Here is a 115,343-nt window from a genome sequence, read left to right as displayed (position 1 = left end):
GGATCGTCGGAGAGCAGCCCCGAGAGTTCGACGGACGATCCCGAATCGGACCCGTGCCCCACGAAGCACACGCAGTCGGTGGCGTCGTGGGGAGTGAGTGCCGGGGGCGGCGCACTCATGTGATCGGTGCAGACCTCTTCGGCGAAGGCGACCGCGCTGTCGTGATGTTTTCGGGCCTGGGTCGAGCGGGGCACGGCGCACCTCCGCGTGCGATGCAGCCTGTAGGGGGCGAATGGGTGTGCTGGTTGGGCGATCGGCGCTTGACGCTCCGTGCCGGGACGATGTGCGGCTGCAGCAAGCCTAGTACGTGTTTCGCGCCCGTGCGCCGGTGCGGTAGTTTTTTGCGTTTTCGTTCCGCAGGTGAATCCCGACCCGGTCTTATGGTGACACCACGATTCCCCGCGCCGCGACGGTGCCGGCGTGGTATTCTGCCGCCTGCGAATTCTCTCCGTTGGTGTTTTGAGGGGCAGAAATGGACCGCGTAACGGCCGCATGCGAGTACCTCTTCGAGATGCGCTCAACCCAGCGGCCGGTCGCTGCGCTCCCCGCGGATCTCGTGCCCCAATCGATCGCCGAGGGGTATCTGGTCCAGGAGCGCCTCGTTGGGAAGATCCTGAATCAATTCGGTAGCCGACCGATTGGGTATAAGATCGCCTGCACGAGCGAACTGGCGCAGAAGGCGCTCGGTGTGGACGGTCCGTTCTTCGGGGTGCTCATGTCGCACTCTTCGTACAGCAGCCCGGCGACGCTTCGAGGATCGGACTTCGTGGTTCGGTGCGCGGAGGCGGAGTTCGGGTTCGAGATGGGGGCCGACGTACTCCCCGGTCCGGTGTACACGGCCGACACCATTCGCCCGTTCATCGGAACCGCGATGCCCTCAATTGAGATCGTGGACCACCGGTATCACGACTGGCAAACGGTGGGAGCGCCGTCGCTCCTCGCTGATAACGCGATCCACGGCGCGTGGGTCGCGGGGGAGCCGTATGCCGACTGGCGCGACCTGGACTTCGCCCGACACCCGGTCACGCTCGTGGTTAACGGGGAGCAAACGTTCCCCGGTTCGGGCGCGGCGGTGCTGGGTAACCCACTGAACGTGGTAGCGTGGCTGGCGAACCAACTGCCGAAGTTCGGGCGCCGGTTGGGGCGCGGGGACCGAGTTACGACCGGCATCACGACCGGCATCTACCTCGCGCGCCCCGGCGACCACCTCGCCGCGGACTTCGGTCCGCTCGGTCAAGTGAGCATGAGCTTCACAACGGACTGAGCGAGCCATCAGTTCGCGCGGGTCGAGCAATCGGCGTAAATCGGTCGTAACTTTGGGCCAACAGCCCAGGAATTGAAGATTTTTGGACAGGATTAACAGGATCAACACGATTCCGAACGTATCTCGTATCGTTTCTTCCTTCGGTTAATCCTGCCTACATTTGCTGAATGATGTAACTCGCTACTGCGAAACTCGCTCCACCGAAGACAAGAACCCCTGCGGCGAGTAACAGCCGCGCCCACGTCATTTTGCCCTCGGTGCCGGGCAATCGGATCACGAGAACCATCAGAGCAACGAAGATCGATCCCAACGGCACTACGATCAACAGGTAATCGAGGAAGTACATCGTTCCGTCTCCTTGCGGCACATCGGCTTCATTTGTATTCACCCTGGTGCGGGCGCGTCTGTGGGCTTCAGGAACTGGATGAACGCTTCCGCGGCGGGCGGGGGCGTTTCGCCGCGGCGAATGAGAATGCCCGAGTGGATCGGTTCGATCTGGTCCGGCAGCTTTCGCACGCCGACGTTCACCCCGCGGGTCACCGACCCGTTGGGCATCAGCGGGACCAGCGACACCCCCAAGCCCGCTTCCACCATCTTCACCACGATGCCCGTCGTAGTCGCTTCCATATCGACACGCGGACTCAATCCCAATCGGTAGAAGGCGTTCAGCACGTGCTGCCGGCCGGTCGACCCGCGCTCGAACACAATAAGCGGCACGCCCACCAAGTCCGCCAGAGTCAACCCGCGTTTCTTGAGGAGCGGGTGACGCGGGGGTGCGATCAGACCCCAATCGAGTGAGAACAGGTGCCGGTAGTCCAGTCCGGAGCCACCCTCGTAAGGCGCGGCCACGCCGAACGCAAGGTCCGGGTCGCGGAGCAGCGCGTCCTCGATGTCGCGCTCGGTGCGCGAACTCAGCCGCACGCGGATCGCCGGGAATGCGCGGTGGAACCGACGGACCGCGTCGAGCATCGCGTACAGCGTGAGGTACTGCGTCGCGGCGACGTGGACCTCCTGCGGCCCCGCGGGTTCGTTCCCGCCGAGGCGCCGGGCGCTCTCCAGGAACGCGGTCGCACGCGGGAGGAACTGCTCGCCCTGCGGCGTGAGCGGGGACCGGCGCCGCGGGCCGCGCTGCTTGTGGTACAGCGACACCTTGAGCAGCCCTTCGAGCGCGACGAGCCGGTTCCGCAACCCCTGTTCGGTGATGTGCAACCCGGCCGCGGCCGCGCGCAGGCTCCCGGCACGGGCGAGTTCCACGAGCGCGGCGACTTGATCGGTCGAAACGGACGGGAGCGGATCGGCCATCAGCGCGCCTCAACGGTTCGCGGGGTGCGGTCGCGGGTTGAGCAAAGGGTGCGTACCCCTGTTTGTTCCCAGGGTCGATCGCTGCGCGATCGACCCTGGGCTGAGGAATGTAACCCCGTTGGGGTACAAACCAGAAATGGGCGCCCGGTGCCCCCCGCCCACAAGAGCGGCGGGTGTGCCACAAACCACGGTACCGGCGCCGGCACCACCAATGCTGATACCCCAACGGGGTTACATTCCTCAGCCCGGGGGCGCGGCGCAGACGCGCCCCCTGGGATCAACCGGTGCCCCTGCGAACAATCCGCAACCGCCGTTATTTCGGATTACCCTTCCGCAGGGCGCGTCCTGGCATCGCGTCGGTGTGCTTGCCGCGGTCGATGATAACTTGCCCGTTCACGATGACGAACTCGATTCCGTCGTTGTAAGCGAACGGCGCAGTGTAGGTCGATTTGTCGATCACCGTGTTCGGGTCAAAGACCGCGACATCCGCGAAGAACCCGGCCCGCAGTGTTCCGCGATCCGTGAGGCCGATCTTCGCGGCGTTGAGTGAGGTCATTTTGCGAACCGCGTCTTCCAGTTTCAGCACACCGCGATCGCGCACGTATAGCCCGAGCACGCGGGGAAACGTCCCGAAGTTGCGCGGGTGCGGGTTGCCGCGTTTGAGGGCGCCCTCGGTCGCGTAGGCGGCACCGTCCGAGCCGATCGAGCACCACGGCTGCTGCATCGCGAGGTTCATGTCCTTCTCGTCGTGGTGCGCGAACACCGTGGGCACCGAACCGCCCTGTTCGATCAGCACATCGAAGAGGACATCGAGCGGGTCGGGCGCCGGGGTTTGGCCCTTCACTTTGGCCGCAATAACGCGGTCCATCGTCAGCCCCTCGTATGCCCCGCGCCCGCTGACCAGCATGCGCGACCAGTCCCCGCCCACCGCGGTGTAATGGTTGTACCAGCCGGGCACGCCCTCACTGATGTCCTTCTTGAGGCGCACGCGATCCTTCGGGTCTTTGAGGCGCTCCAGGAACTTCGCTAGCCCGCCCTCGTGTGCCCACGGCGGAATGATGCTCGACAGGTTGTTGTTTCCGCGCGTGTACGGGTAGACGTTCGCCTGCACGTTCACGCCGCGCTTGCGGGCCGCGTCGATCAGTTCGATCACGTCCTTCATCTTGCCCCACAGCTTCTCGTCGGCGATTTTGAGGTGAATGATGTCCACCGGCACGCCGGCCCGTTCCCCCACCTCGATCACCTGTTTCACCGACGCGAATACGTCTAATCCCTCGCTCCGGATGTGCGAGGAGAAGATTCCGCCGTGCTTCTTCACGACCTTGCACAGTTCGACCAGTTCGTCCGTCGTCGCGAGCGATCCGGGGGGCATCATGAGGAGCGTGGACATACCGAACGCGCCATCCCTCATCGCTTCGTCGAGCAGCGCCTTCATTTCGTCCAGTTGCTTCGGTGTGGGTCGTGTGTGGGATTTTCCCATCACGCACTCCCAGACGTTGTCCATGCCCACGTAACTCGCAACGTTCACACTCACCCCGGCCCGATCGACGGTATCGAAGTAGCCGCCGAGCGTAGCCCACGTGAGGTCTTTTCCGCGTGCGGTGAGTTTGCGCGCGGGTAGTTGTCCCTTCGCGGGAGCCGCCGAGCGCCCCTCACCGAGTACCTCGGTAGTTACGCCCTGGCGCACTTTACTCTGAGCGTGACCGTCTTCGAGGAGCAGGTCGTCCGAGTGCGAGTGAATGTCGATGAAGCCCGGCGCGACGATCAGCCCCTTCGCGTCGATCGTGCGCTTGGCCTTCCCCACAACGGTTCCCAGCGCTGCGATCTTGTCGCCGGTAATGGCAAGATCGCCGTGGAACCACGGGTTCCCGGTTCCATCAACGATGCGCCCGTTCCGGATGACGAGGTCGTATTCGGGGTCCGCGGCGGGGAGCGGGAGCGCGGCCAGTGCGCTCACAAGTGCGGCGGGGATCAGAAGGGAGAGGAACTTCACGGCAGCCTCGCGTGACGAAATTCGGAACACGCAGACCATTTGGCGGGAAATCCGAAGCGAAGACAAACTCGAAATCCGAAAATGCAAATGGCTGAGGAGGGAACCGCCCGCGCGAGGCCTTTGCAAGAACGTTTCACCGCCGAGGGCACGAGAGGGCGCGGAGAAAGGCAAGAACGGTTACCTTCGTCTTTGCCTTTCTCCGCGCCCTCTCGTGCCCTCGGCGGTGAAAATTGGTACGCGCGATCCTGTTCTCACGAGCATTGAGGTTGAACGCACGCATCCCGCCGACACAGAACGCCCTACAATAAGGCCGTTCGTTCCAACGGACCGCGTCGGGGTAGTGCGAAGCGCACGAGGAGCCGGAATGTTCACACCGATCCCGCCACGGTTCGAGATCGACGAGCAACGGGAGCACCCACCGGAACGGCCCCGCGCGATCACGCCGCGCGCAACCACGCGCGCTGGTTTTCGGCTCCCACTCGCGACGTGCGTCGGGTTCGGGGCCGTTATTTTGGGCGGACTTCTGCGGATCAACGCGCGAGAGCTGTCAACTACCGAGAACGGTGCCCGCCTTCAGCCCGATGTCTATGCCTTTTACACCGAGGTTGGTTCGTGGGCCATCGGGTTCGGGGTTCTGGTCGTCGCACTGTGCCTCATCGAATGGGTGCGACGCGACCCGACGGCGCAACGCACGTAGGGCAGCATGAACGTCCTCTATCCGTCGTTCCCGATTCGCCGGCTCCCGGCAATGATCCTGATTGCCGCGCTCGGCACACTGGTCGCCGGCGCTTACGGGGTCGTTCACGATCAGATCAGTTACGCCATTTCTCCCGAGTATTTCACCAAGATGAAGTTCCGCCAGTTCGACTGGGCGGACGTCGGACTGCCGCCGCGGGTGTTCGCGTCCGTGGTCGGGTTCCTGGGCACGTGGTGGGTGGGAATGGTGGCGGGGTGGTTCGCGGCCCGCGCGGGACTGGTCGAATTGCCGCGAGCCGAGCGCTGGCGGTGCGTGCCCCGGTGCTTCGGGATCGTATTGGTCACGGCCGCGGTCGCGGGATTGATTGGGGCGCTCGTCGGTGTCGCGCTGGCGCGGTCGGGTGACCTCAGCTCGTGGGACGAATTGCGCACTGAACTGGCTGTCCGAGACGTTCCGGCGTTCGTGATCGTCGCGTACCTGCACGGCGGCGGGTACTTGGGCGCGGCACTCGGGCTGGTGCTCGCTATCGTTTACGTCCGACGGCGCGTGCGGTCATTCGTGTAGAGGTGTTTCACCGCCGAGGGCACGAGAGGGCGCGGAGAAAAACAAAGGCAAGAATGGCTGTTTTCGCCTTTGTTTTTCTCCGCGCCCTCTCGTACCCTCGGCGGTGAAACATTCCCTTCTCTACGCTTTTGTCGGGCCGTGGGCCGGAGTGAAAGCTTCCGGCTCCTCGGCGTCACCCAGCTTTTCTGGCATGAGTAGCGAGTACACACAGGGCACCACGAACAGTGTGGTGAGCAGCCCGGCCACGAGGCCACCGAGCACGGCGCGGCCCAGCGGGACGTTCGCCTCGCTCCCGCGCTCCAGTCCCAGCGACATCGGGATGAGCGCGAAGAACGTCGCTAGCGCGGTCATCACCACCGGGCGCACGCGGATCGCCCCGGCGCGCTTGATCGCCTCTGTGGGTGTGAGTTTCTCAGTCTTTTGCAGGTTCGTGGCGAAGTCGGTGAGCAGCACCGTGTTCGACACCACGATACCGATCATGAAGATCACCCCGAGCAGCGACTGAATGTTCAGCGCGGTGCCGGTAACGAACAACACGAGCACGACACCGATGATCCCGATGGGTACCGCCGAGAGCACCACCAGCGGCGTGACGTAGGACCGGAACAGCGCGACCAGCAGGAAGTAGATGAGCACGATCGCCGCGACCATGCCCATCCCCTGATACTTGAAGGTCGTCTGCATCTTCTGGTACTCGCCGCTGAGGGCGATCTTCGCCCCCTCCATCGGCTTCTGCTCCTTCGCGTCCGGGTCGAACGGGGTCCAGCTCCCGTCCTTGCGCGCCACGCCGTACTTCGCGACCGCCTTGCTCACGTCCTCCGCAACGTGCCCCAGGTCGCGCCCGGCCACACCCATTGTGAGGTCGATAGTCGGCTGGAGGTTGGTGTGGACGATCTCGGACGGAGCTTGAGCCGGTTTGAGCGAGGCGATAGTTCCCAGGAGCACTGGTTTGCGCTGCGTCGGGCTGGTGATCGGAATGTCGCGTAGCGTTTCCAGTGAGGTCACTTCGCCCTCGGGATACTGGACGCCCACGTAATACTGGTTGTGGCTGATCGGATCGATCCAGAAGTTCTTCTTGTTGAACTGGATGCTGGAGTTGAACGCGGCCACCACGTTCTTCATCACCTCCATCTGGCTCAACCCGAGCGACGCGGCCTTGGTCCGGTCCACATCGATGATGTACAGCGGGTAGTTCAGGCGCTGGATGATGCGCGCGTCCACCACGCCGTCGATCCCGCGCACTTCGTCGAGGATCTTCTCGGCCACCTTGCGGTTCTTCTCCAGGTTCTTGCCGGTCACCTTCACGTTGAGCGGTGTCGACTTGCCCTCGTTCATCGCGGATCGGATCATACCGCCCGAGTCGAACGCGAACTCCAGGTTCCCGCGCGAGAACGGCGTGACGCCCGCGTTCAGCTCCTGCGCCGCGATCTTGCGCTCGTAGGTTTCTTGAAGGAGTCGCTCGAACTCCGGGTCCGTGGCGAACCCGGCCCGTAGCGCAGTGACGTGCTCCTGAGCCGATTTCGAGCGCTCGGAGGTGAGTTGCACTTTCACCACCGCGTCCATCGGCCCGCTGTTCGGGGTGAACGCGGCCGACCAGTCGGCGGTCAGCCCCAACTCGCTCACGACGAGTTCGGTGTCCCCTCCGACTTTCGACTTCACGTACTTCTCGACCGCTTCAACGTACCCCTCAGTTACCTCGATCCGCGTACCCGAGTTGGCCCGAACGTAGATCTCGAACGCGCCCGCGTCCACCTCCGGGAAGAACTCGCGCCGCAAGTGCGGGCCGATCAGCACGACCACCGCGGCCAGGAGCGCGAACGAGCCGCCGATCACCAGTGGTCGCGCCTGGAGCACCACGGCGAGTAGCGATGCGTACCCTTTAAAGACCGCATCGAGTACCGATTCCCACTTCGCGAACAGCGCCGCGATCGGCCCGCGCCGGGCGGGTGCTGCGTGTTCGTTCCGGTGACTGTAGTCCTCGCCGTGCTCCTGGACCGGACCGGCGTGGGCGTGGGGCCGCATCCACGCCGCACACCGCGTGGGGACGAACGTGAGCGACACGAGGTACGCGACCAGCATCGCGAACGCGACCGCCAGGAACATGGGCTTGAACAAGAACGCGCCCAACCCCGGAATAAGAGCGAGCGGAGCCAGCACCAGGAGCGTGCAGAGCGTCGCGGCCAGGGCCGGCATCGCGACCTCGCTCGCCCCCAGGAACGCGGCCTGTTTCGGTTTCGCGCCCAGCCCGAGGTGCCGGTGCGTGTTCTCCAGCACCACGATCGCGTTGTCCACGAGTGGCCCGATCGCGAGCGCGAGGCCCGCGAGGGTCATGACGTTGATGGTCTGCGACGCGCCGAACAGCGCCGCGATCGCCCCAAGCACGGCGATCGGCACCGTCAGCACCGCGATCACCGTCATGCGCCATTCGCCGAGGAACAGCAGGATCACGAGCGAGCACAGGATCGCGCCCAGCACGCCCTCGTTCCGGAGGCTCTCGATGGAACTCTTGACATACACCGACTGGTCCATCACCAGCTTCAGGTCCACGTCCGGAGTCGTGAGCCGGCTCTTCATTTCGGGCAGTTCGTCTCGCAGGTTGTTCACCACGCCGAGCGTGCTGGCACCCTGTTGCCGGTACACGGGGATGTACACCTGCCGCCGTCCGTCCACGCGGACGACGTTCGTCTGAATCAGGTTCGCGTCGCGCGGGAGTGCCACGTCGCGCAGGAACACCATCGTGCCGTCGGTGCCGGTCTTGATGGGCACGTCGCCCATCCGGTCGATCAGGTCGTACATCGAGTTCGAGTCGAGGGCGTAGTCCATGCCCCCGAGCTTGGCCCCGCCCGCGGGGAGGAACACGTTGGACCGGTCGAGGGCGTCCATCACATCAAGGGGCGAGAGCCCACGAACCTGGAGTTCCTGCCGGTTCAGGTACGCGAGCACGGTGCGGATCTTCCCGCCGTACACCACCGGAGCGTTCGCGCCGGGCGACGCCATAATCATGCTCCGGACCTGGTACCGCCCGGTATCGAACAGGACCGACTCGCCCTGCGTCTTGCTGTTCAGCGCCACGATCGCGACGGGCGTAGAGGAGGTCGGGTCGTAGGGCAGAATCACGGGCGGGAGCGTACCGGGCGGGAGGCTCGGAATGGCGGCCGTGGACAGCGAGTTCACCTGAGTGAGCGCCGCACTCGGGTCCGTGTCGTCGGAGTAGTAGTTGCGGATGATGCTCGCGCCGATGATCGAGCGCGACTCCTGGCGCCGGGTGCCGGCCGACTGCCCCACCCAGCGCTCCATGCGCGCGGTAATGTCCGCTTCCACGTTGGTGGCGGACATCCCGCCGTAGAACGTGAGCACCTGCACCGCGGGCGACTTGTACACCGGGAGGATGTCGGCCGGGATGCTCCCGAGCGCGGCCCCGCCCCCGATGGCAATGGTCAGCATCAGAACGGTGATCGCGCGCGGGTTGCCGAGGGAAAAGCGGATCAGCAGATTCATGAAGCGGATCTCGGTAGGCAGTAGGACCGGGCGCGTTCAGGCGGGGCGGTGATCGAACGAATCGCGGGCGGGTTGACGAGCCGCGACCGCAAGGGAGCGGAGTGGCTCCAATGCCAAACGGCGTTCACGTGAAATCGCTGTGCTTCCCGCTCCCTTGCGGTCGCGGCTCGTCAGCCAATCGTTCACGTGAGGCCACTGGCCCCTTGTGGTCGCGCTCGGGCACTCTTAGTGAGCGGCGGTGGCGACTTTCGCCCCGGTCGTCGCGACGACGGCCCCGTCGTCCACCGGGTTGTTGACTCGAAGCACGACCCGGTCCACGGGCGTCAGCCCGGTGAGCACTTCGGCCTCAACGCCGTTGTCCGAGCCGATGGTGACGGGAACCGTCTGGATGCGGTCCCCGCGCACCACGCGGACCGAGGCCTTGCCCGGGTTGCGGTTCGAGAGCGCGATCGTGGGGACGCGGACCGCGTTCGGCGCTCCGACCTGGAGCGTGAGCGTCGCGTGCCCGTAAGCGCCGGAATACAACACGCCGTCCGGGTGGTCCGCGTTCGTCGGGTTGTCCACGTCCACCTCGACGCGCATCATGCGGGTGGCCGGGTCTTGGGCCTTCGCCAGCCGAGAGATCCCGCGCGTGGCGAACGTGACGCGCCGGTCCGGGGTGCCGGCCTCGAACACGGCCGGGTCGCCGACGGTGACGTAGGGCACGTCCCGGTCCGGCACCTGGACCACGACCCGCATCACGTCCGTGCGCGTGACCGACAGGAGCGGTTGCGCCGCGCCCTGGTCCGCGGACTTGACGAAGTCGCCGACGTGGAAGGCGCGCCGCGTAACGACCCCGGTGTACGGGGACCGGATGACCGCGTAGTCGAGGAACACCTGCGTGCGCTCCAGGTCCGACGTCGCGACGCCGACCTCGGCCCTCGCCTGCTCCACGTCGGCCTTAGCCTGGGCGATCTTGGCTTTCGCGGTCGCGACCCGCTCGACGGCCGCGCGGACGGCCTCTTTCGCCTCGTTCTCGCCCTCGAACGCGGACAGGTAGTAGTCCTCTTGCTCGTCCACCACGCGCTGCTCGATGGCCTTCTGCGCGGCGAGCTCGCGGAACCGGTTGAGTTGCTTCTCGCGGTACTGGCAGTACGCTTTCTTGGCCCGCACGAGCACGTTCGCCAGCGCGACCGACGCCTCGGACGACTTCGCCTCGGACTCGGCCGCCGTCACGTGGGCCTCCATCTGGCGCACCTTCGCTTCGGTGGCCGTGACGCGCGCCCGGTCGCGCTCGGCTTGCTTCTGGTACTCGGGCACCGCGATCCGCGCGAGCACGTCGCCCTTCTTCACCGCGCTACCGATGTCCACCGCTTGTTCGATCAGGAACCCGGACACCTTGGCGCACAGGTCCGCGGACTCCAGAGGCTCGACGATCCCGGGCTGGACGCACACGCGGTCGATCCCGCCGGCGCGCGGCGAAACGACTTCGGCGGTGGTCTGCGGGGCCGTTTTCGGCTCTTCGGCGTGCGCCTTCTCGTCGAACAACGGCTTCCCGCGTGCCACGGCGAACCACCCGCCCCCGCCACCCCCACAATGACGAGGGCGAAGAGTCCGAGCCGGGACCAACGAAAATCTTTGGGAGTGTGCGTCATGGCAACGTGTGCGGCTGGAGTTTTCGGAGCGCGGGATCGCTTACGCACGCCGAAAGCAAGTCGCGTGCCACGCGGTTTGGGCGCTAAATCGCCTGGAACATGCCCGATTTGAACAAATCTAGAACACGAGCAGGTCCGGAGACTGGTCCGCACGGTGAAACTTTTCGCAGCGCGAGGAATCGTTCGCCGCGACGAAATGGCGAGTCACAAGACCCTCGCCACACGTCCGGACGGTTCGACCGATCACGGCGCGGGGACGTCGAGTTGGGGAAGCTTGCACCAGAGGATGTAGTCCGTGTCCACGACGGTTCCGCCGAGCGCGGCGACCAGGAGCGCGATCTGACCGCGATGGTACCAGGCGTGCCCGAAGGTCTGTGTCAGCATGCCCTCGACGTTCCACCGGTACCGGTGCCCGTCGGCAGCAGTCCACTCCAGTTCGCGGGCCAGTTCCTGCTCGTCCAGCCGCGCCAAGTACGTGACCCACGCCGCCTCAATGTCCGCGACCAGTGCGGACAGGTCCGCCGGTGCGGTCCCGGCCGGGAACAGGGCCGGAGACGAAGGCCACCCGCCCAACCGGTGCAACCACCGCTGGCGCGCGGAGACGAGGTGCGCCATCTTGTCGAGCGCCTTCTGGAACTCGGCCGCGCCGCGGCGCTCGACCGGCACCGATCCGAGCATCGCCAGCGACTTCGCGTTGCAGTCCCGCTCGTACTCGTACCACGTGCGGAACCGGTCTGCCAGTGACGTCATTGGCTCTCCTGTGATTGCCCCTGCTTGCTCCCAGGGTGCGCGTCTGCGCCGCGACCCTGGGCTGAGGAATCTAACCCCTTCGGGGTAGGCCCACCGCACGGGTGTGGCGCCAACCGCATGTGGAAACATTCGCTCGCAAGGGCGGCGGGCAGAACTTCGTCCGATCCTGGCGCCTGAACAATCAATGATTGTACCCCGAAGGGGTCAAATTGCTCAGCCCAGGGTCGCGGCGCAGACGCGCACCCTGGGAGCAAACAGGCGCACCCTGCGAACAATCCGCGATCGCCCCTGGGATCAAGCAGAGACCAAAACGCAAGCGGCCCGATCCCATTCGGGACCGGGCCGCAGGAGAGGCAGAAATTTGGTGATTCATGCCATACGGTTTGCAGCAACCCACAGCATGTAAGCAACCCGATCATTCAGTTTTTCACGCTTGCGGCGGTGCAGGTACACGTCGCGATAGGTGTAATACAGGCCCGCAATGGTGAGGCAGGCAAGGTTGCATGCGAGCAACTGGAACACGAGCTTTACTCCACATTCGGCGTGAAGGCGACTTGTCGGGCGAGGTTCACGGGCTAGCTACCGGGAATACCCGAACCGTAGATCATGCGTTCGGGCGGTCAACCGAACGTGACGGAAAATGGCGCGGGTCAATTTACCCAATGTGACGGCTTTTTCGGCACTTTTATCGCGTCCGCTGAATGCGGCAAAAGACGTGAACGAGAAGTTGACAGACCAATTATTGCGCGCTGTTGGCGGTGACGAGTTCCCCGCGCAGCCCTGTTAGCCCCTCGCTCCCGAGGCGGATCAGGGTGCCGTCCACTTCGACCTCAAAGAGGTCGTCGAGTTCCTGGTACGCGAGAACGTGGACCCGGGCGCCGGGCGTCAGTCCCTGCGTGCGCCAGTGCCGGAGCCGGTCCGGGTTGTCGTCCTGTGCCTCGCGCACAACAACCACATCACCGGCCCGAAATTCAGAAAGCCGCTTGAGACTTCGCACTTTCAGTTCGCCCGTGCGGGACGGGATCGGGTGGCCGTGCGGGTCTTCGTGCGGTTCGCCCAAGTAGTCGGCGAGAGCCTGTTCGAGGCGCGGAGAAATCGCGTGTTCGAGCGCCTCGGCTTCCGCGTCGACCTCGCTCCAATCGAGCTTCAGGACTTGCGTGAGAAACAGTTCCACGAGCCGGTGTCGGCGAATGACTCGAAGTGCTTCGGAAAGGCCCGCGGGCGAAAGTTTCGCCCCGGTGCCCGACGTGTATTCGATCCACCCCGCGTCCGCGAGCCGCTTCAGCATTCCCGTGACCGACGGAGCCTTCACACCCAGCGCGCTGGCAATCTTGCCGGACGCGACGCCCTCATCCGCGCCGCCGAGCCGGTGAATCGCCTTCAGGTAGTCTTGAACGGCCTGCGTCGGCTGATCGGGCATGCCGAAACTCCTACGTTCGCCCACATCATCTTAACGAACCCGAGCACGCGAGCGCCGTGAGGAGTTCAAGAAACCGGGGAACCAACCGTTGACCCCGTTGCTTAATCGTGCATTTTGAGGCGAACGGGGATGTTACGAATCCGACACGTTATTTGACAGGATTCACAGGATCGACGGGATTAAAAACGCGCGATGGGGCGACTCTGTTCGGCCGATGCTGGGAATTCGTCTCTTGATCCGGTTGATCCTGTGAATCCTGTCAAAACTCTTCTTCCCTCGGCTCGGCCCCAATCAGCCGACACCTACGCGGCGCGCCGAGTTTGCCCCCCCTGCGACGCGCCCAACAAGAAGGCCGCAGCGCGGTCGCACGCACCGGGCACCGCTGCACGCGACCGCAGTTCCACGAGCCGATCGACAACAGCCGCCCGGCGCGACGGGTCGTTCAGCCAGCCGAGAATGTGTTCCGCGATCTCAGACGACTTGTCGCGCGAGGTCGCGAATTCCGGGAACAGCTCTTCGTTCAACAGCAGGTTCACCAGCGACATGTACCGCGCTTTGATGATCTGGTACAGCACCCACGACGCGACCGGCCCGACGCGGTACACCACGACCGTCGGCTTCGCCCGGTACATCAGCTCCAAACTCACGGAACCGGACACCGCGATACAGGCCTCGGCCAGTTCGATGATCTCCGGCGTGCGCCCGACGCAGACCTCGACCGGCAGTCCCGGCGGGAGGATCGCGCGAACAGCGTCGGCCTGGCGCGAATTGAAGGCCGCGACCAGGAACCGGGCGTCGGGTCGGGCCGCGTGGACCTTCTGAGCCGCGGCGAGCATCATTGCGGCATTCACCGCGACCTCACTGTTGCGAGACCCGGGAAGGATCGCGACGCGCACGCCGGGCCGGGCTCGCTCCTGAGCCATGAAACCGGGATCGAGTTGCTGCTGCGCGAGTTCGTCGAAATACGGGTGCCCAATGTAGTGCGTTTTGACGCCGCGTGCGCGGTACCAGTCGTCCTCGAACGGGAGCGCGGTTAACACGCCGGTGAAGCACTTCCGCACGGTCCGCACGCGGCCCTGGCGCCACGCCCAGATTTGCGGCGGAACGAAGAAATAGGTCGGCACGCCGAAGTCGCGAATGCGCTTGGCCAGCGCCAGGTGGAATCCGGGGTAATCGATCATCACCACCGCGTCGGGCTTCTGCGTGCGGATGTGGCGGATGCCCAGATCGCCGATGTGAAAGAACGTGGGCAACTCGCGCACGACGTTCTTGATGCCCATCACCGCGAAGTTCGCGAGCGGGTAGAGGAGTTGCGCGCCCGCGGCGCGGATTCGCTCTCCACCGAATGCGGTGATTTGTGCGTCGGGTTGTGCGGCACGAATGGAGCGGATGAGATTGGAGCCGTGCAGATCGCCGCTCGGCTCCCCGGCACTGAGAAACAGCTTCATCGTGGCGTCCCTGCCATCGTTGAGTGTGTGAAATGCCGTTGATTGACGGAACGGAGCAATGGATACCCGTTCCGTGCGTCCCGTGCAAACCGTCTCGTGTAAGCCAGCGAGACGTATCGTGCCCCGGACGCACTCCGTGCGCGGAGCGGGCCGAAGTTTCCAGGAGCGGGAGGCGCGACCGCCCTTACGACCTCGGCTCGTGACCGGGAACCGGACTAGCCTTTCGCCGGCGGCGCGCCCGCAGTCGCTCCCATTGGCTCGGGAACGGCAGTCACCCCGGACCCGCGCCCGGGAAGATCGGTCGTCTCGGCGACGCGACGGTAACCGAGCGAGCGGAGAACTTCCAACACCTCGCTCCACGTCGGGAACGGGCGCCGGTTCTCGCGCTTGTAGCGGTCCATCGCCTTCATGAACTCGGTTTCATCGTCCGAGTAGTCGCGCTCGCACGTCGTCGGGTCAATGAGCCGACGACGTTCGCTGCTCTTGCGTTTCGCAGCGGCGTTCTCCGCGCGGCGTCGGTCCGTCGCAACCGGGATGTTGCGCTTACGACGATCGGCGGGAAAACCGGTGCTGCCGGATTTGGGTTCGGCAGCGGGGCCAGCTTCGGGCGCCACGGTGGGTTGCGTGGCGTTTGTTGGGTTCGACATTAGCGGTGCCTCACAGCCGAAAAAAACGGGGGGAAGGCTGGAGCCAGGCATCCGCGGCCAACCTTGGCCGATCGCACGTCCTGCGCGATCCTAGAGGATGAACGGGTGTTTCTAAGAGTACCCGACTAACGGGATGTGTCAACCAGAATTCACGTCGCGGCCCAATTCTGGGGAGAATTATTGCAGCAATGCGTTCGGCTTTCCGAAATGCGCGAATTTGGAGAATTTGTGCGGCCTATTTCCTTCGCAAAATCGCAGCACACTGTTGCCCACTGTGAAGCGTCGGATCGATCGCATTTCATTTGACAACGAACGTGTCAATGCGCACACTATTGATAGTTCGCGCGGTGGCGGAGCCACCATCAACGGACCAGGAAAAATGACTGAGCGAAGCGATAGAGGTGAACCCTGCCCGCAAGGGCAGCGGGTAAGTCGCTTGCTGTAGACTTAAAGACCGGCCGTCCTTGCGAGCGGGGTTCGCCAAGCGGGTAACAGATTGCTAACGCGCGTTCAAAACACAAACCCTATCAACCAAGTCACTTGCGACGAATACCCCGGTAAAGCCTGGGGCCAAAACGTTAGCAAATGTTAGCAATTTGCCCACCCCAACCGGGTCGCCGAAGCGAGGACCGAATGGGGTGGGCAGTGAGTCGCATCAGAATCCCTGCGTACTTGTCAGAACGAGTAGTTGAAGAACGACATCGCTTCAACACCCCACGGACGCGGACCGACAACGGGTACCCCCACCGAGGCACTGAACGACGCCCGGTTGAACCGGAACCGCATACCGCTGGTGACGTTGACCTGATCCTGCAGGTACACGAGGCCGTCCGGGTTCCGCTGCGTCAGTGGCGTGCGCACGTGAACTTCCACCACCGGGGCTACGCTCGTCAGCCAGGCCGCGTTGTTCGTGGTGCGGTAGAGGTAGTAGCCGACGCCGACGCTGTTGTTCCACAAGGTCGGGTCGCTGCTGCTCGTCGGGACGATGAGGCTCGTGATCCCCTGAACGAACGCGCGATCGAAGGTCCGCACGAACCCGCCCCACGGCTGGAACAGCACCGAGTGCGGCGCCTTCGTGCCGTCGAGGAGGATCGCGTCGCCGCTCCCGGTCGGCACCGTCAGGATGAGACCGCCGGAGATCAGGTCACCGGTTTCGCGGTTGTTGTAAAAGGCGTATTTGAAGAGCAGCGACAGGTCGCCGACGTTCTGCGTACCGCCCACGCCGGTCGGCCCGTACTGCTGCACGAACGGCATGCGCATCCCGAACGACGCATCGCCACCGAGGAACGTCTTCTCGAAGCCGACCGTCTCGCGCTGGAGATCGGTTTGCCCCAAACCCGGGTTCAGCGAGCCGCCGATGTTGTCGTAAAAGTTGTACCCGCCGTAAATTCGGTCTTGCGGGCGCGGGTTGTCGTTGTCGGAGATCAGCACGCCGCTGTACCGACCCGCGAGCGTCTGCCGGATGATCCGCTGTTGCGCCACGAGCGTGTTCACCGTGATCGGGTCGTTCACGATGATGGGGTTGTTCGTGGTGGTGATCGTGGTCGTGACGATCGGGCGCCCGAGTTGGTCCGTTCCGGTCGTCTGCGTGGTGGTCGTGGTGACCGGCGTGTACCCGGCGACGCGCTGCGTGAACCCGACCACTTGCGGCACAACGGTGTACCCGATCATGATGCGTCGCCTGTAGAACACACCACCGAAGTCACCGTCGAAGTTCTCGTTGAACGTGCGCGGCGCCAGCCCCCCGGCTTCCGTGGCCTGTGCGAACGGCTCGATCAACCGGCGCTCGATCGGATTGGGAGCCGGGGCTTCGGGCGGCATGAGGGGGTCGGTGCCCGGCGGCGCGATCGGCGGGTCCATGCGCGGCACGTTCGGGTCGACGGGCATACCCGGCACACTTGGAACGCCCGGCGTGTAGGGGCCGACGCTGTAGGGTGGGCACGGTACAACGGGCGGGCGCGAGTAACGCGACCCGCCGCCGAAAGCAAAGGTCGACGGGACGTAACGGTCTTGCGCGCGGGCGGCCGTACCCGTGAGCAACAGGCCGACGAGGGCGGGGGCAAGCAGCCGGCGCATGGGACGCTCCGTGTCCGCGAGGGAAGAGTGTAACGCCCTCACTTATCGGCGCGACCCACACTTTCAGTTCAATCGTTCCTTCGCACGTTCTCAGATTTCCCGGAACTACTCATTTGCTCGTTATCTCGATTGGAACCACTTTCCGCACCACCGCGTTCGGGTCGAACGCCTCTTTTGCCGTGGGATTCATGAAGAAGCGCCAGACGTGTTTGTCGGTGTGTCGGCTCTGCAAGATGGTGAGCGCCGGGAGTTCGTTTTCGGACGCGAACAGTACGAAGTGCTCGGTCGCGGTATCGCCACCGGTGGTGATGCTGGAAATGACGAATCCCTTCCCGTTCGGCGAGAGTAACCGCTCGGTGTTCTCCTTGAGAAAGTCTCCGCCCTGCACCGGTTGCATCCGAACTTCGCCGTCCGCCTGGATCATGAGTAGGGTGAAGCGAACGGCGCGATCACAGGACACCCGCAACTGGAACGACTCGCCTTCCTTGACCCTGGTGACCGTTTTGCCGTCTACAACGAGTTCGGCCTTGAGCACGAACGGAGGTTTGGCCGGCGCCACGTCGCCCGTGTACCACGCGGAAAGTGGGGGAATCGGCGCGCGCCCCTCGATCGCTTCGGGCACGCGAACGGATCGCGCGCGGGCGAACGGTTTCGCGGCCGGCCCGACCGACTCTTCGGCCTTTTGAGCCAGCCCCCGCTCGAGCGCGCCAAGTGCCTTGAGATCCACCGCCAGCGGCGTGAGTTCTCGGCTGCGCCCCAGCGCCCGCGAAAGAAGGTTCCCGTCCACGAGTGCTCCGGCAAGCCAATCAGCGCGGATGAACGGGATCGGCCGGATCTGGCTCCCACGTGCGAGCAGTTTAGTGAGGCGTGTGGCCAACGGATCATTGGCGGCCAATTCCCGCGCGTGCGGGTACTCCAGAAGGATCAGGTCAAAGAGCTGAAACCGAACCACACCTCCAATTGTTCGGCCCTCCATCTTGTTGAACAGGTCGTTGGTGTGCCAACCGAGCTTCCGGATGTCGATGCGGAAGGTAGTCGCGGTGGCGTCGATCGGTTCCAGGCTCGCCGGGTTCCCGGTCGCCAGCGCCAGCGCGTCGCGTAGCTGTTGCTCTGCAACGATCAAGCTCGGTAACGGCTCTTTGTCTTTGATGAGGTGCGCGAACGAAACGTAGCGGAGGTACTCGCCCGGTTCGCCGGTTTTCGCATCCGCACTCGCGCTCGCGAAATCGTTGGCAATCGTCGTAAGTGTGGTGTTCTCATCGAACGCGATTGGGTACGCGGGCGCCTTCGCGCGCACCCACTTTTCGAGGATCTCGATCTCGTCCGCGTTCGGTCCCGGCCGGTTCGCGGGCGGCATTGAACCGTCCTTGACGAGATCGAGAATCAGCGAGCGACCACCCGTAGTAGTAGCAAACGGGATCGGGGAGGTTTCCGAGGGCGTCTTCGAGAGCAGCTCCGAGGGCTCCTTCGAGACCACCTTTTTGTGATCCATCAACTTCAGTTTACTCGTGCCCGGTTCGAGGCTCCCGGTGTGGCACTCGGCACAGTACCGTTTCAGGATGTCGCGTGCCCGAATCGCAAGATCGCCGTTCACACGATGTTCCGGCGTCGCCCCGAAGACGCACGTGGGCGACAGGAACAGAACAAGCGTGGCGACGACACGAGACATAAACACGATCTCCACACACGGTCTTGGTCCCGGGGTTGAAACCCCGGGCTATTTCCGGTGGCCCCGTTGGGGCCGCAAATGCAACCCGTGAAACCACTCCCTCGTGACGGACCCCGAAGGGGTCACCGGGAATAGCCCGGGGTTTCAACCCCGGGTGTCTTTTGTGCCACACATCACCGTTTCAACAGCGGCGTCTTCGACAACTGGTGCGGGAAGCACACCGGTGATTGCGGTTCCTTTAGCCCGGCGCCCTTCAAGAGGCTCGGCAGTTTCGACACAACATAACCGTACAGTTCATCCGGCGAGAGCGCCCCGTCGGTATCGTAGTCCGCTTTACGATACCCCTTTTTCGTATCGAGCGCGTCGAGCAGCGCGAACGTGAACAGGCCGTGACCGTACTTCGGGTGCTCATAAGACTGCTCGCCCCAATCACACGCGGCGATAATCATCGGTCCCTGTCCGTTCGGAACGCACCGGCGGAGCACGTTCGCCGTGGTTGTCCGCCCCGAGTGACAGGCATCGAGGAGTACGATCTTCCGGCAATTGATCTTCGCGAGCGCGGCGAATAGTTCTTCCGCCGAGTACGCGGTCGCGCGGGGCTTCAGGGGCGAGTAGTTCGGGCAGCAGAACAGGAACTCCCCTTCCCCCACGAGCACTCCCCTTCCCTCTTTCGGGAGCGCGCCGTCCTTCGGCATGAGCAGGTCGCCGTGGCCCGCGAAGAACACGACGAGCGTATCGTCCGGCTTCGCGGTGGCGGCGATCCGCGCGAGTTCTTCGGCGAAAGTCTTGCGTTCCGGATCGAGTTGCAGGTCGACTTTCGCTTTCGCGTACAGGAGCTTCGGCCCGGCGTATTTCTCCAACTCAGTGCCGAGTGCGTTCGCGTCGTCGTGTGCGTTCTGGAGATCACCGAACTTCCGCGCGCCGGCCACGTTCTTCCGCGTGTCGGAGTAGTCGTTGACGGCAGTAAGCAGCGCGAGCAGGTTCGCGTCCGTTCCCTCTCGCGCGTTCCGCACGAGGTGCATTTCCTCGGCACGCCCGCCGGCCGCGTTGAACGCGAGCACCGTGACCTGGTTATCCCCCGCGCGGAACTTGTTTGCGGGGATCGTGAACGGCTCGTCGAACGGCTTCTTGGAATCGAGCGTCTTCCCAGGGAGCGGCCACTTCTCCACCAAGTGGTCGTTCACCCAGAGTTCAACGCGCTCGGGCAGCAGGTCCGGATTTGTCCCACGAGCGCGCATCGAGATCGTGAGCGGTAAGCCCGCTTCTTTGACATCGAGTTGTTTGAGCGCGACCCGCACGGGCGCCGGTTCGTACTTCGTGAACGGCACGAGCGCTGGGTTGTCGCCACTCAACGCCACGAGCGCGGCTCCGACATCACCCGTGACGGCGAGCTTTTCGACGACGTCGGGCAGGTGGAACAGCTTCTCGAACTGCTGGAGCTGGTAGAACTCCGGGCGCCCGCTCGGTTCGGGGTGGTTGACGTGCCAGCCGACGAGTCGGTCGCCGTTGGCAGTTTTCGTGTGGTAGTACGAGCCGTGCCACATCCACACGACCCAGTCGTTCATCCGGTTTTGGGAATCGAACGCGGGGAACCACTTCCACAACGGGCGCTGGCGCACGGTGGTGAGCGTATCCCGGCGCGGGGTGTTCTCTTTGGCGGCGATTCCGAAGAACAGTTCGATGCCCGGGCGCGGCGTCTTGAGCGCCTCCAGCGCAGCGGCCACTGTTCCGACCTTCGCCCCGCTTCGCCGATCGAACACGACATCTTTATTCACGGCGAGCAGGTCGAGAACGTCGCCGACGCGGAGGCCCGCCTCCCACGCGGGCGAACCCGCGTCGACGAGGGCGACGCGCACGCCGTCCTCGTCGAACTTCGCCCCGAGGCCCGGTTCTCCCTTCCAGTCCTTCAGCGCCCACGCCGCAACCGTCTGGTCCGTTCCACCGGTGGCGAACCACGTCTGGTCTTTCGATGCCACAACCGACGTGACCTCGCCCGCGTGCCCGGTGAAGATCCTGGTACCCGGAAGTTCGCCGTTTTTCGCGCGACTCGGAACCAACTCGAACAGCGTGCAGCCGTAATAGTGCCCGACGATCACGCGCGTCGGGTGCTCGTTCGACGCGGGAAGGAACGTGAAACACGTCGGCGCCTGATCGCCGCCTCGATTCAGAAGGAGTTGCAGGCTCTCTTTCTTGCCGTCTCGCGTGCGTTCTGCGAACCAGATGAACCGGTTCTCCCGGTGCGGTACGACGGTCCAGCCATCGGCCTCCGCACGCGGATTCATCCAGGCTTGGTTCTCGTCGAGCGTAGGCTTGAGGCGCGAGAGATCGAACCGCGTCCATGCGCCGGTTCCGCGGGCGTTCGGGTTGAGAGACTTTGCGTCGCGTTCGACCTGCACGCCGACGACCTTCCCATTTTCGGACACGTTGACGGCCCACGGTCGGCGCCCGGCCCCGCGAACCACGCTTGGTGGCTTGTCCCAATCGGCGAGTTTCCGCAGCGTGACCTCATCGGCTTCACCGCCGGCAATTGCGAGTTGTGGTTCGGTCGGGTGGAACGCGAGACCTTCGGCCCGGCCCGTGTGCTGGAACTTGCGGGGTTGCAGGTCCGGCTCCGCGATCGGGTCCGCGTAGATCCAGATCTGATCGTTCCCTTCGGAGTAGAACCGCGTGCTGTCCTTCTTGGGGAGTGCAGCACCGACCCCGATCGCGAGCTGTCGCGACTTCGCATTCCACGCCACGCTTCGCGGGAACTGGTCGACACCGAGCGGCAGCTTGATCGTTTTCTTACCGTCCACGCTGCACAGCAGAACCTTCTCATCGACGCTCGCAATCAGCAGCCATTTCCCGTCGTCGATGAGTTCCGCACGGTAAACGCGGGCGTCGTCCCGTTCCGCCGCGTTCACGTTGAAGAGTTCTTTTCCCAGCGGCGGTTGCTTGGGGGTGTCCTTGCCCGCATTCGCTAGCGGGCACGAATATACTTGCCCGCTCTGGGCGACCGAAACAAACGTATCGTTGTCGGGAAAGTAGATGAGCCGCGGAAGGTTGAATCCCCCGGTCGCGGCGCGATCTTTCGGCGGTTCGTGCTTACCCACTCGCGCGGGCGGCGCAGTGCTGCGGCCATCCAGGTCCGGCTTCTTCAATCGTGCGGTGTCCCAGATCCACAAGCTGCCGTCGGCGGTACCGAACCCGACGCGATTCCCGTCCGGGTGGAACGCGACCGCGGTGACCACGTTGAAGTTCGCGTCTCCCTCGCGCGACAGCGGCCATGTGATGGCGAGCGTGTCCCCGGTCGCACGATCCAGTACCGCGACCGTACTCGGCTTCATGCCGTACCCGCCGACCACGACCTTCGCGCCGTCGGGCGTTGCATCAGCCGCTTTGATCCCACCGCGCTGTTCACGCCACGCGCGCCACCGCAGGGTCGATACCTTGGCCCGGTCCGTTTCGAGACCGTCCTTGACCGTGTGTGGCCACATGCGCACAACTTTGTCGTCGCCGGCCGCGAACAGGTACTTCCCGTCCCGTGTGAACCGCAACACGTCGCACGGCCCGACGCGCCCGCCGGCCTCGACGACGATTTCCGGCTCCTCCCGCGCGCGCCGGTCGAACTGCTGCGCCGCGGCCGGTTCAACGAAAAATGTTGCAGCGGCGATGACGAAGTAGATCGAATTCGCGGTCATGGAGGTTCGTGGGTTGCGTGCGGGCCGAAGCGCGGCCAATCTCCATAGCATACGCGAGCGGGCGCGGACAGTTTCAAGTACAATCGCATTAATTGACCGCCCGACGGACGGAACGAGACTGATGTTCGACACACTCTCCGACGACGACAAGAACCGCATCACGGCCCGGTCCGAGGAGTTCCAGCGCGCGCTCGGGCGCGAAGAGGCGGCCGACTGGGAGCCGTTCCTCGCGGGCCTGGTCGGGGACGCGCGCCGGCTGCTCCTCACGGATTTGGTTACGCGCGACCTGGGCCACCGGTGGGCGAAAGGCGAACAGCCGAAGATCGAAGAATACCTCGCGCGATACCCGGAGCTCGGCCCGGCGGACCAAGTCCCCGCCGCGCTCATACTCGAAGAGTTTCGGTGCCGGATCCGGGCCGGGTTCGTGCCCGCCCCGACAGAGTACCGCGACCGATTTCCCGTCCAGTTCGACGCCATCCAGACCGAACTGAACGCGACCGCCGCGTCGGGAACGATCGCGGAGGGCGGCCCCCGCCCGTGGGAGCCGATGGCCGAGAGCGTCGTCGCGATGTCGCAGCACTACGAATTGCTGCGCGAGTTGGGGCGCGGGATGTTCGGCGAGGTGTGGCTCGCGCGGAAGAAGCCGAGCGGCATCGAACGCGCCATCAAGATCCTGCACCAGTCCGCCGACCGCGACGCCGGGCAGCGCGAGCTGAAATCGCTCGAACTCATCAAGAACCTGCGCCACCCGTATCTGCTCGCGACGGAAGACTTCTGGGTCACGAACAACCGGCTCCACATCGTGATGGAGTTGGCCGAGGGGACGCTCCGCGGGCGCATGAAGGAATACCTCGCTCAAGGTCAACCGGGCGTTCCCGTCGACGAGTTGTTCCAGTACATCGCGGAGGCCGCGGAGGGGCTGGATTACCTCCACTCCCAGAAGATCACGCACCGCGACGTGAAGCCGGACAACATCCTCATCCTGCACGGCCACGCGAAGCTCGCGGACTTCGGCCTCGCGCGGGCGCAAACACAGATCGTGGAGTCGATGAGTCTCGCGGGGACGCCCGCGTACATGGCCCCGGAGATATGGGGCGGTGAGGGCGGCCCGGCCAGCGATCTGTACAGTCTGGCGTTCGCTTACGTTGAACTGCGACAGGGGCGATCGCCGCTGCGCCCCCGCCCGCTCATAGAACTGATGATCGCGCACAAGGAAGGGAGTTACGAGTTTACCGAAACGGTGACCGAAGCCGAACGGAGCGTGCTACTCCGGGCACTGGCCGCACAACCACAGGACCGCCACCCGACCTGCGTGGACTTCGCCGCGGATCTCGCCGGCGCGCTCGGGCGGCCGTTCGCGGGCGGCGGGCGCCGAGTGACGGGACGCGGATCTTCCCACGGCAGCCCACCACCACCCGTTTTCGGTTCGGCTGCCGCGTTCGAGAGCGGTAACCTCCCTCCACCCGAAACCGGCATCGCGGGCGGAACAGTCGTCATCGACTCGCTGAAGCGCAAACCCAAGCCCCCCCCGGAGCCACTCGTTCCGGAACCACTCGTAGAAGCGGAACCGCTCCCCGAGGAAGAGTTCGCTCCCACAGAAGCGCGACGCTCGTGGCCCCTGTTTGCGGGCGGAGGACTCGCGCTGGCGGTTCTTGTTGCGTTCGGCATCTGGGCAGCAACCGGCGGCACCAAAACCATCTCGACGGAACCCGAACCGATCGCCAAAGGGAAACCAGAACCTCCCGACCCAGGCCCGAAATTGCCCGGTCCGAGTGTTCCGCAACCTGCCGACCCACTGCTGACGGATACCGTTCTCGGCGCGGCCAGCGCGGTCGCCAGCCAAACGAACAAGCGACCGGAAGTTCCGCCGAAACCGGAGCCAAAATGGGTGTTCCCCACAGGCACGATTCCGGAACCGGGCACCAAAGAAGTGCAACTCGTCGGTAAACGGGCGCCAGAATGGGTGTTTGTCGATCGAGGTAACGAAAAAGTGCGTTTCCGACTCATTACGGGTCAATCCGGGCCGAGCTTGGCCCCGTTCTACATCACGGAAACGAAAGTCACGAACAAGCTGTTCGCGGGCGGTGCCGGCGACGATAAACCGGTTGTGAACGTGAATGCCCCCCGTGCCCAAGAATTCGCACAAAAAGCGCTCGGTGGTGACCTCCCGACCGAGGATCAATGGGACCGCGCGGCCGGCTTCTTTGACCAAGATGGGCAGACGGGGCTGACACTATCGCCGGGACGCGCATGGATCGGGAAAGATGCTCCCGGTTCAGTGAAACGCCCGACGAACGAAGCCGATGTGAACCGCTTCGGGTTACTCGACATGGCCGGTAACGGCCGCGAATGGACACGAACGATCGTCACGCGAGACGGTAAGCGGAAGGTTCTCGGTGTGGACACTCTGGAAGCAACCGACAAGATCGTTCTTCGCGGCCGGGCGTTCTTCCTGGAACGCCCGCTCACATTCAAAATGCTGGAAACGGAGCGCACCACGCAACCACAAGCCGCGACCGCCACCGTTGCCAGCCCGTACACGAGCTTCCGGGTCGTGCTCCCGTTACCGTGAGCCCTTTTGCCGCCAACGGTTCAGGCTCACGTTCGCGATGAGCAGCGCGCCAATAAGCACGTACTGCATCTCGACCGGCACGTTGAAGAGACTCACGCCGTTCTTGATGAGAATCAGGATCAGCACACCGAGCATCGCCCCCACTACCGTCCCGCGCCCGCCCGACAAACTCGCGCCGCCGATCACCACGGCCGTAATCACGTCCAGTTCGAGTTGTTCGCCGAGTGTCGGGTTCCCGCTGTTGCTGTGGGCAAACAAAATCACGCCGGCCCAGCCGGTCAGTAGGCCCGCGAGCGTGTAGACGAGCAGTTTCGTCCGAGTCACGTTCACGCCGCACAACCGGGCGGTCGATTCGTTCGACCCGACCGCGTACAGGTGTCGCCCGAACACGGTAAGTTTGAGTAACACGGCCGTCAGAATTGCCAGCAACACGAGCGACCACAGCCCAGGGTTTGTGAGCGACACGCGGCCCACCGTATCTACCCACTCCGGCGTCCCGCCGAGCGGGAACGGGAGCGTCGTGCGGGCCGCGAGCCACACCGCAACGCCCCGCGCGATCCCGAACATCCCGAGCGTCGCGACGAACGGCGGGAGTTGCAACTTCGTGACGAGCAAGCCGTTTATCAGGCCACACAATCCCCCTGCCATTACTCCGGCCACAATCGCGACGAGGCTGTTTGTCGGTGAAGGGCCGGAAGCGGTGTACATCGCGGTGTAGACCCGCATCGTAACCACGGTGACGAGCGCGACCGTCGCTCCGACAGACAGGTCGATCCCGCCGCTGATGAGCACGAGCAACATTCCTAGAGCCACAACTGCAGGGACGGTCCCTTCGTGGAGCAACACTCGCAGGTTGCCCAAGCTCAAAAACGTCCCGAGTTCGCCCTTGATCCCGATCAGCACGGTGAACAGCGCCAGCACCGCAACGAACCCGATCCACGGGCCGGTGGGGAGGCTAAACGATTTCGCACCGGATCCAGGCGGAGAGGTAGACATTGCGAACCACTTTGGGTTTCTTGATGGGTCAAATTTCGTGATTATGCCCCGGTCGCGGTGGCGATCACCTGTTCCGGGGTCCATTCGCTGATCGGGCGCACGGGCGAAAGCCTCCCGCGGCACATCACCGCGAGCGTGTCACACACGCCGAACAGTTCGGGGAGATAACTGCTCACCACCAGCACCGCCTTGCCGCTCGCGGCAGCGGCACCGATTTGCCGGTAGATATCGGCCTTGCTCCCGACGTCCACGCCCTTCGTCGGCTCGTCGAGCAGGAGCACATCCGCGTGTTGGTGGAAGAGGCGGGCGATCGCAACCTTTTGCTGGTTCCCACCACTGAGGTCGCCGACGGCCTGGTCCGCGTCACGGAACTTCACCCCGAACCGCGCGAGAACCTCACCGACGGCCCCGCGCAACCAGGACCGCGACAGGAACCCGAACGTGGAACCGGTATCGAGTCGGCTGAGAACGACGTTATCGCCGATGGACAGGTCGAGCGCGAGCCCTTCCGTCTTGCGGTCCTCGCTCACCAACCCTACCCCCTGCCCGATGCGTTCCGCGGGGGTCGCGCGTTCGTTACTGTGTGCCCCCACCTTCACTCGACCGGCCCGAACGGGATCGAGACCGTACACCGCACGAAGCAGTTCCGTGCGCCCGGAGCCGATGATCCCCGCAATACCGAGGATTTCTCCGCGGCGCAACGCGAGGCTCGCACCGGTCGGCAGTTCCTCGCCGTTCAGGTCAGCGAGTTCGAGTACCGGCGCGCCGATCTCGTGAGGGGTCCGCGGATACTGCTCCGTGACCGTCCGCCCGACCATCATCTCGACGACCTTCTCGCGCGTCACGTCCCCCCAGCGCCCGTTGCCGACCGCCTGCCCGTCGCGCAGGACCGTGAACCGATCCGCGATGGCGTCGAGTTCTTCGAGGAAGTGGCTGATATAAACGACCGTGACGCCCCGGGCCTTCAGCGACCTTACCAGTTCAAAAAGGCGCTTCGCGTCCTCTTGCGTCAGCGCACTGGTCGGCTCATCGAGAACGAGCACTTTCACGTCCGAGAGCAGCGCGCGGGCGATCTCGACCACTTGCCGCCCGGCGGGGTTGAGGGTCGCGATTGGTGCATCAGGCTTGATCTCCGGGTGGCCGAGTTGCGCGAGCGCCGACTCAACTCGTGCGCGGTTGGCACTTGAAGTGAGAAACCCGAACCCGCTGTGTTCCTGCCCGAGCGTGACGTTCGCTTCAACAGTAAGGTCCGGGCAGATCGCGAGTTCCTGATAGATCATTGCAACGCCGCGCTCGCGTGCCGATTGCGGCCCGGTGGGGCGGTAAACGGCCCCGTCGAGTTCCATCGCCCCGGTATCGGGCTGTTCCGCGCCCGAAAGGATCTTCATGAGCGTGGACTTACCCGCGCCGTTCTCACCGACGATCGCGTGAACTTCCCCGGGCCGCAGTTCGAGATCGACGCCACGCAGTGCGACCGTCGGCCCGTAGCTCTTGCGAATATCACCCATGCGGAGACGGGATGTCATAGCAACCCCTCCCCAACCCCTCCCCTAAGCGGAGAGGGGCTTAATACCGGCGCTGATGATGGGGTGAAACCTTCTGCTTCTGGATCTGCTCCCCCTTCCTTCTTAGGGAAGGGAGCCAGAGGGTTGGGTTGTGGCTGGAATCCCTCCCCAACCACTCCCCTAAGCGGAGAGGGGCTTAATACCGAAGAGGGTATTTGGTCTTCGTTTTTTTGTTCTGCTCCCCCTTCCTTCTTAGGGAAGGGGGCCGGGGGGTTAGGTTCTGCCCCCCGCTCAACACACAACGCCGTAATAGACAAAACAACGCTCTCCGTATCGGTGACGACCTCGTCGTTACGAAATCGCATAACGCGAATGCCGCGCATCGCGAACGCTGTCGTTCGCCGCTCGTCGTAGTCGACTTGATAGTCGTGAACCGGGCCGTCTACTTCAACAACGAGTGCCGCGACGTGACAGTAAAAATCGGCAATGTAACCTTCGATGACCTGTTGGCGACGGAAGTGATACCCGAGCCGGTTTCCGCGCAGACGCCCCCACAGAATACGCTCGGCTGGTGTCATCTCGCGGCGCAGTTCCTTCGCCAATTGCGTTTTCGTTTCTCCGACCCGCTGCCCGCGAACGATGTACCTCACGAGTTTTTCTCGCCTAACCGCTCCTGAGAAAGGCGCCCAAAGTTTGGGAGGCGGGGCTGTGTTTGGTGTTTCTCCCCCTTCCTGCACCGCCGGTCCGCGAGAAGCTCGGCTGACAGGACCGGCGCACGAAAAGGCGAAGGGGGTTGGGGGGTTAGGTTCACTCATCGTTTCGGCCCCTTCCGCAGTTCTTCGGTGGTGCGCTTGGCCTGCGTTTCGGGGTCGTACAGCCCGAGCGTGAACGCCGAATTGAGATTCTCCTTCGTGACGAGGTACTCACCGGTGCTCTCGCTCATGTCCTTCCGCCCGTTGCTCACATCGCGCCCACGCAGGTTCTGTACGCAGTACCACGTCGATAGGTAACCCATGCGGTACGGGTCTTGCAAAATGCTGCCGATCACGTCGCCTTCCTGGATGGACTGCAGCAGCGGTTTGCTCGCGTCGAACCCCATTAGGAGCACTTTCTTGTTCAACCCCTGGGAGCGCAACACGTCGGCCGTGCCGGACGCGGACGATTCGTTCGGTGCGAAGATCCCGTCCACCTGATTGCCGTACTGAAGGACGAGCGGCCCCGCTTCGCGCATCGCGGAATCGCGCGTCGCCCCGGCGTACTTGTCGGTCGAGAGCCAGACCGCGTCCGGGCAGATTTTCTTCACCGTCTCTTCAAAGCCCCGCTCACGGTCTTCCGTCGCCTGCGAACCGACCGCGTAACGGAACAGGATCAGTTTTGGCTTGTCTTTCCCCTGCTTTTTGAGTTCCCCGATGAGGTGACGGGCGGCGAGGCACCCGCCGTTGTAGTTGTCGGTCGCGACGTACTTGACGAAGTGATCGGGATCATCGAGTCCGGAGTCGATAATGACAACGGGCACGCCCGCGTCGGCCGCGCGTTTCACACAGGCGGTCATAGTGCGGCTGTGCTGTGGGGCGAGCACGATACCGCTCGCCCCGGTCGCCACGCGCCGGTCGACGATCCGAATCTGCTCGATCGCGTCGCGCTCGCGCAGTGGGCCGTCGAAAATGATTCGTACCGTGGTGCCGTCTTCGGCCCTCAGATCGTCCGCGCAGCGCTCGGCCCCGCGGCGCACCGACTGCCAGTGCTCGTGCGTCAGCCCCTTCGGTATGACGACGACGGTGAACTGTTCCTCGGGTTTCTGGCACCCGAACAGGACCGGCAGCGCGGCGGCGAACAGGTAATAAAGCAGACGCGGCATGGGTGCCCCGTGGGAGAGTGTTCGCAGAAGGTACCCGCGGAGCGCGCGGGGGTCAAGTTTCCGGGGCACATCTGTCGATACAACGTGCTTGAGGGATCTCCCGCGAGCGCCGGACCCATGCCGCCCGACCAGCAACCGCCGATCAACCTGATCCGCGTCTTCGACTTTTACGTGACGCTGATGTTCGTCATCAGCCTCGTGCGGCGCTGGGACGTGTACCTCAACGCGGTGCGCATCCTGATCGGGGTCCGCGGGCGCTGGCCGAAACTCATCTCGCGACTCAGCGAGCACAGCAGCCTCATTTTGAACTGGGCCTTCTTCCGCCCCGCGATCCTCGCACTGGCCCTTACGGTCGTTCAACTGATCGTGTCGCGGGCCATTTTCCCACTCGCGGTGCTCACCGGCCCCCAACTCCAGCACGAGTGGTGGTGGGTGCCGATCATCTTCGTGCCGCTCGTGCCGATGCTCGCGGTGGACGTCTACTTTGTGGTCCGCGTGGGTAAGTTCGACCACAACGAGACGGTAAAGTACTTCGACCAGGCGGAAACGTGGCTCGGCTGGAAGGGACCGGCCGTGCGCGCGCTCACCCTGGGTCTGGTGAACCCGCACAAGATGGTCGACGACGAGGTGCGTAAGAGTTTACAGGACTACCGCAGCACGCTGAATGCGTCGCTGTGGTGGGTGTCCGTGCAAATCGGGCTGCGCCTGATCTTCGGCCTCACGCTCTGGACCGTCTGGGCGATTCACACTTTATAAATGGCCCACCGCCCCCCGCGAGGACTCATCATGGCCGGCGATCTCCGTTCCGCACTCACTGACGCCGTTGGCGACGAACTGGACGCGGCACTGTCGCGCATCGTTCACTGTGTGAACCAACTGACCGATGCCCAAGTGTGGTGGCGCCCGCCGGAGGGCACGAACGCTATTGGGAACCTCGTGTTGCACCTCACTGGAAACATCCAGCAAATCATCGCGAACAACCTGACCCACGCGCCCGACACCCGGGACCGCCCGGCCGAGTTCGCCGCACGCGACGTCGTACCGAAAGCCGATCTACTTGGTCGTTTGACGGCCGCGGTCGCTGCGGCCAAAGCTGCGGTCGCGGGCGCCACGGTCGAGCAACTCACGGCCGTGCGCCGGGTGAACGCTTTCGATTGGACCGGCATTCAGGCGGTCGTGCGGAGCGTGGCGCACTTCCGCGGGCACACGCAAGAGATCATCCACATCACGCGCACCGTTCTCGGCGCCGGTTACCAGTTCGCCGGGCCGCGCTGACCACGATTGGGGCCGATTCATGACGGACGCGGACGCCCAGCCGAAGCCCCCTTCGGCCGACGAAGTGAACCGCCTCTGGCAGCACGGGATGCACGAGGAACGGCTGTTTCACGACCGGTTGAACTACTTCTCGTTCCTCGAAACGGGCCTCCTGACGATCTGCGGCATCATGTACAACAAGGAACCCGCGATCGGGTTCTTCCTCCCGATCACGGTCGTGGGGCTGCTGTTCACGCTGCTGTGGATCGTCATCCAAAAGCGCCACTGGACGTACTGCGAACACATCAACTCGCGCATCCGGGCGCTCGTGCCCGAGTACAAGGCCACGCTCGACGGCTACGTCCGCCCGGGGCGCCGCGACGGGTTCTCGCTCTCGAAGCCGCTCGCGCTGGCGGTGCCGTTCCTATTCGCCTGCACCTGGGTCGCGTTCCTCGTGTGGATCTTGGTGAGGAACCATGTGCCGACCACCGTGGAAGGTGTCACGGTCGAGCGCATCGGGCTCGTGGTGCTGGCAGCAGCACTGGCTTGGGTGATGTTCAAACTCCGGCGCCTGGAACAGCGCCTCAAGTAAGCTACGCCCACCCGTCTGGAAACGTCGTGTTCGCGAAAACCGCGCGGGCTTCGGCGAGCATCTCCCGGCGCGCGATCGCGTCGTACCGACCCGAGAAGTGGAACAGGATCAACCGACCGATGCCGGCACGCGACGCCATAAGTGCGACTTCCTCTGTGGTGGAGTGCATGACTGGTTCGGCGAGATCCGAATCGGCGGCTCGATACTGGCTCTCGCACACCACCGTGTTCACCCCGCGTAACCACGACACGAGCGCGTCCGCGGTCGCGGGGGTCATGCGGAAGTCGGTCAGGTACGCAATCGAATCGCCCGGAGTGGTGACGAGCAGTTCGGTTTGCAGCGCGACGAGCGAATGAGAAACGCCGTCAATTTCGACGGTTTCCCCCGGTGCGGCACTCGGACCGCGGAGGCGTTTTACCCACGGTCCGGGTTTCAATCCCTTCGCGGCCAACTTCGTCGTATCCACGTTCACGCGATCCATCTCGCGCACCAAGTACCCCACCGAGGGGGTGCCGTGATCGAGCAACATGGCTTCGACCGTGAAACCTTCGCCCTCAATCACGGTGCGCCCCTGGCGCGGGCGTTCGGGCGCCGTGTGAGCGGTCCGGAAGCCCTCTTTGGCGAGAAACCGGGCCTCGCGCACCACGTCCGGCCCGATCTCGGAAACGAACCACTCGCCCTCCTGCTTCTCGTCCACGAGGTTCCACATGAACCCGCGGAACCGGTGCTGAATCACCTCGGCGCTGCCGTGCGGCACCCAGATCCGATTCTCCTTCGTGATACGGTCAAAGTTCAGCCGGAAGAACAGATCGAAGCCCGCGATGTGGTCCATGTGCAGGTGCGAGAAACACAGGTGGTCGACTTCGCGCAAGTCGGTGGGGCCGAGTTGGTGCGGGCACCCGTCGCCGCAATCGAACAGGAGCCGCGTTTGCGACTGCCCCGTGTCCACTTTCACGAACAGTGCGTTGTCTTGTTCGGGTTGGCCGAGAACTTGGAACGTGAGAGGCATAAACACAACTCCGGGCGCCCCGACCTTGTGATCGGTGGGTTGTTCCCAATGCACTCCACCCACCGACCTCACAGCCGGAACTCGTCGGTTAGTGTGGGCGCTCCTCGAATCGCAGGTGGCGCACGGACGTGCCGAAGTCGCGCAGCTCCATCAGCGCCGTAATCCCCACATCCAGGTGCTTGCGAACGAACATCTCGGTGACGGTCGCGTCGCTCTTGGACGTCTTCACACCTTCGGGCGTCATCGGGTTATCCGATACGAGAAGGAGGGCGCCTTTGGGAATCCGGTTCACGAACCCGACCACATAAATTGTCGCGGTCTCCATGTCGATCGCGCTGGCGCGGATGTCTCGCAGATACTGTTTGAACCGGTCGTCGTGTTCCCACACGCGGCGGTTCGTCGTGTAAACGGTGCCGCTCCAGTAATCGATGTCGTGCTTGCTACTGGCCGCCGCGACAGCGGCTTGCAACCGGAACGACGGGAGCGCGGGCACTTCGGGTGCGAGGTAGTCGTGACTCGTCCCCTCCCCGCGGATCGCCGCGATGGGCAGGATGAAGTCGCCGACCTTCGTACTCTTCAGGCCGCCGCACTTGCCCAGGAACAGCACTCCCTTCGGCTCGATCGCCGAAAGCAGGTCCATCACGGTCGCGGCCATCGCGCTGCCCATCCCGAAGTTCAGGATGGTGATGTTCTCCGCGGTCGCAGACGTCATGGGCCGGTCGCGCCCGACGATCTCGACCCCGTACTTCGCAGCGAACAATTCGACATAGTGCGCGAAGTTGGTGAGCAGAATGTACTTCCCGAACTGCTCGACCGGGCGCCCCGTGTACCGCGGCAGCCAGTCCAGCACGATCTCCGCTTTTGTCTTCATGCACGCGCTCCGAGAGGTCCGCTGATTGTGCTGCGGCGCTGCCGTGGTGACAAGGCGAGCGGACTCAGGGCCGCACAACCACCTTCACCAAATTGTCTTCGGTCGAGGTCAGCTTACCCTCGGCCGTCAGGGTGTTGATCGCCTGCGCCACGCGCTCGCGGATCTTCGGCCCGACGCGCTTGAACCCGAGGCGCTTGGACACTGCGGAGATCAAGTCTTCCGCGGGCATCGTCCCGAACTCTGTCAGCGACGCGAACAGGGTGTCGTGAAGCACGTTATCGCTGACCTTTTCGATGGAATCGAAATCCAGTTCGACTTCCTTCACCGGTTTAAGCTTCACGGCCGCGACCACTTCCGGCTCGGGCACGGGGGTGGGTTTCGCGGGCGGTTTGCGGGCCGCTTCGAGCGCCGCGAGCACGCGATTCACCTGACCGTTGCGGTCCCGGACCCAGTCCGTGGACCACACCCGAACGAGGCGCCAGCCCAGCCCTTCGAGCACCGCCTGGCGGAGCCGGTCGCGGTCGCGGGCGGTCGCGGCCGAGTGGTAGGTGGCGCCGTCGCACTCGACGCCGAGCAGGTACTTTCCCCCACCCGCGTCGGTGATCGCGAGGTCGATGAGGTACCCGCCGCACCCCACCTGCCTGTGGATCGTGAGCCCGCGCCGCGCCAACTCGTCGCCGACCTCTTGCTCGAACGGGCTGTCGGCCCCGCGCCGGCCGGCCTCGGTTACTGCGGCCGCAAGAGCGGTAGGGCCGCGTTCGGCGAAATCGAGAAATGCCTTGAGCAGCTTCGCGCCCTCAGCTTCCGTGCGCGACAAATCGACATCGTTCGAGGTCATGCTCGAGATGACGCACATCGCCCGCCGCGCCCGCGTGACCGCAACGTTCAACCGGCGCTCCCCGCCCTGCCGGTTCAGCGGCCCGAACCGCATCGCGACCTTACCCACGTCGTCCGGCCCGTAACCGATGCTCAGCATCACCACGTCGCGCTCGTCGCCCTGCACGTTTTCCAGGTTCTTCACGAAGAACGGGTCTACGCGATCGGCTGCGAAGAACTCTTCAGCCCCTTTGTTCGCGCGGCGCAATACTTCGAGTTCATCGAGAATGCGGTCCTGCTGCCGTTGGCTGAACGCGATCACGCCCAAACTCTGGTCCGGTGTTTGTCGCGCGTGTTCCATCACGAGTGCGGCCACGCGCTTCGCCTCGATCGGGTTCACGCCGTCCTTGAAGCGGCCCTCGGGCACCTTCACGAACCGCACTGCGGGACTTGTGGCGTCGTCCGCACTCGGGAATGTGATGAGCGAGCTGCTGTAAAAGAACTTGTTCGAGAACGCGATGAGCGCCTCGCGCCGACTGCGGTAGTGCCACCGCAATCGCTTGCGGCAAATCCCCAGCGAAAGGCACACGTCCAACAAGCTCTCGAACCCTGCGGTACCGCCCTCGTCGGGGTGCGGCTCGTCGCTCGTGTCTTCGCCACTGCGAGCGAAGAAATCTGTTGGCGGAAGTTGCTTGGGGTCGCCGCCGACCACGAGTTGCTTTCCGCGGTAAATCGCGCACACCGCGTCGTGTGGTCGGACCTGGGATGCTTCGTCGAAGATCACCAGATCGAACGCGAACTCTGGGTTATCGAGGTAGGTGCTGACCGCGAGCGGACTCATCATGAGGCACGGCTTGATGCGCGGGAGCAGCGTCGGCATCTTCGCGAACAGGTGGCGCAGCGGGAGGTGCCGGCGCTTCTTGTTCACCTCGCGCAACAGGATGCCGAGTTCCGACGCATCGGGCGCACCGTCGCGCACACGCGGGCGGTTGGACTTCGTGAGCAACAGCGAGCGCATGCGATCACCCGCGGTCCGCACAGAAAGTCGATCCAGTTCCGCGAAGCGACTCACGAGCCGCTCTTGTTTGTCCGTCGTGAATTCGCCGAGTACGGGCACTTGTTGATGAATGGCATCGAGCCACAAACGGAAGAAGCGCGAGCGGAACGCCTCGGCCGCGTGTTCCACCCCGAACTCGCCCGCGCGCACCTCATCCAGAACACCGCCCAAACCCGCGGCCCCGGCGTCGCGCTCGACGTGCACAAACCGCACCCACTCGAACACGCGGTCGGCATCCGCAGCGCGATCACTGGCCCACAGCGCGAGTTCCGCGAGCGGCAAGTTATTCAGAACGACGTTGGTCGAAACCGTGACTGTTGGATCGAAGACGGCTCCCGTAACGTGCCTCCACTCAGTCGCGAACGCACCGGCGCGAGTTGTTTCGTTCTGCTGAATAGCCGCCTTTAATCGTTCCCGTGCCGTCTGTTCCGTGAGGACGCCTCTTAGTTGCGGCAGCACCGGGCGCTTCCACCGATCAAGCAATCGGAGCAGTTCCTCGCCAAGTGTAGCGCGTTCCGCACGCACGCGGTCATCGGTCGGCTGTCCTTCTTCCAACTGTTTGACGCGCGAGGCCACGACCGAGAGCCGTGCGGAAGCCACAGCCGCGTCGCGAATACGGGTGCCGGGGACGTCTTGCCCCGGGGTCAACAGTTTGATGAGTGCCTGTAATCCGGCCGCTTCACGATCGAGCGCGGCCAACTCGATCGCGAGCCACGCTCGTACTTCGGCGAGTGTCTTCGCTTCGAGAGGCGGAACAACAAAATCTCGCCCCGCTGCCGTGAGTTGATCGCGAAACGCGCGCTCCGCGGCTTCCAGCGCGGTTGTACTATCACCAACTGCTTTCCGGTCGCGCTTTGCGAGTGATTCGTGCTTCACGCCCCACTCTTCCAGCGTTTCCACTGCCCGAAGAGCCTCCAGCGTCCCGGTCCAATCCGGTCCGCCGGTCGTGTCTTTCATCAGGTCGTTGCCATACGCACCCACTACCTGACGAGCGGCATCGGCCTGTTGGTGGTACCCGGCGAGCGCGGTTACATCCGTCCGGAGCAATGTCCCCGTTCGCGGCGAACTGGCGTACCACGCGGAAACCTGTTTACTCAAACCCCACCAGCGCGGGAACAGGCGCGACCAGAACGACCGCCCGGCGTTGGCCGCATCGCGCGCGATTGCGGACGATTCCGGCGCGAACGCCGCGGGCGAGAACCGCGAAATGAGGTCGGTTCGGACGGTTTGTGCGGCCCGGTCCTGCTCGTCCGCACGCGACACCACCGCGAGCAAGTCCTTTCGCCGCCCGGCAGTCCCCCACGAACGCGGCCCTGCACCGATCCGACCGATCACATCTCCCAGGCGCACACACTCGGCTAGCTTCGCCAGTTCCGGTACGCGCCCCACCCCAAGTGCCTGCGTCGCGGCGAGGGCCGCGCGATCCAGTTCTGCGGCCAGTGAGTCCAAGCGCCGAATCGCGTCCGCGGATTGTTGCACCACAACGAATCGGTTGCGGAGCGTGAGTGCAGCCCCTTCGGTCAGGCGCTCGCGGTCGGTGCTCACCGCACTGAGAGCGTTAGCGTCACAACTCTTCACCGCCACAAGGTCGAATTCCGGCAATTTCGCGCCAAGTTCACGCGCCTCCAGAACCGCTTGGTGCAGTTCGACCGCGCGCTGCGCAGCCGTTCGCGGGTCAGAATCGAACCACTCGGGCGGAAAGAATGGGAGCGGGAGCAGCGAACGGGCGTCCGCGAGAGCCGCGTCCCATTCGAGCACCGAGGGCGGCTCAGGGCTAACACCCGCTTCGGCGAGAGCCGCCACCGCTTTTTCGGCTGCGGGAATCGCTCCGGCGAGCCGGTTCAGGTGGAATCGCGCATCGTCCTTCGCTTCTTGCGAAAACGTGACGAGCTTGCACCCGCGCCACGGGTGCCCACTGGGGTTCTCCACCACCGGCGCACAATCGCCCAGGCGTGTAAGAACATCGTCGCATGACTGGAGATAAGCCGCGTCTTTATTCAACACATCGGGAATCGCGATGCGCGAGCGTGCGGGCAAGCTCCCGAGTTTCGCGACCTCGCCGTGTACGCGGAACACCGACATCCCCAGCGGTACACGAATCCTGTGCAATTCGGCCACGAAGTCGTTCAGTTTGCTCCGGCTCTCGGCCAACTGCGTCAGTTGCGAATCGACGTCCGGTGCGCCGACCGGTTTCAGTTCCAGGCACCGCCCCAATTCGGTCACGACTTCGCGCTTGTTGGCCTTATGGCTGTGCAGTTCCAAACAGAAGTCGCCCAGCCCGCAGCGGTCCAATCGGCGCTTCACGACTTCGAGTGCGGCCGTTTTCTCGCTCACGAACAGCACCGTTTTGCCGGACTGCAGCGCTTCAGCGATCATGTTGGAAATAGTCTGGCTCTTACCCGTACCGGGCGGGCCGTCCATCACGAGGTGCGCGCCGCGCTTGACCGCTTCGATCGCCTCGTGCTGGCTGCTGTCCGCGTCGAGAATGTGAACGGCCGCGACCGGCGGAACCACCGCGTCGAGTTGCTCCGCGGTCGGCAGATCGCTGGGCGGTTGGAGAGCCGCCGCGCCGTCGCCCGCTACTGCGCGGCAAACCGGATGCGCCTTGACCTTCTCCGCGTTGCGCCCCAAATCCTCCCACATCGCGAGTTTCTGAAAATTGAATACGCCCAGCGCCGCTTCGGGGACCACGCCCCACCGAGGAATGTCCTTTACGCGGTCCGCGACGAGCGCGAAATACTTCGCCGCGCACTCCGGGTCTTCCGGGTCGAGTGTGTACTCGTTCGCAGCGGGCAGTTTGATGCGGAACTGCGTTTGGAGCAACTCGGCGAGGCAGTGGTTCGGCAGAATGTCGTCCTCTTCTGCTACGAGCGTAAACGGCGCCTCTACCGTTTCGCGTTCGAGCTTCACCGGAACGAGCAACAGCGGCGAGCGGATTTCCTCTTCCGAATCCGCACTCTCGTACCAGCGGAGGAAGCCGAACGCCGCGAACAGCGTGGTAACGCCGTGATCGGTTTGGGCTTCCTCCGACAGGCGCTTGAGCCGGATCAGGCGCGCGGCGAGTTGTCGATCGGTTTGGTCCGTGAGTAGGTGCGCGGATTTGAGGCGGTTCGAGCGCAAACACTGATCGAGCAACTCTCGGCGAACCGCGTCCTCGTTCGCCTGGGTCGTTCCGGTCGTCGGATCGAAGTCGGACGAGAGCATTTCCGCATCGAGCACCTCCTGCGGCAGCCCGAGGATGTCGCGCTTCCACGCGAACGTGAGCCGGTGGCCGTCCTGAACCAGTTGGCGCCAGAAGTCCGGCGCCAGCGGGTGCATCAGCGACACGCCGCCGATGCGCCCGGCCACGAACTTGATGAGCCGGTTCCGCTTCGTGGTGTCGAGCAGGGCCTTGCGCCACTCGGCGAGTCGCGTGTCGAGATCGGTTGGCATTGCGTTCTCGTGTAACCGGGGTTCCGCCGTGTCAGCGTATCCGCCGGGGCAAATGGGGAAACGGAAATCGCCCCCGCCCATTTGGAAGTGGTTCGCCACAAACAGCGCCGCGTTTTCGCTCAAATCGAAACAAGACTGCGCTCACCCGCTCCAGCGTAGCCCCGGTACCAACCGCGACATATGTTCGTTTCATGCCGGTGGCAGAGGGAGAAGCTCGAGTTTGCCCCTGAAGAGGCTTCAGCGCACCGGCGATTGAGAATTGGCGCGAATTGCTGAAACACCAAAAGCCGCTTATGCCCGACACCATCGGGACACAAGCGGCTAATTCGATCACAAGATGGGGCAACTAAGCGGGTGTAATTTGCCCAAAGCGCCAACACGAGCGGTCCATGACCGCTCGTGTCGAAAGTGAACCGAAAGTTCGATCGGCTCAGCGCCCGCCGACCGGAGCCGGGTTCGCCGGAGCAGCCGGAGCTGGGCCGCCGAGAACCGGACCACCGCGGCGCGCCGCACCTTCGGGATCTTCCTGGCTCGCCAGTTCACGCGGGAGCGGGAACGAGGGATCTGGTGCGAAATATTGCGGGTAGTGCTCCAGATACCGCGGACTGGGCAGCGTCATGCCGCCCATAACCGTTTGACACCCGCTGTTGCACGTCAGGGTCAGGCCGAGCAAGGCTGCGACGCTCGCCAGCCACCGCCGATTGGTTCGCATCTGAATCCTCACTCCCGTTCATTCGCGGTTCCCCGTCGCGCCCCAACGCGCGGGTAACCGGTGATGCCGCTTGTATCGACAAGAACGGTACCGCGGCTTCAGTGAAATTTCGCGGTCGCGCGCGTTGGGGCGGGATCGGGGAACGTTCGGTCGTTGACCGCGTTGGGTTTCGGCCCTAGCATGGCACCCTGTCGCTTCTCGCTCCCGAACGGACGACCTGAACGGATGACCGTCGCACGGAACCGCAGCCGCCCGCACCCTTTACCGCTCGAATTGCGGTGGGATGCTCGCTCCCCGCTCCCGGCGCGCTGGGTGCTCCCGGACGGCGCGCGGCCACCGGTTCCGGTTCGGTCTAATAAGGTACCGCTGGATTTCACCGCCGGCATGCGAACGCTGTGCGAGGACGTTGTGGCCCGGTGTGAACCGCTGCGCCACGTCCACATGCCGCGCGTGCTGGTCACGTTCACGCCGAGCCGCAACCGCAGCCGGTACGGGCTTCAGGCCCGCGTTACGCCGCTCCGGTTCCGCGACGGCGCACTTACCCGGCGCCACGGCCCGACCGACTATCAGGTACAGCGGTTCTTCGTGAACGGGCACGAGATGCTCTACGTGCTCACGTTCTGCTTACCGCGGTTCATCGACCAGCCGTTCCACGAGAAGCTCATTACGGTGTTCCACGAGTTGTACCATGTCGCGCCGGAGTTCGACGGCGACCTCCGGCGCCACCCCGGGCGCTACACGGTCCACTCGCACTCGAAGGACCAATACGACGAGCGGATGGCCGAACTGGTGGACGCCTACCTCGCGCGCCACCCGGACCCCAGCAAGTTCGAGTTCCTGCGCGCGAGTTACCGCGAACTCTGGGACGCCCACGGCGGCATCACCGGGGTCGTGGTCCCGCGCCCGAAACTGCTGCCCGTCGGTGTGGTGTCGCGCCAGGTCGCGGCCCGGAACCACGGGAGCGGGGCCGAGTAACGTCTCGAAAACGCTCTCTCGCCCGACCTACCACCCCTTCTCTGCCGCCCCGATCTGTAACACTTCGGCCACGTTTCCGCTCGCATGGCAGGTCGGCACATCGCTCGACCACACCAAAAAACAGCGGAGACGGTTCGATGCAAACGTTACTGGCGAGCGTCCTCGTAGTCGGTTTGAGCGCGGGAGCGGCCGGGGCCGAAGAAACCTATCTCATCAAGCTCTACAGGAGCAAAGAGGGAACCCAGAGCCGTGTCGAGAAAAACGAAAAGGGCAAAATCGGCACGGTAATCAACGGCGACGGTGTGAAGAAAGAAGAAACCGTAACGAGTGACACGAAAGAGGTTTACACCGAGGAAGTTCTGGCCATCGACGCCGATACCAAGCAGATCACGATGCTGTCGCGCAAGTACACCGTCGCCGAGAAAACCGAAAAGGGCGAAACCACCAAGGCCGTGTACGCCGGGAAAACGGTTCTCATCGAGAAGGTCGAAGGTGTATTCACCTTCAGCGTCGACGGTAAACCTCTCACAGAGGACAACGCACCGGACCTGATTAAGAGTTACAAGGACAAAAAGGCCGACGAGCCGACGAACGAAGACCTCGTCCCCACCAAAGCCGTCGCGGTCGGCCAGAGCTGGAAAGTGCCGGCCGACAAGGTCAACAAGATGCTCAAACTGTTCGGGGACGGGAAGATCACGTTCGACGCGGACAAGTCCACGATCGAAGGGAAGCTCGTCAAAGTTTACAAGAAGGCCGGAGCACAGTTCGGCGTCATGGAGTTCGCAATTACGGGGATCGTCACCGAAATCGGGAGCGGCGACGAAACTATAGCGACCACGTCAGACAGCAAAATGGTCATGAAAATCACCATCGATACGTGCATCGATGGGAGCGTCGAATTTGAAGACGCCACCGCGGACGCCAAGGTCAATATCGTTGCCGAATTCCCCCAAGTCGGGTCGGTTTCGATGCGCGGGGCCGTAACGTTCACATCGAAAATCAACGCCCTGAAGAAATAACCGATCTGCTCTCGCGCCGCACAAGTACGCGGCGCGAGCGTTCAGAAGTTACGCCATCGGGAGCGGGCGCCGGCCCTTCACTTCGGGTTCCGGATCGGATGTCGCGCACTTACCGCACCCCGAACCGCACCCGGGCTTCGACGCGCCAAACCACGTCTTCCACATCGCACGCAGAACGTACCCCGCCGCAAACGCGACAACGCCCCCGACCACGACGAGTTGAAGTGTTGTGGACATACCCCTCACCGTTCGGGAACTCGACAGCATTGAGCCGACGACTTTAAGTACCCGCGGGCAGGCCCGACCTCACTCGCCCCACCCGGCTAACAATCGCTCACGTTTTCGGCCGAACAGAGACAGCAACGACTGATTTCGCGCAAAAATCCGCTCGAATTAAGCGTTTTGGTACCGTCGTTCGTCCAAATCTTCCCTGCCGACGGCTAACAATTGTTAACACACCAGGTCAGATTTAGCGCCCAACGGTGTAGCTGAATGCACCGATCGACGCGCACTGGTTGCGAGACACGTCTCGCATCTCACAGATTATACCCATGTGAACAAAAGACCACAATCCATTTCAGTGCGAATTCACCCCTGTTCGGTGACCGCCCTTGTGGGCGGCGGATACCCCCACTACCCGCATCCGCCGCCCTCGCGAGCAGGGTTCGCCGGGCTATCACTCTTCCGGGCGAGGGGTGAACACTCCGTCCCAGTCCCGCGGCCTCTGACCATTGTGGCGCTTCATGTAGCGCAGGAAGCACTTCGCAGCCGGGTCGTCGGCGAACAAGCCGTCCAAGTCGTCGTTCGCTTCGGCCCACGCTCCCTTCACGAACTTCTCCACCGCCGCGTTCCAGAACGCGAGGTTGGCCTCGTATGCGTCGCTCGTCACCCACGACTCAGCGTTCGTCACGGCACTGGTCGGCGAAAGTTCATACGCAGCAAGTGGTTTCTTCATCCCACGGGGGCGAACGGTGCCGAGGCCGCGGAGGCGCCACCGTCGATTGGTCGGGTCCACCGTCTGGAGTCGCGTGGCGACCTCGTCGCTCACCATGATCCCCACACCGTAAGCCTTCGTCATTTCTTCTAGGCGGAACGCGAGGTTCACGACCGGGCCGTAGAGGTCCACTACCGCGAGGTCGTGTGCCCCCAGGCGCCCGGCCAACGCGCGCCCGTGGGTGACGCCCAACCCGCACCGGCGCTGGAGCAGGCGCCCCGAGAGCCGTTCGTAAATGCGTAACGCGGCCTCGGCCGCACGCTCGATCTGGTCCGCGGGTTTTTCCGGCCAGCCCCAGAACCCAAGAACCGCGTCGCCGCGGAACCCGGCCACGATGCCACCCTTCTCGGTGATCGCGCCGCTCATCGTGTCGAGGGCCGATTGTACCTCGCGCCACGCACTCGACAGGCTCTCCCCGTGCTCCTCCGCGAACCCGCTGAACCCCCGCAAGTCGCAGAACAGAACCGTGACGTCCTGTTCCTGCGGGGTTTTGAGCAGCGCTTCCAGTCGCTCCGGGTCGTCGAGGTACTTGCGGAGGTTGCTGGGCCACGCCTCCTTGGTGACCGCGACCTGGCGGGCCAACCGGAGCGTGCGGCGCGTCGACTCGAGCAACCCTACCAGGATCTCGACGAACTTCTGGTACTCGGTCAGGTACGTCGTATCGGGCTTCTGCTCGCGGCCCGCCGGGTTCATGAGCCGCCCGCTCACGTAAAGTGCGTGCTGCGAACCGTCCTGAAACGGTGTGCAAATGGCCCACGGGGTCGCACCCTGCTGGTGCAGCGATCCGAGTGTGAGCGTGTGGTGCGAACTCCCAGCCTGGGTGAAATCGGACGGGTCCGTGGACCAGATGTGCAAGCAGCTCTTGCGCTGCTGGCAGACGACCCGGCGTACCAGTTTGCGAGACGGCACGAACTCGTCCGCGGTGCCCGCGTTCGGGTTGCGAACGTTCTGCTCGACGACCGTGACGCGCAGGTCCGTGATCGCGCTGTCCGGCGGGACGCGCACGATTGCGGCGGCGTCCGCCTTCGGGAGCGCGGCGATCGCGACCTTGAGCATCTGCTTAAACAGCGCGGGTTCGCTCGCCACTACCTTCAGGTACGCGGGGAGCTGCTCCAGCGCTTTGAGTAGCATACCGGGGTTGGTGAACGTAACGGTTTCCAGTTCGGACCGGCTGCGTTCTTCCTGGCGCTGAACGAGGGTCGCGTCCACCAGCGCGTCGGGGTCAACGTCGGCGTCGCCGCGCAGGGTGAATCGCGTTTGACCGATGACGAACCATTCGCCCGGCCGCACTTCGCACTGTTCGACCGCCTTGTTGCGGAACCAAATTTGGTTCCCGGGCTTGTTCGGGTAGTCCGGCAGAATGACGCCGCGCCGCGTGACGACGAGGGTCGAACCGGTCCATTCCAGGGTCGCGTGGAACCGCGAGATCATGCGGTCCTCGGGCACGGCCCAGTCACATTCTTTCGGTTCGCTGCCGAGCTTGAGGACGCGGTTCTCGGGGAGCGTGTAGCGCCAACTGAACTGCCCCGGCAGGGACATCACGCTGGACCCGGTGGCCGCGCTCGGGTCGATTCGGGTCAGTGCTTCCAGGTCAGCCATGAGACGCGAACTCCGCTCGGCGAACGACGAGCGCGACAGAGGCTCGCGCGCCACCGGCGCGCGTGCGGGCCAAATCGAGACCGTCGGGATGCATTTCAGGCTCGGGTGGCGGGGCTCACAGGAACAGAGCCACCCGTTTTCTAGCCTGTTGATTGGGGAGATGCAACCAACACTGACTATACTAGCGCGGTTCCTTCAAACCCGCGCGCCATTTCGACGATCGCGCGGACCATGCAGCCGGTGCCACCGGCGTCGAGGGTAGCGGAATCGCCCTCCGCGAACGAGGGGCCGGCGATATCGAGGTGCGCCCACTTCGCGTCGCCGACGAACTGTTCCAAGAATTTCGCGCCCGCGATAGCCCCGGCCCAGCGCCCGCCGCCGGTGTTCCGCATGTCCGCGACCTTGCTCTTAATCAGCCCGTCGTAGCTCGAATCCATCGGCAGCTTCCACGCGCGCTCCCCGGCACGCGACACGGCCGTGAGGATCTGGTCTCCCCACCCGTCGTTGTTCGTCATGAGGCCCGACGTCTCGGTGCCGAGGGCGACCATGCACGCCCCGGTGAGTGTGGCGAAATCCACCAAGAACTTCGTTTGTTCCGAGGCGAAGCACAGTGCGTCCGCGAGAATGAGCCGCCCCTCGGCGTCGGTGTTCAGTACCTCGATGGTCTTCCCGTTGCGCGCGGTCAGCACGTCGCCGAGCTTCATGGATGTGCCGCTGAGCATGTTTTCGACGAGCGCGAGCACGCCCACAACGTTCACGGGCAGTTTCAGTTCTGCAATCGCCTGGACACCCGCGAGCACCGCGGCGGCGCCGGCCATGTCGCACTTCATGTCCACCATGCCGTCGGTCGGCTTGAGCGAAAGTCCGCCGCTATCGAACGTGACGCCTTTCCCGACCAGCCCCAGAACTGGTTTGCCGGGCGCCCCCGCGTAACGCAGGATCGCCAGACGCGCGGGTCGGTTGGAGCCTTGCGCGACTCCGAGGAGTGAACCCATGCGCTCGGCCGCGAGCTGCGATTCATCCCACACTTCGACATCGAACCCGGTCGCTCGCCCCGCGTCGGCGGCGACGGTGGCGAACGTCTCGGGATAGAGTTCGCGCGGTGGGAGATTCACCAGTTCGCGCGCGAGCCACAGTGCCCGCGCTTCCGCACGAACACGAGGCATGTCAGCCCCGTTCCCGCCAACCAGGAGCAGCGATTCCGGCGCGAACCGGGTGGGCGCGGATTTCCGAATCCCCGGTCCCTGAACGCCCTGGGCCAGCCCGATTCCGACCGCGAGCGTGAATTCCGGTCCCGGAACCGTGAACGCGACCGTCCCGACCTTCTTCGTGCTGACATGGCGCGCCGCGGCCGCGGCCGCATCGTGAAGGGCGGCGCGCTTAGCTTGCGCCCGAGTGCCCAAGCCAACGAAGAGGAGCCGCTTCGCCGCGATGCCGATGGGGTTCAGCACGGGCACCAGTTCGAGTGGCTTCGCGCCGAAGTCGCCGCGCTCGCGCAACTTTTCGAGCACGTCGCCTGCCGGTCCGCTGTACGGCTGATCGGCCCACACGCCCACGATGAGCCAATCGGCCGGTACGCTCGCGGGCGATTCGGAGGACGTGTTGAATTGGGTCTTCGGGAGGTTAATCACGGGTTGGGCCAGGTTGGTACGGGATGGATCGTGAAAGAGATGATATCGCGCGATTCACGGTCGGTCCGCAAGGGCGCACACACTCCCTGCGTGTGGCCCTTGCGGGCGAACCCCGCCCGCAAGGGCGGTGGGTGCAGGTTCCCGTAATCGCGTAGTATCACCCGCTCGTTAAAAGCAACCCACCGCCCTTGCGGGCGGGGTTCACCCATGAAGGGGCGTCGGCGCGATTATTTCTTGGGCGCCAGCTCGTACAGTTTCAGCATTTCTTCGACTGCGGCGACGAGCTTCGGGTCGTTCTGCTTTACCGCGGCGATGAACTTCTTGGCGTCCTCGTTGGGACAGCTCAGCCCGTAGCGAACGATCCCGCGCCGGACGATGGGAGCGGAGTGCGTGGGCTTGGCGAACTGCGCGAACACGTCCGCGCTCAAGTCCCACCACCCCCACCGGCGCAGGTCTTCGACGGCCTGGTCCGCGAAGTCACCGTCCGGAAGGAGCGCGGCGCAGCACTTCAGCACCTCCGCCTTACACTCTGCGCCGCGTGTCGCCTGAAGGAACCGCACTGTACCAAGGGTGGAGAGCCGCACCGAGTACGACTGGTTAGTGTCTGCGAGCGTAGCCGTCGTGAACGCCCACCCGTTCTTGCCATCAAGCAACACGAAGCCCGCGAGCAACCCGCCGAAGGCTTCTCGCACGCGCTCGGGGGCGGGAGATTGCTTCAGTAACTTTTCGAGGAACGCCGCGTCGTCGCGCCCGCCACTCACGCCCAGCAGGAACGCGAACACACCTAGCCGTTCGGCCGGCGTGTTTTCGTCGGTGATGAGTTTCCGCAGCGCGGCCGGGTCGAAGTGCTTGGCGGCTTTCACGATGTCCGCGTCGCTCGCACGGGCGAATTCCACGAACGCATCGGCCGCCACAATCGCGTTCGTTGAGCCGAGGTGCTTGAAGAAATACGCGAGGCGCGCGGCCGCATCGGTCGCGTCGAGCTTCACGGCCCCTTTCAGGTACTCCACCACTGCGGCCGACGAGGGTACCCCGCCCGTGACAGCGAGTTTGCCCTCGGACACGCCACAAAACACGAGGTAATCGGGCGGCGTGTCACCAACGACCGGCAAGTAACTCCGCAGGACGAGCACGTTCTGGTTCCCGCGTGCGGGATCGTCTTTCAGAGCCGCGCCAACGTTCAGATCGGTGAACCCCTCGTCCGTTTTTTGGTCGATGCGCGGGTTCTTGAGTTGCCCGTACAGGACTGCTTTCGCCTGAGCGTACTGCACGCGCAACGTGGGCCGCGTGCGCACGTTGTCGCCACAGAACGTACACGCGGGCGCGGGCGGAACCGCGAGCACGAGCGCAACAACAACGGTGACGGTGCGGAGCATGCGAACTCCTGAACGACGAACGGCGGCCGGGAAGCCCCGACCGCCGTTCATACACCGAGAATCGCTTGCAGAGGAAGGGGAAATTGCGAGCCCGGTTCGTCTTGCTCACCGTTCGCAGACGGGTCATGATAATCAGCTCATTTGCTCACTCCGGAGGTTCCCATGCGACCCCGCACGATGCTCCTACTAGCGGTGGTGGCGCTCGCCCCCGCGTCGACCGCCCGCGCTGATGACTGGCCGCAGTGGATGGGACCGAAGCGCGACAACGTGTGGCGCGAAACCGGCATCCTGGAGAAGTTCCCGAAGGACGGGCCGAAGGTGCTGTGGCGCGCACCCGTGGCCGGCGGGTACGCGGGGCCGGCCGTTGTCGGCGGGAAAGTGTACGTGACCGACCGCGTGCTCGCAAAGGGTGCCGAGAACCCGGCCGACCCGTTCGACACGAAGGCCAAAGTCAACAGCACCGAGCGCGTGCTGTGCCTGGACGCCAAAACCGGTAAAGAGTTGTGGAAGCACGAGTACGACTGCCCGTACCAGATCAGTTACCCGTCCGGCCCGCGCTGCACGCCCACCGTTCACGAGGGAAAGGTTTACACGCTCGGCGCGATGGGCAACCTGTTTTGCTTCGAGGCCGAGACCGGGAAGGTGCTCTGGGAGCACAACTTCCTGAAGGAGTACAAGACGAAGCCGGCTCTATGGGGATACGCCTCGCACCCGCTCATCGACGGCAAGAAACTTGTCACGCTCGTCGGTGGTGCGGGGAGCCACGTCGTCGCGTTCGACAAGGACACGGGTAAGGAGATCTGGAAGGCCGGGAACCTGCCCGAGCAGGGGTACTCGCCGGTGATGATTACCGAGGCCGGCGGGAAGCGTCAGATGATCGTGGCCGGGCCGAAGGCGGTGTACTCGGTGAACCCGGAGACCGGCGCGCAGTACTGGTCGAAGCCGTACTCCGAGGACTTCGGGTACGCGGTGATGACCCCGGTGCGGGTCGGCGACCACCTGTTCGTCGCGGGGTACCCGGCCAAGAACCTGCTCGTGAAGCTCGCCGCAGACAAGCCCGAGGCGGAGGTGGTCTTCAACAACAAGAAGAAGACCGCGCTGTACCCCGGCAGCGTGCAGCCATTCCTGCTCGACGGGCTGCTGTACGGCTACGACGACAGCGGGATGATGTTCGCCGTCGAGCTGCCGTCGGGCAAGCGCGTGTGGGAGGATGTGGGGCCGGTCGGCGGGGACAAGCCGAAGGGGTCGGAGACCGCGTTCATGGTGAAGAACGGCGACCGGTTCTTCTTCTTCGCCGAAACCGGGCACCTCGTGATCGGCAAGCTGACGCCGCAGGGGTACGACGAGATCGACCGCGCGAAGGTGATCGAGCAGACGAGTGCCGCCTTCGGGCGCAAGGTCGTGTGGTGCGCCCCGGCGTTCGCCGACAAGAAGATGTTCGTCCGCAACGACAAAGAACTCATCTGCGTCGACTTGGCGAAGTGAAGCTGGGCGAACGGCCGGTAGCGGCTCCCGGGATTGGCCCGCTTTCGTGGCCTCAAACAACCTGGAGCCCTTCACTTCCAAGGGTTCCACCGTTCTCTCAATTCGTTGGACGGTAACGCACTGTGTGATCGAGTCCGGTGTAGCTACAAGGGCGGGCGCTTATACTTCCCTTCGCCCGCGTGTGCGAGTACCCTTACGTGCTCCACCCGGAATGTGCAACGCGAGCCCAAGATGCGCCCGAGTCGTAGCAACGAGCCGTTAGAACCCGAGAGTGACGATGAACGGGCCGTTCATCGTCACTCTCCCGTCCAAAGACGGGCGCGACCGCTCTGGTGGAGGCTTTCGACCCCGGCACGAATCGCAATCGTACTCGGCATTTTGTTGTTCATGATGGTCGTGGTCGTCGTCGTGACGAGGATCGTGCTTCTCGATTATCGGGAACGACACCGGCACGAAAATCCGGAAGCGTCAAATACAGCGGCGGCTCCGCTTGCTGGGGCCAACAAAGTTCACGTCGATGTGATCGCTGCGGAGATTTTTGAGAACGATTCGCTGTTTCTTTTCGTTGTCGTTAGCACCGACGACGACAGGAAATTGGTGAACTTCACCGGTTGGCGGCAGTTCGGCGTCGGGGCCGCGAAGATGAGCGACGATGCCGGGAACAAGTACGCGCAAAAGCCTTTTAATCTCCTTGTCGATGTGATGCTGGAGAAGCAGTGGAACAACATGCCTAAAGCCAAGTCGTACAAGTTCGGCCCCGGGCCCGTGACATCCGAACAGCCACGTGTCGAGGTGCTCGTATTCCCCAAGCCACCCAGAGCCATTCAGTACCTGGATCTTGAGCTTAGTGGGAAATCGATTGGCGAAACGAAGCCCGTCAAGAAGCGCGTCCCAGCGTCTCTCTGGCAACAGTAACGCACAATCAAATCCGAACAGTCGTAAGCCGCAACGTCAGAGACCCGATGCCGATGGTTGGGGTCTGACGTTGCGGCTTACGACGTTCGACGTAGGCTCACTGCGCTCCGGGTGGTGCGTACTTCTTGAGCCACGCAAAGATTTCCTTGTGCCAGTGGGCGCTGTTCTGTGGTTTGAGCACCCAGTGCCCCTCGTCCGGGAAGTTCACGAACCGGCTCGGCACGCCCTGGCGCTGGAGCGCGGTGAACAGCTCGTGCCCCTGACCGATCGGGCACCGGAAGTCCAAATCGTTGTGAATGATGAGCATCGGGGTCTTGTACTTGCCCAGGTTCCCGGCCTTCTTGTGCGGTGAGAACTCGGCGTACTTCTGGGGCTTCTCCCACGGGAGCCCACCGTGCTCCCACTCGTCGAACCACAATTCGTCGGTCGTGCCCCACATGCTCTCGAAGTTCCACACCGAGCAGTGCGTGACGAGGCACTTGAACCGCGGCGCGACGTCGTTCACCGCGAACCAGTTCATCATGTACCCGCCGAAGCTCCCGCCCGCCGCCGCGATCCGGTCCTTATCGACGTAAGGGAGCTTCTCGACGAAGTCCAAGCCCGCGATGAGGTCGCGGTAACACTTCCCGCCCCAATCCCCGGTGATCTCGTCAGTGAACTTCTGGCCGAAGCCGACGCTCCCGCGCGGGTTCGGCATCACCACCACGTAGCCCTGCGCTGCCCAGAGTTGCGGGTTCCAGCGGTAGCTCCACGCATCACGCCACGCGCTCTGCGGGCCGCCGTGAACGAGGTACACCACCGGCCACTTTTTCTTTGCGTCGAACCCGGGCGGGTACTGAACCCACATCTGCATTTCCACTTTGCCATCGACAGTGACACCCGCGTTTTTCGGATGACCGACTACCTCCGGTCGCGGCAGATCGAGTTCGTCGATCAACTTTGCGTTCGCCTTGCTCACGTTTGCCACGACAACCGGGCCAGTGGGATCGACATATTCCGTTACGATTTCTGGAGGGAAATCCAGTCGAGAGTAGAGGTACGCGAAGCTCCCGTTCTGGCCGAAACTGATGGCGCTGCGGCTTCCCTGCCCGACACTCGGATCACCACCCGCCCACCAGCTAACTTCCGTGTCGGTAAGCGTAACTTTAAAGATCGGCTTCCTACCGGTGTCGTCGCCGGGGAAATAAATGGTGTCGTTGTCCTTCCACGTTAACTCGTCGGCCGACACGTCTCTCTTTGCGGTTAAGTTCTGTGGTTTGCCATTCAGCGCACCGTCCGGTTTCACGTCCGTTGCTACGATGTCCCACTTGTCTGCCTCGTAGCCCGCGCGCGTTTGCGCGCGCCACGCGAGTTTCTTGCCGTCCGGACTGAACTTCGGGCCGCTGTCGGCCGCTTTGTTGTCCGTTGTGAGTGTTTCCCACTTTGTGGACGTGTTCGTGACGCTCACGCGGCACAGGTCGTAGTTCGTGCTCCACGCCTCGCTCTCGGCGGGCGGCGCGGTGAACACGAGGTGCGCGCCGTCCGGGGTGAACGTGAAGTTGTCGCCACTGTCGAACGTGGACGATGTGGGGAAGGCGTCACGGTCGCCGGGCGTGACGTCGCGCGGCTCCGGGAGGGCTTTGCGCGCCGGGTCGAGGTTCGCTTCGACCACGAACAGGTGCTGGCGCTTGTCACCCGTGTACTCGACCCAGTGACGGTAGAAGAGTTTGGTGAACGTCTTCACCTTCACGGGACTCTTCGCGATCTCGTCGTCTTTCTCCTTGTTGAGCTTGTCGCTTTCGGCGAACGGTTTCTCGCTGAATTCCGGGTACACGCTCGACACGAACGCGATCGACTTGCCGTCTGCGGACCAGATGCCGTGACTCGCACCGGTGCTGATCTGCGCGACGAGCAGCGGCTCTTTGCCCGCAAGGTCCGTCACGTAAAGCCCGCCACGCGACTCGAACAGAATCCACTTGCCGTCCGGCGACCAGCGCGGCTCGCGACCGGGCACGTCCTTCGGCGTGAGTTGCTTCGGTTCGCCCTTTCCGTCGGTCGCGGCGACCCACAGCGCGGTGGCGCTCTTGTTCTTCGCCAGATCGACCGTCGTGACCTGATAGGCGACGTGTTTCCCGTCCGGGCTGATTTGCGGAGCGGCTACCCGCTTGACTGCGAAGAAGTCGTCGAGGGTCATCGGCCGCTTGTCTGCGGCCGGTAGTTGTGACGCACAGACCACCAGGGCGACGACCGCGACCGAACGCGCGATTCGCATACGTTTACCTCCGGATGAATGAGCGGAGAGGGATACAAGCCGCGATCTTACACTGGCTTGTACCAATTCGCCTCAGTCTGTAGCCAGTTGCGCGCTGTGTCAAAGAAATGTCTTTGCTCGTGGCACAGGCCTCTGGCCTGTGGAGGCATTACACAGGCCAGAGGCCTGTGCCACCGAACCACAAACCAAACCCACCAATTCAACGCAGCAGGCCAGCGCGGGAGGCAATCAACAGCCGCGATCTTACCCGAACCGGCGCTGGCGCTGAACGAGGTACTCGATGAGCGCCGCGTCGAAGCCGACAGAAGTGTCCACACCGAGGTAGTCCACGTTCGCCGCGGTGCATTCTTTCTTGATGTACCCGCGGAACTCCTCCACGAACGCGATGTAGTCGTCCCGGATGCCGTTCGCGTCGATTTCTTTGTGCTCGGTCGATTCCACGTCCTCGAAGTCCACCAGCCCCGCGAGCGGGAACTTCGCTTCGAGTACGTCGAGCACGTGGAACACGATCACTTCGTGGCCCGCGTAGCGCAGGCGGTAAAGGCTCCGGAGCAGGGCGTCCGCCTCGGCCTTCCAGTCGTCGGTGGTGGGCAGTAGGTCACTGAAGAGCATCACGAGGCTCTTGCCCTTAATCATCGACGCGAGCTGAAAGAGGCTCTCCGGGATGTTTGTTTCACCGGTCGCTTTGAGGTTCGCGAGCACAGAGAGAATGGTGCCGAGCTGCGTGCGCTTGCTCTTAGGGGGCACCACGGTGCGGAGTTTCGTGTCGAACGCGACCAGCCCGACGGGGTCCTGCTGGTAGATCATCAGGTACCCGAGCGCGGCCGCGAGGCAGACTGCGTAGTCGAACTTCGTGAGCGTCTCGTCGGCCGCTCCCAGCGCGCTCCAGTCGATCTTCACGCCGGCCTTGCGCGCCTCCGCGGGGCCGTTCCAGTCCATCGACTTCGACAGGTCCATGACGAGGTAGCCCGTCATGTTCGTTTCGGCTTGGTACTTCTTCACGAAGTATTTGCCGGTCTTCGCGTACACGCCCCAGTCGAGCGACTTGAGGTCGTCGCCCGGGTTGTACTTGCGGTGCTCGGAGAACTCGACGGAGAAGCCGTGGTACGGGCTGCTGTGAAGGCCCGTTAGGAACCCCTGCACGATGAACTTCGCGCGCAGGTCGAGCCGCGCGACCTGACGGATCACTTCCGGGCGGAGGTACTTCTCTGCGTTCATGAAGGAGCCGTTTGCTTGTGAACCGTCGGTCGCTGGGAAGAAGCGCACAGGGTGTCAGGGAACACAGGGCTTCCGCCCTGTGCTACGTCCGCCGGCCCCTCCGGGGCGGAAACGCATTGGTATTTGTTATCGCCTCAACATGACTGCCCGCCGTAATGCCGCGCTCCGCGGTGGTGGTTTGTTGTCTTCGCCCCGGAGGGGCCGTCTGGCGTAGCACAGGGCGGAAGCCCTGTGTTCCCTGGCGCGCCCTAATACTCTTGCACCAGCAACTCGCCCGCGGCCGTGAACCACCCGCGGCCGTCGATCTGGTACATACCGTCGGTCGCGCCGGCCAGGAACCGGCACGCCTCTTCGAGCACCTTTTCGGAGAGCACTTCGTCGGGCGCATCGACGGGCTTGCGCAGCGTGACGAGCTGCTTCGTCTGGATCACGCGCTCCATGAGCGGCCCGCTGTTCGGGCTGTAGTCCATCGTTTCCAGTTCGGCCGCGTGCGCGTTCAGGTCGTCGCGCAGGTCGTCCTCTTTGGTAAGGAATCGCGCGAGCAGAACCGGTGAACCGCTGGCGAACCGGAGTTCGCCGCTCGTCCAGCCGAGGTCGTCGCCTTTGAAGTGCGGTTCCACCGCGAGCCCGCGCGCGTGCAGGTGCGCGGCGAGTGCGGCGGGGGTGGGTTCAACTTCGGACGCTCCGAACACGCGGTACCACATAAAAGCACTTCACCACAGGTGCGGCGCACGGTAACAGTGCCTTTGTTTTAGCAAGTGGCCCGCGTGCCGGAACCCGTTGGCCCCACGCACCGGGCGCGGGGCCAACACGCGGTCACTGGCGCGGGGGCAATTCGACCGGAGGCAGGGGCTGCGTGACGGGCGCAACCGGTGCGGCTGGCGTGGGGGCGGGTTGCGATTCTTTCCCCTTTTCGGGAACGCGGACGACGTGCGTCGTCAATATCCACAGAATCTCGTGCGACGGCCAGTTCTCGCGGATTTCTGTAAGAGGAAATGGGAATCCGGTTTCAGTCGTGGTCGCCTTTTGAGGAGGCGCCCCCCGAACCACGGTACGAAACACGACCGTTCCGCTATCCGGGACAAGCACATGCGACCCAACTGCATGCTCGTTGAGAATCGGTGCTCGCGCCCCACCCACCTTTACAGATCCGTCTACTAGATTGGTGTGCAAGGTTTTAATTTCCAGATGCACGAGCCCGTTGGAGGTGATCGTCGGAGTGACCTGCATCTTGAATCCCACTTCCACCGGCATCGTCTTCGCGGTGTAGATCTTGTTTTGGCCTTCGGTCGTGGCCCGCACCTCGGTCACCATGTCCAGATTTTGACTGATCTGAGAAGAACCGGTTTTCTTGTCCGCGATGAGCATCTGGGGTCGGGTCAGCACCTCACGGTTCGGTTCCACGCGGAGCAGCGAGGTGAACATTCGCGTCTCGCGTGGAGTAAGCACATGGACGTCGTACACAGTTCCCTGAGCGTGCTCGCTTTTCAGTCCGATCCGCTCACAGAATCCGGTCGGAACACGAACGCATGTTGCCTGAACGAACACTGACGGCCCGGCCTTCGGATCGCGCGTCGCTTCCGCCAAACTCTTAAGATTCTTCACCACGTCTTCGTCGCGTGCCCAATCGAACTCCGGTTTGTCGCTCGTTCCCACAGGTGTTACGTCGGGAGGGATTCCCGTCGTGGATTCCGTAGTCAAGGCACTGAGAACGGGTGCCGCGGGCGCTGGGGCGGGCGGTCCGCCGTCGGCCAGCACCGCGCCGAGTCCGACCAGCCCGAGGGCGCCGGTAACGGCCCCGAGCACGAGCTTCCGTGCGAACGTGGTCATCGCCAATCCTTTCGCGAGGGCGACCGGGAGCGCGGCGGCTGGCGCCGGTCCCCCAGTCAGGAAGTCGAACACTAGCGCGACCGTGCGCCGGTCCAATCCGTGCGAAACCACCGCGGTCACTTCACCCGCTCCGAGCACCAGCGCACCAGCTACCGCGGGTATCACTCCGCGCCGCTCCAACCGGCTGCGTAGCACCGATTTCGCCCGCTCCAGACGCCGACGCAGGGTCCGTGCGTCGCGTCCCAATTCGGCGGCGGCTTGTTCTTGCGTATACCCTTGAAGCAGGCACAGAACGACGGGATCGCGAAGTGTGTCCGGTAGTCGCGTTAGCTCTTCGTCGAGCGCCCGAAACTGGTCGGCGAGATCAACGGACGGGTCCTCCCATTCCGTGGCTCGCGTTCCGGCCGCGGCGGTTTCATAACGCGCTCGGCGCCCGGTTCCGCGTCGCATCTGCCGGGCGACGCGACCCGCGACCCCTGCCAGCCAACCGCCCAGCGCGTTCGACGCTCGCGCCGCGCGCAGTTTGGTGGCGAGAACCAGGAACGTGGCCTGGAACGCATCATCGGCACTCGCGGACCCGACTAGGCGCTGACAGATCCGGTACACCACCGGTCCGTGGCGCCGCACTAACTCTGTGAATGCAGCCTCGTCGCGCGCACGCCCAAAGCGGTCGATTAGCTCGGCATCGGAAACGGGGACTTCGGCACGCTCGGCGCGCCGGAGGATCGGGAGGAGTGCAGCCATTCGTGGCCCTTCAGCGGGGAATCGTCCCTGATGTGATGTAATGTCCGCCCGACGAACCCGCAGGACAAGTTTTTTCTGCACCACCGCGCAAATCCGACCACAGAAGTCCGCCAGGGGTTGCGCGTTGCTTCACCCCTGGCTACACGCTGTCGCCCCTAACGGGGCTAAAAATCGTCCTTCTGTCTGATCCGCGTGATCTGCGTTATCCGCGGCTCTTTTGGCTTTTCGCTAGGTCGATGAGCGCGACGCGAGGGCGCCGAGAAGTGTCGAGGAGTTGATCAGAAAGAGACGGGCGAGGGCGACTGGTTCTCAATACATGGCCGGCAAGTGGCTATCGAACTCGTTCACGCGCGTGTGTTCGCCGTAAATCGCGATGAGTTGCGTCAATTCGGCCCGGATGTCGTCCGCTCCGAACGGGAAGATCATGTTCTGATTCAGATTCTGCTTTTCGTCTTCGTCCAGTTCTTCGAGGTCGCGAACGGCGTCGGCCAGTGTTGCCTCCGGGAGCGTCAGGAACCTCACCACCAACCAGTCGTGTAGGTCGTCACTACAGAGATTGGACCTCATTCGCAGTCTCCTTAATCTGCCGCGCGGCAGAATCACATACCGGACTTATCGCTTGGTTGCAGCTCCAAAACCGCAAAACTAGAGCAAACCTTCGGCCGCACTTAAGCAAATTTCGCATCTCTTTGGTGTTGCTCGTGATGCATTCAGGTAGGAATGAAATCTTGTTCTGAATTGGGCACAAATTGCGTTGTGGCGCTGGCGAGATGGACGCTTTTGGGCGGCGGGAGAAGTTCGTGGGCTCGATAATCTGTCAATCGAAAGATCGACTGGCGTCGAAGTGCTGTTTCATTTTGCGCCATCGAGTGCGCAATTTTGTACTGTTGGATGGCTGACGGGCGGACCGCTGGTGTAACGGGTGCTTCCCGCGCCCAAAAGGTTAGTGATTGTTAGCCCGAGTGCCGGTTCCGGCTACAACCACATGCACGTGTGAGACGCAGCTTGCTCGCGCCAGTTGTGTCGCGCCTCTCCCGCTGGTACGATGCGTGCAGCCGTGGAGCCGAGCGATGGCGAACGTTAAATACTTCAAGCGACACCGGATGGAGCTAGGGCTGGGGCACCCGCTCCCGCAAATCGAACTGCCGACCGGGTTTTCATGGGTCGCCTGGGACGATTCGCTTTTGGACCGGCACGCGGAGGTAAAATTCGCGTGCTTTCGCAACGAAACGGACGCGCTCGTATTCCCGAGTCTCGGTTCGCGGACGGGGTGCCGTGACCTGATGGCCGCGATCCGGTACCGCCCGGAGTTCTGCCCGCAGGCGACGTGGTTGCTCTCCGGTCCCGATGGCTTGGCCGGTACCGTGCAGGGGCTGTTCGATGAAAACCGCTTCGGCGGGATTCAGAACTTGGGCGTGGTGCCGGAGTACCGCGGGTTGCGGTTGGGTCGCGCGCTCTTATTGCAGGCACTGGCAGGGTTTCTGTCGGTCGGGGTGCGCCGGGCGTTCCTCGAAGTGACCGCGACTAACGGTCCGGCCGTCCACACGTACCGCACGCTCGGGTTCCGGTCGTGTAAAACGCTCTACCGGGCCGTCGAATTGCCGCACCCGGACACGGTCGGCGTTGGGTTGTGACACCCCCGTTCGTAGAATGGGGACGAGCATTCCGTGCCCGAAGTATCGCGCCCGGGTCGGCGCTTCCAACAGGAACGAATCCGTGGGACAACAGGTACACCAGCACACTTTGCCCAACGGACTGGTGCTGCTGGCGGAGCGCATGGACCACGTGCGCTCGGTGGCGGTCAACTTCCTGATCCCCGCGGGGTCCGCGTTCGACCCGGACGGTCAGTTCGGGATCGCGACCGTCCTGGCCGAGATGCTCACGCGCGGTGCCGGCGATCGGGATAGTCGCGAACTGTCCCTCGCGCTCGACAATTTGGGCGTCGACCGGAGCGAGAGCGCGGGCATTGTGAACATGCGGCTGGGTGGCTCTGCACTCGCGCGTAACCTTTTGCCGCTCCTCGACATCTACGCCGATATCATTCTCAAACCGCGGCTGCCCGAGGAAGAACTCGAACCGGTGCAGGCGCTCTCGATTCAGGACATCGAGAGTCTCGAAGATTCGCCGCAAGGCAAGGTGATGGTCGAGTTGCACCGGCGCTATTACCCGGCGCCGCTCAACAAGGACCGGCGCGGGCGGTCCGAGGACATTGAGGGCCTCACCATCGACGCGGTCCGGGCGCACTACCAGAAATTCGTGCGGCCGAACAAGGCGATCATCGCGGTGGCGGGCAACATCGAGTGGGAGGCGCTAAAGGCCCGCATCGAGAAACTGTTCGGTGGGTGGGAGCCCGGTAACGTGCCGGACGTGGTTCCCCAACCGCACCAGCCGAAGTCCGAACACCTCTTCAAAGATTCGGCCCAAACGCAGATCGCGTTCGCGTACCCGAGCGTACCGATCGGGCACTCCGATTACTTCGCGGCCCGCGCTGCGGAGGGCGTACTCTCCGGCGGTATGAGCGCGCGACTCTTCACGGAAGTGCGCGAGAAACGCGGGCTGTGCTACTCCGTCGGCGTGCGGCACGAGTCGTTTCGTGATCGCGGCTCGATGATCGGCTATGCGGGCACCGGACCGGACCGCGCCCAGGAAACGCTCGACGTAACGCTCTCCGAGTTGCGCAAACTCAAGGCTGGCGTGACCGATGACGAGATCGACCGCGTGAAGGCCGGGCTGAAATCGTCGCTGATTATGGCGGAGGAGTCCACCGGCGCCCGGGCGAGCAGCATCGCGGGCGACTGGTACTTCCTCGGCCGGGTGCGCTCGTTCGACGAGATCCAGGGGGCCATCGACGCGCTGACTCCGGCCGCAGTGATGGCCCACCTGGAGCGCCACCCGGTCCGTGACGTGGCTCTCGTGACCCTTGGTAAGAACCCGTTAACTATTTCTGCGTGAGACCGTGATGACGACCGACCGAACTCAGTCCGTAGTGGCCGAAGCCGACGAAGTGACCGCGCCCATCGTGTTCCTGTACCTGGGCGGCGTGCTCACGTGGTTGGCCGCGGTGCTTTCGTGGGTGTACTTCTTCCGCGGGTACGCCTGAGAAGCACGGCTTCGGGTTCCCGGTAACGAGCCGCGACCGCAAGGGAGCGGGAGGCTTCCGCTCCCTTGCGGTCGCGGCTCGTTCAAACCGCCCGGTGGGGCGCCCCGAATGCGCACGGGCGTTTCGGATTTCCGTTCAGGTGATCTTCGTATTCAGTCCCATTCGAGTTTACCTCGCAGGGTCGCTATGCCCTTTCACTCGCACCGCCTCCCGAACGGGTTGCAGATCATCGGCGAAACCAGCCCCTCGGCGCGGTCCGTTGCGGTCGGGTTCTTCGTTCGCACCGGCGCCCGGGACGAGACCCCGGCCGAGGCCGGCGTGTCGCACTTCCTCGAACACATGATGTTCAAGGGCACCGCGCGCCGGACCGCGGAGCAGGTGAACCTCGACTTCGACCGGATCGGGGCCAACAACAACGCCTCGACCAGCGAGGAGAACACCGTTTACTACGCCGCGGTGCTGCCCGAGTACCTGCCGAAAGTGGTAGACGTGCTCGCGGACATGCTGCGCCCGAGCTTGCGCCAGGACGACTTCGACACCGAGAAGAAGGTAATTCTCGAAGAGATCAAGTTGTACGACGACCAACCGGACTCGGTGATGTCCGATCACGCCCGGCGCATCTACTACAAGTCGCACCCGCTCGGGAACTCGGTCCTGGGCACGCTGGAGAGCGTCGGCGCGCTCACACGCGACCAGATGTACGCCTACTTCTCGCGCCGGTACGCGGCGAACAACATCGTCGCGTCCGCGGCCGGGAACTTCGACTGGGACGAGTTCGTCAAGTTGATCTCGGATGCGTGCTCGACGTGGAACACGGACATCGTCGGCCGCGAGAACCGCACCGAGTGGACCGACGCACCCGGCGGGCTCCACGTGCTGACGCGCGAGAAGGTCCAGCAGGAGTACGCACTGTTCGTCGGTAACGGCCCGCCGGCCGACTCGAAGATGCGCTACGCGGCCGACACGGTGGCGCTGGCCGTGGGCGACTACAGCGGGAGCCGCTTGTACTGGGAACTCGTCGATCCGGGGCACGCGGAGTCGGCCGACTTCGGGTACGCCGAGAACGACGGGAGCGGCGCGATCTTCGTGTCGCTGACGTGCGAGCCGGACAACACGACCGAGAACCTCGCCCGCATCGAGAAGATCCTGAAGGACGTTCAGCGCGACGGCATCACCGACGCGGAGCTGCAACAGGCGAAGAACAAGATCCTGTCGCGCGTGGTGCGCCGGAGCGAGCGCCCGATGGGGCGGATGATGGCGATTGCGTCCATGTGGACGTACACGGGCGAGTACCGCGACGTGGACACCGAACTGGCGAACTTCGACGCGGTCACGCAGAAGGACATCCGCGCGTACCTGGACGCCTACCCGATCGACCGGAACACGGTGGTCGCGTTCGGCCCAATGAAGGAACTGAACGGGACCGCGGGTAAGGCGGTGTAATTCCTGGGACCGCGGGCGTCTCGCCCGCAGCTCCCAAATCGAAGCGTGCTCCAAAGTATCGGAGCACGCGGCCGTATGGTACGACGGCCAGATTTTAAGAACGAAGCACGAAACATTCCGGCGGGTATTCGAGCCCAAATAAGCACAGACACGCGCAACGCGATCGGGGACGTGGAGCAGCGGGCGAGACGCCCGCGGTCCCAGGTTTCAGAACTCAAGCCAGCACTTCCTTCACCACCTTGCCGTGAACGTCGGTGAGGCGGAAATCGCGCCCGGCGTAGCGGTAGGTGAACTTCTCGTGGTCGAACCCGAGCAGGTGGAGCATGGTCGCGTGCAGGTCGTGAACGTGAATCGGCTTCTCCACGGCCTTGAAGCCGAACTCGTCGGTCGCGCCGATCGCCTGTCCGCCCTTTACGCCGCCGCCGGCCAGCCACACCGAGAAGCCCCAGTGGTTGTGGTCGCGGCCGTTGACCTTGCCCTGGTTCGAGCCTGGTGTAGGTAGCTCGACCACCGGTGTGCGCCCGAACTCGCCGCCCCACAGGATGAGCGTTTCCTCGAACAGCCCGAGGCGCTTGAGGTCGGAGATCAGCGCGGCGATGGCCTTATCGACCTGGCCCGCGAGCCGGCGGTGCTCTTTCTCCAAGTCGTCGTGGCTGTCCCACGGCTGTACCGGTCCGTGGCTCACCTGCACGAACCGCACCCCGCGCTCGATGAGGCGCCGGGCGAGTAGCAGGCTCCGGGCCTGTTCACCGGGGCCGTAGGCTTCGAGGATGTGCTTGGGTTCCTTGGTGACATCGAACGCCTCGCCCGCTTCGGTCTGCATGCGCGCGGCCAGCTCGAACGACTGGATGCGGGCTTCGAGTTGCGGGTCGTTGGGGCGCGCGGACTGGTGCATCCCGTTGAGCCGCGCGAGCAGGTCGAGCTGCTTCCGCTGGTCGGTCTTCGAGGTCACCTTGTTCTTCACGTACTCGACGAGCTTCTCCACGTCGGTGTGCTTGGAATCGACGTAAGTGCCCTGGAACACGCCGGGGAGGAACCCCGACTGCCAGTTCTGGTTCTCTTGGAGCGGGTACCCGTTTGGGCACATCGCGACGAAGCCCGGCAGGTTCTGGTTCTCGGTGCCGAGGCCGTAGGTGATCCACGACCCCATGCTGGGCCGGATCTGCCGCGGCTCGCCGCAGTTCATCAGGAGGAACGACGGCTCGTGGTTCGGCACGTCCGCGTGCATCGAGCGGATGACGCAGATGTCGTCGGCGTGCTTCGCGGTGTTCGCGAAGATCTCGCTCACTTCGAGCCCGCTCTTGCCGTACTTCTGGAACTTGAACGGCGACGGGAACGCGGCGCCCGTTCGGCGCTCGGTCCGCAGGTTCGTGGTGGGTAGAGTCTTACCCGCGTACTTGTCCAGCGCGGGCTTCGGGTCGAAGGTGTCGACCTGCGACGGCCCGCCGTTGGCGAAGATGTGAATGACGCGCTTCGCCTGGCCCGTGAAGTGGGGCTTCTTGGGCGCGAGCGGGTTGAGGCCGTCGGCCGCGAGCAACCCGGCGTCGCCCATGAGCTGCGTGAGGCCGAGCAACCCCATACCGACCCCGGCGCGGGTCAGCAGTTCGCGACGGGACATTGCGGACGGGAACATGGTCACATCTCCGGGCGAACGGCCGGCGTGAGCCGGCTGGTTGGGAGGGTCGGTCCGAGCGCCGCAATAGGCGGGCGGCGCAAATGGGTGATTTACGGGAAGAAGAACACCAGCAGGCTGACACCGGCCACTCACTGAATTTACAAACGTTTTTGACAGGATGAGCAGGATCGACAGGATTAAAAACAAGAGTGTTTCTTGATCTTGTCGATCCTGTTCATCCTGTCAAAAACCTTCTCCACCTCCATTAATCCACGAACGCGAACTCGTTGCTCAAGAGCAGCACTTGGGCCAGTTGCGGCCAGCGCCCGAACGCGCTCTGGGCGTCGTCGCCGGTTACGAATTCGAGCGCTAGCGCAACTTCCTCGGTCGTTGGGTTGCGGCTCAGCGCGACGCGGTACAGCGCCTTCACTTTCTCCTCTGGCGTCTTCGCGTCGGCGATTTCTTTGCGTGTCGCGAGCGACTTCGCCTGTTCTTGCACGAACGGGCTGTTGAGCAGGAACAGCGCCTGTTGCGGAACGGTGGTCTGGAACCGCTGCGGGCTGTGGGTGTCCGGGCTGGCGAAGTCGAACGCGCGGAACGTGCCCGGCATGTTCGTCCGATCGATCAGCCCGTACACGGTGCGGCGCGTCGAGAACGGCGCTTTGAACAGGTCGATCGGCTTCCCGCCTTGCGTGAGATCGAGCCGACCGGACGCGGCGACCAGCGAGTCGCGCAGACCCTCGAAGTCGAGCCGGCGCCGGTTCTGGTGCGCGAGCAGACGGTTCTCGGGATCGAGCTTGTACAGGTCGCCCGATACCGCGCTCGACTGCTGGTACGTGGACGAGAGCATGATCCGCTTGTGGAGCCGCTTCACGCTCCAACTGTCTTTTGTGAACCCGCTGGCGAGCCAGTCGAGCAGTTCCGGTTGGACCGGCGGGTCGGACCTCACACCGAAGTCGGACGGCGTGCGCACGAGCCCCTGTCCGAAGTGCCCGAGCCACACGCGGTTCACCATCACGCGCGCGGTGAGCGGGTTCTCGGGGCTGGCGATGGTCTTCGCGAGTTCGAGTCGGCCGCTGCCCTGCGTGAACGGTTTGCGGTTCACACCGGTTACGATTTCGGGCGCCTGGCGCGGCACTTGGGGACCGCGGTTCCCCGGGTTCCCTCGAAGGAACACCACCGGTTGGGTAGGCTGCGCGTTCTCCTTCAGAATGTGAGCACGAGGCGGGGCGTGCGGATTCGCGGCCTTGAACGCATCGATCTTCTTGCGGATCGCGGCCAGTGCGTCGCGGTCGAGGCGGTTCTGGAGCTTGTCCGCGTCCGCGAGCGGGATGTCGAGCGGTCCGCCCGCGTTCCAAACTTTGAATGCCTCGGCTTGTTCTTTCGTGAGTTCGCCCGGGGGCAGAGGCGCGCCAACGATCTTTGCGAAAGCGTCCACTGCGGCCTTCAGCGTCTTCGGCTTCGCGTCCGTTAGCGCTTTTAGCACGAGGGCGTTCGTGTCCTTCGAGAGCGCACCGAGCGCCTTTGCCTCGAAGTCTTTCTCTGGAACTGCCACGAGCTGGAGCAGCGGCGCGTAAACCGGCGACTTGGCCTTCCACTCGGCTTCGAGGAACGTGCGCCAGCGATCGAACACGTGCCGCGTTAGGTCGCGCTGGCGCAAGGCGCCTTGCACTTCCATGTTCGACTTGCCGCGCATGTCCAACACCGCTCGGAGGTATTCGGCGACCGCGGCCGGTTCGCGGAGCTTCTTGAGTGTGGCCGTGTGGCGCTTGGCAATTTCGGCTTTGAAATCCGCTTCGCGCTTTTCGAGTTCCTGTTCGTAGGCGAGCACTTCGGCTGTGCGCTTGGTTTCGCCGATCAGCGGCGGCTCGGCCGGCTCGTTGGTACTCGCGAACACACCGTAGAGCGAGTAGTAGTCCTTCGTGGGGATCGGGTCGTACTTGTGGTCGTGGCACCGGGCACAGGTCACGGTGAGACCCATGAACCCCCGCGTCACAACGTCGATACGGTCGTCGATGATGTCTTCTTGGACGTTGAGGAAGCGCCGACCGAGCGTCAGGAAACCCATCGCCGCGAGCGCGCGGTTGTCATCACCGAGCGGCAGCAGGTCGGCCGCGATCTGCTCGGTGACGAACCGGTCGTAAGGCTTGTCTTCGTTGAAACTGCGGATCACATAGTCGCGGTAGGTGTAGGAGTACGCGAACGACCGCTCTTGCGTGAGGACGTAGCCCTTTGAGTCGGCGTAGCGGGCGATGTCGAGCCAGTACCGGCCCCACCGTTCGCCGTAGGCCGGCGACGCGAGCAGCTTGTCGATCAGCTTCTCCCAGGCGTTCGGCGTTTCGTCCTTCACGAACGCTTCCACTTCCTCGGCGGTTGGAGGAAGTCCGGTCAGGTCGAAGTACGCGCGGCGGATCAGCGTGCGCTTGTCGGCACGCGGTGCTAGCGCCAGTCCCTTCTCGGTCAGCTTTACGGCCACAAACGCATCGATCGGGTTCACGATCGGCGATTTGGGGTTCGCGATGGTCGGAACCGCGGGTTCCTTCACGGGCTGGAAGGCCCAGTGCTTCTTCGGGTCGGCGGTCGGCTCTTTGGCGATGTCGGCGGGCACCGGCGCGCCGGTTTTCACCCACTCCACGAGCACCGCGATCGCGTCGGCCGGGAGCGGTGCCTTGGGCGGCATCGCCTGTTCGTTTTCGCGCCGCACGGACTTGATGAGCCGGCTTTTGGCCGGGTCGCCGGGCACGATAACCGGGCCGTCGTCGGCCCCGGTCTTGATGCCGGCCGACGTATCGAGGCGCAGCCCGGCGCTCTGTTTCTTCGTGCCGTGGCACGAGTAGCAGTGATCGGCCAGCACCGGCCGTACCTTCGTCTCGAAGAATTCGAGTTGGGCCGCGGTCGGTTTCGGAGCAGGATCAGCGGCACGGGCGGGAACGGTACACGAAACGACACACAGCGCGAGAATCAACCGCATCGGTCGGCCTCGGTCTATTGGCGGGAGCGGCGGGGAGGGCAGGTAGGACGATACCATTTTACTCTACGTCATCCAACAGGGCGAACATGAAATACGGTTCACTACCCGGAAGAGATTGCGCAACCTCCCCTGTTTCTCATTGTTTGGGGCGCAAAACTCGGCTACTGTGGCGGATACGAACGCTTCGGCCCCTCCCACCGGAAGAGGTTCCCGCCAGTGATCCGGTTAGACGCTGACCGCCCCGCTACGTTCTGTGACGGCCTCTCGCGACGGGACTTTTTACACGCCGGCGCGATCGCCCCGCTCGGCCTGACGCTACCCGAACTGCAACGCGCGAAAGCCGCGAACGGCAAAGACGCCGACGTGAACTGCATCATGCTGTTCCTCGTCGGCGGGCCGAGCCAGCTCGATACGTGGGACATGAAGCCGAACGCGCCGGCGGAAGTGCGCGGACCGTTCAAGCCCGTTCAAACGAACGCAGTGGGGATGCAGATCAGCGAGATCTTCCCCAAAATGGCGAAGCACGCCGACAAGTTCTCCCTGATCCGGAGCGTGTACCACACGGCGACCGCGGTCCACGACACCGGTCACCAGATGATGCAAACGGGCCGGCTCTTTACGGGCGGCGTGGAGCACCCCCACATTGGTTGCGCGCTCGGGTATCTGAAGGGGGGCCGCGGAGAACTCCCCGCACACGTCTTGTTGCCCAAACCCATCGGGCGCACCGGCGGGAACTTGCCGCACGGTCACACGGCCGGTTACCTCGGTAAGCCCCACGATCCGTTCATCCTGAACGCGGACCCGAACGCGCCCGGGTTCAAGGTGCCGGACCTGCTCCCGCCCGAATACGTTTCTGCAATCCGGGCTGAGCGCCGGCAGAAGCTGCGGGACGCGGTCGACGGCGCAACAGAGGTGTTCGAGAAGAACGCCCAGTCCAAGCAACTCGACGACAACTTCAAGCTCGCGTACAAGCTGATGTCGAGCGAGAAGGCCCGCAACGCCTTCGCACTGGAGAAGGAACCCGAGAAGACAAAAGACCGCTACGGGCGCACGCGCTTCGGGCAGTCGTGTCTGATGGCCCGGAGGCTCATTGAAGCCGGGGTGCGGTTTGTCACGGTGAATATGTTCGAGACGGTGTTCGATGAAGTGACGTGGGACATCCACGGCTCGAAGCCGTTCACGGACATCGTGCAGATGTCGAAGGAGGTCGCCCCGAACTTCGACGCCGCGTACACGGCGCTACTCGAAGACCTGAGTGAGCGCGGACTCCTCTCGAACACGATGGTGGTGGCTCTGGGCGAGTTCGGGCGCACCCCGAAAGTGAATCCGGCCGGCGGGCGTGACCACCACCCGGGCGCGTGGTCGATCGTCATCGGCGGCGGGCCGCTGAAGGGCGGCGTGGTGGTCGGTGAGACGGACGAACTCGGTTACGCCCCGAAGTCGCGCCCGGTCACCCCGGGCGAGGTCGCGGCGACGCTCTACAAGGGATTGGGACTCGATCCGCACAAGGAACTCCCCGGCCCGCAGAACCGGCCGATGCCGATGGTCGACTACGGCCTGAAGCCGATCAACGAGCTGTTCTGAGGGGGCGTGTGACCCGCACCCCCTGAATTCACCGACCACGACGAGACTTCCGATATGCGGTTCCTCCTCCCCGCTCTTGCCTCTCTGCTGTGCCTTTCGCCGGTTGCTTCGGCGGCGGACTTGCGCGTGTTCCCGTCCGAGGTCGTGCTCGGTGGGCCGAACCGGACGCAGCAACTGTTCGTCATCGAAGAAGAGGGCGCGCGGGCCGTGCGCGATGTGACCGCGCTGGTCCGATACGCTTCGACTCAGGCCCCGATCGGCTCCGCCGTTAAAGTGGACGCGAAGGGGCTCGTGACTGCCGTGAGTGGCGGCGAATCCGTCGTCACGATCAACTACGGCGACAAGCGGGTCAACGTGACTTGCAAAGTAGGCGCTGACGCTCCCAGCACGCCGAACTTCCGCAATCACATTATTCCGATACTCACGCGGACCGGGTGCAACGCGGGCGCCTGCCACGGTGCGCTCGCGGGCAAGGGCGGGATGAAACTGTCGCTCCGCGGGTACGACCCGGAAACCGACTGGTTCGTGCTCACGCGGCAAGCACTCGCCCGGCGCGTCGACCTCACCAAACCAGCCGACAGCCTGTTGCTGAAGAAGGCTGTGCGCGGGGTGCCCCACAGCGGGGGCGAGCGTTTCACGGAAGAGTCAGTTCACTACAAGACGCTACTCGCGTGGCTCCAGGCCGGTGCGCCCGGTCCCAAACCCACCGATGCGGAACTCGAGCGCCTCGAAGTGTTCCCGCCCGCGATTCTCGTGAAGCCCGGTGGTCCCAAGATCAACTTCCAGGTTCGGGTGCGGGCGATCTACTCCGACGGCGCCAGCGAGGACGTAACCAATCTGGCGCGGTTCGGATCGAGCGAAGAACTCGTGGCCCGCGTTGCGGAAGACGGACTCGTCACGCCGGTGGGGAACGGTGAAGCGGCGATCACGGTCGGGTTCGGTACGAAGGTCGCCACGCTCACGATTACCGCGCCGTACCCCAACGAACTCAAGCCCGGTGCGCCCGCAAAGCAGAACAACTTCGTTGACGAGCACGTGAATCAGAAGTTGCAGCTTTTGCGCCTCCCGGCATCGGAACCGTGTACCGACGCGGAGTTCATCCGTCGCGTGTACCTCGATTCGTGTGGCATCCTGCCCACGGCCGACGAGGTCGCGGCGTTCCTGAAGGACACGGACGCGAAGAAGCGCGCGAAGCTCATCGACAAACTGCTCGACCACCCCGCGTTCGTCGATTACTGGTCGCACAAGTGGTCCGACCTCTTGCTCGTTTCGACCCGCAAACTCCCACAACCCGCGATGTGGGCCTTCTACCGATCGGTGCGGCAGAGTGTCGCGGACAACAAGCCGTGGGACAAGTTCGCACGCGACGTTCTCACGGCCAGCGGGAGTTCGCTCACCAACGGCGGTGGGAACTATTTCGTGCTGCACAAGGACGTGAGCGCGCTGGCCGAATCGACCTCGATCACGTTCCTCGGTACGTCCATCGGCTGCGCGAAGTGCCACAACCACCCGCTGGAGAAATGGACCCAGGACCAGTATTGGGCCTTCGCGAACCTGTTCGCGCGCGTGGGGCTGAAGAACGGCGATCGCGGGGGCGAGGTGCTCGTGCAGAGCCAGGCCGAGGGCGACGCGCTGCACCTTCGCAAGGGTGTCGCGATGTCCCCCACGCCCCTTGATGGCAAGCCGCTCCCCGCGGATTCGCCCATCGACCGTCGAACGTACTTCACCGACTGGCTCACGGCGCCGACCAACCCGTATTTCGCGAAGTCGCTCGTGAACCGCGTCTGGAAGAACTACATGGGGCGCGGGCTGGTGGAGGCCGAAGACGACCTGCGAGAAACGAACCCGCCGAGTAACGCGGCGCTGTTCACCGCGCTCGCGGACGACTTCGTGAAGAACAAGTACGACGTCAAACACCTCATGCGCACGATCCTGAACTCGGCCGCGTACCAGCGCTCGTCAAAGCCGCTGAAGGAGAACGCCGCAGACGACCGCTTTTACTCGCGCTACCTGGTACGGCGGCTGCCGGGCGAGGTAATCCTCGATGCGTACTCCGACCTCACCGGAGTGGCGACGCCGTTCGACAAGATCACGTCGGCCGCGGGCGACGCGACTTCGCCCATCGGTTCGTACCCGCGCGGCACGCGCGCGGTGCAGGTGCCGGACTCACTCGCCACGTCGCAGTTCCTCGACGCCTTCGGGCGCGCGGAGCGCGTCCAGACCTGTGCGTGCGAGCGCACCTCCGACGCCAGTGTTACGCAGGCGCTTCACCTGAATAACGGTTACACCCTCAACGACAAACTGCGCGACCCGAATTCCGTCGTCGCCAAGTGGATCGCGGAGAAGCTAAAAGACGAGGAAATTGTGGACCGCGTGTTCCTGGCCGGGTTGAGCCGGAAGCCGACCGAGGCCGAACAGAAGAAGTTTTTGGACATTCTCGCGGACGGATCGAAGGACGGGGCACAATCTCGTCGCGAGACGATCGAAGACTTTGTATGGGCGGTCCTGACGGGCCGCGAGTTCCTGTTCAACCATTGAGCCGCCGACCGGTTGCGCCGGTCGCGAAAGCTACGGTGACGCCCGATGGACCCGCTTAACCCGAACGCGACGCCCGAAAATACACCCCCGGTTGTACCGGGCACACTGCCGCTCCAACCGAGGCCGTGGGACAAACCGCAACCCCAGCCCAACCCGCCGGCGGCCAGTGGAAACAGCGCCTTTGTTGATGGCGTGGCTGTGACCGGTGATATCGCGAGTACGGGTGCCAACCTTGTCGGTTTTGCGGCCGAAGTGACGAGCGGCGCGATCGACCTCGCGGGCAGTGCGGCGGGAGCCGTCGGTGAGGTTGCGGGGGCGGCGCTCGAAGGCGCGGGCGAAGTGGCTGGAGCCGCCCTCGAAGGCGCCGGCGGGTGCGCGGACGGTTGCGCCGGGTGCTCGCTCGCGATACTGTTCTTGTTATTTGCCACGGCCGGCACCGCGATGGCCCTGTTCCACTGATTCACTCCTCGGACAGACCTCTCATGGCTCGACTGCTTTCGCTAGTGCTCCTCCTCTCCCCCGCGATTGCGACGGCCGCACCGCCCGTCACCGCGGTCGCGTACTCCCCGAAAGGGGAATTCGTCGCGTTCGGAACGCCCGGCGAAGTGCGCGTGTTCAACGTGCTCGGAACGCCGATCGGTACACCCGTCACCGTTACCGGGCGCGTAACGGCCCTCACGTTCCACCCGCAGGGGCACTGGCTCGCGATCGCGCACGGGGACGCCGGCAAAAACGGCGTCGTGTCTCTTCAGCCAGTAGGAGAATCGGGCGCAAAGAGGCAGATCGCGATCAACGCGCACCGCGACGCGATTTACACGATGGCGTTCTCGCCCGATGGGAAGCAACTCGCGACCGCGGGGTACGATCGCGTCGTCCACATCTGGGACGTGGACGACACGGAAGCCAAACCCGCTCCGCGCCTCACTCTGAAAGACCACAGCGACGCGGTGTACGGCGTGGCGTTCCACCCGGACGGGAAATTGCTCGCGTCGGTGAGTGCGGACCGCGCCGTGAAAGTGTGGGAGGTCGCGACCGGCAAGCGGCTGTACACACTCGGCGACGCGACCGACTGGCTGTACACGGTCGCCTGGAGCCCGGACAAGAAGCACCTCGCCGCGGCCGGCGTCGATAAGAGCGTTCGGGTGTGGGCCGTCGATGCCGATGGAGCAAAGCTGGTTCACGCGGCGTTCGCGCACGAGAGCGCGGTGTGGCGGATCGCGTATTCGGGCGACGGCTCGCGGCTCTACTCCGTTGGCGAAGACAAAGTCATTAAAGCCTGGAACACGGCGAAGCTGACAGAAGCGAAAGTCTTCGATGCTCAGCCCGATACGGTTCTGGATCTCGCACTGCGCCCGGACGGGAAGCAACTCGCGCTCGCTCGCTTCGATGGTGCGGGGGCATTACTCAATGTGGCGAACGGCAAGCCTATGGCTCAACTGCTCCCCGCAGTACCTACCAAACCGGTGCCGCCCAAAGTAGCACGAGTCGCACCCTCTGGCGGTGTGCGCGGGGCAACCACGCGCGTAACGATTAGCGGGACCGGGCTGGATTGGGTGAAGGCTGTCACTTCCACCACGCCCGAAATCACTGCGAAAATCGACCCGGCCAAGCGCAGCGCGACCGCGCTCGAGGTGGACGTCACGATCGGCGCCGCGGTCCGCATTGGGGCCGCACAGTTCACGCTCGACGGCGACGGAGGGAAGTCCGCGCCGGTCGCGTTCGCGGTCGATTATTTCACCGCGGCCGTCGAAACCGGCATCACGGATTCCGCGCGCAACGCGATGGCCGTGAAACAAAACACGACCGTCGCGGGTGTCGTGGACCGCGAAGGAGACATGGACTATTACCGCTTCACGGCAGCGGTCGGCGATCAGATCGGCGTGCAAGTGCTCGCGCCCGAACTCGGCTCGAAACTCAACCCGGTTATCGTGCTCACCGACGAAGCCGGGGCCGTTCTCGCGGAGGGCACCGCGGCCCTCGGGTTCGTTGCACACAACGCGGGTACTTACGCGATCGGCGTCCGCGACCGTGATTTCCGCGGTGGCGGCGATTTCACTTACCGGCTCCACATCGGCTCGATCCCGGTCGTGACGGGCGTGTTCCCGCTCGCCGCACCGCGCGGGCGCACGACGAGCGTTCACGTTTCCGGTGTGAACCTCGGTGAGCCGAGCGGCGTGACGACGAAGGTTACTGTCCCAGCCGAGGCGATCCCCGGTGCGAAAGTCCCGGTACCGCTTTCGGGCGCCGCGATGCAAGCCGTGGGTAAAGCCGAAGTGACTGTGGCCGAGTTCCCGGCGGTGGTTCTCAATCCGACCGCTGGGGCCGACATTCGCGTGCCCGGTTCGGCCGACGGTATCCTCACGAAGCCGAACGAGGCCCAGACCACGCGGTTTGAAGCACGAAAGGGCGAGCGACTCGTCGTGGAAGTGCTGGCGCGGCGCGCGGGTTCGCCCGTCGACCCGGTAATCGAGATTTTGGACGCGGCCGGCAAACCAGTTCCGCTCGGGGTGCTGCGTGCGACCGCGAAAACGAGCGTCACGTTCCGCGATCACGACTCGTCGAGCACCGGCATCCGGCTCGACGCCTGGAACGAACTCGCGATCGACGATTACCTCTACGTGAACGGTGAGGTGATGCGCATTCTCGCGCTCCCGAAGGGACCGGACGACGATTGCCAGTTCTACCAGACCGGCGGCCAGCGGGTCGCGTTCCACGGCACCACGCCGACGCACCACAGCCTCGGCTTGCCCATGTACAAGGTCGAACTGCACCTGCCCGGTAAAACGTTCCCACCGAACGGCCTCCCGCTGTTCCCGCTCGCGTACCGCAACGACGACGGCGGGGCGGGGTACGGCAAGGACAGCCGATTATTCTTCGACGTGCCCGCGGACGGCAGCTACCAGGTTCGCGTAACGGACGCACGCGGATCGGCGGGGCCGAACCACGCTTACCGCGTCACCGTGCGTCACCCCAAGCCCGATTTCGCCGTGAGTTTCAACCCGACCGCGCCGAGCGTGTGGAAGGGCGGTGCGATCCCGGTCAACGTGAGCGTTACGCGGTTCGACGGCTTCGATGGCCCCGTGCAGGTCAAACTCGCCGGGATTCCCGGCGGAATGTGGGCGCCGGAAACGTTCGTCGAAGGCGGGTTCAACTCGACGACGTTCGCCCTTTACGCGAACGCAGACGCCACCATTCCCGCGGACGCCAAACTCAAACTGATCGCGCGTGCGACGATCGGCGGGAAAGAGGTGACACGCGAGGTCGCGGGCGGGTTGCCGAAGGTCGCGGCCGTGGGGGACATCGTGACGACCGTGCGCGAACAGACGATCGCGATCCAGCCCGGTAAGGAGACGCGATTCACGGTGGACATCGCGCGCCAGGGGAAGTTCGCCGGCCGCGTGCCGATTGACGTGCAGGGGCTGCCGCACGGCGTCCGCGTGCTGAATATCGGGCTGAACGGCATCCTCATCACCGAGCGCGACACGAGCCGCGAAGTGGTGCTCTACGCGGAACCGTGGGTGAAGCCGATGGAGCACCCCATTGTGGTGCTCGCCCGCCGCGAGGGAACGGGGGCCGAACACGCCGCGAAATCACTGCTGCTGAAGGTGAAGTGACCGGCGCTATTCAGGGCGAATGCGGTGATTCGATTCGAGTCCAAGTCACGAAGGGGGAGACGAGTGCCGGCCCTTCCAGCCGGAACTGATCCGGTCCGTCCCAGGTCATAGTGTACTCCAAAACGCGGGCCTTTTTGCGGGTGAAGAACCGGCGCAGCGAGGGGTCGGTGTCCGCGGGAGTTGCGTGGATCTCGTGGAACCGGTCGCCCGCGACGCGCCAGCGGCCGAACGGATGATCGGACAGAACGGCCCCGGTCTCGCGGTTCCGGACGCGCATGTGCATCGTTCCGTCGGCGTGCAGGCCCATCTCAACGACTATTTCAGGCGGTGTGACTTCCGACTGAATGTGCCACGTGCCCACGAATCGCGTGTCGACGGTCGATTGCCCGAACCACCACCAGCCACCCGCGACGACCGCAATCAGGTACACGATTAGCCCGAGCACCATCCACGAGCGCCGCGAAACCGCTTTGAGTAACTTGAGCATTCTGCGCCCACCAAACGTGATTCGGATGCGGACAGAGGAGAGACGTCGAGCGGTTCGCGGGCTTCCACGGTAATGTCGCGTCAGTTCTCGATGGGACGTGCCGACCGACTCGGCGCCACCTGCCGAACCACTTCGGATAAGAACTCGTTAACGGTCGCGGCGCTGAACAGCGTCAGTGCGTGCCCGCCGGTCGGGACGATGACATCGGGCCGCGTGAGCGCGACCGGTAACGTTTGGTCGTTGGCGCCGTGAATCTGGAACACGCGGACCCGTCGGACTGCGGGCCGGGCGCGCCAGTGCGTCACCGCACACATCGCCCACCGGACGAACGCGGCTTCGGGTTGCGACAGTCGGCGCAAGCGCCGGATCGTGCCACCAGACAAAAACCGGCGCCCCCATCGAGCGACCAAACCGGCGAGCGTCCCGAGCCGGTCCGGACCGAGGAGCATGACCGGCCACAGGAGGCGCCATCGGAGCGGGAGTTCGATCGGGGACCGGACGCTCCCGATTAAGACGCACTCGCGGGCGCGGAGGTGGACCGCCATTTCCAGCGCGACGATGCCGCCAAACGACGCCCCACCGATGAGGCACGGGCAGTCGGGTTCAATCAACCGGGCCATTCGCGCTGCGTAATTGCGAAGCGATTCGCCGGGCAGTGGTTCGATCCACCGCAGCACGCGCAAATCAGGGAAGTGAGCCAACTGAGGGCCGAATAGTCGTTCGTCGGCGGCCATGCCCGAGAGCAGTACGATGGCCACGCGAGCTGTTTCGGATGCTTCCTGGCTCACGAGACTTCCCGCACCACGCGGCACGGGTTCCCGACCGCGATCACCCCCGCGGGGATGTGGCCCGTCACCACGCTGCCGGCCCCGATAACCGTGCGATCACCAATGGTCGCGCCCGGGCAGATGATCGCCCCGCCACCGATCCACACGTCTGAACCGATCGTCACCGGCTTCCCGAATTCGCGGGTCTTCCGCAGTTCCGCATCGAGCGGGTGCGTGGCGGCGTAGATTTGGACCGCGGGGCCGATCAGCGTGCGTGCGCCGATGCGGATCTCGCACACATCTAAGAGCACGCAGTTGAAGTTGAAATAGACCTTCTCGCCGAGGTGGATGTTGCCGCCGTAATCGCAGTAGAACGGCGGTTGGAGCCAGACCGTGTCGCCGCCCGAACCGAGCAACTCGCGCAGCACGCGCCGGCGCACGGACTCGTCCGCTTCGCGCGTCGCGTTCAGGTCCGCGATCAGGTCGCGGGCACGAATACGGAGGCGTGCGAGTTCCGCGTCGAGCGGGTCGTACAGTTCGCCCGCGAGCATTTTCTCACGTTCGGTGCGCATCGTTCACCTTTGCGGTGCCCTTTTTTCCCCGGATTGCTGCGACGAGATCGGCGTTCGTGTGGATGTCCGCGTCGAAGTCCGTGCAGCAGCAGCCAACGGTGTACGGCTGGTGCGAATCACTGTTCCCCAACTGGGCGAAGTGAGGGTACTTCTCCAGCAGTACCGCCGCTCGCGCGCGCAGGTCCGGGTCCATGTTGTTCGACATCACCTCGATACCATCGAGTTCCGGTTTTTGCTCCGCAAGGATCTTCTCGAACGGCTGGCCCCACCGGTTCGGGTGTGCGGCCACGCACGCCCCGCCCTGGCGGTGAACTTCCCGGCACAGTTCCGGCCACGCGATCCCCTTCGGCACCGCGGACGTGTTGGTGAGGCCGTAGCACAGCATGTCGCCGCCGCGCCCAGTCACTTCGAGTCCGGCGAGGATGACCAGTTGCGGCGCGAACGCGCGAAGTTCTTCTAATTCCTCCTCGGGCCACTGGAAGTCGTGTTCGGTGATGACGATCCCGTCCAGCCCGGCCTTGATCGCGGCACTCACGAGTTCAAAAGGGTCACTATCGGCGTCGGGCGAGTGACGCGCGGTGTGCATGTGCAGGTCGAACTTCATCGCGGTTCCTTTCCGGTGTTGCCCCTATTGTAGCAGCACGAGTTCACGTCAGGAGCGAAGCCATGTCACGCGAACACGCGCTCGCGATTTGGAACGCGGCGGTCGATGTTGTGCGCCCCGCCCCCCTCGTTCGCGCGGCGCTGGAGGCGGAGCGCGCGATTTACACGGCCCCGCGCGTTCTGGTGGTCGGGGCGGGGAAGGCCGGTCCCGGGATGGCGCTGGGGTTGGAAGAGGCACTCGCGGACCGGCTAGACCGCGTGGAAGGGTTGCTCAACGTTCCCGCTGGCATGACTGCCCCATTGAAACGCATCCGGCTGCACGCCGCACGGCCGCAGGGCGTGAACGAACCGACCGCCGAGGGTGTCGCGGGCGCGGAGGAGATGTTGCGGCTCCTCCGGAGTGCGGGGCCGGACGACGTTGCGGTGTGTCTGATCTCCGGCGGCGGGTCCGCGCTCCTTCCCGCACCCGTCGAGGGCGTGTCACTCGCGGACAAGCTCGCGGTCACGAAGTTGCTGCACCGGTGCGGGGCCACGATCGATGAAATGAACTGCGTGCGCAAACACCTTTCGCGCGTGAAGGGCGGGCGGCTCGCGGAGGCGTTTCGCGGGAAGCGGCTCGTGTCGCTCATCGTTTCGGACGTGGTGGGCGACCCGCTCGATGTGATCGCGTCCGGGCCGACCGCGCCCGACCCGACCACGTTCGCGGACGCACTCCAGGTGCTGCGGAAGTATGAACTGAGCCGCTCCGCTCCTTCTGCGGTGGTACGGTACCTCGAAGCGGGGAGTACGGGAGGGCATCCCGAAACGCTCAAAACAATTCCCGAGAGCGTGGAGAACCGCGTGATCGGTAGCAACCGTGTCGCCCTTGATGCGGCGAAACGGAAGGCGGAAGAGTTGGGCTACCGCGTGCTCGATCTCGGTTCGTTCGTCGAGGGCGAAACGCGACACGTAGCAACCGCTGTGGCCGGTGTCGTGCGCAGCATCAAACGCGACGGAGCGCCGCTAAACGCGCCTGCGTGTGTGCTGCTCGGAGGGGAAACGACGGTGACGCTCGGCGCGAACGCGGGGAAAGGTGGGCGCAACCTCGAATTCGTGGCAGCGGTCGTGGCGAAACTCGGAGCCGAATTGGAAGGCGTAACCGCGCTGAGTGGCGGGACCGACGGCGAGGATGGTCCCACCGACGCGGCCGGTGCGGTCGCAGATTCGGCCACCCTCGCCGCACTCGCTGAACAAAAAATCACAGCGGACGATTTTGTCCAGCGACACGATGCGTATCATTTGTTCGACCGCGTAGGCGGCCTGATCCGCAGCGGGCTGACGGGAACGAACGTGATGGATGTGCGCGTAATTTTGGTGCAATGAAGTGTGAAGATTTTGCTCGGTGCAGCACGGGTGCTTGTAATTCCTACAGCCTGAAATGCAGCGTTTTCCCGTTTTTTACCTATTGACCTCGCGCGCGATCGGAGCAGGTGACGCTGTACGGGCACGCGGATTGCATTTTTGTGATTGGCACGAGGCGTGCTCTAACTTCTTTCGTTCTCAACCGGCACCGCCGAAGAGATGAAACGGGGCTGGAACTGAAGAGGCAGGTGGACCGCGGCCGGAACCGCGTTCCCCAATAACTTCCGGTCGGTCGTGAGCCATACGAGGAGGTTGCGGAAGATCCGCTCCACTCGTGAAGCTCGTGACCGACCGGTTGCTTTTTTCACTTCACCAGTGCGTCCACAAACAGTTCACCGATGGCTTTCTCGATCTTCACGGACGCATCGACTTCGAGGAAACTCGACCGGGCGCGCCAGGTTTCGTAACCACCGAGCGCATGATGGGCGGGTGTGGGCAAGTAGCCGAAGTAACCGTTTGCGAGCGACACAACGCACGTCGTTTTGAACACACTTCTACTTCTCTTCTTGATCGCCAAGCCGACCTCGGTGAACACTTCGCACGGGATCGCGACGATCGCGGAGTTGCCGATCACCGTAACTTGGAGCGGAACCTTGAACGTGTCGGGGTACCGCGCCATCTGCACCGTCTCGTTGGCGTAGGTTTCCTCCGCGGTTCTCAACTCGCGCCCCTTGGCTTTGTCCAGAATCGCCACTGCGCGTTTCACCTCGTCGGGTGTCGGCTTGCGGACCCCGAGTTCGATTTCCTTCGTAACGGTTCGCAGGTGGGGGCGGGTGTACTCGGCTTTGTCTAGCGCCTTAACCGCGGCGGTCGCAACGGCGTCCGCAACGACACGTGACTGCTCGCCGGGTTGCACCTTGGGCGCGGCCTCGCGGAAGTTGATGTTGTTCACGTCGCCGCTGGTGCCGTTCGAGAGCACCCCGACGAAGCCCTTGCCGGCTTTGAGCTTTTGCCCGACGAGGTCCGCGAACACGCCGAAGTAGTCCGCGGAGAGCGCCGGCATGTCGCCGACGTAGTGCAGCGAGTAGTTCGCGAACAGCGCGAGGGGTTTGTCGTCGGCGGTCCGCAGCGACATGACCGTGACGCGCGGGTCGGTCGGCCCCGCGGGTTCGAGGAGGTCCATACTCGCACGCGGCGGGTTCATCTTCACTCGATCGGTTTCGCCGCCGAACGGGTCGAGGTTCTTCACGCCCGGTTTCATCTTCCACCGGCGGTTGAACACCTGATTCGGCTCCTCGCCCACGCCCCACGCCACCTTCGCCGGTACGCGGCTCTTGTGCGCGTGCGCGATGCCCGCGGCAATTTGCTGCGCGAGGAACTTCGAGTAGTTCCGCTCGGCCTCGCTGCCGAACACGCTCGCGACGGTCGGCGCGGTGTGCGTATGAGTGGCCGAGACGAGCATGTTGGTCGCGGGGATGCCGGTCTTCTTCTCCGCGAGCTGCTTTGCCTCGTCGATGAGTTCGCGCGGGATCACGCAACTGTCCACGACCACGATAGCGAACTTCGTGGTGCCGTCGTCGAGCACGATGCAGCGCGCGTGGAGCGGGTCGTGAGCGGCGCTCGCTTTTCGATCACTGAACCCGCCGTTCACGGACACCGGGAACTTCTGCGGCGTGACGTCCATTGCGTAAGCGCCGGCGCGGAACTCCGGCGGAGCGGCCGTTGCGAGAGACGGCGCCAGGAGCGCGAGAAATAGAGCAGCGGTTCGGGGCATGTGGAACCTCAAAGCGGTGGGGCACGAGACAAAGGCGGGAGTTTGGTGGCGGGATTTCGTGGCGGATGTTCTTTGTGATGTTGGAGGTCGAAGAACGGCTGGTGTTGATCGATCGCGAGTATTGGCGTGCTTGGTTTGCGGTGCAGTCGTAGCCATTTACGCAGTGATTACCCGATCCGCACTTGTGGCGGGTTGCGAAAATCGGATCGGGCCGAAAATCTGAACATACGGCTGTCAATTATCCGGACACTCGTGTGCTGTAAAAACCGTCACTTCCTTGCAATGCCGACAAGTGACACTAACGTTTTATGCCGGATAATCCTTACCTCCTCGCCCCATCAGAGGAGCCCGAGTTAATGCCCGCCCCTTTTCTGCGAGTGGAACTACTCGAACCGCGCGACGTTCCCGCCAGGTTCGGCTCCCCGTGGCCGGACGGCGAGCGCATCACGCTTAGTTTTGCCCCCGATGGCACACACATCGGTTCCGAGGCGTCGGACCTGCTTGCACAACTCGGCCCGGACGCGCGAATCGCGGTTCTGCGTGCGTTCCAGACATGGGCGACTTACGCGGATGTGAACATCGGACTCGTGTCCGATTCGGGCGCGGCCTTGGGTACCGGCGGTGCGGTGCAGGGTGATCCGCGGTTCGGTGACATCCGCGTGGGCGGGCGGGCACTTCCCACAGACGTACTGGCAATCACGGCCCCGTACAATCTGTACGACAATTACTCCGGCGATCTCGTGGTGAATACGGCCGTACCGTTCGGCCCCGGTGGATACGATCTTTACACGGCGATGCTTCAGGAGGCCGGCCACGCGCTCGGGATCGGCAACAGCCCCGATCCGGCGTCGGTGATGTACGAGTTCTACAGCGGCGCGCGGACGGGACTCTCGGCGGGAGACATCGCAGCGATTCAGGCACTCTACGGCGCGCGCCAGCCCGACCGGTACGAAGGGGCCGAGGGGAACAGCACGCTCGCCACCGCGACCCGCAACTCGGACGTCACCGCGGACATTACCGCGACCGGTGACGTCGACACCTACAAGTTTACCGTTGGGTTGCTCACACAGAGCGTGACGGTGAATCTCCGCGCCGCGGGGCTGAGTCTGCTCACCGCGCGGGTCGAGGTGCTCGACGGGACGGGGCGCGTGCTGGCGACGCGAACTGTCACCGATCCAACGGCCAATGACATCACGATGTCGCTGGGCGGTCTGCGCGCGGGCTCAACGTACTACGTCCGCGTGTCGAGCGCGCCGGGCAGTGCATTCGGAGCTGGGGCTTACACACTCCAAATCCGGCAGTCGTCGCTACTCACGCAAGTCACGGATGTAGTGGGGAGCCTGCTCGAAGAAACCGGGCTGAACGACACACTGATTACCGCGACGGGGCTATTGAGTAAGACGCTCGCACCGGGACCGCAAACCGAATACGGCACGCGGGCCTCGTTCGGTGCGCCCAGCGACGTGGATTACTACCGACTCACGGTTCCCGGTTCGGCATCGGACGGGTCCGTGAGTCTGTTGATTACGGTTTGGGGCGCGGACGGGCGGGCGCTGAACCCGTGGATCGAGGTGCGCGACGCGACGGGGCGCACGTTCACGGCTGAAGTCGTTGCCGCCAACGGGAACACGACGACGGTGCAAGTGACCGGGCTGAAGGCCGGGATGACGTACTTCGTGAAGACGTCCTCCGACAGCGGAGCGGCGGGCGACTACACCTTTGCGGCCGATGTTCGGACCGATGCGGTCTCTGTTCCGGAACTGGCGACCGGCACGGTGGGCGCAACGTCCTCGGCAACCACCGAATTCACCCTGGACCAAACGGGCCAGGTCCATCTCGTGCTCAGCGCGACCGGCGCACGCGGCACGGCGGAAGCTGTCATCACGAACGAGGCCGGTGAAGTGGTCGGGTGGTTTAGCGCCGCGGCCGGGCGCGGGCGCTCGCTGGACGTGTACCTCGCCGCGGGTAAGTACACGGTCACCATGCGCTCGGTGAGCGGCGACGACTTGGGCTTCCAACTGAGCCTCGCCATTGTGACCGACCCAGTGGGCGCGCAGCCCGAAGACCCGACCGGGACTCCCGCTCCTACAACGCCCCGAACCCGCCCCCGAGCGAGCCGCCACCTCCCACGGACCCGATTCCGCCGAGTGAGCCGCCACCACCCCCTCCGCCACCCGATCCGGACCCGCCGGCGCAGTGGTGACGGGTGAGCCGGGACGGACCGGTACAGGTGTCGGAATTGTGTGTAGCACAAAGCCGCATCTGACCGGATCGGAGTCCGAGAGCCGTATAAACCTGAACTCCGATGTCACTGAGCGGCACACTCGGAGCAGAATGTCTGGGCGCTTGAGATGCAGAAGGACACGCGCGCTCGGGGCTGTGTTACAAAACGCGAGAAACAGGCAGAGACGTCTGTACCACAGCACCATAGAGACATAGACAAGAACGTTGTCACACGAGTACCCGAGGAGCGGCCGAAGAAATGCAGATCGCGCTCGGTAAAGCGAGTGGGGCCGCGCTCCTACGGGTCGGCCGCGAACTCGTTCGGTGCACGCCCGACAACCTCGCGGAAATTCACTGCGACGTGTATCTGGAACAGGCCGAGTCCGGGCTGGGCGTGACGTGTCACATCACTTGCCCCCAATGCCCGCAGGCCAGTGTACTTCGTCCGCGGGAGTTACTCCGCCGGGCCGTACTCGATCTGGTGAGTACGTTCGAGCACAACGGAACGCGAATCACCGGACTGCGCCTCATCAGTCTCGTCGGGACCGACAAGAAGATCACTACGTCCGTCGCTCCGCTCGAACCATCGGGCGCGAGTGCCGCGTGACAGAGTCAGTCTGCGTCGCGAAGGAGTTGAAAGACTTCGGCCAAAAATGTGATCGCGAATGCTTCAATTCCCGGCGACGTGCGGGCCGAGTTGCCGGCCACGTTTAGCACGCGGGCGCCCGTCTGAATGAGCCAATCGACTACATCTGTCGGAGCCGGTGAATCGCCCGGAGTGACCTCGAAATGCGGGCGCCCGTAGCGCTCGCACAACTCCAGCGTGAGGCGCTCGCCCGGTGAGTCCCAGTCGGTCGCGAACCGGAGCGTGGCGTCCGAGTCTCTCACATTGAGTGCGGTGCGCGGCGGGTACCGGTCGCTCGTGTGCTCGCGGATGCCGTAGAGTTCAGCGAATTCGGGCCGCGCGCCGTCCAGCGCGCGGAACCCCTTCGGCATCCACCCGCCGGTCGCGATCCCGGCGGCCCGGGCCGCGATCAGACCCGCCCGGTCCGCGCCGGTCTGCCCGCCGGAAATTACGCGCTCCAGTTTCATGGCCCCTCCGTGGTCGCCCCGAACCATCTTATCGGCGGCACGCGGGGCCGTCAGGCGACCGCGACCGCGGGCGGGGTACACACCTGAACCGGGGGCACCTCGTGACGCAGCCCGCTGCGCCACGGGAACGCATCCTCCACGGCCAGGATCAGCTCGTTCGGGCGGTACGGCTTCTTCACGAACCCGACCATGTGTTCCTTTTCCAGATCGGAGAGCTGCTCGGCCGCGTACCCGCTGGCGAAGATTACTTTCACGCGCGGGTTCAGGTCGAGGAGTTGGCGGAACGCCTCGCGCCCGGACAGTACGGGCATGGTCAGGTCGAGGAGCACGAGGTCGATACGGTCCTTCTCCCGCGCGTACAACTCGACCGCTTCCTTCCCGTCGGACGCCTGGAGCACGCAGTACCCCCGGCCCTGGAGGGTCATTACGGCCAGTTTGCGGATGAGTTCCTCGTCGTCCACGACGAGCACCGTCTCCTTGCCGATCCGGGTCGAAGGGGGGAGCGATTCGGGGGCCGCGACGACCTTCGCCTCCTCGCTCCGGGGCAGGTAGATGTCGAACCGCGTGCCCGCGCCCACCTCGGAGTAGCAATCGATCCAGCCCTTGTGCTGGCGCACGATCGCGAACACCATCGCGAGCCCCAACCCGGTCCCCTTGCCCACGTCTTTGGTGGTGAAGAACGGCTCGTAGATCCGGGCCTTCACCTCCGGCGACATCCCGGCGCCGGTGTCCGCCACGCGCAGGCGCACGAAGTCCCCGCGCTTCGCGGGCGGGCCGTCGGTGACCGCAACGCACCCGGTTTCGATGGTAATCTGCCCGGTCCCGCCGATCGCGTCGCGGGCGTTGATGCACAGGTTCATCAGCACCTGGTTGAGTTGCGTCGGGTCCGCGTGCACCGCCCACAACTCATCGCCCAGGTGCGTCTCGATCCGGGTGAGGGGATCGATGGTGCGCTGGAGCAGACCGACGACTTCGGTCACGATCCCGTTGAGATTAGTGGGGCGCCAGTCCAGTTGGTGCCGGCGCGAGAACCCGAGGAGCCGCTGGGTCAGCGCCGCGGCACGGACCGCGGCGCTCTGGGCGGACGAAACCAGCGCGTGGTCCGGGTGCCCCGGTGCGAGGGACGGGAGCATCATCTCCAGGTTGCCGAGGATGACCGTGAGCAGGTTGTTGAAGTCGTGCGCGATTCCCCCGGCCAACTGGCCGATCGCGTCCATCTTGCTCGCCTGGTGGACGTGGGCCTCGAGCCGGCGCTGCTCGGTCACGTCCCAGCAGATGCCGAGCACGCCGGTGGTGCGCCCGGTCGCGTCGCGCACCGGGGTGAGTACGCGCCGCACGCAGGTCCGGCGCTCGCCCGCGAGCGCCTCGGTCTCGCTCTCCACGCTCCGGCCCTCGGTGAGCACGGTCCGCACCTCTTCGGCGTGGGCGTGGGCGCGCGCCGCATCGTAGAGATCGGTTTCGGTGGACCCGATGATTTCGCCCTCCGCGCGCCCGGCGCTCTTGCAGAACTGGGCGTTGGCCGCGACGAACCGGTGCTCGCGGTCCTGGAGGAAGATCCCCTGGCCCAAGTTCTCGATCAGAGTTCGGTACTTCTCCTCGCTCTGGCGCATCGCGCGCTCGGCGAGTTTGCGCTCGCGCACCTCGTTTTCCAGCGCGAACGTGCGGCGCCGGGCCGTTTGCGCGAGGTGCGCGGCCAGTGCCAGCAGCGCGGTCGTGAGGAGCCCGACCAGGAGCGCCAGTCGCGGCAGCGCCAGGTTCTCCCGGGCGAGCGCGTCCGGGGTGGGCCACACCGTGAGGCGCCACTCGTGCCCGCGGAAGTTGATCGGCAGGCTCTGGCTCCACCGCCCCCCGGCCCCGGGTTGGGCCGCGTACCGGGTGAACACCTCCTCTTCGCCCTCGGAAAGGGTAACTCCGTACCCGGCCGAAGCATTGGCGTTGAGGACATTCGCGTAGAACTGTTGCACGGAGATCACACTCACCATCCCGCCGCCCGCGGTCTTGGGCCGGCCCGGGGCGAACAGGAGCATCACGCGCTGCCCGCGCCAGTAGGAGCGCGGGGGGCGGACCATCGCGGCCTGTCCGGACGCCGCAGCGCGGATCAGTGCTTCGCCCCCGCCCAGGCCCTCGAACGTGTCCGGGTGCCGCGCCCCCGATTCGATCCAGACGACCCGGTTTTGGTCGTCCACGCGCGCGACCCCGATGCACCCGGGCACCTGGCCCAGGTAGTTGCCCGCGTCCAACTTCATCGGCGGCGGCACGTCCGCGCCCGCGCGCGCCTCGGGCCAGCGCTCGGCCAACTCGACGAGCAGGTTCATTTCCGTCGGGACGCGCTCGAGTACCAGGCGCTGGATGTGCGCGGCCTCGAACTGAACCTGGCGTTGCACGCGCTCTTCTTGCTCCGCCTGGAGCACCAGCCACAGCGCGACGGTGAGAACGGCCCCGGCCCCCCCGAACCCGAGCGGGACGATGTGCCCGAGCACGGCCGGTGGCGCGCCCCGGCGGAAGCCGGACGCGAGCAGCGCCAGCCCGCCGGTACAAACCCCGGTGATCCCCAGGAGCGACGGCCCGGACGGGATGAACACCAGCCCGCTCGCGCGGATCGTGGCCAGGGCGCCCAGTGCCCCGAGTATCAGGGCCGCACCGATCAGCGTGCCCCCGAGGGCCTGGAGCACCCGGTGCCCGCGTACCGCGGCGAGGGCGATCGCGAGTGCGGCGCCGCAGAACTCGACCCCGGTGGTCCAGGCGGACCCGCCCGGGCCGGCCGGGGTCGCGTACCGCGACGGGGTGAACAGCCAGTCGTCGATGCGGAACCCCGCCCCCGGGACGGACGCGAGGAAGATGAGCGCCCCGACCGGGAGCAGCCCGGCCGCGCACCCGCGGGCCGAGCGCACGCGCCCCCGGACCAGGGCCAGGTACCCGCCCCCCCACAGGAGGAACCCGAACGCCCCGTTGTAATGGAGCGGGGGCCGGGTCGGTTCGATCTGGAGGTAGTCCTGCTCCCCGCACGCCCAGGCGAACAGCCCCAGGGCGCCGAGCGCGCACAGGAACCAGCCGCTGGTGGTGAGGGCGTACCGCCAGGCGCGCGACTCGGAGGGATCGCCCCCTCCGGTGTCGGCGCCCGACGCGGTCGCGTCGGGGGTCGCGCGTTCACGAATCATGGTTTCAAGTCGATGTCGTAGGTCACTTGGTCACGGTCCACGCTCACACTCAGCCCGGACTCTTCGGGCTGCGCGTACCGTAGCGGTAACTGGGTTCGGGGGCCGTCGGTGCGGTCCGGTGCCGGCGGGGTCGGACCGCCGACCGAGGGCGGGAGTTGCTGCTTCATGCGGAACCCTTCGGGCACCCGCGCGTGCGACTGGACGGTGACGGTGGCGGGGCCGATCCCGGACGGCACGTTCGGGATCGAGTACCGCCCGTCGGGGCCGATCAGCCCGCGGACGATCTGCTTGTCGCTGCAGTAGAAGACCACGGACCCGCCGGTGACAGGGTTACCCTTGTAGGTCACCTGCCCGGTAACGGTCGCGGTCTTGGACCCGCACCCGGCCGCCAGCAGGCACCCGAGTGCGAGTGCGCCCAGCGGGGCGCGCAATGAACGGCGTGGGCGCACGGTCGGTGCTCCGGGTTAGTACGATTCGGGGGCGATGACCTCGCCGCCCGCCGGGGTACACAGGTACCACCAGGTGTAAGGGGTGATGTTGGACGAAAGGAACCGGACGCTCCCGTCGGCGAACGCGGTCTGGATCCCGCCCGGGTGCGGGGACGAGGCCATCGTCGGGTCGCACGCGCCGTTGTACGGCTGCGGTTGGACGATGAACTTGGACGCGGGACCGTAGCTGTACCCGTTCCACGAGATCGTGAAGCCCGGGTGGTACGGCTGCAGCCCCGAGCCGGTGAAGTAATAGGCCCACATGTTCCCCCCGGCCGGGTAGCTCCCGTTGAAGCACTGGGCGTACTTTTCCGTGAACAGGATCGTGTTCGAGGCCCCGTCCGGGAACGTTGCCAGGAGCAGCGCCTTGTTGTCCGGGGCGCTGATCCGGCCCTCGGGGTTGACCCGCGCCACCACCTGCACGTTCACCGCGTAGCTCGCGACCCCCCAAGTGTTTCCGGCCAGGTCGCTGGCGTGCGCGTCCGCGGGGGCGCTCGGGTCCGACGGGCACAGGTACGTCTTGACCGGTTGCGAATAGACCTCGTTGTTGGCCGCGAAGTAGCAATCGAACGCGAAGGATCGCTTGTACAGTGCCTCTTCTTCGATGAACGGGAGCAGGTGGAAGTGGTACGTACCGTAGTTGTTGTTTACAGGCCAGTATCCTAGCCCCGGCGGCAGCGACCGGTGCGTGTCGTGTGCCATCTGGGAACCGATCCCGATCTGTTTCAGGTGGTTCCCGCACTTGATCCGCGCGGCGGCGGCCCGGACCTTCTGGACCGCGGGGAGGAGCAGCCCGATGAGGACCGCGATGATCGCAATAACGACCAGTAATTCGATCAGCGTGAAGCCCCCGCGCGCATTAGAGCGGGGAGCGGGCCGGGAGCGAAATGTGCGGGACACGATCAAGGCTCCGAAGTTGGGCGCGACCCGGTGCCGGTGTGGTGGGCGTGTTCGGCTCTGAAATCCGACGGGCTGGCGAACGAACGCAACAATCGTCAGCGCGGAGAGCGGGCGACGTCCCCCCTAATGGTGGTTCGTAGAATGTCCGGCGGCATACGGGAGACTCGTGCGAACTCTAGATCGCAATGCGTGCGTTCACAAGGCGCCCGCACCGTACTTTCCCGGTATTCTTTCGATCTCCCATAAAAAATATTCCCGGATCTTATGAGGGTGCGATTGTTTGGTAGTTGCCGGGCGGCGCCTCTCGCCTGTTTCGTAACTTTCCCGCCCCAGCAGAACGTGTCCGTTCTTCGTGCGACCAAGAGCCGAAGATCGGACAAGGTTCCGAAAGACGCGGGTGATTGCATCGCTTTCGTCCTGAAGACGGATTTGGTGTCTACTCGGCTCCGGGTGGGATTGAGTTTGGTGGTGTGGTCAGGAACGCCTATTCGGTACCCAGTGCGCATCGATTCGACGTGAACGTGTGTGCCACAAAGTCAAGTTGCGGAGCGCGAAACTGGTGCGCGACGGGGCCGGGCCGATCCGCGTAACTGCTCGTCAAACTGCAGGCGGCTGGTGCGATCCGGGCCAAACACGGACGCGGAAAACGCGGCCCAAACAGGCGAAAGGCGATGAGAAACTTATGAATTGCGGGGCCGCTGCTTGCGGTTCGGTGTTTGGATACTTACGATTGCCCCGGAAGGGTAAAGCTCAATCGTTGCCGTATCCCGGCGACTCGCGCCGGACCGGTCCCACCCCCCCTCGGAGTTCTTGCATGCGTAAGATGCTGATGGCTCTGGTCGCCCTGTTCGCGATGGCCGGCCTCGTGGTCGCGGTCGAAGTCACCGTCGTGAAGTTCGATAAAGACAAGAAGGAGATCACCGTCAAGGAAGGGGACAAGGAGAAGACCTACAAGATCTCCGACAAGGCCAAGTTCAGCGTGACCGACAAGGACGGCAACTCGAAGGAAGTCAAGTACGAAGACTTCGAGAAGCGCGCCTCCGGCAAGGGCGGCAAGAACGGCATTAAGCTCGACATCAAGACCGAAAAGGAAGAACTGACCGAAGCGACCTGGAAGGGCCGCGCTCCCAAGAACTAACTCTGACTTCATGATTACGCGAGGCCCGGCCACTTGGCCGGGCCTCGTGCTTTTGGTATTCCGCATCTCTTATCACACGGCGCCCGATTTGCTTTGATCCTCCCACGCCGGACACGGACGAGAGAGCAGACGCGACGGATAAACGCAGAACACGCGGATCAAGACAGAAGACGAGATCGCCACAAAACGACACAAGCCCCGCGCACGGCGGCGCGGGGGGACTCACTTAATCACTCTTCAACCCGGTGCCGATCCCTGCTCGGTACTACCGAAATGGATCGTTGCCCGCGCTCCGACACGGTATGATGACGCGGCCCATCTCCGGAGGCCGCCGATGACATTCGCGATGCTCACCGCACTTGTTCTCGTGTGCGCTCCGCCCCACGCGGACAAAAACCACGAGATCGTGACCCCCGACGACACCAAGTGGGTGGACGGACCGCCGTCGTTACCCAAAGGTGCGAAGATGGTGCTTTTGGACGGTGACCCGACCAAAGACGGCCCGTTTGTTATGCGCGTGAAGATGCCCGACGGGTTCAAGATCATGCCGCACACGCACCCGAAGGACGAGCGCGTGACCGTCATCGCCGGCACGCTCTACATCGGAACGGGTGCGAAATTCGATGAGAAAGCGGCCAAGGTCATGCCCACGGGTTCTTACGGGCGCATGGGTGCGGGCATGAAGCACTTCGGGTACGTGAAGGGTGAAACGATCCTCCAGGTTCACGGACAGGGGCCGTGGACGATCGATTACCTCGACCCCGCCGACGATCCTCGGAAAAAGAAGTGACCCCAGACGTGTGACGCGGGACTGAATGGCAGTGACTTCGGCCCCGCACGCGCTCCGCTCAAGAATTGTGTGACGAGGCCATGCGCGTGTTCTCCCCGAGCACGCGCTCCAGATCCGCAAGAAGCACCGGCTTGACCAGGTGCCCGTCGCAGCCCGCGGCGGTGGTCCGTTCCCGGTCGGAATCCTGCCCCCAACCGGTCAGTGCGACGATCGTGGTCGCGGTGGCCCACGAGCGCTCCCGGATGCGGGCGGTCGCGTCGAGCCCGTTGAGTCGGGGCATACCCACATCCATCAGAATCAAATCGGGGCGGACGCGCTCGGCCACTTCTACGGCTTCGACCCCATCGTGCCCGACGTGGACCTCGTTACCGAGCAGTTCGAGGAGCTGAGCGAGCGATTCGGCCGCGTCGTGGTTGTCGTCCACCACGAGCACCCGGCGCCTCGTTCCGTTGGCGGTTGTGGGGGGCGAAACTGGTAATTCGTCCTCGCGCTCGTTCGCCTTGTTCGCCACCGGTAACCGAACGGTAAAGGTGCTACCGGTTCCGGGGCCGTCGCTTTGTGCTTCCACCGTTCCACCGTGCATTTCGACCAGTCCCTTCACGAGCGCGAGGCCGATCCCCAGTCCGCCCGTCACGCGCTCCACGACCCGATCGGCCTGCGAGAACATATCGAAGATGCGCGGTAGGTAGTCGGCCGGGATGCCCAGCCCCGAGTCGCGCACTGTGACGACCAGTGACCCGGACCGCAGGTCCGCGTCGAGGGCAATGTGCCCGCCCTGAGGCGTGTACTTCGCGCTGTTGGTCAGCAGGTTGGAGAACACTTGTGCCAGCCGTGTGAGGTCGGCGTCGAGGACAATCGGTTCCGAGGGGAGAGTAAGCGTGAGCGTGTGCTCGGCCGCGTCGATGAGCGGGCGCGCGGTTTCGACGGCGCTGTCCACGACTTCGGCCAGTGTGACCGGTGCGCGTTGCAGGTTGAGCTTGTTCTGGCTGATGCGCGAGATGTCGAGCAGGTCATCAATCAGCCGAACCGTGTGCGCGAGCTGGCGCTCCATCATCTCCCGCGCGCGGGTTGCGGGTTCCCCGCGCCCCTCGGTGATTTTGAGCACCTGGAGGCCGTTCCGGAGCGGCGCGAGGGGGTTCCGGAGTTCGTGCGCGAGGAGCGCCAGGAACTCGTCCTTTCTGCGGTCCTGTTCCTTCAGCCGTTCGGCCCGGTCGCGGGCCTCGGCTGCCAGGCGCTGGTGCTCCTTCGCCATCGCCACGTAGTGACAGATGGTGCGGAGCACTTCCATGTCCTCGTCACTGAACTGGTCGCGGGTGTTCGTGGCGAACGACAGCGTGCCGAGAAACCGGTCGCCCGCCAGGAGCGGGTTGCACGCATACGCGCGGACCCCGTACCCGCGCACCAGTTGAACCTTGGGGTCGGCCGAGGACTGTACCGCGTTCGCGACCACCGGCTTTCGGGTCAGGGCAACGGTACCGCACACGGCTCGGCCGAAATCGAGCCGGCGGATCAATTCGACCTCGGCCGCCGGTACCCCGGTACACGAGACGAGAACTAGGGCCGAGCCGTCTTCGTTCGGTTCGTAGTTGAAGTAATGCGACAACCCCAACCCGTCGGAGACGCGGGCGAACAGGGCGCGCATCATTTGCTCGGGATCGCCGTTGGCGGCGAGCAGCGACTCGGCGGCGTCCGCGAGGAGCGTGAGGCGCTCGTTTTGTCGGTGCAGGTTCTCTTGACCGGCCCGGAGCTGCTCCTCCATTTCCTTGCGATCGTGAATATCGACATTGATCCCGATCATCCGCGCGGGGGAGCCGTCGGGCGCGTAGAAGAACTTCGCCTTCCCCGCCAGCCACCGCAACCGCCCGTCCGGGAACACGACCCGGAACTCGTACCCGATGTCTTCCGCGCGCTCGGTCAGGTGCTGCCCAACGAGGGCGCGAACCCGGGCCGCGTCCTCGGGCACGACGCGCTTCTCCCAGGCCGCAAAGTTTCCCTCGAACGACCCGTGCGGGATGCCGTACAGGTTTTCCAACTCCGGGGACCAGACGACCCGGCCTTCGGGAATGAGCCAGTCGAACACACCCGAGCGCCCGGCGGTTTGGGCCAGGGCGAGGCGCTCGCTTGCCTCTCTCGCAGCGTGCTCTGCGGCGAGCCGGTCGGCTCGATCGCGTGCTTCTGTGACCGCACGTTCAATTGCGGGAACCAGCCGTTCGAGGCGGTGCTTGAGTATGTAGTCGGTGGCGCCGAGTTTCAGGGTCTCAACGGCGCGCTCCTCGCCGAGCGCCCCGGAAACGAAGATGAACGGCACGTTCGGTCGGTGCGCGCGCACCAGCTCAAGTGCTCCCAGACCGTCGATGTCCGGCAACTGGTAATCGGAGAGCACGACATCGAAGGGGTGATGCGCAGTGACGTGTTCCCGGAACTCGGACCGGTCGCGCGCGCGAATGAGTTCGCTCACGATGCCGGCCCGAATCAAGCGCTGGGCGATCAGCTCGGCATCGAGGTCGCTGTCTTCGAGGTGGAGGATCGAGACTCTCATAGACTCTCACAGCGTCCGTGCGCGAAGGACCGGGCGGGTTCGGGATTAACTCAGGCGTTTCGAGCTCACTCGCTCGGTGCCGGGCGCCCGGTTTTGAGGCTGCCCGGGGGCGGTTCGTTCAACACGGCCCAGAACACGCCGAGTTCCTCGATGGCGCTCATAAATTCTTTGAACGCGACCGGTTTCACCACGTAGGCGTTGACGCCGAGCTTGTAGCTCCGGAGCAGGTCTTGCTCCTCGCGCGAGGTCGTCAACATCACCACCGGGATGCCCTGCAAAGTGGGGTCTTTTTTCACCTCTTCGAGCACCTGGAGCCCGTCGATCTTCGGGAGCTTCAGGTCCAGTAAGACGACCGCGGGGTTCCCGCGCGGGCGGTTCGCGTAGGGTCCGCGCAGGAGGAGGTAATCGAGGCACTCCTCGCCGTCGCGCACCGAGATCACCTCGTTGGCCAGGTTGCTCCGCGCCAGCGCGAGGAGCGTCAGTTCGAGGTCTTTCGGGTTGTCCTCGACGAGCAGAATGGGCTTGAGCACGGTCACTCTCTCTCGTGATTGTTCGTGATCGGCAGCGTGAAGTAAAACGTCGCGCCGCGGTTCACTTCGCCGTCGGCCCAGGTTCGCCCTTCGTGGCGCTCGACGATCCGGCGCACGTTCGCCAGCCCGATCCCGGTCCCCTCGAAGTCCTCCCAGCGGTGCAACCGCTGGAAGACGCCGAACAGCTTGTCGCGGTACTTCATGTCGAAGCCGACGCCGTTGTCGCGGACGTGGAACGTGTGCGCGTCCGCGCTGGTAGTCGAGCCGACCTCGACCACGGCTTCGTCGCAGTTCTTGGTATATTTTACCGCGTTTGCGAGCAGGTTGCGCACCGCCAACCGGAGCATCACCAAATCACCCTTTACTACTGGGAGCGGCGCGACCTCCCAATGCACCCGGCGGCCGGGGAACTCGGACATGACGTCCGCTCGCACCTCGGTCACGAGCGCGTTCATATCAATGGTCGAGCGGTCCAACGCAGTACGCCCCATGCGCGAGTACGCGAGCAGGTTGTCCACCAGCTTACCGGCGTAGATGCTGGACTCGATGATGGTGTCGGCGTGGCGCAGTTCGTCCCGCGCGAGCTTGTCTTTTGCGACGTCCTTGAGCAGCTCCGCGAACCCTACGATGTGGCGCAACGGCGCACGGAGGTCGTGGCTGACGGAGTACGAAAACGCTTCCAGTTCCCGGTTGCTGCGCTGCAACTCGACATTTAGTGCGGCCATCTCTTCGGCCTTGCGGAGCACGATCCCGAGGACCGCGTTGCGCAACTCGGTGGCCCCGTCCACCTCGCTCGTCAACCACGGCACGGCACGGGCGCGAACGGTCTGGGACCACGTCTCGAACGACTTCCGCGGGTGCAGCCGACCGGGTACGGCTCCCGCCTCGACTGTTTTCCGCGGGTCGCCGCCCCACCGGATCGTTTCGATCACTTCCGGGCGGAACCACAGGACCGCGGTCGGGTGCAACTTGGAGACAGAAATCGCGAGCAGTCCGCTCGCCGCGGCCGTGAACTCGGCGGCCGGCGGGTACACGGCCGAGAGGGCGTCCGTGTGGAATACTTCTTTGCGCTGTTCGCGGAACAGCCAGGTCGCGAGGCGCTGGACGTGACTCTCGGGCGGCGTGCGCCCGATCAGGCCGCACCGGTCCTCGCTGACCACCGCGGCCCCGGCCGCCCGGACGAACGCGAGGAAGTCGTCCGGGTGGTCGAGTAGGCCGGACACGAAATCGTCGGCCCGGGCCATGTGTGCGAGCAGTCGGGTGAGTACGGACTGGATCTCGACGCGGCGCACGTAGTCCGCGGCGTGCTCGCGCGCGGCCACCTGGAGGGCGAACACCTGCGCGAGCAGGTCGCACGTGGTGCGCACCTCGAACGGTACGACCCGCGCCGCGTGGTGGTGACACGAGATCAGCCCCCACAGGGCGCCGTCCTTCAGCACCGATACGGACATGGACGCGATCGTCCCCATGTTCCGCATGTACTCGACGTGGACCGGCGACACGCTCCGGAGCGTGGAGTGCGACAGATCGAGTGGCTGATTCGTGAGCGGGTTGAGCGCCGGTACGAGCGCGGCCGGGCGGTAGTTCGCGTCCGGGATGAGCCGCAGCCGGTTCCGCCGGTACAGTTCGCGGGCCTGCTTCGGGATGTCGGACTCGGGGAACCGGTGGTCCTGGTACGAGGGCAACCGTCCGGTGCCGTCTTCCCCGAGTACCACACCCGTGCCGTCCGGGTCGAACCGGTACACGAGCGCGCGGTCGAACCCGGTGACCCGGCGCACTTCGCGGGCCACAAGATGCGCCAGCTCGCTCACCGCCTGTGCGCCCTGGACCTTCGCAATGAACCCGGCCACGATCGGGTGCAGCCCGTGCGTGAGCGAAGCCTCTTCGGACGCGGGTTCAAATTCGAGAACAATGCCCCCGTCGGTCCGGTGGCCGACGGCGTTCAGGAGTCGGTCCCCAGCGCGGAACGCGCGGAGCAGTAGTGGTTCGCCGGTGGGCAGGAGCCGGGAGCCGATCTCTCGCAAGAGCGGCGCGCCTTCCGCGCCCAGCAGATCGGCGGCGTTTGAACCGATGGCCGCTACGACCGGTTTCTGGAAGAAGTCGGCGACATTCGCGCTGACTTGCAGGACAGCGAGTTCCGGGTCCGAGAGGACCACAAGGGCGCCGTGTGGCTGGATGCTTCCGGGAACGTGGATCGGTTCTCGAGCGCACGCATCAAGATTCAAATCTGCCGAACCGTCTGCCGCGCTCATAGTACCTCCCGGGTGGAGGCCAACCAGGAGTTGAAGCGCTCGAAGGTATCGGTCGCAGCGGCAACGAGTTGCTGCTCGGCTTCTGGAGCGGTGGCGAACCGCACGAGTGCGGAGCGGAACGCGGTCCACATCACGCCCACGCGGTCACCGTAACTGGCGAAGAACGCGCCACCGTGTTCCGGGGTATAGCCCAGGCGCGATTCGACCATTCTGCTAATGACCCGCCCCCCGAGAGTCGCGCCTTCGAGCACGTACATGTGTCCCAGTGCGCCGCCGAGGGACGAAATCTGCGGAGCGGGGCAGAGCGGAAAGCTACGGGGCGCCTGCCCGAGAGCGGCAAGATCTTTCGCAAGGTTCAGCGCCTTGCTGCGCTCCTCGAAGTGAATCCCCAATTCCTCATATCCATCGACCCGGCCGAGTGCCGTTTCGAGGGGCTGGTAGAAGCCGTACAACCGCCCCAGGAGAGCGGCATACGCGGCCGAATCCCGTAATCGGTTGTCCAAATCGAGCTGCTGCTCCGCCGCCGCGTGCTGGGTCGCGGTGTCGTGTTTGAGGCGCTCGAGTATACGCCCGGACGTTATCAACCGATTGCCCCCTGCGGACGGAAAGTGCTGTGGAGAGTGAGAGACGATTGCCCGAGCGAAGTTGCACTTCGGTCGCCGGCACAACGGCCCAGTGTTTCGTTTTTAGGGTCGTTGTCCAGTTGCAGGCGCATCAGCTCAAACTTCATTGAGTAGAAGGTAGGGGGAGCGCGAAGCTCGATGTCGACTTTTGTAAGCAACAGCACATTACGTGCCGAAGGGGGAATTCTGACAAGCCACCGCCGCTTCTGGTAGCAATTCGCGAGTCTCTCATTTCCTTCGCGCGTGACAGTAGCGTCCGGATCGGGTCTAATGGCGCACGTGACCGCGTGACTTCGCCCGCCCCTTCCCCCCTCGTGCCGGAGCGCGTCTCATGATGCCCGCCGAATCAAACCTGTCGTGTCCCGATTGCGAATCCGCGCCCGTTTCTTCGACCCCGTCCCACGCGGAACCGAACCTTTCGCTCGGGCGCCGCGACTTCATCCGCGTGCTCGGCACCGCCGCTGCCGTTGCCGTGACCGGTGGGCTGACCCCGCTCCAAAAGGCCCGGGCCGCGCGTGCCGAGAAGCAGGCGCAGGCCGAAGCGATGATTTTCGAGCTGTTCAAGTCGATGGACGCGGACCAGAAGAAGAAACTGGTGCGGCCGTACCACTTCACGGAGAGCGGGAAGGGGCTCCCGGCTCGGCTCTTGACGCACAACGCGGCCGACGGCAAATCGCGCATCGGCGACGAGTACACCAAGAAGCAGGTCGAACTGCTCGACCGGATTTTCCGCGCGATTGGGAACGGCGAAGAGGGGTACAAGCAACTGAGCCGCAACGGGCGGTTCGATGCGAGCAACGACTTCGAGACCATCGGCGCGCTGATCTACGGCGAAGCGGTGGAGGGGAAGAAATTCTCGCTGGTGTTCTGTGGGCACCACCTCACGGTCCGGTGCGACGGCAACTCCGAAGAGAAGACCGCGTTCGGCGGGCCGCTGTACTACGGCCACAGCCCGAGCGGGTACGCGACCACCAACGTGTTCTACAAGCAGACCAAGAGCGCGAACGAACTGTTCGGCGCGCTCAGCGCGGAGCAGCGCAAGACCGCGGTGCTACCGGGTAAGTGGAAGGACGAGCACGCCGGCGTTCCGGTGCCGGGCAAGGGTTCGACCGTTCCGGGGCTCGGGTTCGCGGACATGACCCGGGACCAGAAGGAACTGACCCAAAAGGTGATGGCGGAACTGGTCGCTCCCTACCGCAAGGAGGACGGTGACGAGGTAATGGAGATCATCAAGGCGAACGGCGGGATGGAGAAGCTGGCGATGGCCTTCTACCAGGAGGGGAAGATCAACGACAAGGAACCGTGGAGCCACTGGCGGTTGGAAGGTCCGGGGTTCGTGTGGAGCTACCGCGCGCTGCCGCACGTCCACACGTTCGTGAACATCACGAGTAAATTGAGCTAACCAGCACCGACCACGAATACGGGCCGCGCCAGTGATGGCGCGGCCCGCTGCGTTTGTGCCTTTCGGTGGTAACGTTCTTACACGTCGCACAGGGCCACGGCCTGTTTCAGCCCGGCGAGCGGGTCGCGGGTCGGGATGAATTCGTGCCCGATGTAACCTGTGTACCCCACGTCAACCAACTTCTTCACGACGGCCGGGAAGTTCACTTCTTGGAGGCCGTCGAGTTCGCCGCGACCCGGTACTCCGGCCGTGTGAACGTGCCCGATCAGCTCTTTCGTCTGGTCGATGCGGCGGAGCAGGTCGCCGTGCATCACCTGAACGTGGTAAATGTCAAAAAGCAGTTTGATGCGCGGGCTGCCGACCTTCTTGAGCACGGTCGCGACGAAATCGAGGTCGTCGCCCTGGTACCCGGGGTGCCCCTTCATCGGGTCCGAGTCGTCGCGCGTGTTGAGGTGCTCGAGACACACCGTCACGCCCTTTTTCTCGGCGTGGAGCGCGAGCTTCTTCAGCCCCTTCACGCAGTCGGCGAGCGCGTCGTCGGTGGAGATCACGGCCGACTTCGGGTCGTCCGGGTTCGTCCACTTGTAGCCCACGAACGCGATCACGCTCGGGTACTTGGCGTCCGCACAGGCGTCGATGGTCTTGCCCGTGCGCTCGATGATCTCGTCGTGGAACTTCTCGTTGTTGAACCCGCGCATGAACGGGGCGCCGGGCATCCCGTTGGGCGCGATCGCGCACACGAGGTCGTGCTTCTTGAGGGCGCCCCAATCTTCCGGCGCGATCAGCTCGACCGACTTGCACCCCAGATCCTTCGTGACGGTACACACCTTCTCGGTGTTCCACTTCTCGCCGCGTGCGTTGAAGCACCAGAACGCGACCGATTGGTTCGTGCGGCCCTTGAGCTTGGTCTTCGATTCTTCGGCGTGAGTCATTGTGTGAACCGTTGAGGCGGTGAGCGCGGACGCAGCGACCGCGCCTTTGAGGATCTGTCGGCGACTGTGCATGGTGTGACTCCCGTGGAGAGTAAGGAGCCACCGGAGTGTATCGCGCCGCAACGCCCGTGTCACGCGGTTGAGCGCGCAGGAATGTTTCACCGCAGAGGGCGCGGAGAAAAGCCAAGATCGGAAGATACGCTCGATCCGATCTTCCTCTGTGCCCTCTCGTGCCCTCCGCGGTGAACACTCTAAGGTTTCAGCGGGGCCATGTTTTCGATCCAACCGGCCACGCTCGGGTCCATCCAGTTGAACAACAACAGGCTCGGAACAACTCCCAGCGCGATTGCGAGCAGCGCGAACGGAAGCAGGCACACGGCTTCGCGTGGCGACAGTTCGGGGAAGTCTTTCGTGGCGGGGTTCGTTCCGAAGTAGACGCGCTGCCACGTCCAGAGGAGGTAGCCCGCGGTGAGAATCACGCTCGCCACGGCGGGGATCGCGAGTGCCGGTGAGAAGTTCCACGCGCCAATGAATACGCAGAACTCGCCGACGAACCCACACAGGCCCGGCAGCCCCATCGAGGCGAAGAACAGGATCGCGCTCAAGCCCGCGTAGAGTGGCATCGGTTCCTTCAGTCCGCCGAACCGGTTGAGGTCGCGGTGGTGGGCGCGGTCGTACACCACGCCGACGATGAAGAACAGTGCCGACGCAGTAATCCCGTGTGCGACCATCTGGAACATCGCACCATCGACACCCCACTGCCAGTACTGCGAACGGGTCTCGCTGCCCCAACTCGCCAGCCCGAGCACCACGAACCCCATGTGGCTGACGGACGAGTACGCGAGCAGCTTCTTGAAGTCGGTTTGCCCCATCGCGACGAGCGCGCCGTACACGATACTCACCACCCCGACCAACCCCACCCACCACGCGAGTTCGGCCGCGGCCCACGGGCACACCGGGAACGCCACGCGGACCAGACCATAGCCGCCGAGTTTCAGGAGCACCCCGGCGAGGATCATGCTAACGGGGGTCGGGGCTTCGACGTGTGCGTCCGGCAGCCACGAGTGCAGCGGAACGATCGGCACTTTCACTGCGAAGCCGAGGAACAGCAGCGCGAACACGAAATACTGGAACTGCTTCGTACACACGGGCTGTGACTTCAATCGGGCGAGCGCCGCGTCGCGGTCCACGCCCGGTGCGAAGAGCTTCACTTTGCTTGCGTCGTCGCCCTTGTTCGGTTCTTCCACCACGGCCGTCTTGACCGCGAGTCGGTCCTCCTGGCCGCTCAGAACGAGTGCCGCCGCGCGCCCGACCTTCGACAGTGTCACGAAATCGAACGTGTGAATTTCGACCTGGTTCGCTGCATCGTCGAGCGCGACGTGCGGGTTTTTCTTGTGCGAATCGAGTGCGCGCTGTTTGACCTCGGCTTGGTCCACGAAGTCGCGCGCGTTCACGGAGTAGAGCGCGAGCATCGCCACCAGCAGGCACACGCCGCCGAGCAGCGTGTAGATGACGAATTTGAGTGCCGCGAACTTGCGGTTCCCGCCGCCCCACAACCCGATGAGGACGTACATTGGGAGCAGCATCAGCTCATACGAGACGTAGAAGAGGAAGAAATCGAGCGCGAGGAACGCTCCGATCACGCCCGTTTCCAAAAGCAGGATCAGCGCGAGGTACCCGCGCACGGATTCCTGAATGTTCCAACTCGCGACGATCGCGAGTAGCACCACGAGCGCCGTGAGCACCACGAGCGGCAGGCTGATGCCGTCCACGCCGAGCGCGTACTGAATGTTGAAGATGGAGATCCAGGCGCGGCGCGCGACCCAGTCGTCCGAATCGAGTTTCTTCGGGATCGGTTGTGCGGCGTCACTGGCGGCCTTGTCCGCGCGGTTGTCGAGGCGCGTGTGAACGGAGTGGCCCGGTTTGCCGTTCGCGTCCAGGCGCCGGTCGAGCAGGTTGTAGTACCCGACGACGACGCACAGCGCGATCGACAGCGTACCGGCCGCGCCGAACGTGGCCCACCAGCGCATCCCCTCGGTCCACTTCGACGGGAACACGAACAGCCCGGCCGCACACACCGCCGGTAAGAACACGAGGATCGATAGCCAGGTGAGGTCCGTCTCGGGCATTCCTTAGCCTTATAGATGAGTCGGAGAAGAGCTTTTGACGGGATTAACGGGATCGAATACCGTGTTCCTTAAAATCCCGTTAATCTTGTAAATCCTGTCAGAAACTCATTCCGCCGTTTTCTTCATTTCGCCAGAACCGTGAGCATCCCCAACAACAGCGCAGCAGTCAAGGCCAGCGAGAGGACGTAGGACCGGATGAGGCCGGTCTGGGTGTCGCGGAACACGCGCCCCAGGGCGCCCGCAGATTGGCCGATCGCGTTCAAAATGCCGTCGAGCGTGAAGAAATCGAACGGTTTCGCCCGCGGTTCGGGATGATCGTGGACCGGGGGGCGCTTGTCGAACGCCGCCGCCGTGTGCGCGAGCCGCACCGTCGGGTTCACGAACGCGGCATCGTAGGCTTCATCGAAGTACCACTTCCGCAGGAGGAACCGGTACCACGCGGGGCCGCGGGCGTACAGCGCGTCTGGGGCGGGTGTCTTCCGGTAGAAGACGTGGAACGCGAGAAGTGCTCCCACCGCGGCCAGCACCAGCGCGATCGCTCCCGCAATCAAGTGAACGTGGTGCTCCTGCTGCTTCTCCGCTGCGAAGCCGATACTCACGCTGATCGGCTCAGCTTTGTGCAGCACGTGGCCGAGGTAGCTCGCTTCGGCGTCCCACACCGGCCAACCCCACGCGATCCCCACGCTGAACAACGCGAGAATGACGAGCGGGACCGTCATGACCGACGGCGATTCGTGTGCGTGTTCGTGAACGTGTGCGTCGCGCGGGGCGCCCGTAAACGCGAGGAACCAGAGCCGGAACATGTAGTACGCGGTCAGCCCCGCGGTCAACGCCGGGAGCACGAACAAGAGCACGTGTTCACGGTGTACGCTGACGTACCCCAACGCGGCCGAGAGGATCATGTCCTTGCTGTACCACCCGCTCAGGAGCGGCGCGCCGGAGATCGCGAGTACGCCGATCAGCATCGTGAACGCTGTGACCGGCATCTTCGATTTCAGACCGCCCATTTTTCGCAAGTCCTGTTCGTGGTGGCAGCCGTGAATGACGCTGCCGGAGCACAGGAACAGGAGCGCTTTGAAGAAGGCGTGCGTGATGAGGTGCAGCAACCCCGCGACCCACCCGCCGATGCCGAGCGCGAGCATCATGAATCCGAGCTGGCTGCACGTGGAGTACGCGAGCACGCGCTTGATGTCCGTTTGCACCAGAGCAATTGTTGCACTGATAAAGAGTGTGATCGCGCCGATGTACGCGATCGCGAGCAGCACTTCGGGCGCGAACAGCGGGTGACACCGGCCGACGAGGTACACGCCGGCGGCGACCATCGTGGCCGCGTGGATGAGCGCGCTGACGGGTGTTGGGCCTTCCATCGCGTCCGGGAGCCACGTTTGGAGCGGAACTTGTGCGCTCTTGCCCGCGCAGCCCATGAAGATGCCCAGGCCCATCACCACGAATAACCAGTAGGGAATCGCACCGTAGGTCGTGTACGTGGCGACGGGCGGAACGGCCGCCTTACCGTTCCGGTGCCCGCCGGACTGGATGCCGTCGAAGTGATCGGGGAGCACGATCGGGAACAGCGCGAGGTGCGTCCCGGTTCCATCTTTGGGCAGCACGTATTGCTGGTTCCCTCGCCGGTCGCGTTCGTCCGAGGGGTTTACGCGGACGAACCGGTTGGCGCTCTCCAGGCGCCGGTGGCTGTCGCGCTCCGGGGACCGCACCCGGTGGTTCATTTCGTCGAAGTTCAGCGTCCCGAGGTACGTCCACGCGACCAGTATCCCGATCAGGAACCCCGCGTCCCCGACGCGGTTCACGATGAACGCCTTATTCGCAGCGCGCCCTGCGCTCGGGCGCTCGTAGTAGAAGCCGATGAGGAAGAACGAGCACACGCCGACGAGTTCCCAGCTCACGAACACCTGGAACAGGTTGTCCGCGATCACCAGGTTCAGCATCGAGAAGCAGAACAGTGACAGGTACAGGAAGAACCGCCCGAACCGCCCGCGCCGGTGGAAGTGCTCAGAACCTACCCCCCCGGCCCCCCTCCCTAAAGGGAAGGGGGTGGCAGAACCCTCGGCGGTTTTTAGCCCCTCTCCCTTTGGGGGAGGGGTTGGGGAGGGGTTGCTTTCCGAACTGCCCTCGCTTTTTGCGTGGGCAGGGGAGATGGTCACCGCATGGTCCTCTACCGTCTTCTGCGTCTCGTCCTTCATGTACCCGAGCGAGAAGACGAAGATCAGTGTCCCGATTACGGTGACCATTGCGAAGACAACGGCCGTGAGGGAATCGATCTTGTACCCGAGTTCGAGCGCCAGGGCCGGCTTCGGCGTGGGGAGTTGCGGGTCGGCCTCGTGTTGGACTTCCCATACGGGCGGGGAGGTGGAATCGAGCGGCCCCAGGCGAATCCAGTCGACGCGCTCGCTCCATCGCGCGGCCCGCTGTTCGCCCGCGGAGGGATCGGTCAAGAAGTTCGCCAAACCGATGATGCCGAGCGTGGCGGAAGCTGCCATGAACGCGGTCGCGAAATACGCACCCGTTTTCAGAGGTGTGTCGCCGCCGAAGAGCCAGTAGAGCTTGCTCGCGAACCCGGCGGACTCTCGGAACGGTCGGCACAGTGAGCGGATCCCGCCCGCGGTGAGCAAGAATGCGAACGCCGCGAGCGGCAACAGCGTGCCGACCACGTACAGGCGCCCGGGAACGGACTGGAACCAGTCGAGCATCGCATCGGCTCCGCGTTCCCGAATCGGAGTTCCAGGTTCAGACACGAGCAGTTTGGTGCCGCTCGGAACCCGGAACCCGGGAACTAGAAACTATCCCCGTAAGTCCTTGGCCTCGTCCACGTCCACAGTGGCGTGATTGTTGTAGAAGTTCAAAATGATCGCCAGTGCGACGGCCGCTTCTGCGGCGGCCAGGACCACAACCATGAGGGCGAACACCTGTCCTTCGAGCCGGAACCCGGTGTTGAACCGCGCGAACGCGACCAAATTCACGTTGGCCGCATTCAGGATCAGTTCGACGCCCATGAGGATGCCGATCGCGTTCCGCTTCGAGGCGACGCACACCGCACCACACGCGAACAAGAACGCACCGAGCAGCAGAAACGGCGTCAACCCGATCTCGCTCATTGTTTCACTCGTTTGCGCTTCGCGCGAGCGAGGTACGCCGCGCCGACCAGGACCACGAGCAGGTGAACCGACACGATCTCGAACGGCAGCAGGTACGCAACTGGCGTGCGCACGGGCGGGGTCGCGTCCGGCACCCCGCTCACATACGCCTTCGGGCTGGTTTCGGTCACGCCCAGGAAGCTCAGCCCGAGTTGTCCGACCCCCGGGAGCGCGTCGTCTCCGGGCGGGGGAGAGCCGATTTTGAGTGACACGACCGCGAGGAGCGCGAATAGTACAGCACCGAGTGCCCCGCCCACGATCCACTCGACGCGCCGCGTGCGCAACTCGCGCAGCGGACCGTGGGCCGTGAGCATCACGCCGAACACGACCAGTACGAGCGTCCCGCCGACGTACACAATGAGTTGGGCCGCGCCCGCGAACTCGGCCCCGAGCAAGAAGTAAACGAGCGCGACGCCGATGAGCGTGAAGAGGAGCCAGACCGCCATCCGCACCACGTTGCGGGACGCGACCACGCCGACCGCGGAAACGCACGTTGCGGTGGCGACCAGAACGAACAAAATGAGTGGTAGCGACATCAGGCGGATCGTGTGGAGAGTGATCCCGGGTCGTTGGGAAAAGAATAGGGATAAGTTGCCGCGTGTCCGCCCGCAAGGATATTCCCGCACGAACGCCGGTGCGCGCCCCAGGAGTAGTCGATCGTGATGCCGCGATCCGCCCCGCCGTCGCCGCTGAACCCGGACCTGCTCGCGCTACTCGCGAGTTGCCGGTCCGCGCCCGCCGACGACACGCCGCGCCTGGTCCTCGCGGACTGGCTCGAAGAGCACGCGGATGTGTCCGGGCTGCCCTCCGCGGACGACGCCCGGGCGCGGGCCGCTCTGATCCGCGTGCAAGTGGAACTCGCGCACCCGACCTCGGATGCCGGGCGCGTGATCCAACTCCGGTCGATCGAACGGCGGCTAATCGCGACGCACTCCGAGCGCTGGATCGGCGATGCCGCGCGCCGGCTTTTCGAGTTGGGGCACCGGCCGTTCGGGTTCGCGGCGAACTTGCTCGTAGCGAACCGAATTACCACGAACACGCCCGTGTACTCGTTCGATCCGTTCTCGCCGCGAAATCGGTGGCGGTTCACGCGCGGGTTGCTGAGTATCGAACTGGGCGAGGACGAACAACGCGACCTCGAACTCGATGCGTGGTTCACGTCTCCGCTGGCCGCGTGGGTCGAGGAGGCGAGTATCACGCTCGGTGGGGTGGTCGCCCTGGAGCGACTGTCTGCGTGCGCTGGCATTCGACCGTATTTGGGCGTGCGGTACGCGGTCGGGACGACGGCGTTCTCGACGTTGCGGACGCCGCGCCCCGAACAGGAGGAAATGACCGAACGGCGCTGCAAACGTTTACTGAGGTCCGCGAACTTCAGTCTCGTGCGCGAACTCACGCTGTACGGCCCCGCTGTCGAAGTCGGATTCCTGCGCATGATGGTCGAAGCGAACGTGACTGGCGTGCGCCGACTCGCGGTAAAGACCGCACTGAGTGACACGAACGCCGCACTCCTGGCGTCTGCGCCGTTAGTCAACCTCTCCGCGCTCGACGTGTCTAGGACCGAACTGACCACGGACGGAATGAAGTTCCTGGCGGGCGCACCGCACGTGAAGCAACTGGCGGTATTGTCCGCGTACCGCAACCAGTTCGGGTGCGACGGGCTGGTTGCGCTGGCTGCGTCCCAGCTCGCGCGCACACTGAACGTCTTGGACCTTCAGAACACAGGCATCGGCGATCGCGGGGTGTCAGCGCTCACCCAATCACCCCTCTTGGAGCGGTTGATCGGACCGGCGCTGAACCTGTCCATGAACCCGGTCGGCGACGTGGGGGCGCAAGCTCTGGCCGGGTGTGAGCACCTGGAGCGGTTCACGGAATTGATCCTGCGCGCCTGCCACGTATCAGATGCGGGCGCGACGGCGCTGGCACAGTCGCCGCACGTCTACAACCTCGCGTACCTCGATTTGTGGAATAACCGCATTAGTGACGCGGGGGCGAACGCGCTGGCGAGTTCGCCATACCTCGAAAATTTGCGCGATCTGAGCATTCGCGACAACAACGTCACTGCTGTTGGGGCCGAGGCACTCTGCAAACGTTTTGTGGACCGGGTGCGCGTATAGGCGGTGGTTCGTCACGGACGAGCGTTGAGTGGTTCTGGCGAAACCGGTATGGGTGACGGTTCCGCTTGTGGCTTCACCGCGGGTAAAACGGCAATCGGTGCGACGAGGTCGGCGAGTAGAATAACGATCCACAGCCCCGTTCGCGTGCGACTGCGCACGGTCTGGTTCTGAAGCACTCGGAGGAAGAGCGGAAGCGCGAATACGGCCGCGGCCCAGTACGCGGCGAACGCCCACCACACGTGCCCGTCTGCGAACCACATCCCGACAATGGCAGGTAATCCCACGAAGATCACTACGCGCCGGAACCCGCGTGCGAGGGCCGATCGCGTTTCGAGGGACCACGCGGATTGTGTGAGCGCGTGAGTGGTCGTTCCCGCCAGGAACGCGAGCGGGAACGACACGATGAGGAGCATCCGTGTCGGAACGCGGAACAGATTGAAGCCCGGGAGCCAATCGACCAGGACGGCACCACCGAGCGCGAACGCGACCAGTCCACACAATACGCCGAACTGCCCCCGCGCGACCTTGCCCGCCACGAGCGGCGCAGCGATCGCAGCCGCGAGCCAGTACACGCCGAAAATGCCCTGCATCTCCCACGAATAAGGAGGCGAATACGACAGCGACGGCCCCAAGAGGGCCAGCGCGGTCGGCAACCCGATGTTCAGCGCGCCACTCGCTTCGAGACCCGCGTTCTGTGCGGCCCACGGCCCTGCTCCCATTGCGGGAACCAAGTGGAGGGCTGAAAGTGCTACGCCTACACCGATCGCACCGGCCCAGCACAAAAACCATCGAGGGATACGTTCACGTTCACGCGGAAACGTCCACGCGACCGCGAACACACCCGCGTACAACGTCCACTGCGGGTGCGTTTCGAGGGTCAGTAGCGCAGACGCTGTCATCGCACACAGCGCTGACCACACACTCCGCCGATCTGTCGCACGTTCGGCGAACAGTAGCACAAGCGGCAGCCACGCGAGTCCCGCTGTGACGCTGTGCCCCGCGAGCAGGAGGTGCGTCATCCATTTCGACGACAGCATGAACCCCGCAGCCGCGACAACGCTGCCGACTTCGTTCAATGCACGCGACCGCGCGTAGCAGTAGGCGAACTGACCGGCAGCCAGGACGTGGAGCGCCACCACCCAACTGAGTGCAGCACCGGCGGCACTTCCGGGCACAACGCGAGTCAGCGCTTTCGCAAGCGGACCCGTGAGTTGGTCGAGGTCAATCGCGCGCAACGCCTGCGCGGGGTGAAGGATCAGTGGGTGGAAATAGAGCGCCCAGAGCAGGACCAGAACGAGCTGAGGTCGGAGTGATGGGAAGAACCTCTCCCCAACCCCTCTCCTAAAAAGAGAGGGGCTTGAAGCCACCCCGGGGATTTGAGTGCCTGCTGTACTTGGTTCTGTCCCCCCTTCCTTTTTAGGGAAGGGGGTTAGGGGGTTAGGTTCCACGCTTATCGCCGTCCCGATAGCGTCGACGGCTGACCGCCCCAGGCGCCCGGGAGTTGGCCCGCGGGTGCGGCAGCGGTGCCTGCCGAGCGGAACAGGCTCGCGAATACCGCGAGCGGAACGAACACGCTCACGAACGCAAGCGCATATTTGACAGCGAGCGCAACGATTGCGGGCACGAGCAACTGCCACAAGCACACGCCGACGAGCAGCACGCAGCTAATCGGCAGGAAATATTTCAGACACGTCATCATTACCTGATCGATGCGCAGTCGCGGGAAACTCCAACGCACCCAGATCATCACCAGGACGAGTACCCAGCACTTCCCAACGAACACTATGAGGTTCAACAGGTTCCCCAACCAGAACCCGAGGTGCTCTGGGGCCGACGGCTCGAACGGCAAGAATCCCGTGTGCCACCCGCCGAGGAAGAGGAGGGCGGCCAATCCGCTTACGGCAAACATGCTGCCGTATTCCGCGAGGAAGAAGTACGACCACCGGATTCCGCTGTATTCCGTGTGGAACCCCGCGACCAACTCGCTCTCCGCTTCCGCGAGGTCGAACGGCGCGCGCTTGCAACTCGCCGTACTCGTGATGAAGAAGATGAAGAACGCCACGAACGTGAACGGGTCGTGGAACAGGTTCCAGTTCCAGAGCCAACCCGCCTGTTGTGCCCCAACGACATTCAAGTTCAGCGTCCCAGCGGCACACACCGGCACAACCACACACATTGCACGCGGAACTTCGTAACTCACCACTTGGGCCGCTTCGCGCACCCCGCCGAACAGCGACCATTTGCTCGCAGAAGCGTACCCGGCCAGAACGATACCGAACACCTCGCTCGACAGTACCGCGAGCATAAAGAACACGCCGACGCTCAGATCCTGCGCGACCAAGCCGGCTCCAAACGGCAGCGCGAGGAACCCGCAGAAGCTCGCACAGAATGCGAGGTAGGGGGCGAGCCGGAACAAGAGCTTATCGGCCCCGCGGGTGCAACGTCTTCCTTCACAATGAGTTTGATGCCGTCCGCGAGTGACTGGAGTAGCCCGAGGGGGCCGACGCGGGTTGGCCCAAGGCGGTCCTGCATGCGCGCGGATACTTTCCGCTCCGCCCAGATGCCGAGGAACGCGGACAGGCCGATGAACCCGAACAGTGCCCCTGCCGCAACCACACCGGTCGCGATCAGGTTCCACGGGTGCGGCAGAAATTCGGACCACACGTCGGGCACGATGCGTCACCTGGAGAGGGGCCACCCGGTCGGGGTACTGACTCGCTGCCAGAGGTTAGTCCATGCAGGGGGCTTAACCTGTAAGCCCCCGTGTGCTTCTGGAAGGCACAACTCGTTACCGCCCGCGGCGTAGCGCCGCAGAGTTCGCTACCTTGAGCCAACCGGGTGGCGTTTGGAGAGTGTACCGGGTGCAAATGCCGCGTGCCACTGCGGAAGGGATGAAGTGGCGGGCCAAACCGTGCCGGGGCTGTATGGACGCGCCCGGCACTCAACGAATCTCGATTTAATACGTCGCGCGCCCACCGCTGATGTCGAAGCAAAAGCCGGTGGTGAAGCTGCAATCGGAGCTGCTCAGGAAGTGGACCAGCGCCGCGACTTCGTCCGGCTTCCCGGTACGGCCCAGCGGGATCTTGCTCAACATCATGTTAATTTGCGACTGATCGAGCTGGTCCAGGATCGGCGTCTGGATCACGGCCGGGGCCACGCTGTTCACGCAGATGTCGCCCTTACCGACCAGTTCCTTCGAGAGCGACTTCGTGAGCGCGATAACGGCCGCCTTGCTCGCGGAGTACGGGGCCATCTTCGGGTTGCCCTCTTTACCCGCGATGCTCGCGATGTTCACGATGCGCCCGTACTTGCGCTCGATCATCGAGGGGAGCACGGCCTTGCAGCACAGCACGAGGCCGGTCACGTTGATCCCGAGCACGAACTCCCAGTCCTCGCGCACGCTCTCCCAAATGGGCACGTCGCGCCCCTTGCGGCTCGCGACCCCGGCGTTGTTCACGAGCACGTCCACCGGGCCGGCCTTCGCCGCGATCTCGCCGAACACGCGGTCCAGGTCCGCTTCCTTCGTCAGGTCGCCGACGAGCGGGACGCCGCCGATGTCGCTCGCGACGCGGTTCGCGCTGTCCGCGTTCATGTCGAAGACGCCGACCTTGGCGCCGGCCCCGGCCAGGCGCCGACAAATCGCTTCACCGATGCCCTGACCGCCACCGGTCACCACCGCCACCTTGCCGTCCATCCGGAAAAAGTTCGTGGACACGTCGCACCTTTGGGGAGAATCGTTTGCGGATGGATACGTTGTAGACGCGCGACCGCGGACGAGAACCCCTTCGCCGCTCCTTAACAAAAAGGAGCGGCGAAGGGGTTCGGATTTTCTCCTTTCTCCGTTTGGGGTTGGGTTGGGAAGGGGGGCGGGCGCGGGTCTTTTCTTCTCATTTCGGTCTGGGCTTCCCCCGCCCGCGAAGGTTTCGCACAATAGCGGCGTCTGGAGGAAGGGACGAACTCGCAACCGGAACGGCAGGAATGGGATGAAAGCACACCGCGCGGGCGACGGCGAACGGTCGCTGGCCGTGTTCATCGATTTCGAGAACATGGGCCTGGGCTTCAACAACCGCCGCGACCGGTTCGAGATCACCAAGGTGCTCGAACGGCTGGTCGAGAAGGGCAAGATCGTCTGCAAAAAGGCGTATGCCGACTGGAGCCGGTTCGGGATGTACACCGGCGGGCTGCACGAGGCCGCCATCGAGCTGATCGAGATCCCGCGCCGCGGCGTGACGGGCAAGAACTCCGCCGACATCCGGCTCGTCGTGGACGCGATCGACCTCGCGTACTCCAAGGACCACATCGACACGTTCGTGATCGTTTCCGGCGACAGCGACTTTTCGCCGCTCGTGTCCAAGCTGAAGGAACTCGGCAAGCACGTCATCGGGCTGGGGCTGTCGGACGCGACGTCCGACCTCCTGCGCGACAACTGCGACGAGTTCATCTACTACGAAGACCTGGACCGCGCGCCGATCATCCCGATCGCGGTGAACGAGCAGATCCCGGAGAAGAAGCGGAAGGTGTTTGCGATTCTCCTCGATTCGCTCCTCGCACTGCGGCGCGAGAACAAAGAAGTCATTTATTCGTCGATGCTGAAGGACACGATCAAGCGGAAGAAGCCGTCGTTCAACGAAGATTATTACGGCTACCGCACGTTCAGCGAACTGCTCGAAGACGCCCAGCGCGAGGGGCTGCTCGAACTGGACAAGCACCGGACCAGCGGCATGTACGTCGTGGCGCGGTTCGGGCTGGAGCTGAAGGCCGGCGCGGTCCCACCGGTCCCGCGTGCGATGGCGCTCCCGCCCCGGAACGGCGGTGAGCCGCGCAAGGTGCTCGAACTCCCCCCGCGCAACGGAAACGATCAGCGGCGCGCGGTCGAACCACCCGTGGTGCGTCCCAACAATGAGGTGCGGAGAGTTGTAGAGCTGCAGAAGCCGGTCGCGCCCCCGGTGCCAGTGGCGGTCGCGCCTGTGGAGAAGCGTGCGGTCGCGCCTCCAGCCCCACCACTCGAGAAGCGCGTGGTAACGCTCCCGGTCGCGCCGGTGAAATCCGTCGCCCCGCCGAGGCCGGTCGCGCCGGTGAAACCCGTTGCCCCGCCGAAGCCCGTGGACCGGCGCGAGGAGCGGGACGACGACCGGCCGCTCGGCCGCGAACTCGTGGACGATTTCGACGCGCTCGATGACGAACCGCTCGACGAGATCCCGAGCTACGGGCCGAAGAAAGTGGAAGCGAAGCCGGCGCCCGTGAAGCCGGCCGCGCCCGCGAAACCCGCGGCTCGCACTCCGGCCAAGCCCGCGGCAGTAAAAGAGCCGGTGGTCAAGGCGCCGGCGAAGCCCGTGGCGAAAGCCAAGGAGCCGGCCGTAAAGCCCGCAGCCAAGGAGCCCGCGCGACCTGCGGCCAAGGCGCCCGCAAAGGAACCGCCCGCCGCAAAAGACACGCCGCCGCCCGCGAAACCGGCGCGCCGCGCGGAACCGAAGCCCGCGCCGAAGCCGCTCCCGCCGGTCAGTGACGACGACGAGTTCGGGGCGGGACTGTGACCGTTTGACCGTGTGTTTGGTCGCTGATTTGGGGCGCCGGTCTCATGCCGGTGCCCCAAAAGTATGAGAGCTACGATCGAATACCATTTCTGTTCCGGTCGGGTATACTCACCTCGAACTTTCCCGCCGGAGATCTCCCCTCATGACTCGCTTCCGTCACTGCGCGACCGGACTCGCGCTGTCCGCCGTGCTGTTCGCACTCAGTCCCGTGAGTACCGCGCAGCCGGCCAAGAAGCCCGTCGACCCGCCCGCCACCGACCCCGCGACCATGAAGGTCGCCAAGGGGTTCAAAGTTGAACTGATTTTCTCCGTTCCTCAATCCCAGGATCCGACAAAAACGATGGGTTCGTGGGTCAGCATGTGCGCTGATGCGAAGGGGCGGCTCATTGTCTCGGACCAGTACGGCGCGCTGTACCGCGTCACGGTCGCCCCGCCCGGCGCGAAGGGCGCCCCAGCCATCGAGAAGATCCCCGCGGCGATCGGCTCGGCACAGGGGTTGTTGTGGGCGTTCGACGCGCTTTACGTCGTGGTGAATGCGTCGAATAAGAGCGGGCTGTACCGCGTCACCTCGTCCAAGAAGAACGACGTACTCGATACAGTGGAGCTGCTCCGCGCTCTTGAGGGCGGTGGAGCGGAGCACGGCCCGCACGCGGTGTTGATGAACCCGGACGGCAAGCGGCTCACGGTCGTGTGCGGGAACCAAACCAAGCTCACGAAGTTCAACGCCACGAAGGTTGCACCTGTGTGGGGCGAGGACCACCTGCTCCCGCGCGTCCCGGACGGCAACGGCTTCATGAAGGGCACGATGGGGCCGGGCGGCGCGATGTACAACGTGTCGCCGGACGGTAAGAACTGGGAGCTGTTCAGCGTCGGGTTCCGCAATCAGTACGACGCGGCCTACAACAAGGCCGGTGACCTGTTCACCTATGACGCCGACATGGAGTGGGACTTCAACACGCCGTGGTACCGTCCGACGCGCGTGTGCTTCGTTCCACCCGGCAGCGAGTTCGGCTGGCGCAACGGTGCGGGCAAGTACCCCGTGTTCTACCCGGACACGGTCGCGCCCGTGGTGAACGTCGGCCCCGGGTCGCCGACCGGCGTGTGCTTCGGGTACGGTGCGAAGTTCCCCGCCAAGTACCAGGACGCTTTCTTCATCTGCGACTGGAGTTACGGCAAGCTCTACGCGACGCACCTCACCCCAAACGGCAGCACCTACAAGGCCGAACTCGAAGAGTTCGTGACCGGCACGCCGCTCCCGCTCACCGATATCATCATCAACCCGGTGGACGGCGCGATGTACTTCACCATCGGGGGCCGGAAGACCAAGAGTGGCCTCTACCGCGTGACGTATGTGGGGGCCGAGTCGACGGAACCGAGTCAGCCGCAACCGATCGGGGGCGAAGCGGGCAAGCAGCACCAGTTGCGCAAGAACATTGCCGCGGCGGGTGAGGCGAAGCAGCCGGAGTTCAAGAAGATCTTTGAAATGATGGAGGGGGCCGACCGGGTCGGGCGCATGCAGGGGCGCACGGCGCTCGAACTGCACCCGAAGGGCGACTGGCAGCAACTCGCCCTCAACGCACAGAACCCCGCCGTCGCGACGCAAGCACTGCTCGCGCTGGTGCGAGTGTCGGCTTCGTGCCCGTTCCACCTGAAACCGGGAACCCCGAAGCCCGACCCGGCGGTGCGCGCGAAGGTGCTCGAAGCCCTAGCACGGTTCGATTTCGCGAAACTCACGGACGAACAGAAGCTCGACGTCGTCCGCGTGTACCACGTCCTCTTCAATCGCTTCGGCCCGCCGACCGCGGACGAGCGGAAGGCGTGGCTCGCGAAGTACGCGCCCGCGTTCCCGGACAAGAACCGGTTCGTGAACGGCGAATTGCTCCAGGTGTTCGTCTACCTGCAAGACGAGAAGGCCGCGTCGATCGGGATGAAGTTGCTGAAGGACGCTCCCACGCAGGAAGAACAGATCGAATACGCTCGCGCGCTGCGGATGCTCAACACCGGTTGGACCCCGGAACTGCGCACGGGATACTTCGAGTGGTTCGTGAAGGCCGCCGCGTACAAGGGCGGGAGCAGCTTCGGTAAGTTCCTGAAGCTGATTCGCGACGACGCGATTGTCACGCTCACGCCGAGCGAGAAGACCGCCCTCAAGGATCTCATCAACGCGGACCCGGCCACCGTGAAGCTGCCGCCCGAACCGGCGCGGCCGTTCGTGAAGGCGTACAAGCTGACCGACCTCACGGACGCGCTCGATAAAGGGCTGAAGTCGGGGCGCGACTACGACCGTGGGCGCAAACTGTTTGCGGCCGGGAAGTGCTTCGCGTGCCACCGGTTCGACGGCGAGGGCGGGAGCAACGCCCCGGACCTGACCGGCGTTGCCGGGCGGTTCAGCCCGCGCGACCTGCTGGAGTCCATCCTCGACCCCAGCAAGGAGGTCAGTGACCAGTACGCAGCGGTCGAGATCCGTACCACCGACGACCGCGTTATCGCGGGGCGCATCGTGAACCTGAACGCCGATAACGTGATGGTGAACACCAACATGCTCGATCCCGGCTCGGCGGTCACTGTGGACCGCAAGGCGATCGAGAGCATGCGCCCGTCGAAGGTGTCGATGATGCCGACCGGCCTGATGGACACGTTCAAGGAAGACGAAGTGTTGGACCTGATGGCGTATGTGCTGTCGCGCGGGGACCGCAACAACGCGGCGTTTAAGAAGTAACGTTAGCTCGCTCAACAACGGTACCCGGTTCCACGCCCTTGGGTGGAACCGGGTACCGTTGTTGAGTGAAGGGTACTTCTGCGCGCGATCGCCTCCATTAAGATGGGCCGCGGTACTTGCACTTATCGCTGAGAAACGACGGATTGTGATTGAGGATCGGCTTTGACGATGCGCTCGATATCGTCGGCCGAATACCCGTTGGCAATGAGATCGCGCTTCAACTGACTGAGTGCCTCGGTTCGTCGGGCCGTGGTGAGGAACGGGATAGCGATCCCGGTCACGACGACCACCGTTGTGCAGATGAGTCCGCCCACCACGGACACGAGCCCAATTAGTTGCGCCCCGGTCATCCCGGAAATGACCTCACTCATCTCGCACCTCGTTGTGTTTGTTTCCCGAGTCGCGTGCCCGTCTTTGCCATTCGCCAGACAGTCTTCAATATTTTATCGAATTTGAAAGCCGCAAGCCGATTTCGCGAAATAGCGGGAGAGGCCCTCGGAACGGGCCGGTTCCGGACGTGTTCCGGGGACCGTAGGTCTCTCGCAACGGAAGGCGAAACGAAATGGGCACGGAACGAGAGCCGCAGCGAACCACTTGGCGGTACTTGGTGTGGGTGATCGTTGGGTTATTCTGGTACGTGACGACGCGCGATTTCCACCTCACAACGGAACTGGCGGTTATCGTAACGGCTTCGCTTGTTGTGGCATTCGCCGTTGCTGTTGATGTCAATCACCTCGTTTTGATCCCCCGGTACTGGCGATCTCGTCGATACGGCACCTACGCCGCTTTTCTGTTCGGAACAATGGCCATACTGACGGCGATCGCATTAACCGTGATCCGCGTCTCGTACTTTCGGTTGCACGGTCCGGATGCCGACCCCTACGGGATGTACAAACACTTTGTCATCGACCTGTTCGGTGTGGCCGTCCACGTTGCCGCGGCAGCGGGGATCGTTTGGATATGGCGCCGAACTATGACGCGGTAGTTCGTATTAGCTACGGATTGTAATTGAAATTAGATTTGTTTGATTGATGCGAGAATCGCATTGGGTGGCCTATAAACACAAACGGCGGGATGATCCCGCCGTTGCAACTTCCCGAAATATCTAGTTTCAGTGGGTGAGGCGGGACTCGAACCCGCATGTTCCTCACGGAACGGGGGATTTTCGTACCACTTCGGCTTTCGCCGCCCCGTTTGGGTTTGTGGTCTGGACTATACCTTGACCGTGGGCGCCCGCCGTAGGTCGCTGCCGTCTAGTCTCTACACTTTCTTGTTCTTCGCGTACCAATGGGGCGCGACACGTGTGAAGAACAAACTTAGCTCGGTGTTACCTCGCCGGGGCAGGGGCTTCACCGAATTTGACAGCATCCCACGGGCGGTTTCCCCTCCCGTGGCTCAATTTCTGTTTAAGTCCCCTGTGTCTGCCATTCCACCACTCACCCAGAACGGGGCCATCATTACCAACGGCCGCGTTACCGACAAGGCGAGTGTTTTACGCGAACATCTCGGCGACGTCCACGAGCTTCTTGACCTGATCGGCGCCGAGTCGGTTCACCAGGCTTTGAACGGCCTGGAGGTCCGAGAACTGTGCCCCGCCCTTGCGCCCGCCGGTTTTGGCCCCGCCGCCCTTTTCGCGCTTGATGACCGACTTGTAGTTCGAGATGATGTTGGTCGCGAGTTCGGTGTCGTATTGCTCTTTGATGAACTCCTGTAACTCCTGCGGACCGACCTTCCAACCCTTTTCGTCGAGTGCGGCTTGGACCATTGCCTTCTGCGTGATTTTCCCTTCCTGTTTAGCCTTCGCCACAGTCGGTGCTCCGGTAAAAATGTGTAGTGTTTGAGATGCGTACATCTCAATAATTTTGATTTAGTGTTTAGTATGCGCGATGTGAAGACAGATGTGAAGCTTTTTTACAGATTGTGATTTGGACGTGCCGTGTTGAGGTGAGGGGCTCGCCTGCGTGCTGTTGAGGATGTGTATCTTTAGCTCGTGGCGCCGTAGTCGGATGTCTATGCGAAATCAATACTACGGGCGCCAGCTCAACAACGACGCGAATTCGCATCATGAACGGCCGTCAACGGCCGGACTGATAGATTTGATCGAAGATCCCGCCCTCGGAGAAGAAGTCGGTTTGGATCTTGGTCCAATCGCCCAGTTCCATTATTGGGTCGGTCGCGCGGTACAGTTTGATCGGGGGGAACCGGCTCTCGTTCTTCTTCGCGACCTCCGGGTGCCCGGGGCGGAAGAACGTTTCAGCGATCAACTCTTGGGCGGTGGGCGTGTACAGGAACTTGAGGTACTCTTCGGCCGCGAGGCGGGTACCCTTGCGGTCCGCGTTCGCGTCCACCAGGGCCACGTGTGGCTCGGCGCGGACGCTCACTTTCGGGTACACGATCTCCACCGCGTCCTTGAGTTCGCGCTTCTCCAGCCACGCCTCGTTTTCCCAGGTCAGGTGAACGTCGCCGATGTTCTTGCGGGCGAACGTGACCGTGGCCCCGCGTGCGCCCGTATCGAGCACCGGGACGCGCCGGTACATTTCGGTGATGAAATCCCGCGCATCCTTTGCCGATCCCCCCGCGGCGCGTATCGCGATCCACGCGCCGAGTAAATTCAGCTTGGCGCCGCCTCCAGTTTTCGGGTTCGCGGTGATGACCTTCAGGTTCGGCTGGAGCAGATCCTTCCAGTCCTTGACTCCGAACGGGTTACCCTTCCGCACCACGAACACGATGGTCGAGTGATACGGCAGTGAGCGGTCCGGCAGGCGCTCTTCCCAACCGTTCGCGATCAATTTCTTGGATCGAATGTTATCGACGTCGGCCCACATCGCGAGCGTGACCACATCGGCCGGGATTCCGTCGATCACCGACCGCGCCTGGCTGCCGGAGCCACCGTGTGACTGCCGCACACGAACCCGCTTCCCGGTGAGCGCGTGATAATGTTCCGCGAACAGGCGGTTCATCCGGCGGTAGAGTTCGCGTGTGGGGTCGTATGACACATTCAGCAGTTCAAAGTCGTAGTCCGGTCCCGAGCACCCGCTGAACGCAGATAGCCCGGCGAGCGACGACGTGGCGATGAATTGGCGACGGTTCATGCCGCTAGTATATGAGCCAATGGTCGGGAGTGTCGATTTTTGTTTACAATGGTGATTAGCTTATTTATCAACGGACTAAGCCGGTCGCTCACCGAGTCGGAGAGATTCAACTTCGGGCAGGTCTTTGAGTGAGTTCAGACCGAAAGCCTGGAGGAATTTCTTGGTTGTGCCGTACACCTGCGGGCGCCCCAAAGAATCGTGCCGACCCGCGACGCGGACCAGCCCCTTTTCCATCAACTGGCGGACCACTTCTCCGCACGCAACTCCTCGCACTTTTTCGACTTCTGCGCGCATGATGGGTTGCTTGTAAGCGACGACGGCCAGCGTTTCGAGGGCCGCTGGGGTGAGGCGCAGTTCGTGTCCCGTGCGCTTGAGTCGCGCCAACCACGTGTGATACTGCGTGCGCGTGAGCAGTTGATAACCGCCCGCGATCTCTTCGACCTGAAACGCGGACCCGTCCGCATCGTTGAGGGCTTGCAGGCGTGCGACGAGTGCTCGGGCCTCGACCGCGTCCGCGAGGCCGGCCACATCCGCAAGTTTGCGTGCGGGGAGGGGCTCATCGGCGATCATGAGAGCGGCTTCGAGTCGGGCGAGCTTCCCGTCGCGTGCGTGCGGGTCGTGTGCGATCGGTTCGGCAGGCTCCGCGCGTAAACGCAGCGCGGGCGGGAGCGCGGTGTTGCCGGGGCGCTGAGTGAACGGGCGCACGCGCGCCGAGCCGTGTTGTTGGCGCAAGTGGTTCAAATTCGTGCCCCTCGCCGCGTTCCCGGTGTGAAG

At 64.1% G+C, this 115,343-nt stretch carries 86 protein-coding genes and 1 pseudogene (1 of these 87 cut by a window edge); 29 read left to right on the top strand and 58 right to left on the bottom strand.

All coding sequences use genetic code 11. The features are described 5' to 3' along the window. Positions 1-194, bottom strand: partial view of a serine/threonine-protein kinase gene (locus VT84_RS10280; RefSeq protein ID WP_162271660.1) — the 5' portion only. Its footprint begins 2,557 nt before the window's first position; only the first 194 of its 2,751 coding nucleotides appear in the window; its start codon is at positions 192-194; the stop codon falls past the left edge of the window. A gap of 278 nt (positions 195-472) precedes the next feature. Between VT84_RS10280 and VT84_RS10275 the strand changes: the two genes are divergently transcribed. Next, positions 473-1,264 (top strand): 2-keto-4-pentenoate hydratase, encoded by a 792-nt coding sequence (locus tag VT84_RS10275; protein ID WP_052559870.1) that lies wholly within the window; start codon positions 473-475, stop codon positions 1,262-1,264. Between the two features lie 154 nt (positions 1,265-1,418). Here VT84_RS10275 and VT84_RS10270 read toward each other — a convergent pair whose 3' ends face one another. From VT84_RS10270 to VT84_RS10260, 3 genes are all read right to left on the bottom strand, one after another. Beyond that, complete coding sequence (locus VT84_RS10270) at positions 1,419-1,610, bottom strand: hypothetical protein (RefSeq protein ID WP_052559871.1); 192 nt, start codon at positions 1,608-1,610, stop codon at positions 1,419-1,421. A 38-nt stretch (positions 1,611-1,648) separates the two neighbouring features. Continuing rightward, a complete protein-coding gene (locus VT84_RS10265) occupies positions 1,649-2,566 on the bottom strand; it encodes a LysR family transcriptional regulator (protein WP_082839463.1) in 918 nt (305 codons plus the stop codon). Between the two features lie 313 nt (positions 2,567-2,879). Next, entirely contained in the window at positions 2,880-4,559 is a 1,680-nt protein-coding gene (locus VT84_RS10260) for an N-acyl-D-amino-acid deacylase family protein (RefSeq protein ID WP_204249737.1), read from the bottom strand. 364 nt (positions 4,560-4,923) lie between these two features. Between VT84_RS10260 and VT84_RS10255 the strand changes: the two genes are divergently transcribed. Both VT84_RS10255 and VT84_RS10250 read left to right on the top strand, forming a co-directional pair. Beyond that, positions 4,924-5,256 carry a hypothetical protein gene (locus VT84_RS10255; protein ID WP_052559874.1) on the top strand — a complete coding sequence of 111 codons (333 nt, stop codon included), beginning with the start codon at positions 4,924-4,926 and terminating at the stop codon, positions 5,254-5,256. Positions 5,257-5,262: 6 nt separating this feature from the next. Next, positions 5,263-5,820, top strand: a complete 558-nt coding sequence (locus VT84_RS10250) for a hypothetical protein (RefSeq protein WP_052559875.1) — start codon at positions 5,263-5,265, stop codon at positions 5,818-5,820. Between the two features lie 120 nt (positions 5,821-5,940). Here VT84_RS10250 and VT84_RS10245 read toward each other — a convergent pair whose 3' ends face one another. From VT84_RS10245 to VT84_RS10205, 10 genes are all read right to left on the bottom strand, one after another. Beyond that, positions 5,941-9,318, bottom strand: a complete 3,378-nt coding sequence (locus VT84_RS10245; RefSeq protein WP_082839462.1) for an efflux RND transporter permease subunit — start codon at positions 9,316-9,318, stop codon at positions 5,941-5,943. Positions 9,319-9,543: 225 nt separating this feature from the next. Beyond that, positions 9,544-10,863, bottom strand: coding sequence for an efflux RND transporter periplasmic adaptor subunit (locus tag VT84_RS10240; protein ID WP_162271659.1), 1,320 nt, complete (start codon positions 10,861-10,863; stop codon positions 9,544-9,546). Between the two features lie 332 nt (positions 10,864-11,195). Then, entirely contained in the window at positions 11,196-11,702 is a 507-nt protein-coding gene (locus VT84_RS10235) for a DinB family protein (RefSeq protein WP_162271658.1), read from the bottom strand. 369 nt (positions 11,703-12,071) lie between these two features. Next, positions 12,072-12,224 (bottom strand): hypothetical protein, encoded by a 153-nt coding sequence (locus VT84_RS38350; RefSeq protein ID WP_157469391.1) that lies wholly within the window; start codon positions 12,222-12,224, stop codon positions 12,072-12,074. Between the two features lie 217 nt (positions 12,225-12,441). Next, positions 12,442-13,122, bottom strand: coding sequence for a metal-dependent transcriptional regulator (locus tag VT84_RS10230; protein ID WP_052559879.1), 681 nt, complete (start codon positions 13,120-13,122; stop codon positions 12,442-12,444). A gap of 302 nt (positions 13,123-13,424) precedes the next feature. Beyond that, positions 13,425-14,570 (bottom strand): lipid-A-disaccharide synthase, encoded by a 1,146-nt coding sequence (gene lpxB / locus VT84_RS10225; protein WP_082839459.1) that lies wholly within the window; start codon positions 14,568-14,570, stop codon positions 13,425-13,427. Between the two features lie 215 nt (positions 14,571-14,785). Beyond that, the gene (locus tag VT84_RS10220; protein ID WP_052559881.1) at positions 14,786-15,217 is read right to left on the bottom strand and encodes a hypothetical protein; all 432 of its coding nucleotides are present in this window, start codon (positions 15,215-15,217) and stop codon (positions 14,786-14,788) included. Between the two features lie 675 nt (positions 15,218-15,892). After that, a complete protein-coding gene (locus tag VT84_RS10215; protein WP_082839458.1) occupies positions 15,893-17,293 on the bottom strand; it encodes a hypothetical protein in 1,401 nt (466 codons plus the stop codon). Positions 17,294-17,402: 109 nt separating this feature from the next. Further along, positions 17,403-18,962 (bottom strand): hypothetical protein, encoded by a 1,560-nt coding sequence (locus VT84_RS10210; protein WP_157469389.1) that lies wholly within the window; start codon positions 18,960-18,962, stop codon positions 17,403-17,405. A 173-nt stretch (positions 18,963-19,135) separates the two neighbouring features. Beyond that, positions 19,136-22,642, bottom strand: a complete 3,507-nt coding sequence (locus VT84_RS10205; RefSeq protein ID WP_157469387.1) for a caspase family protein — start codon at positions 22,640-22,642, stop codon at positions 19,136-19,138. A 121-nt stretch (positions 22,643-22,763) separates the two neighbouring features. On the opposite strand from VT84_RS10205, the gene VT84_RS38345 reads away from it, so the two are divergent. Continuing rightward, positions 22,764-25,214, top strand: a complete 2,451-nt coding sequence (locus VT84_RS38345; protein ID WP_162271657.1) for a bifunctional serine/threonine-protein kinase/formylglycine-generating enzyme family protein — start codon at positions 22,764-22,766, stop codon at positions 25,212-25,214. On the opposite strand, the gene VT84_RS10190 is transcribed toward VT84_RS38345, so the two are convergent. From VT84_RS10190 to VT84_RS10175, 4 genes are all read right to left on the bottom strand, one after another. Next, positions 25,206-26,210, bottom strand: coding sequence for an ABC transporter permease (locus VT84_RS10190; protein WP_162271656.1), 1,005 nt, complete (start codon positions 26,208-26,210; stop codon positions 25,206-25,208). The genes VT84_RS38345 and VT84_RS10190 overlap by 9 nt on opposite strands. A 41-nt stretch (positions 26,211-26,251) precedes the next feature. Further along, entirely contained in the window at positions 26,252-27,736 is a 1,485-nt protein-coding gene (locus tag VT84_RS10185) for a sugar ABC transporter ATP-binding protein (protein ID WP_082839453.1), read from the bottom strand. Further along, a complete protein-coding gene (locus VT84_RS10180; RefSeq protein WP_239465913.1) occupies positions 27,733-28,293 on the bottom strand; it encodes an endonuclease domain-containing protein in 561 nt (186 codons plus the stop codon). Before VT84_RS10180 ends, VT84_RS10185 begins: the two co-directional genes overlap by 4 nt. A gap of 233 nt (positions 28,294-28,526) precedes the next feature. Continuing rightward, on the bottom strand, positions 28,527-29,573 hold the full coding sequence (locus tag VT84_RS10175) for a substrate-binding domain-containing protein (RefSeq protein ID WP_082839451.1): 1,047 nt from the start codon (positions 29,571-29,573) through the stop codon (positions 28,527-28,529). Between the two features lie 117 nt (positions 29,574-29,690). Between VT84_RS10175 and VT84_RS10170 the strand changes: the two genes are divergently transcribed. The 3 genes from VT84_RS10170 to VT84_RS10160 are packed head-to-tail and all read left to right on the top strand — an operon-like array spanning position 29,691 to position 31,419. Next, a complete protein-coding gene (locus VT84_RS10170) occupies positions 29,691-30,329 on the top strand; it encodes a hypothetical protein (protein ID WP_052559890.1) in 639 nt (212 codons plus the stop codon). A 30-nt stretch (positions 30,330-30,359) separates the two neighbouring features. Continuing rightward, a complete protein-coding gene (locus VT84_RS10165) occupies positions 30,360-30,848 on the top strand; it encodes a DUF1572 family protein (protein WP_162271655.1) in 489 nt (162 codons plus the stop codon). Positions 30,849-30,867: 19 nt separating this feature from the next. Then, positions 30,868-31,419, top strand: a complete 552-nt coding sequence (locus tag VT84_RS10160; protein ID WP_052559892.1) for a hypothetical protein — start codon at positions 30,868-30,870, stop codon at positions 31,417-31,419. Position 31,420: 1 nt separating this feature from the next. Here the strand turns inward: VT84_RS10160 and VT84_RS10155 are convergent, their stop codons facing one another. The 4 genes from VT84_RS10155 to VT84_RS40060 form a co-directional block, all read right to left on the bottom strand. Then, positions 31,421-32,428, bottom strand: a complete 1,008-nt coding sequence (locus tag VT84_RS10155; protein ID WP_082839449.1) for an MBL fold metallo-hydrolase — start codon at positions 32,426-32,428, stop codon at positions 31,421-31,423. A gap of 88 nt (positions 32,429-32,516) precedes the next feature. Then, on the bottom strand, positions 32,517-33,299 hold the full coding sequence (locus VT84_RS10150; RefSeq protein ID WP_052559894.1) for an AMP nucleosidase: 783 nt from the start codon (positions 33,297-33,299) through the stop codon (positions 32,517-32,519). Positions 33,300-33,363: 64 nt separating this feature from the next. After that, positions 33,364-38,604 carry a DUF4011 domain-containing protein gene (locus VT84_RS10145; protein WP_162271654.1) on the bottom strand — a complete coding sequence of 1,747 codons (5,241 nt, stop codon included), beginning with the start codon at positions 38,602-38,604 and terminating at the stop codon, positions 33,364-33,366. 430 nt (positions 38,605-39,034) lie between these two features. Further along, positions 39,035-39,316, bottom strand: a complete 282-nt coding sequence (locus VT84_RS40060; RefSeq protein WP_204249736.1) for a hypothetical protein — start codon at positions 39,314-39,316, stop codon at positions 39,035-39,037. Positions 39,317-39,541: 225 nt separating this feature from the next. Between VT84_RS40060 and VT84_RS10135 the strand changes: the two genes are divergently transcribed. Together VT84_RS10135 and VT84_RS10130 are read left to right on the top strand one after the other, a co-directional pair. Next, positions 39,542-40,291 carry a hypothetical protein gene (locus VT84_RS10135; protein ID WP_204249735.1) on the top strand — a complete coding sequence of 250 codons (750 nt, stop codon included), beginning with the start codon at positions 39,542-39,544 and terminating at the stop codon, positions 40,289-40,291. A 137-nt stretch (positions 40,292-40,428) separates the two neighbouring features. Continuing rightward, positions 40,429-41,310: a hypothetical protein gene (locus VT84_RS10130; RefSeq protein ID WP_082839447.1), complete on the top strand. Its 882-nt coding sequence runs from the start codon at positions 40,429-40,431 to the stop codon at positions 41,308-41,310. Positions 41,311-41,358: 48 nt separating this feature from the next. Here VT84_RS10130 and VT84_RS10125 read toward each other — a convergent pair whose 3' ends face one another. The 4 genes from VT84_RS10125 to VT84_RS10110 form a co-directional block, all read right to left on the bottom strand. Beyond that, positions 41,359-41,547: a FeoB-associated Cys-rich membrane protein gene (locus VT84_RS10125; protein WP_162271653.1), complete on the bottom strand. Its 189-nt coding sequence runs from the start codon at positions 41,545-41,547 to the stop codon at positions 41,359-41,361. A gap of 439 nt (positions 41,548-41,986) precedes the next feature. Continuing rightward, on the bottom strand, positions 41,987-43,903 hold the full coding sequence (locus tag VT84_RS10120; RefSeq protein ID WP_082839445.1) for an adenylate/guanylate cyclase domain-containing protein: 1,917 nt from the start codon (positions 43,901-43,903) through the stop codon (positions 41,987-41,989). A 176-nt stretch (positions 43,904-44,079) separates the two neighbouring features. Beyond that, on the bottom strand, positions 44,080-45,534 hold the full coding sequence (locus VT84_RS10115; protein ID WP_052559899.1) for a leucyl aminopeptidase: 1,455 nt from the start codon (positions 45,532-45,534) through the stop codon (positions 44,080-44,082). 227 nt (positions 45,535-45,761) lie between these two features. Next, a complete protein-coding gene (locus tag VT84_RS10110; RefSeq protein WP_082839443.1) occupies positions 45,762-46,910 on the bottom strand; it encodes a hypothetical protein in 1,149 nt (382 codons plus the stop codon). A 162-nt stretch (positions 46,911-47,072) separates the two neighbouring features. Between VT84_RS10110 and VT84_RS10105 the strand changes: the two genes are divergently transcribed. Both VT84_RS10105 and VT84_RS10100 read left to right on the top strand, forming a co-directional pair. Further along, on the top strand, positions 47,073-48,395 hold the full coding sequence (locus tag VT84_RS10105; protein WP_082839442.1) for a PQQ-binding-like beta-propeller repeat protein: 1,323 nt from the start codon (positions 47,073-47,075) through the stop codon (positions 48,393-48,395). Positions 48,396-48,782: 387 nt separating this feature from the next. Continuing rightward, on the top strand, positions 48,783-49,310 hold the full coding sequence (locus VT84_RS10100) for a hypothetical protein (protein WP_082839441.1): 528 nt from the start codon (positions 48,783-48,785) through the stop codon (positions 49,308-49,310). Between the two features lie 97 nt (positions 49,311-49,407). Here VT84_RS10100 and VT84_RS10095 read toward each other — a convergent pair whose 3' ends face one another. From VT84_RS10095 to VT84_RS10075, 5 genes are all read right to left on the bottom strand, one after another. After that, a complete protein-coding gene (locus VT84_RS10095; protein WP_082839440.1) occupies positions 49,408-51,561 on the bottom strand; it encodes an alpha/beta hydrolase family protein in 2,154 nt (717 codons plus the stop codon). A 243-nt stretch (positions 51,562-51,804) separates the two neighbouring features. Next, entirely contained in the window at positions 51,805-52,779 is a 975-nt protein-coding gene (locus VT84_RS10090) for a DUF58 domain-containing protein (protein WP_052559904.1), read from the bottom strand. A gap of 248 nt (positions 52,780-53,027) precedes the next feature. Continuing rightward, the gene (locus VT84_RS10085; protein WP_082839439.1) at positions 53,028-53,483 is read right to left on the bottom strand and encodes a hypothetical protein; all 456 of its coding nucleotides are present in this window, start codon (positions 53,481-53,483) and stop codon (positions 53,028-53,030) included. 112 nt (positions 53,484-53,595) lie between these two features. Next, complete coding sequence (locus VT84_RS10080) at positions 53,596-55,353, bottom strand: sigma-70 family RNA polymerase sigma factor (RefSeq protein ID WP_082839438.1); 1,758 nt, start codon at positions 55,351-55,353, stop codon at positions 53,596-53,598. 309 nt (positions 55,354-55,662) lie between these two features. Further along, positions 55,663-55,920, bottom strand: coding sequence for a hypothetical protein (locus VT84_RS10075; protein WP_052559907.1), 258 nt, complete (start codon positions 55,918-55,920; stop codon positions 55,663-55,665). A 503-nt stretch (positions 55,921-56,423) separates the two neighbouring features. On the opposite strand from VT84_RS10075, the gene VT84_RS10070 reads away from it, so the two are divergent. From VT84_RS10070 to VT84_RS10060, 4 genes are all read left to right on the top strand, one after another. Further along, positions 56,424-56,987 carry a GNAT family N-acetyltransferase gene (locus VT84_RS10070; protein WP_052559908.1) on the top strand — a complete coding sequence of 188 codons (564 nt, stop codon included), beginning with the start codon at positions 56,424-56,426 and terminating at the stop codon, positions 56,985-56,987. Positions 56,988-57,069: 82 nt separating this feature from the next. After that, positions 57,070-58,305 carry a M16 family metallopeptidase gene (locus VT84_RS10065; protein ID WP_082839437.1) on the top strand — a complete coding sequence of 412 codons (1,236 nt, stop codon included), beginning with the start codon at positions 57,070-57,072 and terminating at the stop codon, positions 58,303-58,305. 7 nt (positions 58,306-58,312) lie between these two features. Further along, entirely contained in the window at positions 58,313-58,453 is a 141-nt protein-coding gene (locus tag VT84_RS38340) for a hypothetical protein (RefSeq protein ID WP_157469384.1), read from the top strand. A 186-nt stretch (positions 58,454-58,639) separates the two neighbouring features. Next, positions 58,640-59,896: a M16 family metallopeptidase gene (locus tag VT84_RS10060; RefSeq protein WP_082839436.1), complete on the top strand. Its 1,257-nt coding sequence runs from the start codon at positions 58,640-58,642 to the stop codon at positions 59,894-59,896. Positions 59,897-60,110: 214 nt separating this feature from the next. On the opposite strand, the gene VT84_RS10055 is transcribed toward VT84_RS10060, so the two are convergent. Both VT84_RS10055 and VT84_RS10050 read right to left on the bottom strand, forming a co-directional pair. Further along, positions 60,111-61,529 (bottom strand): DUF1501 domain-containing protein, encoded by a 1,419-nt coding sequence (locus tag VT84_RS10055; RefSeq protein ID WP_082839435.1) that lies wholly within the window; start codon positions 61,527-61,529, stop codon positions 60,111-60,113. 247 nt (positions 61,530-61,776) lie between these two features. Beyond that, positions 61,777-64,482 (bottom strand): PSD1 and planctomycete cytochrome C domain-containing protein, encoded by a 2,706-nt coding sequence (locus tag VT84_RS10050; protein ID WP_082839434.1) that lies wholly within the window; start codon positions 64,480-64,482, stop codon positions 61,777-61,779. Between the two features lie 216 nt (positions 64,483-64,698). Here VT84_RS10050 and VT84_RS10045 point away from each other — a divergent pair, with 216 nt between their 5' ends. From VT84_RS10045 to VT84_RS10030, 4 genes are read left to right on the top strand one after another with little or no spacing between them, the layout of a single operon-like run. Continuing rightward, complete coding sequence (locus tag VT84_RS10045; RefSeq protein ID WP_052559913.1) at positions 64,699-66,066, top strand: DUF1501 domain-containing protein; 1,368 nt, start codon at positions 64,699-64,701, stop codon at positions 66,064-66,066. Positions 66,067-66,120: 54 nt separating this feature from the next. Beyond that, positions 66,121-68,604, top strand: a complete 2,484-nt coding sequence (locus tag VT84_RS10040; RefSeq protein ID WP_082839433.1) for a DUF1549 and DUF1553 domain-containing protein — start codon at positions 66,121-66,123, stop codon at positions 68,602-68,604. A 45-nt stretch (positions 68,605-68,649) separates the two neighbouring features. Further along, positions 68,650-69,063, top strand: a complete 414-nt coding sequence (locus tag VT84_RS10035) for a hypothetical protein (RefSeq protein WP_082839432.1) — start codon at positions 68,650-68,652, stop codon at positions 69,061-69,063. Between the two features lie 23 nt (positions 69,064-69,086). Beyond that, positions 69,087-72,218: a WD40 repeat domain-containing protein gene (locus VT84_RS10030; RefSeq protein WP_082839431.1), complete on the top strand. Its 3,132-nt coding sequence runs from the start codon at positions 69,087-69,089 to the stop codon at positions 72,216-72,218. Between the two features lie 10 nt (positions 72,219-72,228). Here VT84_RS10030 and VT84_RS10025 read toward each other — a convergent pair whose 3' ends face one another. The 4 genes from VT84_RS10025 to VT84_RS10010 form a co-directional block, all read right to left on the bottom strand. After that, positions 72,229-72,705: a hypothetical protein gene (locus VT84_RS10025; protein WP_082839430.1), complete on the bottom strand. Its 477-nt coding sequence runs from the start codon at positions 72,703-72,705 to the stop codon at positions 72,229-72,231. Between the two features lie 80 nt (positions 72,706-72,785). Then, positions 72,786-73,463, bottom strand: a complete 678-nt coding sequence (locus VT84_RS10020) for an alpha/beta fold hydrolase (protein WP_082839429.1) — start codon at positions 73,461-73,463, stop codon at positions 72,786-72,788. Positions 73,464-73,489: 26 nt separating this feature from the next. Further along, entirely contained in the window at positions 73,490-74,044 is a 555-nt protein-coding gene (locus VT84_RS10015) for a sugar O-acetyltransferase (protein ID WP_082839428.1), read from the bottom strand. After that, complete coding sequence (locus VT84_RS10010) at positions 74,028-74,648, bottom strand: PHP-associated domain-containing protein (RefSeq protein ID WP_082839427.1); 621 nt, start codon at positions 74,646-74,648, stop codon at positions 74,028-74,030. Before VT84_RS10010 ends, VT84_RS10015 begins: the two co-directional genes overlap by 17 nt. A 62-nt stretch (positions 74,649-74,710) precedes the next feature. Here VT84_RS10010 and VT84_RS10005 point away from each other — a divergent pair, with 62 nt between their 5' ends. Next, positions 74,711-76,009 (top strand): glycerate kinase, encoded by a 1,299-nt coding sequence (locus tag VT84_RS10005; RefSeq protein ID WP_082839426.1) that lies wholly within the window; start codon positions 74,711-74,713, stop codon positions 76,007-76,009. Between the two features lie 343 nt (positions 76,010-76,352). Here the strand turns inward: VT84_RS10005 and VT84_RS10000 are convergent, their stop codons facing one another. Beyond that, positions 76,353-77,762 (bottom strand): hypothetical protein, encoded by a 1,410-nt coding sequence (locus VT84_RS10000; RefSeq protein ID WP_157469382.1) that lies wholly within the window; start codon positions 77,760-77,762, stop codon positions 76,353-76,355. A 356-nt stretch (positions 77,763-78,118) separates the two neighbouring features. Between VT84_RS10000 and VT84_RS09995 the strand changes: the two genes are divergently transcribed. Continuing rightward, entirely contained in the window at positions 78,119-79,972 is a 1,854-nt protein-coding gene (locus VT84_RS09995) for a matrixin family metalloprotease (RefSeq protein ID WP_162271652.1), read from the top strand. Positions 79,973-80,244: 272 nt separating this feature from the next. After that, on the top strand, positions 80,245-80,592 hold the full coding sequence (locus tag VT84_RS09990) for a hypothetical protein (RefSeq protein ID WP_052559924.1): 348 nt from the start codon (positions 80,245-80,247) through the stop codon (positions 80,590-80,592). 5 nt (positions 80,593-80,597) lie between these two features. Here VT84_RS09990 and VT84_RS09985 read toward each other — a convergent pair whose 3' ends face one another. The 4 genes from VT84_RS09985 to VT84_RS09970 are packed head-to-tail and all read right to left on the bottom strand — an operon-like array spanning position 80,598 to position 85,623. After that, positions 80,598-81,077 (bottom strand): YpsA SLOG family protein, encoded by a 480-nt coding sequence (locus VT84_RS09985; protein ID WP_082839423.1) that lies wholly within the window; start codon positions 81,075-81,077, stop codon positions 80,598-80,600. A 50-nt stretch (positions 81,078-81,127) separates the two neighbouring features. Beyond that, a complete protein-coding gene (locus VT84_RS09980; protein ID WP_082839422.1) occupies positions 81,128-84,235 on the bottom strand; it encodes an ATP-binding protein in 3,108 nt (1,035 codons plus the stop codon). Further along, the gene (locus tag VT84_RS09975) at positions 84,232-84,684 is read right to left on the bottom strand and encodes a carboxypeptidase-like regulatory domain-containing protein (RefSeq protein WP_157469380.1); all 453 of its coding nucleotides are present in this window, start codon (positions 84,682-84,684) and stop codon (positions 84,232-84,234) included. The genes VT84_RS09980 and VT84_RS09975 overlap by 4 nt, the downstream gene beginning before the upstream one ends. A 15-nt stretch (positions 84,685-84,699) precedes the next feature. After that, positions 84,700-85,623, bottom strand: a complete 924-nt coding sequence (locus tag VT84_RS09970) for a DUF1559 domain-containing protein (protein WP_162271651.1) — start codon at positions 85,621-85,623, stop codon at positions 84,700-84,702. A gap of 814 nt (positions 85,624-86,437) precedes the next feature. Between VT84_RS09970 and VT84_RS09965 the strand changes: the two genes are divergently transcribed. Both VT84_RS09965 and VT84_RS09960 read left to right on the top strand, forming a co-directional pair. Further along, the gene (locus VT84_RS09965; protein WP_052559928.1) at positions 86,438-86,761 is read left to right on the top strand and encodes a hypothetical protein; all 324 of its coding nucleotides are present in this window, start codon (positions 86,438-86,440) and stop codon (positions 86,759-86,761) included. 334 nt (positions 86,762-87,095) lie between these two features. Then, entirely contained in the window at positions 87,096-87,551 is a 456-nt protein-coding gene (locus VT84_RS09960; protein WP_239465765.1) for a cupin domain-containing protein, read from the top strand. A gap of 58 nt (positions 87,552-87,609) precedes the next feature. Here the strand turns inward: VT84_RS09960 and VT84_RS09955 are convergent, their stop codons facing one another. The 4 genes from VT84_RS09955 to VT84_RS09940 all read right to left on the bottom strand — a co-directional run bounded on the left by VT84_RS09955 (position 87,610) and on the right by VT84_RS09940 (position 93,456). Continuing rightward, entirely contained in the window at positions 87,610-90,090 is a 2,481-nt protein-coding gene (locus VT84_RS09955) for a response regulator (RefSeq protein WP_082839420.1), read from the bottom strand. A gap of 65 nt (positions 90,091-90,155) precedes the next feature. Further along, positions 90,156-90,620: a response regulator gene (locus tag VT84_RS09950; RefSeq protein ID WP_052560126.1), complete on the bottom strand. Its 465-nt coding sequence runs from the start codon at positions 90,618-90,620 to the stop codon at positions 90,156-90,158. A gap of 2 nt (positions 90,621-90,622) precedes the next feature. Further along, the gene (locus tag VT84_RS09945; protein ID WP_052559930.1) at positions 90,623-92,872 is read right to left on the bottom strand and encodes an ATP-binding protein; all 2,250 of its coding nucleotides are present in this window, start codon (positions 92,870-92,872) and stop codon (positions 90,623-90,625) included. Beyond that, the gene (locus VT84_RS09940; RefSeq protein WP_052559931.1) at positions 92,869-93,456 is read right to left on the bottom strand and encodes a biliverdin-producing heme oxygenase; all 588 of its coding nucleotides are present in this window, start codon (positions 93,454-93,456) and stop codon (positions 92,869-92,871) included. Before VT84_RS09940 ends, VT84_RS09945 begins: the two co-directional genes overlap by 4 nt. Before the next feature lie 370 nt (positions 93,457-93,826). Here VT84_RS09940 and VT84_RS09935 point away from each other — a divergent pair, with 370 nt between their 5' ends. After that, on the top strand, positions 93,827-94,897 hold the full coding sequence (locus VT84_RS09935; RefSeq protein WP_082839418.1) for a DUF3500 domain-containing protein: 1,071 nt from the start codon (positions 93,827-93,829) through the stop codon (positions 94,895-94,897). A gap of 77 nt (positions 94,898-94,974) precedes the next feature. On the opposite strand, the gene VT84_RS09930 is transcribed toward VT84_RS09935, so the two are convergent. The 5 genes from VT84_RS09930 to VT84_RS09910 all read right to left on the bottom strand — a co-directional run bounded on the left by VT84_RS09930 (position 94,975) and on the right by VT84_RS09910 (position 101,646). After that, positions 94,975-95,901: a TIM barrel protein gene (locus VT84_RS09930; protein WP_239465764.1), complete on the bottom strand. Its 927-nt coding sequence runs from the start codon at positions 95,899-95,901 to the stop codon at positions 94,975-94,977. 179 nt (positions 95,902-96,080) lie between these two features. Next, positions 96,081-97,958 carry a NuoM family protein gene (locus VT84_RS09925; protein WP_082839417.1) on the bottom strand — a complete coding sequence of 626 codons (1,878 nt, stop codon included), beginning with the start codon at positions 97,956-97,958 and terminating at the stop codon, positions 96,081-96,083. A gap of 122 nt (positions 97,959-98,080) precedes the next feature. Then, entirely contained in the window at positions 98,081-100,666 is a 2,586-nt protein-coding gene (locus VT84_RS41985; protein WP_082839416.1) for an NADH-quinone oxidoreductase subunit L, read from the bottom strand. 90 nt (positions 100,667-100,756) lie between these two features. After that, positions 100,757-101,071, bottom strand: coding sequence for an NADH-quinone oxidoreductase subunit NuoK (nuoK, locus tag VT84_RS09915; RefSeq protein WP_052559936.1), 315 nt, complete (start codon positions 101,069-101,071; stop codon positions 100,757-100,759). Then, entirely contained in the window at positions 101,068-101,646 is a 579-nt protein-coding gene (locus VT84_RS09910; protein ID WP_082839415.1) for an NADH-quinone oxidoreductase subunit J, read from the bottom strand. Before VT84_RS09910 ends, nuoK begins: the two co-directional genes overlap by 4 nt. Before the next feature lie 126 nt (positions 101,647-101,772). Between VT84_RS09910 and VT84_RS09905 the strand changes: the two genes are divergently transcribed. Beyond that, complete coding sequence (locus VT84_RS09905; RefSeq protein WP_082839414.1) at positions 101,773-103,224, top strand: TIGR02996 domain-containing protein; 1,452 nt, start codon at positions 101,773-101,775, stop codon at positions 103,222-103,224. Between the two features lie 11 nt (positions 103,225-103,235). On the opposite strand, the gene VT84_RS09900 is transcribed toward VT84_RS09905, so the two are convergent. The 3 genes and pseudogenes from VT84_RS09900 to VT84_RS09890 all read right to left on the bottom strand — a co-directional run bounded on the left by VT84_RS09900 (position 103,236) and on the right by VT84_RS09890 (position 106,918). Continuing rightward, on the bottom strand, positions 103,236-104,459 hold the full coding sequence (locus tag VT84_RS09900) for a hypothetical protein (RefSeq protein WP_082839413.1): 1,224 nt from the start codon (positions 104,457-104,459) through the stop codon (positions 103,236-103,238). Positions 104,460-104,674: 215 nt separating this feature from the next. Further along, positions 104,675-105,840: pseudogene (nuoH, locus tag VT84_RS09895) on the bottom strand (NADH-quinone oxidoreductase subunit NuoH). A 340-nt stretch (positions 105,841-106,180) separates the two neighbouring features. Beyond that, a complete protein-coding gene (locus VT84_RS09890; protein WP_082839412.1) occupies positions 106,181-106,918 on the bottom strand; it encodes an SDR family NAD(P)-dependent oxidoreductase in 738 nt (245 codons plus the stop codon). 289 nt (positions 106,919-107,207) lie between these two features. On the opposite strand from VT84_RS09890, the gene VT84_RS41945 reads away from it, so the two are divergent. Both VT84_RS41945 and VT84_RS09880 read left to right on the top strand, forming a co-directional pair. Continuing rightward, positions 107,208-108,758, top strand: a complete 1,551-nt coding sequence (locus VT84_RS41945; RefSeq protein ID WP_082839411.1) for an NYN domain-containing protein — start codon at positions 107,208-107,210, stop codon at positions 108,756-108,758. A 142-nt stretch (positions 108,759-108,900) separates the two neighbouring features. After that, a complete protein-coding gene (locus VT84_RS09880) occupies positions 108,901-111,477 on the top strand; it encodes a c-type cytochrome (protein ID WP_082839410.1) in 2,577 nt (858 codons plus the stop codon). 122 nt (positions 111,478-111,599) lie between these two features. On the opposite strand, the gene VT84_RS09875 is transcribed toward VT84_RS09880, so the two are convergent. Beyond that, the gene (locus VT84_RS09875) at positions 111,600-111,848 is read right to left on the bottom strand and encodes a hypothetical protein (protein WP_052559948.1); all 249 of its coding nucleotides are present in this window, start codon (positions 111,846-111,848) and stop codon (positions 111,600-111,602) included. 191 nt (positions 111,849-112,039) lie between these two features. Between VT84_RS09875 and VT84_RS09870 the strand changes: the two genes are divergently transcribed. Continuing rightward, positions 112,040-112,462: a hypothetical protein gene (locus VT84_RS09870; protein WP_082839409.1), complete on the top strand. Its 423-nt coding sequence runs from the start codon at positions 112,040-112,042 to the stop codon at positions 112,460-112,462. 507 nt (positions 112,463-112,969) lie between these two features. On the opposite strand, the gene VT84_RS09865 is transcribed toward VT84_RS09870, so the two are convergent. The 3 genes from VT84_RS09865 to scpB all read right to left on the bottom strand — a co-directional run bounded on the left by VT84_RS09865 (position 112,970) and on the right by scpB (position 115,310). Next, complete coding sequence (locus VT84_RS09865; protein WP_052559952.1) at positions 112,970-113,284, bottom strand: hypothetical protein; 315 nt, start codon at positions 113,282-113,284, stop codon at positions 112,970-112,972. Positions 113,285-113,552: 268 nt separating this feature from the next. Beyond that, complete coding sequence (locus VT84_RS09860) at positions 113,553-114,569, bottom strand: sulfate ABC transporter substrate-binding protein (protein WP_052559954.1); 1,017 nt, start codon at positions 114,567-114,569, stop codon at positions 113,553-113,555. Between the two features lie 75 nt (positions 114,570-114,644). Next, complete coding sequence (gene scpB / locus VT84_RS09855) at positions 114,645-115,310, bottom strand: SMC-Scp complex subunit ScpB (protein WP_082839408.1); 666 nt, start codon at positions 115,308-115,310, stop codon at positions 114,645-114,647. Positions 115,311-115,343 lie beyond the last annotated feature (33 nt).

The sequence above is a fragment of the Gemmata sp. SH-PL17 genome (assembly GCF_001610855.1).
GTDB classification, from domain to species: Bacteria; Planctomycetota; Planctomycetia; order Gemmatales; family Gemmataceae; genus Gemmata; species Gemmata massiliana.
The sequence above is the reverse complement of the archived record's forward strand: the minus strand, read 5'-3'. Positions and strand labels throughout refer to the sequence as shown.

Coding starts and splice junctions, on each gene's coding strand:
- VT84_RS10275 (WP_052559870.1), top strand. CDS start 473: ATGGACCGCGTAACGGCCGCATGCGAGTACCTCTTCGAGATGCGCTCA.
- VT84_RS10270 (WP_052559871.1), bottom strand. CDS start 1,610: ATGTACTTCCTCGATTACCTGTTGATCGTAGTGCCGTTGGGATCGATC.
- VT84_RS10265 (WP_082839463.1), bottom strand. CDS start 2,566: ATGGCCGATCCGCTCCCGTCCGTTTCGACCGATCAAGTCGCCGCGCTC.
- VT84_RS10255 (WP_052559874.1), top strand. CDS start 4,924: ATGTTCACACCGATCCCGCCACGGTTCGAGATCGACGAGCAACGGGAG.
- VT84_RS10250 (WP_052559875.1), top strand. CDS start 5,263: ATGAACGTCCTCTATCCGTCGTTCCCGATTCGCCGGCTCCCGGCAATG.
- VT84_RS10245 (WP_082839462.1), bottom strand. CDS start 9,318: ATGAATCTGCTGATCCGCTTTTCCCTCGGCAACCCGCGCGCGATCACC.
- VT84_RS10235 (WP_162271658.1), bottom strand. CDS start 11,702: ATGACGTCACTGGCAGACCGGTTCCGCACGTGGTACGAGTACGAGCGG.
- VT84_RS10230 (WP_052559879.1), bottom strand. CDS start 13,122: ATGCCCGATCAGCCGACGCAGGCCGTTCAAGACTACCTGAAGGCGATT.
- lpxB (WP_082839459.1), bottom strand. CDS start 14,570: ATGAAGCTGTTTCTCAGTGCCGGGGAGCCGAGCGGCGATCTGCACGGC.
- VT84_RS10220 (WP_052559881.1), bottom strand. CDS start 15,217: ATGTCGAACCCAACAAACGCCACGCAACCCACCGTGGCGCCCGAAGCT.
- VT84_RS10215 (WP_082839458.1), bottom strand. CDS start 17,293: ATGCGCCGGCTGCTTGCCCCCGCCCTCGTCGGCCTGTTGCTCACGGGT.
- VT84_RS10210 (WP_157469389.1), bottom strand. CDS start 18,962: ATGTCTCGTGTCGTCGCCACGCTTGTTCTGTTCCTGTCGCCCACGTGC.
- VT84_RS10205 (WP_157469387.1), bottom strand. CDS start 22,642: ATGACCGCGAATTCGATCTACTTCGTCATCGCCGCTGCAACATTTTTC.
- VT84_RS38345 (WP_162271657.1), top strand. CDS start 22,764: ATGTTCGACACACTCTCCGACGACGACAAGAACCGCATCACGGCCCGG.
- VT84_RS10190 (WP_162271656.1), bottom strand. CDS start 26,210: ATGTCTACCTCTCCGCCTGGATCCGGTGCGAAATCGTTTAGCCTCCCC.
- VT84_RS10185 (WP_082839453.1), bottom strand. CDS start 27,736: ATGACATCCCGTCTCCGCATGGGTGATATTCGCAAGAGCTACGGGCCG.
- VT84_RS10180 (WP_239465913.1), bottom strand. CDS start 28,293: ATGACACCAGCCGAGCGTATTCTGTGGGGGCGTCTGCGCGGAAACCGG.
- VT84_RS10175 (WP_082839451.1), bottom strand. CDS start 29,573: ATGCCGCGTCTGCTTTATTACCTGTTCGCCGCCGCGCTGCCGGTCCTG.
- VT84_RS10170 (WP_052559890.1), top strand. CDS start 29,691: ATGCCGCCCGACCAGCAACCGCCGATCAACCTGATCCGCGTCTTCGAC.
- VT84_RS10165 (WP_162271655.1), top strand. CDS start 30,360: ATGGCCGGCGATCTCCGTTCCGCACTCACTGACGCCGTTGGCGACGAA.
- VT84_RS10160 (WP_052559892.1), top strand. CDS start 30,868: ATGACGGACGCGGACGCCCAGCCGAAGCCCCCTTCGGCCGACGAAGTG.
- VT84_RS10155 (WP_082839449.1), bottom strand. CDS start 32,428: ATGCCTCTCACGTTCCAAGTTCTCGGCCAACCCGAACAAGACAACGCA.
- VT84_RS10150 (WP_052559894.1), bottom strand. CDS start 33,299: ATGAAGACAAAAGCGGAGATCGTGCTGGACTGGCTGCCGCGGTACACG.
- VT84_RS10145 (WP_162271654.1), bottom strand. CDS start 38,604: ATGCCAACCGATCTCGACACGCGACTCGCCGAGTGGCGCAAGGCCCTG.
- VT84_RS40060 (WP_204249736.1), bottom strand. CDS start 39,316: ATGCGAACCAATCGGCGGTGGCTGGCGAGCGTCGCAGCCTTGCTCGGC.
- VT84_RS10135 (WP_204249735.1), top strand. CDS start 39,542: ATGACCGTCGCACGGAACCGCAGCCGCCCGCACCCTTTACCGCTCGAA.
- VT84_RS10130 (WP_082839447.1), top strand. CDS start 40,429: ATGCAAACGTTACTGGCGAGCGTCCTCGTAGTCGGTTTGAGCGCGGGA.
- VT84_RS10125 (WP_162271653.1), bottom strand. CDS start 41,547: ATGTCCACAACACTTCAACTCGTCGTGGTCGGGGGCGTTGTCGCGTTT.
- VT84_RS10120 (WP_082839445.1), bottom strand. CDS start 43,903: ATGGCTGACCTGGAAGCACTGACCCGAATCGACCCGAGCGCGGCCACC.
- VT84_RS10110 (WP_082839443.1), bottom strand. CDS start 46,910: ATGCTCCGCACCGTCACCGTTGTTGTTGCGCTCGTGCTCGCGGTTCCG.
- VT84_RS10105 (WP_082839442.1), top strand. CDS start 47,073: ATGCGACCCCGCACGATGCTCCTACTAGCGGTGGTGGCGCTCGCCCCC.
- VT84_RS10100 (WP_082839441.1), top strand. CDS start 48,783: ATGATGGTCGTGGTCGTCGTCGTGACGAGGATCGTGCTTCTCGATTAT.
- VT84_RS10095 (WP_082839440.1), bottom strand. CDS start 51,561: ATGCGAATCGCGCGTTCGGTCGCGGTCGTCGCCCTGGTGGTCTGTGCG.
- VT84_RS10090 (WP_052559904.1), bottom strand. CDS start 52,779: ATGAACGCAGAGAAGTACCTCCGCCCGGAAGTGATCCGTCAGGTCGCG.
- VT84_RS10085 (WP_082839439.1), bottom strand. CDS start 53,483: ATGTGGTACCGCGTGTTCGGAGCGTCCGAAGTTGAACCCACCCCCGCC.
- VT84_RS10080 (WP_082839438.1), bottom strand. CDS start 55,353: ATGGCTGCACTCCTCCCGATCCTCCGGCGCGCCGAGCGTGCCGAAGTC.
- VT84_RS10075 (WP_052559907.1), bottom strand. CDS start 55,920: ATGAGGTCCAATCTCTGTAGTGACGACCTACACGACTGGTTGGTGGTG.
- VT84_RS10070 (WP_052559908.1), top strand. CDS start 56,424: ATGGCGAACGTTAAATACTTCAAGCGACACCGGATGGAGCTAGGGCTG.
- VT84_RS38340 (WP_157469384.1), top strand. CDS start 58,313: ATGACGACCGACCGAACTCAGTCCGTAGTGGCCGAAGCCGACGAAGTG.
- VT84_RS10060 (WP_082839436.1), top strand. CDS start 58,640: ATGCCCTTTCACTCGCACCGCCTCCCGAACGGGTTGCAGATCATCGGC.
- VT84_RS10055 (WP_082839435.1), bottom strand. CDS start 61,529: ATGTTCCCGTCCGCAATGTCCCGTCGCGAACTGCTGACCCGCGCCGGG.
- VT84_RS10050 (WP_082839434.1), bottom strand. CDS start 64,482: ATGCGGTTGATTCTCGCGCTGTGTGTCGTTTCGTGTACCGTTCCCGCC.
- VT84_RS10040 (WP_082839433.1), top strand. CDS start 66,121: ATGCGGTTCCTCCTCCCCGCTCTTGCCTCTCTGCTGTGCCTTTCGCCG.
- VT84_RS10035 (WP_082839432.1), top strand. CDS start 68,650: ATGGACCCGCTTAACCCGAACGCGACGCCCGAAAATACACCCCCGGTT.
- VT84_RS10030 (WP_082839431.1), top strand. CDS start 69,087: ATGGCTCGACTGCTTTCGCTAGTGCTCCTCCTCTCCCCCGCGATTGCG.
- VT84_RS10025 (WP_082839430.1), bottom strand. CDS start 72,705: ATGCTCAAGTTACTCAAAGCGGTTTCGCGGCGCTCGTGGATGGTGCTC.
- VT84_RS10015 (WP_082839428.1), bottom strand. CDS start 74,044: ATGCGCACCGAACGTGAGAAAATGCTCGCGGGCGAACTGTACGACCCG.
- VT84_RS10010 (WP_082839427.1), bottom strand. CDS start 74,648: ATGAAGTTCGACCTGCACATGCACACCGCGCGTCACTCGCCCGACGCC.
- VT84_RS10005 (WP_082839426.1), top strand. CDS start 74,711: ATGTCACGCGAACACGCGCTCGCGATTTGGAACGCGGCGGTCGATGTT.
- VT84_RS10000 (WP_157469382.1), bottom strand. CDS start 77,762: ATGCCCCGAACCGCTGCTCTATTTCTCGCGCTCCTGGCGCCGTCTCTC.
- VT84_RS09995 (WP_162271652.1), top strand. CDS start 78,119: ATGCCCGCCCCTTTTCTGCGAGTGGAACTACTCGAACCGCGCGACGTT.
- VT84_RS09990 (WP_052559924.1), top strand. CDS start 80,245: ATGCAGATCGCGCTCGGTAAAGCGAGTGGGGCCGCGCTCCTACGGGTC.
- VT84_RS09985 (WP_082839423.1), bottom strand. CDS start 81,077: ATGAAACTGGAGCGCGTAATTTCCGGCGGGCAGACCGGCGCGGACCGG.
- VT84_RS09980 (WP_082839422.1), bottom strand. CDS start 84,235: ATGATTCGTGAACGCGCGACCCCCGACGCGACCGCGTCGGGCGCCGAC.
- VT84_RS09965 (WP_052559928.1), top strand. CDS start 86,438: ATGCGTAAGATGCTGATGGCTCTGGTCGCCCTGTTCGCGATGGCCGGC.
- VT84_RS09960 (WP_239465765.1), top strand. CDS start 87,096: ATGACATTCGCGATGCTCACCGCACTTGTTCTCGTGTGCGCTCCGCCC.
- VT84_RS09955 (WP_082839420.1), bottom strand. CDS start 90,090: ATGAGAGTCTCGATCCTCCACCTCGAAGACAGCGACCTCGATGCCGAG.
- VT84_RS09945 (WP_052559930.1), bottom strand. CDS start 92,872: ATGAGCGCGGCAGACGGTTCGGCAGATTTGAATCTTGATGCGTGCGCT.
- VT84_RS09935 (WP_082839418.1), top strand. CDS start 93,827: ATGATGCCCGCCGAATCAAACCTGTCGTGTCCCGATTGCGAATCCGCG.
- VT84_RS09930 (WP_239465764.1), bottom strand. CDS start 95,901: ATGCACAGTCGCCGACAGATCCTCAAAGGCGCGGTCGCTGCGTCCGCG.
- VT84_RS09925 (WP_082839417.1), bottom strand. CDS start 97,958: ATGCCCGAGACGGACCTCACCTGGCTATCGATCCTCGTGTTCTTACCG.
- VT84_RS41985 (WP_082839416.1), bottom strand. CDS start 100,666: ATGCTCGACTGGTTCCAGTCCGTTCCCGGGCGCCTGTACGTGGTCGGC.
- nuoK (WP_052559936.1), bottom strand. CDS start 101,071: ATGAGCGAGATCGGGTTGACGCCGTTTCTGCTGCTCGGTGCGTTCTTG.
- VT84_RS09910 (WP_082839415.1), bottom strand. CDS start 101,646: ATGTCGCTACCACTCATTTTGTTCGTTCTGGTCGCCACCGCAACGTGC.
- VT84_RS09905 (WP_082839414.1), top strand. CDS start 101,773: ATGCCGCGATCCGCCCCGCCGTCGCCGCTGAACCCGGACCTGCTCGCG.
- VT84_RS09890 (WP_082839412.1), bottom strand. CDS start 106,918: ATGGACGGCAAGGTGGCGGTGGTGACCGGTGGCGGTCAGGGCATCGGT.
- VT84_RS41945 (WP_082839411.1), top strand. CDS start 107,208: ATGAAAGCACACCGCGCGGGCGACGGCGAACGGTCGCTGGCCGTGTTC.
- VT84_RS09880 (WP_082839410.1), top strand. CDS start 108,901: ATGACTCGCTTCCGTCACTGCGCGACCGGACTCGCGCTGTCCGCCGTG.
- VT84_RS09875 (WP_052559948.1), bottom strand. CDS start 111,848: ATGAGTGAGGTCATTTCCGGGATGACCGGGGCGCAACTAATTGGGCTC.
- VT84_RS09870 (WP_082839409.1), top strand. CDS start 112,040: ATGGGCACGGAACGAGAGCCGCAGCGAACCACTTGGCGGTACTTGGTG.
- VT84_RS09860 (WP_052559954.1), bottom strand. CDS start 114,569: ATGAACCGTCGCCAATTCATCGCCACGTCGTCGCTCGCCGGGCTATCT.